The sequence below is a fragment of the Methylobacterium frigidaeris genome (genome assembly GCF_022179185.1).
Lineage (GTDB): Bacteria > Pseudomonadota > Alphaproteobacteria > Rhizobiales > Beijerinckiaceae > Methylobacterium > Methylobacterium frigidaeris.
On record NZ_BPQJ01000011.1, the window covers coordinates 1 to 112,716 of the forward strand.

Here is a 112,716-nt window from a genome sequence, read left to right on the forward strand (position 1 = left end):
GCGTGGAGATGTTCCGCAAGCTGCTCGACCAGGGCCAGGCGGGTGACAACGTCGGTGTTCTCCTGCGCGGCACGAAGCGCGAGGACGTGGAGCGTGGTCAGGTCGTGTGCAAGCCGGGTTCGGTGAAGCCGCACACGAAGTTCAAGGCCGAGGCGTACATCCTGACGAAGGAGGAGGGCGGTCGCCACACGCCGTTCTTCACCAACTACCGTCCGCAGTTCTACTTCCGGACGACGGACGTGACGGGCGTGTGCCAGCTGCCCGAGGGCACCGAGATGGTGATGCCGGGCGACAACGTGACGATGGACGTGACGCTGATCGTGCCAGTCGCGATGGAGGAGAAGCTGCGCTTCGCCATCCGCGAGGGCGGCCGCACCGTCGGCGCCGGCGTCGTCGCCTCCATCACCGAGTAAGTCGGACGACCATGGGTCCGGAGCCTGTCTCGGCTCCGGAGAGAGAAAGGGGCGGGTGCCACGCGGCACCCGCCCCTTTTCGCATTCTCGGGACAGGCTCGATTGAACCGCTCAGGTTTCCCGGCGGCTCCAACGTCCGAGAGGATGGAACCATGACGAAGCGAACAGCCCCGCTTCCCCCGAGGTGTGCGAGCGTGCGGCGCCGATGGTGCGCGAGAGCGAGCACGGCTCGCGATAGGCGGTCGGGTATGTCATCCTGGAGTGGGTCGACGGGTCCAACCACCGCCGCCTGCTCGCGCCGATCGGACGACATCCCTCGCGCCGAGGCCGACGCGCGTTGTCATGCCCAGGTCGGCGACAAGGCCCTGGCCGCCTGACACAGGACAAACGGCTGCCGAGAAACCCGGAGCGGTTCAGTCCACCCCGACATCCCCGGGGCTTCGCGACGCGGCCCCGGAATGATGACACGAAGGGGGGCAATTCCGTTGGGCGGGTAACCAGCCCCTCACGCCGCGACCGCGGCCACCACCCGGTTTCGCCCCGCCTGCTTGGCCTGGTAGAGCGCGAGGTCGGCGCGCTTCAGCATCTGCGCCGGGTCGTCGTCCTCCGGCTGGCGGGCCGCCACGCCGATCGAGACCGTGACGTCGATGGTGCTGGTGCCGCGCTGGACCTGGAACGCCGCCGCCTCGATCCGCTCGCGGATGCGCTCAGCGACCTGGCGTGCGGCATCGAGCCCGGTATCGGGCGCCACCACCACGATCTCCTCGCCGCCGAAGCGCGCCACCACGTCGATGCCGCGGGTCTGGGCCCGGATGCGGGTCGCGAATTCCCGCAGGACCTCGTCGCCGGCATCGTGGCCGAACCGGTCGTTGATCGATTTGAAGCGGTCGATGTCGAGGATCAGCAGGGCCACGGGCCGGTCCCGCAGGGACGGCTCGGAGAAGAGCCCGCCGAGGTAGCTGTCGAGGTAGCGCCGGTTGTGCAGGCCGGTGAGTCCGTCGGTGACCGCGAGGTCCATCGAGACCTGGACCGACTCGCGCAGCGAATGCGAGAATCGCCGGCGCTTCACCTGGGTGCGGACCCGGGCCACGAGCTCGTTGCGGTCGATGGGGCGGACCAGGTAATCGTGCACGCCGAGATCGAGGCCGCGCATGATCCGGGCGCGGTCGTGCGGATCGGCCATCATCACCACCGGCACGGTGCGGGTGCGGTCGAGGGAGCGGAGCTGGCTGCACAGGCGCAGGCCGTCGTGGCCGTCGAGGTCCAGGCTGACCAGCACCACATCGTAATCGCCGGCCTTGACCCGCTCCAGAGCCTCCTGCGGCGTGGCCACCGTCTCGACGCAATGGTACTGGCCCAGCGCCGCCGCGAGCCGCTCGGCGGAGGAGCGGCGATCCTCGACGATCAGCACGTTGGCATTGTGCCCGGTCTCCGCGGTAGCGGCCGCCAGCGGATCGCCGACCCGCGACGCCATGGCGCGGCTGCGCAATTCGTCGGTCACCGCCTTCAGGCGCACCAGGCTGCGCACCCGGGCCATCAGGGCGGTGTCGTCGATCGGCTTGGTCAGGAAGTCGTCGGCCCCGGCATCGAGCCCGCGCAGGCGGTCGCTCGGCTGGTCGAGGGCGGTCACCATCACCACCGGCAGGTGCGCCATGGTCGGCGTCGACTTGATCCGGCGGCAGACCTCGAACCCGTCCATGCCCGGCATCATCACGTCGAGCAGCACGATGTCGCACAGGCCCTTCTCGCACACCGCGAGCGCGTCGGGTCCGTTCATTGCCGAGACGACGTCGAAATACTCGACGGTCAATTTCGTCTCGAGCAATTTAATATTCGGAAAGAGGTCGTCGACGATGAGAACGCGTGCCGACATGGAAGGCCAGGCCCCTCTCAGCTCTGCTCAGCTCTGGCGCTCGTCGCCGACATAGGTGCGGACCGTCGCGAGGAACTTCGCGACCGAGATGGGCTTGGACAGGTAGGCCTCGCAGCCCCCCTCGCGGATGCGCTCCTCGTCACCTTTCATGGCGAAGGCCGTGATGGCGATCACCGGGATGCTCTTGAGCTCATCGTCCTCCTTGAGCCATTTAGTGACCTCGAGGCCCGACACCTCGGGGAGCTGAATGTCCATCAGGATCAGGTCAGGCCGATGCCGGCGCGCCAGCTCGATCGCCTCGATCCCGTTGGCCGTCTTGAGGGTCGCGTAGCCGTGAGCCTCCAACAGGTCGTTGAAGAGCTTCATGTTCAGCTCGTTATCCTCGACGATGAGCACCGTCTTCGTCATGGCTCACTGTCTCCGGCGCTCCAGCGGGCCGCGTCACACCCCGGCTGCGACCGGAACCGCAACACTGTTAAGCGGCACATGTTGATGAAACGCAAATTCGAAGGATTGGCCAGGGGGTCCGATCCCCGTGGCGGAGTGCTGAGTGAATCCGCCGCGGAGGCCCTGGGGGCCCGCGTCTTCGCCTACGTCACCGGCGAGCCCAGCCGATTGCTGCGGTTCATGGAGAGTTCCGGTCTCTCGCCGGTTGCGCTGCGGCAGGCGGCCGACAGCCCCGATCTCGTCGCCGGCCTCCTCGATCACGTGGTGGCGGACGAGGAGCTGCTCCTCGCCTGCGCCTCGGCGCTTGAGGTGCCGCCGGAGCGGATCACCCAGGCCTGGCGCCGTCTCGGGCCTCCGGACCCGGGCGAGTTCGGGGCGTGAGCGGACAGCCGCTCTGCCGCGATTGCGGGGCGAGCCCGCCGGGCGACGCCCCACGCTGCCGGGCCTGCGGCTCGCCACGCCTGCTCGCCCATCCCGAGCGCGATGCGCTGGCCATCGCGCACGTCGATTGCGACGCGTTCTACGCCGCGGTCGAGAAACGCGACGACCCCTCCCTGCGCGACCGGCCGCTGATCATCGGCGGGGGGAAGCGCGGCGTTGTCTCGACCGCCTGCTACATCGCCCGCATCCGCGGCGTGCACTCGGCGATGCCGATGTTCCGCGCCCTCGAGGCCTGCCCGGATGCGGTGGTGCTGCGGCCCGACATGGAGAAATACGCCCGGGTCGGCCGGCAGGTGCGGGCGATGATGCAGGCCCTCACGCCCCTGGTCGAGCCGGTCTCGATCGACGAGGCGTTCCTCGACCTCTCGGGCACCGCGCGGCTGCACGGGGCCGCGCCCGCCGTGACGCTGGCGCGCTTCGCCCGCGCGGTCGAGGCGGAGATCGGCATCACCGTCTCGGTCGGGCTCGCGCCCAACAAGTTCCTGGCCAAGATCGCCTCGGATCTCGAGAAGCCGCGCGGCTTCTCGATCATCGGCCGTGCGGAGGCCGAAGCCTTCCTGGCGCCGCGGCCGGTGCGGATCCTGCCCGGCATCGGCCAGGCCGCGGCCGAGCGCCTCGCGGCTTTGGGCATCCACCGGATCGGCGAGATCGGCCGGGTCGCGCCTGAGCGGCTGCATGCGGCGCTCGGGCGCGACGCCGCCCGCCTGCTGGCGCTGGCCCGCGGCGAGGACCGGCGCCCGGTGCAGCCGCGGCGGGAGACGAAGAGCATCTCGGGCGAGACCACCTTCGCGGAGGACCTGCGCGCCTTCGAGGCCCTGCGGCCGGTCCTGTGGCGGCTGTGCGAGACGGTGGCGCGGCGCCTGAAGCGGGCGGAGCTCGCGGCGGGCAGCGTGACCCTGAAGCTGAAGGACCGGGATTTTCGCCTGCGCACCCGCACCCGCTCGGGGCTGGCACCGACGCAGGTCGCCGAGCGGCTGTTTCGCCCGGCCGAGGCGCTGCTGCGCGATTCCTGCGACGGCACCGCCTACCGGCTGATCGGCATCGGGGCCAGCGACCTCTGCGACGCGGCCCATGCCGACCGAGGCGACCTCGCCGACGTCTCGGCCGTCCGTGACGCGAGCCGGGCGGCGGCGATCGGCGCCCTGCGCGAGCGCTTCGGTGCGGCGGCGGTGCAGCGCGGGCTCGGCTTCGCGCCGCAGGCCAAGGACCGGCAGGGCAAGGACCGGCAGGGCAAGGACCGGCAGGGCAAGGACCGGCAGGGCAAGGACCGATAGGGCGGGGGGCACGGCAAGGGCCGCCGGAGCGGGGGCCCTTGCCGACGGTCCCGGCCGCAGCCATGGCCCTACTTGCAGTCCTTGCTCTCCGGGGTGAGGTCGATGCGCGACAGCTCGCCCTTCAGCGAGAACTCGCCGTAATCGAGGCGTAGCGCCCCGCTGACGCCGTTCTCGTAGAGGTCGAAGGCGAGGACGTAGACCGGGGTCCGCTCCCCCTCTCCCGGCGAGAAGTAGCTCAGCGTCACGGGCCAGTGCGGCATCGCCGCCATCGCGCCCTCGCGCAGCGGCGCTTCGACCGGGGCCGAGGCGGGCTTCGGTGCGTCGGGCGTGACGGCATCGGGCTTTGCGGCGACGCGCTGCGGGCCGATCACCGCCAGGGTGTCATAGACCTTGCGGCCGTCGTCCGAGCCGTCGAACACCTTCACGGCGACGGTGGATTGCCCGGCCCGGGCGGCCTCGATCAGCCGCTTCATGTGGGCGGCCGGAAACAGAACCTCGCCCGGCACCGCCATCTCGCCGCGCTTGGGCTGCTTGAGGGTGATGTCGAGACCCTTGTCGCCGCGCTCGGCATTGCCGTCGACCGGGGCCGCCGCCTTGCCGTTGAGATCGGACTGGGTGCGGAAGCGGAAGCTGCGCCCGTCGCCGCTCTCGAAGGTGGTGTTGCGCAGGTCGGAGGTGCGGGTGCCGCTCTCCGAACTCTCCAGCACCGTCACCTGCCGGTACTGCAGGGCGAAGCCCTTGCAGGAATCGCCGGAGAAATCGAACACGATCCGGCCGCGGGCGCTGTCGACCGCGCGGGTGCCGGAACTGCCGGACAGCGACAGGTCATAGACGGCGCGATGGGGCGCGAGGTGCACGGTCTCCGCCGCCAGGACGGGCGACGAGAGCGCGAGCAGGACGCACGCGAGGAGTGATCGCATGAAGTCTCCCGGAGCGGCCGTCGGTGCTGACGTCGGCCCTGTGTGATCGTCTCAAGATAGGCCCCGCTCCGGCGCCCGGCAACGTTCCGGGTACGAGCCGATCGCAAGCCGTCCGGCCCCGGCCGTGGCAATGCGGCCACGCTTGCCGAAGACCGTATATACAACCGCTGGTTGCAATGCATCGCTGCGGCATTGCAACCTGAGTTCATGCCGCTCCCCGGTATGCCGCCACCCCGCGGGTTTTCCGGCAAGACCTTGATCAGTCATAATTATTCGGAATGACGACGCGGCGTGACCGGGCCGCGCGGCGAACCGGCGGCGCGACCCGCCCGGGTCTGGAGGCCCGGTCGCTCGCGGGGAAAAACCGACTCGGCGGGGGGCGGACTCTTGCGCGGGTGTTAGCCCGTCCTGTAGGTTCACCCCCGTCGCCACCGCTCCGGGCGTGGCGGCGATCACCAGCAGGATCGGACGGATTCAACGCGCGGTCGAACGGCGGGCCGCTCGCGGCTGCGTGCCGATTCCATAGGTGATGTCGGGGGATTGGAGGCGGCGATGATGGATGCGGGTCCGAGCTGGACGAAGGAACGCGTCGAGCTTCTCAAGCGGCTGTGGAGCGACGGCCGCAGCGCCAGCCAGATCGCCGCCGAGATTGGTGGCGTCTCCCGCAATGCGGTCATCGGCAAGGTTCACCGCCTCGGCTTGGCCGGACGCGTGGTGAAGGCCAATGGCGCCTCGCCGGCGGCTGGCCGCCGTCCGCGGAGCGACGCCGATTCCGCCGCCGAGACCCCGTCCGTGCTGGCCCCCGCGCCGCCGGCCCTCGCCCTGTTCCAGTCCGCTCCGCCCTCCGCGGCATCCGGACTGCCGGAGAGCTCCCGCGTCACCATCATGGAGTTGCGCGAGTTCATGTGCCGCTGGCCGATGGGCGACCCGTCCACGCCCGATTTCCGCTTCTGCGGCGACCGCGCGATTGCCGGCCTGCCCTACTGCACCCACCACAGCCGGATCGCCTACCAGCCCGCCGCCGAGCGCAAGCGCGACCGCAAGGTCGTCGGGTTCCGTTAGACGGCGTCTCAGCGAACGATCCGGAGGCGGCCTCGGGCCGCTTCCGCACTAATCCCTTCAACAGCCCGACGATATCGCTCGAATCCTAACGAATCATGTCCGGTGATTCGCTCGGAATGCCGCAGGCGACATCGTCCGGGATTGCTCGACGCCTCTGGCGGCCATCGAGTCAGTCAAGGTCCGCGCAGCAGAGCCCGACATCCATAGATGGATGGTCCCTTCTCGCAAGCGGACGATCCCGGTCAAGCTTTCGCGTCGCATCCGGATGTCCGGCCTCTGCTCAGCCATGAGGGCTGCGGCCAACCTGGTGGTGCGCGGCACGCTCTCCGATCAGAAGCGCGGCTCAGTCGACCACTCGTTTCATGTTGCACTCTCACCGGCGCCGCACAGGCTCCGAAATTCCGTGATCACCCCCCAACCGGCGACAGCGCCGGTCCAGCACCGACCCCAACCCCGGTCAGGCCGGGGTCAGGTCGTAGCTCCCCGCTCACCGGAAGACGCCAGGCGATCCGCGTCAGGAGACATGGATATTGGGCCGGCGCGGACGCCCTTGGGTATCCTGACGCCCGGGCGCGAATCCGAGGCGACGCGCCGGCGCGGTCAGGCAGGTCGGTGAGCAAGGAGCCCGAGAGCACGGCCAAGGCCGGAGCAGGATGAGGGGCCCCGGGGACCGGGACGCGCCCATACATGAGGTCGGGGTGGGATAGAGTCGACCGTCGTTCTTGCACCGCTCACGCGGAAGACTGGTTACGCCGCCCGCAACACCTGCCCGTCATGACCGGCGATCCGCAGATCGACGAGCATTCCCGCCTCCACCCCCTCCCGCAGCCGCACCGGCAGGAACCCTTCCGTCCGACCGAGCCCGCCGCGCTCGGCCAGCACCCGGCGGGTCTCCCCCACCTCGCGGTCGAGACGGCGGGCGAAGGCGGCGGCGCCGGCCTCGCGCAGGCGCGCGGCGCGGTCGCGGATCTCCGCCGGGGCGACCTGCGGCATCCGGGCGGCCGGCGTGCCCGGGCGGGGCGAGTAGGGGAAGACGTGGAGTTGCGCGAGACCGCATTCCTCCACGAGGTCGAGGGAGCGGGCGAACTGCGCCTCGGTCTCGGTCGGGAAGCCGGCGATCAGGTCGGCGCCGAACACCGCGTCGGGACGCAAGCGCCGGATCGCGGCGCAGAAGCGGATCGCGTCGTCCCGGCCGTGGCGGCGCTTCATGCGCTTGAGGATCAGGTCGTCGCCGGCCTGGAGCGAGAGGTGGAGATGCGGCATCAGCCGCGCCTCCTCGGCGAAGGCCGTGACCAGCTCCGGATCGGCCTCGACGGAATCGATCGAGGACAGGCGAAGGCGGTCGAGGTCGGGCACCTCGCGCAGGATCGCCCGCACCAGGGCGCCGAGCGTGGCGCCGCCGAGGTCGCGGCCATAGGCCGTGAGGTCGACGCCGGTCAGAACGACCTCCCGGGTGCCCTGCGCTACCAGGGCGCGAACCTGCGCCACGGCCGCCGCCACCGGCACCGAGCGCGAGTTGCCGCGGCCGAACGGGATGACGCAGAAGGTGCAGCGGTGGTCGCAGCCGTTCTGCACCGGCAGGAAGGCGCGGGTGCGCGCCCTCATCGGTACGGCGTCCGGCAGCGGATCGGCGCCGGGGGCCATCACGTCGTCGATCCGCACCCGGTCGGGGGAAGGAGCGGTCCAGACCGCCGGGTCGAGCTTGCGGCGGTTGCCGAGGATCTCGGCGACTTCCGGCATGGCGGCGTAGGACTCGGTCTCGACCTGCGCGCCGCACCCGGTCACCACCACCCGCGCCGCCGGGTTGGCCCGGGCGGCGGCCCGGATCGCCTTGCGGGCCTGCCGTCCGGCCTCCGCCGTCACCGCGCAGGTATTGACGAGGACGAGGTCGGTGCGGCCCGCGTCTTCCGCCTGCCGGCGCATCGCTTCCGATTCGGCGGCGTTGAGGCGGCAGCCGAAGCTCAGGACCTCGATGCTCACGCGGCCGCCTCGAACAGGGACGGCGCGAAGGTGCCCTCGTGCTCCAGCTCGGTCGGGCCGGTCATGCGGACGTGGTCGTCCTCGCCCCAGGCGATGCGCAAGTCGCCGCCGGGCAGCGTCACGGTGGCCTCGCGGCCAGTGAGGCGCAGGCGGGCGGCCGCGACGAGGGCGGCGCAGGCGGCGGTGCCGCAAGCGCGCGTGAGGCCGGCGCCGCGCTCCCAGACCCGCAGGCGGATGCGCGCGCGGTCGATCACCTGGGCGAGGGAGATGTTGGCCCGATCCGGGAAGATCGGGTGCGATTCGAGCAGCGGGCCGATCCGGCCGAGGTCGTAGGTCTCGGGGTCGCGCCCGACGAAGAACACCGCGTGCGGGTTGCCCATGCTGACCGCGCCGGGCGAGTGCAGCACCGGATCGTCGATCGGCCCGACCTGCAACTCGATGCGGCGGGTATCGGGGAACGGCTCGGCGAGCGGAATTTCGTTCCAAGCCAGCCGCGGCGCCCCCATGTCGACGGTGAAATCCACGGGCGACACGCGCACGACCTCGAGGAGCCCGGGCCTGGTCTCGAGAACCAGGTGCTCGCCCAGCGTCGGGCGGGCCATGACCGGATCGTCGAGCATCGCCCAGGCGACGCAGCGCGTGCCGTTGCCGCAGGCGCCAGCCTCCGAGCCATCGGTGTTGTAGATCCGCACGAACGCGTCGGTGCCCGGGGTGACGGGATCGTGCAGCACCATCATCTGGTCGAAGCGCGATGCCGGGTCGGCCGCGATGGCGCGGGCCTCGTCCGGTTGCACCCGAGTGTCGCTCCCGCGCAGGTCCAGCACCACGATCTCGTTGCCGAGTCCGTTCATCTTCAGGAAGCGGCGATGGGCGAGGGGGGACACGGGCAGGACTCTCCGAGAAGCACCGCTCAGATGGGGACCGGGTGGTGTATGGACCAGAACCGGCCGGCAGGCGAGCCGACCGGACCTCGGCATGAGGACCGCGCCCTCACGCTCTCGCGATGAGCCCGCAACGGCTTTGCGCTTGACGCGTTCGATCCGGCCGGCGATGCCGACCCACGCCAAAGCCGGCCGGCCCTGCCGGCCCACGCCAAAGCCCGGAGCGCCCCGCCCGTGATGAAGACCCGCTTCCCGACGATCGCGATCGGCCTCGCCGCGTCCCTGGCCTGCGGGGCCTCGGTGTTTGCCCAGCAGCCCACCCCGGCGCCATCGCCGGCACCCGCGCCTTCACCGGCCGCCCCCCCGGCCGGCACCCCGTCGCCGGCGCAGTCGACCCCGCTGCCGACCACCACGGCGCCCGGTCCCGGCCCGGGGCCGAATCAGGCGCCGACTCCGCCCGCGCCCGAGAAGGCGCTCCCGCCCGCGACCCCTGTGCCGCCGACCGCCGGGCGCCCGCCGCTCGTCGCCAATCCGGGCGACCCGTCCGACGTCGACGAGGTGACGTTGCCGGCCAAGCCCGCCGCGATCCTGTCCGGCACGGCGAAGTGGGACCAGGCGCTGCCGAGCCTCAGGGACGCCATCGCCAAGGTCGAGGCGGCGCTTGCGGGAGCCGGCATCAGGGCGAACGGCAAGCCGATCTCGGTCTTCACCCGCACCGACGACGACGGCTTCCAGTACGAGGTGATGGTGCCGGTCGAGGCCGCCCCGAACCCGCGTCCCGCCGGCCTGCCGGACGACCTGCGCTTCGGCGCCACGCCGAGCGGCAAGGCCCTGCGCTTCACCCACAAGGGCTCCTACGAGGGCATCGACCAGACCTACGAGACGGTGACGGCCTATCTCGACGCCAAGGGCATCCTCGTCCAGGACGCCTTCGTCGAGGAGTACCTGACCTCCCTCGCGAGCCCGTCCGACGAGGCGCTCGAGGTCAATATCTACGCGCTGCCGAAATAATCCGGGTCCGAAAACGGCTCCTCCCCTTTCCCGCACGACCGGAGCGTCAGCGGAGGGAGATCCGGGACCAGCAACGAGACTTCGCTGAGCGTCCGTGTGTCTGCACGTCGCAACATACGGAGCCGCTTTGCGGCACTTCTCTCCCGGATCCCGGATCTCCTTGCACGTCGTTTCAGTCCTCCGGGACAGGGGCGCTCGATGCGCTCCTATTTCATCGCCCGCACCCGGGCGAGGAACGCGTCGTAGTTCTCGGGCGTCAGGATGCCGACGAGCTTCTCGCGGATGCGCCCGTCCGGCCCGATCACGAAGGTCTCCGGCACGCCATAGACCCCGAGATCGATGCCGACGCGGCCGGTCTCGTCGGCGCCCACTGCCCGGAACGGATTGCCGTGGCGGCCGAGGAAGCGGCGGCCGTTCTCGGGCTGGTCCTTGTAGTCGATGCCGACGAGGTTCACTCCGTCGCGGGAGAGCCGCACCAGCATCGGATGCTCGACCTGGCAGGGCGCGCACCACGACGCCCAGACGTTCAGCACCGTCACCTTGCCCCTGAGGTCGGCGGCCGTCAGGCCCGGCACCGCGACGCCGTCCTGCGTCAGTCCGGGCACCGGCGGCAGGGTGAAATCGGGCACCTGGCGGCCGATCAGGGCCGAGGGGATGGCCGAGGGGTCGTAGCCGGTGGTGAGGAGCTTGCCGAGGAAGATGCCGGCGAGCGCCGCGAAGGCGAGGAGCGGCAGCAGGAACAGCAGCCGGCCACGGCGCGGCGTCTCCTCATTCTCCTCGAGCGGATGCACGGGGGCGTCGCTCACCGGCGGCCCCGCGATGATTCTTGTTTCCGGGGCTCTTGCGCCAGCCGGGCGAGGGCCCGCTCCTGCGCCCGCCGGTCGAGGAGCGCATGGGCAACGAGCCCGAGGATCACCAGGGCGGTGAAGCCGTAGGCACCGAGGATGAAGGCGGCGTGGGGCCCGAGATCCATGCTCAGGCCGCCTGTGGTGCCAGCAGGGCGGCGTCGAGCCGCTCGGCCTCGAGGATTGCCAGGGTGCGCACGCGCCGGCGCAGGATCTCGGTGCGCATCGCCTGGAGGTGCAGGGCGATGCCGAGCACGGAGGCGGCGGCGATCATCACCAGCAGGGGATAGAGCATGGTCGGGTGGATGGTCGGCCCGCCCATCCGGAGGATCGAGGCCGGCTGGTGCAGGGTCGACCACCAGTTCACCGAGAACTTGATGATCGGCAGGTTGACGGCGCCGACGAGGGTCAGGATCGCGACCGCCCGGGCGGCCCGGTTCGGGTCCTCGATGGTTCGCCACAGGGCGAGCAGCCCGCAATAGATCAGGAACAGCACCAGCATCGAGGTCAGGCGCGCGTCCCAGACCCAGTAGGTGCCCCACATCGGCTTGCCCCAGAGCGAGCCGGTGACGAGGCAGATCAGCGTGAAGGCCGCACCGATCGGGGCGGCGGCGCGCTGGGCGACGTCCGCCAGGGGATGACGCCAGATCAGGGTGCCGAGCGCCGAGACCGCCATGGCGCCGTAGAAGAACACCGCCATCCAGGCCGCCGGCACGTGGATGTACATGATCCGCACCGTCTCGCCCTGCTGGTAGTCGGGCGGGGCTACGAACCAGGTCAGGTACTGGCCGACGGCCAGCAGCACGAGGGCGAGGCCCGCCACCCAGGGCAGGAGAGCCCCGGACCAGCGCATGAAATGGCCGGGCTGCGCCAGCCGCGTGAGACGACCCATCGGCATCATGGGCTTCATGGCATCCGTCGACATCGGCGAGGGTGTAGCGCGCGGGCGCCCGCCGGGGCAATGCGGACGAACGGCGCAGACGAGGGCGGCCGATGGGGGTGGACGGTCCGGAACGAAGCGTGGCGGTGCCGGTTATCGCAGCGACTTTTCGCAAGGCGCCGGAGTGCTCCCACCATGTTGAAATGGGCGATCATCTTCTTCGTGATCTCGCTGGTGGCCGGTGCGCTCGGCTTCACCAACGTGGCTTCCGGCGCCCGCGGCATCGCGCGGCTGCTGTTCGGGCTGTTCCTGGTGATCGCGGTGGTGATCGTGATCGCTGCGGTGCTGCTCGGCCAGGCGGTGTTCTAGGCCGGTCGCTGCGCTCCCCCGGTGCGTGGCGCCGGGGGAGGGGGAATGGCCTGCACGATGCGCCCAGCTTTGCGGGACGATGCGGCGGAGATCAGCCGCGTCGTCCTTTGCGCGTTGCACGAGAGCAATGCGCGCGATTACGGCCCCGAGACCATCGCGCAGGTCGCCCGAGGCTTCACACCCGAGCGGGTCGCCGCGATGACCGCCGAGCGGCAGGTCTTTGTCGCGATGGATTCCGGCCGCCTCGTCGGCACGGCGAGCCGCGACGGCGCGATCGTCCGCGCCGTCTTCGTCGCCCCCGACGCGCAAGGCGAGGGCATCGGCCGGGCTTTGATGGCTGCGGTCGAGCGGGCGGCCGAAGCAGCGGGCGTCGCCGCGCTCACCCTGCAATCGTCCTTGACGGCAACGGGCTTCTACGACCGGCTCGGCTATCGGCCCGTGCGGGAGAACCTGCACGGCGAGGAGCGGACGATCGTCATGGAGAAGCGGCTGGTGCGCGGGCAGGTGGGCGCGTTGTCCCGACTGTCCGGCAGCACGCCACACGACAGTGGCGGATGCGCATGCCGACAGGCTTGCGGCTCATCGAAGGCCAACCCCTCTCCTGGCCGGCTGTAGCGTCAGCGGAAGGAGATCCGAAAAAGGACGAAGCGCTTGACGCGGGGCCGCTGCGTCCCGGCCACCGCGTCACTCACCATCGTGGACCGTGATCCCGCATCTCTCACGCCGCTTCCGGCGCCGCCCCCACCAGCTGGCGCGCCTGCAGGATCGACATCGGCTCGCCGAAGGCGAAGCCTTGCGCGTAGTCGCAGCCGATCTCGGCGAGCGCCAGGGCATCGGCCTCGGATTCCGCGCCCTCGGCAATGATCTCGAGCCCGAGTTCCTGCGCCATCCGGACGATCGAGCGCAGGATGCCGGAGCGGCCGTTCGCCATCTGGCGCACGAAGGAGTGGTCGATCTTGATCGTGTCGAAGGGAAAGCGCTGCATGTAGGTCAGCGCCGAATAGCCGGTGCCGAAATCGTCGAGGCACAGGCCCGCGCCGAGCTCGTGGATCCGGGCCAGCATCTGGGCGGCGTATTCCGGGTTCTCCATCACCAGCGCCTCGGTCAGCTCCAGCTTGAGCGAGCCGGGGACGACGCCGGTGCGGGCGAGCACGGTCTTCACGTCGTGCAGGAGGTCGTGGCGCAGGAGCTGGCGCGAGGACAGGTTGACCGAGGCGAAGATCGGCGGCTCGACCACCAGCGCCTGCTGCCAGGCGGCAAGCTCCGCGGCGGTGCGCTCGAGCGCGAAGACGCCGAGATTGACGATGAGCCCCGATTCCTCCGCGATCGGCAGGAAGACCTGGGGGGCGACGCGTCCGAGGCGCGGGTGGTCCCAGCGCAGAACCGTCTCGAAACCCGCCACGGTGCGGTCCTCCAGGCGCACGATCGGCTGAAAGAGCACCTTGATCTCGTTGCGCTCCAGCGCCCGGCGCAGGTCGCTCTCCAGCAACATCCGCTCGCCGCGGTCGGAGCGCATGGTCGGGCGGTAGACCTCGATCCGGTCGCCGCCCTGGCGCTTGCCGTTGATCATCGCCAATTCGGCGTTCTTCACCACGTCGTCGCGCTTCACCACCGCGCCCGCCTCGTGCAGGGCGACGCCGATCGAGGGCGTGAGGAAGATCTCCCGGTCGGCATAGGTGATCGGCGTGGTGATCGCCCGGCGGATGCTGTCGGCGAAGGCGATGATCCGGTCAGGGTCGCGCTCGGAGAGCAGGATGATGGCGAACTCGTCGCCGCTGACCCGGGCCAGGGTATCCTGCGGCCGCAGCAGCCGGTTGAGGCGGCGCGACAGGGTCAGCAGGATCGAATCGCCGGCCGAGAGCCCGATCGCGTCGTTGACCTGCTTGAAGCGGTCGATGTCGACCACGAACAGCGTCGGTTTGAGGCGTGGGTCCTGGCTCGCGAGCGCCAGGGCGGCATCGAGCCTGTCGTTGAACAACTCGCGGTTCGGCAGGCCGGTGAGGTTGTCGTGGACGGCATCGTGCAGCAGCCGCTCCTCGGCGATCTTCGCCTCGGTCACGTCCGCGATAGTGCCGACGATGCGCACCACCTCGCCGTCGGTGCCGATCACCGGCCGCGCCTTGAGGCGGAACCAGTAATAGGGACCTGCCGCCGAGCGCAGGCGGAAATCCTGGGAGATGCGGCCGCGGCGCTCCTCGATCACCGTGTCGAGGGCGGCCGAGTAGCGCTCGACGTCGAAGGGATGGAGGAGGGAGAGCCAGTTCGCCTGCGGCCCCTCCAGCGCGCCGCGCTTGAGGCCGAGCTGCCCCTCGATCTCCGGCCCGGCGAAGACCCGGTCGCCCGGCACGTCCCAGTCGAACACCACGTCGCCGGCGCCGGTGAGCGCCAGCGCCCGGCGCTCGGTGTCGGAGACCAGGCTGTTGCCGATCCCGCCGCCCGCGAAGGCGTGCTGGAGCACCGTGAAGCCGATCAGCATCACGATCAGCACCAGGCCGCCGATCAGGGCCGGCTGGACGAGGTCGTTGTGGAGCTGGCCGGTGATGGCGAATCCCGCCGCCACCACCCAGGCGAGCAGCAGGAGCCAGGTCGGGATCAGCAGGATCGCCCGGTCGTAGCCGTTGTGGATGGCGAGGTAGACCACCAGCAGCAGGCCGACGCCTGCTACGGTCGCGATCGAGATCCGGGCGACGCCCGCCGCCACCGGCGGATCGATGACGGCCAGGCCCACGAGGCCGCCGAGGAACAGGAGCCAGATCAGCGCCACGTGGCTGTAGCGCACGTGCCAGCGGGCGAGGTTGAGATAGGCGAACAGGAACACCAGCAGCGTGGCGCCCAGGACCGCCTCGGCCGAGGCACGGTAGATCCGCTCGGCGGCCTCCGTGACCGGGAAGATGCGCTGGAAGAACCCGAAATCGATGCACGCATAGGCCAGCACCGCCCAGGCGAGCGCCGCGGCGGCCGGGAAGATGATGGCTCCCTTGACCACGAACACGATGGTCAGGAACAGGGCGAGCAGCCCGGCGATGCCGATGATGATGCCCTTGTAGAGGGTGAGGCCGGTCGCCTTCTTGCGGTAGGCGTCCTGGTCCCAGAGATAGACCTGCGGCACGTTGGGGGTGCGCAGCTCGGCCACGAAGGTGACGGTGGTGCCGGGATCGAGGGTGATGACGAACTGGTCGGCGTCCGGGCTCTCGTCGCGCTCGGGCCGGATGCCCTGGCTCGCCGTGATGGCAGCGATGCGCGAGCCGCCGAGATCGGGCCAGACCACCCCGGAGCCGACGAGGCGGAAATGCGGGGCCACCAGCAGGCGGTCGATCTGCTCGTCGGTGTCGTTGGTGAGCGCGAACACCATCCAGTCCGGCCGCGCCCCGGTCTCGCGCGCCTTCACGGCGATGCGGCGCACGATGCCGTCCTTGCCCGGGGCCGTGGAGATCTGGATCAGGTCGCCGTCGGAGCGGTAGCGCTCGATCGCCGGGGTGAGGTCGATGGCCTGCGAATCGAGGGTGACGCGCACGGCCTCGACCGCGCGGGCCTCCGGCGCGGCGAGGAGCAGCCCGGCGAGGGCCGCGAGGCAGGCGAGGACGAGTGAGAGCGTGCGCAAGCTTCGGCGTCTTCCGACCGGACAGGGACGGCCACGGGGCGGCTCGGGGAGGTGCCGGACCGTACTGACGCCCAAGCTTCCGGGCAAGGCGGAGGCCCCGGATCTCCCCTGCCGCCCGCGAGTGCGGCCGTCGTCAGGCTTCGATCGCTCTGCTTTGCGGCCAAATCAAGTTGCGCGGATCGCTCCGCGATCCGTGACGGTGCCGAGGCCGGACGGGGCGGCGTCAGCCAGCGATACCATCTCCCAGCATTCCGGATGACGCATCAGCTCGGTGAGGAACGCGAAGGTCAGTGCGTGAGTCGGGCAGTTCGCCACGATGCGTCCCAGGATCGGCCGTCCGGCGAGGCCTAAATCGCCGACGAGGTCGAGGATCTTGTGCCGCACCGGCTCGTCGGGAAAACGCGCGCCGCCGAGCACCCGTCCCCCGAGGAGGATCGCGACCCGCCCTGGACGCGCACCCCGCAGCAGCGGCTCGCGGTCACGGGGATGCATCCGCCCTTGCGTCTCCGGACAGATCGAGCGCCGGCATTCCGGCCGCGCCGGTGCGGGCGCGAGGCCGCCGCACACGGTCTGCGAATCGAAGGATCGGGCCCAGAGCCTGTCCCGGATCGGGCAAGGCAGGAGCGTCCGGGCGAGGCGGGTCTTGAGCAGGGTGCGCCAGATCAGCGAGGCGTTGCCGAAGCTGCGGCTCGGGGCGATCTCGGTGCGGAACGAGGCCGGATCGATACGGCCGGACCAGCGCAGCACGCCGAAGCCTGGCAGCCGGTCTGTGCTGACGTCGACGCTGAACGCCTCGGCCGGCTCGGCGCGCAGGAAGCCGTGCAGGCCGTCGACCTGGAACGGGGCGCGGATGCGCAAGGCCTGGCGCGGCCGCTCCTGCGGCACCCGACCGGCGGCATCGATCAGCGCGCACCAGCGCGCGGCCGAGCCGTCGAGGATCGGGATCTCGGTTCCCTCGACGGTGATCGCCGCATTGTCGATGCCTGAGGCCGCGAGGCTCGCCATCAGGTGCTCGATGGTGCGCAGCTTGCGCCCCTGGCCGATGTCGAGGGCGGTGCTCATCCGGCTCGCGACCCAGCCGGCGGTGCCGGCCGGCACCTCGGTGTCGATCCCCGAACCGGGGCAGCGCACGGCGAAGCGGATGCCGTGGCCAGGGGGCGCCGGCGCCAGGGTGACGCGGGCGACCCGGCCGGTATGCAGCCCAGGCCCGCGCACCGACATGCTCCGGCCCAGCGTCGCTTCGCGCCGCGCGCTGTCCGCCGCGTGAGCGGCGCCCTCGCACCTCATCTCGTTCGCCCGACCGTTCCGCCGGCCGTAGCGGCCGTCGTCTGCTGTTCCCCTGGGGCCGGCGCGGTTGTTCCGTGGGCAGGAGGGCTGAGCCGCCAGTCTCCTCGACCCCGGGACTTGGGCCGCGCAGGACCCGCTCTCAGCGCTCGCGCGCTCGATTGCAGGTTGGTTCTACGGAGACTTGAGGGGCGCCGACATTCGACCGTTCGGCCTAGTTCAAGCGGCAGGGACGGCAGACGAAACGTCTTGCTGCACGCGGGACATTGCCGATTCGATTGTCGAGGGTGAGCGGATCTCTACGGTATGATCCGCGACGATCGCCGCCGTAACCCTCCCCCCTCTGCGGGGGAGGGTGCGCCACGGAGTGGGGCGGGAGAGGGGAACCACGGTTTCGAAAGAGACTGAAATGTTCTGAAGGGCGTCACCGGCATCAGCGTCGCGCTGCCCCCTCCCGCCCGGCATCCGCCGGGCACCCTCCCCCGCAAAGGGGGGAGGGTTCAGACGCGCGAGCCAGGACGGGATCACCCCGCCTTGAGCGCGTTGCCCACTGCCTCGAGGCTCTGCAGCTTCTTGATCGGACCGATCGCCGCGATCGTCGGCGCCCCGGCGATGAGCGCCCGCCCGGCCGCCCGCACGTCGTCGGGGGTGACGGCATCGACCTTCGCGATCACCTCGGCGGCCGGGATCACCCGACCCCAGGCCAGGAGCTGGCGCGCCGTGCGCTCGATGCGGCCGCCCGGCGTCTCCAGTGCCGAGAGCAGGGCCACCTTGAGCTGGGCCTTCGCCCGCGCGAGCTCGGCGGAATCCACCGTCTCGGCAGCCTCGCGCAGGCAGGCCAGGGTCACCTCGACGAGGCCAGGCAGGTCGGCGCCAGCGGTGCCGGCGCCGATGCCGAACAGGCCGCAATCGCTGAACGGCCAGTGGAAGGCGTGGATCTCGTAGGCGAGGCCGCGGGTCTCGCGCACCTCGTGCCAGAGGCGCGAGGTCAGCCCGCCGCCGAGCACCTGGGCGAAGAGGTGCGTGGCGTAGTAGGCATCGTCCCGGAACGACAGGCCGGGCAGGCCAAGCACCAGGTTCGCCTGTTCGAGCTTGCGCGGCATCCGGCGCTCGCCGCCGCGATACTGGCCCGGCACCGCTTCCGGCCCGGTACCGGCCGGCATCGCCCCGAAATGCTTCTCGGCCGCCGCCACGATCGCCTCGTGCTCGACCGCGCCCGCGGCGGCCAGCACCATCCGGCCGGGCGTGTATTCGCGGGCGAGGTAGGCCTCGATCGCCGCCTTGTCGAAGCTCTTGATCGTCTCTGGGCGCCCGAGGATCGGCCGGCCGATCGGCTGGTCGGGGAAGGCGGCCTCGGTGAAGGCGTCGTAGACGACGTCGTCGGGCGTGTCCTCGACGGCGGCGTATTCCTGCAGGATCACGCCCTTCTCGCGGGCGAGTTCGCCGGCCTCGAAGGCCGAGCGGGTCAGGATGTCGCCGAGCACGTCGAGGGCGACCTCGGCATCCTCGCCGAGCACCCGGGCGGTGTAGCTCGTCTGCTCGACGCTGGTGGCGGCGTTGATCTCGCCGCCGACATTCTCGATGTCTTCGGCGATCTGGCGGGCCGAGCGCGTCGCCGTGCCCTTGAACGCCATGTGCTCGATCAGGTGGCTGAGCCCGTGCTCCTCCGGCCGCTCGTTGCGCGAGCCGGCCCCGACCCAGACCCCGAGGGTCGCGGTGGCGAGGCCGGGCATCGCCTCGGTGGCGACGGTGAGGCCGTTGGGCAGCCGCGTGATCTTGAGGTCCGGCGAGGCGCCGAGCGTCGCGAAATGCTGATTCACGCGACGCTCCTCAGGATGCGCGCGCGCTCGCGGATCGCCCGCTCGACCGCCGCCTCGTCGTTCGGCAGCACGGTGAAGCGCTCGCGCCGCTCCAAGAGGTCGGCGAGGTGGGGCGGCAGGGCCGGGCGGATGCCGGTGGCGGCCTCGACCGCGTCCGGAAACTTCGCCGCATGCGCGGTGGCGAGCGCCACCACCGGCGTCGCCGAGTCCTCGGCCACGAGCTTGCGGGCGGCGCGCACGCCGATGGCGCTGTGCGGATCGATGATCTGGCCGGTGCCCCGGTAGACGTCGCGGATCTCGGCCACGACCTCGTCCTCCGGCACCGCCGCAGCGTCGAACTCGGACCGGATCCGTCCCAGCGTCGCGGGGTCGAGCGTGAAGGCGCCCGACTGCTTCAAGCCCGCCATCAGCCGCTTGACGGCCTCGGCATCGCGATCGAGGGACTCGAACAGCAGGCGCTCGAAGTTCGACGAGACCTGGATGTCCATCGACGGCGAGGTGGTCGGCGCCACGCCCCGGACCTCGTAGGTGCCGGTGGCGAGGGTCCGGGCCAGGATGTCGTTGGCGTTGGTGGCGATCATCAGCCGGCCGACCGGCAGGCCCATGCGCTTGGCGGCCCAGCCGGCCAGGATGTCGCCGAAATTGCCGGTCGGCACCGAGAACGAGACCGGGCGGTGCGGACTGCCCAGCACCACCGCGCTGGTGAAGTAGTACACGGCTTGCGCCGCGACCCGGGCCCAGTTGATCGAGTTGACACCCGACAACCGCACGTCGTCCGCGAAGCGCGGATGCTGGAACAGCGCCTTCACGATCGCCTGGCAATCGTCGAAGGTGCCCTCGACCGCGAGCGCGTGGATGTTCTCGGCATCGACCGTGGTCATCTGCCGGCGCTGCACCTCCGACACCCGGTTATGGGGATAGAGGATGAACACGTCGACATTGTCGAGGCCGCGGAACGCCTCGACGGCGGCGCTGCCGGTATCGCCCGAGGTGGCGCCGACGATCGTCGCCCGGCTGCCCTTGGCCTTGAGCGCGTGGTCCATCAGCCGGCCGAGCAGCTGCATCGCCACGTCCTTGAAGGCGAGCGTCGGGCCGTGGTGGAGTTCGAGCAGGAAGAGGTTGTCGCCGAGCTGGGCCAGCGGGCAGACCGCCGGGTGCCGGAAGGTGGCGTAGGCCTCGTCGATCATCCGGTCGAAATCGGCCTGCCCGATCTCGCCGTCGACGAGGGGCGACAGCACGGTCTTAGCGGCCTCGGCGTAGGGCCGCCCGGCGAGACCCGCGATGGTCTCCGATGCGATCTGCGGCCAGCTCTGCGGAATGTAGAGGCCGCCGTCGCGGGCGAGGCCGGCCAGCAGCGCGTCGGTGAAGGTCAGCGGCGCGGCGCTGCCGCGGGTCGAAACATGGAGCACGGTGATCAGTCCTGAGGCTGGCGCAGCCCCTACACGAATCCGGGGCGCGCGTCAGCCCGCGGCTCAGGCGCTCGCGCCCGGTGCCTTGCGAAGGCGGCAGCCGGTGATCCGCCACGCGCCGTCCGCGTCTCGCTCCAGGGTGTAGAGCGCCTCCCAGTCGGTGCCGTCCTGGTCCTGGATGCGCACGCCCTGGGCGAGGCTGCCGTCGGGCAGCTCCTCGTCGGTGCCGAACTCGAAGCGGCGATTGCGGTAGACCGCCGCGTAACCCTGCCGGACCATGCCGATGAAGGTCTCGGGGCTGCCGAAGATCGACCGGATGGCGGGGGCCGCCTCGGCATAGGCCGCCGCCGCGTCATCGTGCCGGAACGCCTCCTGCTGGCGCAGGATCACCGCGCGGGCCGCATCGCGGTCGCTGCCGGCCGCGAGGGCGCCGTGACCGATCGCGAGCAGGCTCATGAGGGCGACGAGGGTGCGCATCGGCCGGGCTCTACTGGTTTATATTCTTATGCCAGCCGCAGCGTAGCAGGCCGCTTCTGTCCACACAACTTCCAGTCGTCCATGCCTGAGGGGATGGCGGCGGGTCGCGGCGAGTGTGACGGCAGCGCCCGATCACTCTTTGCTTGGGTCGAAGGAACGATCCTTCCATCCTCGGCGTCATCCCGCGGCGCGGCCCCGGGATGCCCCTGAGGACATGACGTCCGTCGACAGACGACGAACGGCTACACTCCGCTCGCCTTGCGCCCCAGCTCGACCACCCGCAGGTTGTTGGTCGTCCCGGGCCGGCCGAACGGGATGCCGGCCACCGCCACCACCAGATCCGGGGCCTGGGCGAAGCCCTCCTGGGCTGCGACCTCGGCGGCGCGGTCGACCATCGCCTCGTAGGATTCGATCTCTGGGCCGAGCACGGAGTGCGCACCCCAGTACAGGCTGAGGCGGCGCGACACCGCCGTATCGGAGGTCGCCGCCAGGATCGGCACGTTCGGGCGCTTGCGGGCGATGCGGGCGGCAGTGGTGCCGCTCGACGTGAAGGCGACGATCGCCGCCGCCTCGATCGCGTCGGCGAGGCTCGCGGCGGCGGCGGCCACGGCGTGGGGCGGGCTGTCCTCGACCTCCGGCTCGCTGGCCTGCACGAGCGAGCGGTAGAGCCGGTGCTGCTCGGTGCGGCGAATGATCCGGTCCATCATCGAGACCGCCTCGATCGGGTACCGCCCCGCCGCCGACTCGGCCGACAGCATCACAGCGTCGGCGCCGTCATAGACCGCGGTCGCGACGTCGGAGGCCTCGGCCCGGGTGGGGGAGGGCGCAGAGATCATCGATTCGAGCATCTGGGTCGCCACGATCACCGGCTTCACCGCCCGGCGGCAGGCCCGCACCAATTCCTTCTGGCGACCCGGCACGTCCTCGGGCGGCAGTTCGACGCCGAGATCGCCGCGGGCCACCATCACGCCGTCGGCGATGCGGATGATGTCCTCGATGTGATCGAGCGCCGAGGGTTTTTCGATTTTCGCGATCAGCCCGGCGCGGCCGGCGATCAGCCCGCGCGCCTCCATCACGTCGGAGGGAGTCTGGACGAAGGAGAGCGCCACCCAGTCCACCCCGAGCTCGAGCCCGAAGGCGAGGTCGCGCCGGTCCTTCTCGGTGAGCGGCGAGAGGGCCAGCACCGTGCCCGGCAGGTTGACGCCCTTGCGGTCGGAGATCGGCCCTCCCACCACCACGTCGGCGTCGATCGCCGCATCGTCGACGCCGACGACCCGCACCCGGACCCGGCCGTCGTCGATGAGCAGTTCCTGGCCCGGCGCCACCGCGGCGAAGATCTCGGGATGGGGCAGGGGGATCGCGTCGGTGCCGCCCTCCCGGCCCTCGCGCACGAAGCGGATCCGGTCGCCTGTGGCGAGGTCGGCCTTGCCGCCCCGCAGGGTACCGATGCGGATCTTCGGGCCCTGGAGGTCCTGCAGGATGCCGATCGGGCGGCCGGTCTCCTGCTCCAGCGCCCGGATGGCGGCGTGGACCTTGGCGTGGTCGTCGTGGCTGCCGTGGGAGAAGTTGAGCCGGAAGGTGTCGACCCCGGCGAGGAACAGGGCCTTGAGCCGCTCCGGCGTGTTGCTGGCCGGGCCGACGGTGGCGACGATCTTGGCGTGGCGGTGACGGCGCATGGCATTCGCTCCTTGCGGGTCCGGATCGGACTTGCGACTCAGGACTTGCGACTCAGGACTTGCGGATCAGGGCCTGGTGCGGCGGTAGACGGTGGCGAAGGTCACGTTCATGCCGCCGCAGGCGTTGTTGTCCTCGGCGAGGAGAAAGGGCGGCAGCAATGTCAGGCGCAGGCGGCAATCGGCGGGATCGCCGGCCGCGAAGGGCAGGGTGCCCTTGTCCCCCATGGTGAAGGCGAGGGCCGCCCCGCTCGGGGCCGTCTCGCCCTCGACGTTGCCCATGTTCACGGCGCCGCGGCGGACGCGGTCGGGATCGAGGGCGCCGTAGGTCGCATCGCCCTTGACGCTGAGGGTGCCGGCCGCCTTGCCCGGGCGGATGACGAGGGTCTGTTCCGGCGCCGTCCAGGTGCCGGTCCAGTCCTTCAGGGCAGGGGCCGACGCAGCGGGCGTCCGGGTGACCGCGGCGTCCGGCAGCCAGCCGGAACGGACCGCGCCCTTCTGCCCGACATAGGTCGCGCAGACGAAGCCTGGCGTGGCGCCGCCGAGGATCACGGTGTTGCCCGGCACCAGGAAGGCCTTCTCGCGGCAGGCCGGATCGGGGCCGGGGCAGCCCTTGCGCCCGGACGCCCCCTGCACGAACGGAACCCGCGTCGCGCCGGCCTTGATCGTACCGAGGCTCGGGCCCGAGCCGGCGCCGAGTGCGCCGTAATCGAAGCAATCGCCCTCGGCGCCCAGGGCCATGCCCGGTCCTGAGAGCCAGGCCAGCACGATCAGCCCGGCGCCCCGCCGTTTCCCGCCATGCCGTCCCTCGCCCTGCATCCCCGGATATCCCCGCACGCCGAATCTCCGCGGCGGAAGCTAGGGCATCTTGGACCAAAGGAGCACCCGTCGGCGCCCGAATAGCATGGTCTGCCGCAGCGCCCTGCCCTTGACGTCGGTTATGCTGCAACGCACCCTGTCGGCAGGAAGGCATTCTCTGACGCGATGTGAGGGGGGTATCGACGGTCATGCTGTTCCAGCCGCCCGTCTTCGAGACGATCTTCCGCACCCCCGTCGAGCATCGTCTGGTGATCCGGGGCTCGCGCAGCCGCGGCGCCCCGCTGGACGGCGTGCGCTGGTACCACGACGAGTTCGACGCCGCCGGCGCCCTGGTCGCCCGCTACGAGACCTTCGACGAAACCGACGAATCCGGCGAGGAGCGCTGCGGCTGGCGCCGCTACGATGCCGGCGGCCGTCTCCTCGCCCGGCACGAGGTGGCGATGCGCTGGTCGGCCCTCGTCGCCCTGAAGCAGTCGCGCCGCGGCGCCGAGATCGCGCTCCAGCGGCTCAGTGGCCATGGCTCTCCCGTGCCGCCCGCCCGCCGGGTTCTGGCGGCCTGACACGCGATCCGGACGATTAACTCCGGTTGCGCATCACGAGCCCGCGCGATGGAGCCGATGGCTCCGCACTCCGGAGCGATGCAGACATCATATGGCATCGTGCCGGCCGCTTGACCTCGGGGCCGCCCGCGATCACGATCTCACCCTATGACCTTCCTGCGTCACGTCGCGCTGCGCCGCCGAATTACCCACCCGGCCTGATCCGTCGGGCCGGGTTTCGGCTGTCCGCACCCCGTGATGCCACATGGCGCTCCTCGGCGCTCCTGAAGGTCTCTTCGTCATGCCCGTTACCGACGCGGTGCTGCATCTCCTGTGCGGCAAGATCTCCTCTGGAAAATCGACGCTCGCGGCCGGCCTCGCCGCGGAACCCGGCACGGTCCTGGTCCGGGAGGACCAGTGGCTCGCCGGGCTCTATCCAGGCGAGCAGACGACGCTCGCCGATTACGTCCGCAATGCCGGTCGCCTGCGCGGCGTGATGGGGCCGCACCTCGTCGCGCTGCTGCGGGCCGGCCTGTCCGTGGTGCTCGACTTCCCGGCCAATACGCCGGCGAGCCGGGCCTGGATGCGGTCGCTCTTCCGCGAGGCGGAGGTGGCGCACCGGCTCCACTACCTCGAGGCCGACGATGCCTTGTGCAAGGCGCGCCTGCGCCGCCGCAACGCCGCCGGCACACATGAATTCACCGTGAGTGACGACGCGTTCGACCTGTTCACGCGCTACTTCGTGCCTCCGGCGACGGAGGAGGGATTTACGATCTTGCGTCATCCGCAAGCAGAAGGTGGACAGACGATCGCTTGAGCCGGATGGCACGGGGCCGCGTCTTCGTCCGGAGCCTCATCGATCCAACGAACAGAACTGACGCTCTCCTGGTCATTCCGGGGCCGCGCAGCGGAGCCCGGAGTGACCAGGAGGGTCTCAGGACAGCCCCATGAGCAAGGGGCTCCTGAGCAGGGAACCCATCACCCCGCCGTCAACCACACCAGATGCCCGTCCGGGTCGCGCAGAAGGGCGTCCACGCCGCCGGGCCGCGGAACGACCCCACGCGAGACGAGGCGCCCGGCATGGGTGGCGCAGGCCGCCGCCAAGGCGTCGGAATCGGTCATCGCGACCACCAGCCTGGTCGCCGCGACATCGTTCACGGCGAGGTCGGAGGCCGGCCGCGGGAGGTCGCCGCGATAGCACAGGAGCTCGATATGGGGCGGCTGCCCGTCCGGGAAGCCGAGACCGGTCACCTCGACGGTCGGAGCGGCGACGGCGTCGAGGCTTGCCTGTTCCGGTCCTCTATTGAGCGAGCGCGACGCTACGCGAAGCCCAAGGGATTCGTAGAACGCGGCGCTGCGGGCGGTCTCGGCGACCGAGATCGCCGAGTGATCGAGGCCGAGGCACGGATCCGTCGCACCCGGCCGTCGCCAGGTCTCGGGCATGGACTCGGGCGGGAAGGCCAGGAATTCGAGGGGATGGCCCTCGGGATCGCGGAACTTGAACGCGGTGACGCCGCCCGAGGATGCGGGGAGCCGGACCGGACCGTTGGTCGAGATCGGGCGCCAGCCCGGATGCGCCGACAGCCGGGCATGGGCCGCCTCCATGTCGGACACGATGATGGCGCAGTGCTGGAAGAGCGGGCTGAAGCCTGGCACGTCACCCGGATAGGGCCGGCCCGCCGGCGTCACCGCCACCAGATCGAGGCGCTGGTCGCCGAGGCGCAACGGCACGACGCGTGCTCGTGCGCCATCCAGGCCGGTCACGGCGGAGAAATCCGAGACCGGCGGGGCCTCGGCATGGGTGAAGCCCAGGACCTCGCGGTAGAACGTCGCCAGGGCTTCCGGGTCGGCGGTGGTCAGCGCGATGCGGGCGAGGCGCAGAGCACCCGGGAGACCGGCCGTCACGGCGTCTGCACCCCGCGCCGGTCGAGGAAGATCGCGTAGAGCGTGTGCGAGCCGCCAATGAACAGGCGGTTCTTGGTCGGGCCGCCGAAGGTGATGTTCGAGACCGGGTGCGGCACCAGGATCTTGCCCATCAGCTTGCCCTCCGGGCTGATGCAGTGAACCCCGTCTCCCGCACTCGACCAGACATTGCCGTCCTCGTCGACCCGCATCCCGTCGCAATAGCCCGGCTCGATCTTATGGAAGACGTCGCCACCGGAGAGCGCCCCGTCGGCCGCGACATCGAAGACCCGGATGTACTGGCGCGGGTTGGGTTTCGACTGGTCGCCGGTCTCGGCGACGTAGAGCCGGCTTTCGTCGGGCGAGAAGGCGAGGCCGTTCGGCCCGTCGAAGTCGCCGGCCATCACCTGGATCTCGTTCGTCGCCGGATCGAAGCGGTAGAGGGCGGGCGGCTGCTCCGAGGCTTGCCGCCCGCCCTCGTAGTCGTTGGCGATGCCGTAGACCGGATCGCTGAACCAGATCGTGCCGTCGGACTTCACCACCACGTCGTTCGGCGAGTTCAAGCGCTTGCCGGCGTGATGGGTGACGAGCGTCGTGACCGTGCCGTCGTGCTCGGTGCGGTACAGGCAGCGGCCGCGATGCGAGCAGGCGATCAGCCGGCCCTGGCGGTCGCGAGTCTGGCCGTTGGCGTAGTTCGAGGGCGCACGGTAAACCGAGAAGCCAGCGCCCTCGATCCAGCGCATGGTGCGGTTGCGCGGCAAGTCCTGGAACAGCAGGCAATCGGCGTCGCCCATCCAGACCGGCCCTTCGATCCAGCGGAAGCCGGAGCCGAGTTCCTCCAGCGGCGCGTTGCCGAGGATGTAGTGCTTGAAGCGCTCGTCGTGGATCTCGAACCCGTTCATGGCGTCACCGGAACCGGCAGGCCGCCCCGGTGGTCGGGGGGGCATCGTATTGTACGATCATCAGCACCGCCGGCTCGTCGCCGACGGTGCCGGAGCGGTGGCCCTTCTTGCCGTCGATCTCGCGGACGTTCTGGTCCTCGCCGAAGGAGATCTCGCCCGGGCCCATCTCGACCCTCGTGCCGTCCATCGATTCGACGAACCAGCGGCCGGAGAGCGGGATGATCCATTGCGGCTTCGGGTTCGGGTGCCAGTCGCCGGTCCAGCCGACCGGCTGCACGGTCACGAACACGGTCGCGCCGTCATGGGTCTTCTGGCCCTGCCATTGCGGTGGGGCCGGCGGCGACATCGATTTCTGCTCGAACTCGGTGAAGGCGCACCGGGTCTGGTGGCTGATCCCGTCCGCGTCGGCCCAGAGGTGCCAGTAGGGGATGTTGGGCTTCTCGTCGCTCATCGGGCGGTCTCGCTGATGCTGTAGGGATTCGACGAGGCGAAGGGGTCGGAGAAGAAGGTCGCCACGGTGCTCGCCCCGGTGCCGAAGGTGACGAGCAGAAACCCACCGGCGAGCGCGAGGTTCTTCCAGAAATCCCAGAAAAGCTCGCGCCCCTTGCCGCCGGACCAGAAATCGCCCGGCTTCCAGAACTGCTTCCACAGGAGCGCCGTGACGCCGCAATAGCCAGCGAGCACGAAGGCGGCGAAGCGGTCGGCAATGCCGGTGAGGATGCCCAGCGACATCACGATCTCGACGAACAGGCCGATCAGGATCAGCACAGTGGCAGGGCCTGTGGAATGCACCGCCTGCCTGGCCTGGCCCACTGCACCGCGGAAATTCAGGATCTTGTCGAGCGCGCTGAACGGCAGGAACAGCAGCACCAGGAGGAGCCTGACACCGAACGCGACCGCGATGCTGAAGCTGGCCATCGACCCGAGAACCCCGCTGCCTTGTGCGCTTGCGAAAAGCTAACTGGGGCGGATCGACGTTCGCGCCAGCCCCGCCATATGCCCTCGCACGGCCAGGGGGCTCTGCGTCATCCCGCGGCTTAATCGTCAGAGGAGAAGCACCGCCGATGAGCGAGAACCGGCATTACGACGTCGTCATCATCGGCTCGGGCCCGGGCGGCGGCACCATGGCGTGGCGGCTGGCCCAGACCGGCAAGCGCATCCTGCTGCTCGAGCGCGGCGATTACCTGCCGCGCGAGCGGGAGAACTGGGACAGCCAGGCGGTCTTCGTCGATGCCCGCTATCAGGCGCCGGAGACATGGTACGGCGCCGACGGCTCCAGCTTCCATCCCGGCCTGCACTATTTCGTCGGCGGCAACAGCAAGGTCTACGGCTCGGTCCTGCTCCGCCTGCGCGAGAAGGACTTTTACGAGATTCGCCACCCGGACGGGATCGCGCCGGAATGGCCGGTCAAGTACGACGTGTTCGAGCCCTACTACCAGGCGGCGGAGGAACTCTACTACGTCCACGGCCTGCGCGGCGAGGATCCGACCGAGCCGCCGTCCTCCAAGCCCTACGCCTATCCGCCGATCACCCACGAGCCGCGGATCCAGGAGCTGTTCGACGGGCTGAAGCGGGAGGGGCACCACCCGTTCCACCTGCCGGTCGGCGTGCGCCTTGAGGAGCGCGATGGCAAGCCGCTGCCGCACTCGGCCTGCATCCGCTGCGACGCCTTCGACGGTTACCCCTGCATCACCAACGGCAAGGCCGATGCGCAGATCGCCTGCGTCGACCCGGCTTTGGCGGCGCATCCGAACCTCACCCTGATGACCAGGGCCTACGTCGACCGGCTGCTGACCGACCCGGCCGGGCGGACGGTCACCGGCGTCGAGGTCAAGCGCGGCAGCGCGACCGAGACGTTCACCGGCGACATCGTGGTGGTGGCCTGCGGCGCCCTGTCCTCGGCACTGCTCCTGCTGCGCTCGGGCAACGACGCCCATCCGCACGGGTTGGCGAACCGCTCAGGCCAGGTCGGCCGCAACTACATGCGGCACAACAACGCGACGGTGCTCGCCATCTCGCGCACCCCGAACCCGACCAAGTTCCAGAAGACCCTCGGCCTCAACGACTTCTACTTCGGCGCCGACGACTGGGAGTTCCCCCTCGGCCACATCCAGATGGTCGGCAAGTCGGACGGGGTCCAGATCCACGGCGAGGGCCTGCCCGGCTTCCTGCAATGGTTCCCGGAAAAGCCGTTCGACTGGATCGCCAGGCACTCCCTCGATTTCTGGCTCACCACGGAGGACCTGCCGATTCCGGAGAACCGGATCTTCTACGACGGGGGCAAGGTGCGGCTCGACCTCAAGCAGACCAACGAGGAGGCCCTGCACCGGCTCAAGGCCAAGCTGCGCGATCTCTGCGCGAGGCTCGACATCCACCCGCACCTGTTCGACCGCTCGCTCTATCTCGGCAAGGACGTGCCGATCGGCGGCACCGCGCACCAGGCCGGCACGCTCCGCTTCGGAACAGACCCGGCGACCTCGGTCCTCGACCTCGACTGCAAGGCGCACGAGCTCGACAACCTCTACGTGACCGACGCGAGCTTCTTCCCGTCTATCGGCGCCGTGAACCCGACGCTGACGATCATCGCCAACTCGCTCAGGGTCGCGGATCACATCATCGGGCGGTTGGGGGCATGAAACTCTCAAACCCTTCCCGGATCTCCTTCCGCTGACGCTACAGTTGTCCGGGGAAGGGGCGGGGGGCTGGGGATCGGGATGTGCAAGGCGGCGCGTGTCCCACGCATAGGTCTCGCTCACGCTTCCAGGCTATGACGGGACCGCCCCCTGAAGGAGCCCCCGATGCCCCTGGACCCCACCCTCCGCGACCGCATCATCACGGCCGTCGCCGACGGTTTTCCCGACCAGATCGCCCACACCCAGGCGCTGATCCGCTTCCCATCGACCCGCGGGCAGGAGCAGGCGATCCAGGATTTCGTGTTCCGCAGCTTCCGCGACCGCGGCTACGCCATGGACCGCTTCGCCATGGACCGCGAGCAGATCGAGGCGCATCCGGGCGGGGCGACAGTCAGCGTCGAGCATTCCGAGGCGCCGATCGTCGTCGGCATCCACCGGCCGCGGGAGGAGAAGGGGCGCTCGCTGATCCTCCAGGCCCATGTCGACGTGGTGCCGGCCGGCCCCGCCGACCTCTGGACCCACCCGCCCTTCGAACCGGTGGTCGAGGGCGACTGGCTGTACGGCCGCGGCGGCGCCGACATGAAGGCCGGGCACGCCGCCAACCTGTTCGCTCTCGACGCGCTGCGGCGCATCGGGCTCCAGCCTGCCGCCACCGTGACGCTCCAATCGGTGGTGGAAGAAGAATCGACCGGCAACGGCGCCCTGATGACGCACCTGCGCGGCTACCGCGCCGACGCGGTGCTGATTCCCGAGCCCGAGGAGGAGATGCTGGTGCGCGCCAATACCGGCGTGCTGTGGTTCCGGGTCGAGGTCCGGGGTCGGCCGGTCCACGTCCGCGAGATGGGGACGGGGGCCAATGCCATCGACGCCGCCTACCGGGTGATCGGCGCGCTGCGCGGGCTCGAGGCGCGCTGGAACGAGGACAAGGCCGGCCGCCCGCATTTCGAGGGCGAGGCGCACCCGATCAACCTCAATATCGGGCGCATCGAGGGCGGCGACTGGGCCTCCTCGGTGCCGGCCTGGTGCCGGATCGACTGCCGCATCGCGATCTATCCGGGCACGAGCGCGGCGGAGGCGGCCCGCGAGATCGAGGCGGCGGTGGCGACCTTCGCCCGCGACGACGCGTTCCTGTCGAACAGCCCGCCGCAGGTCACCTTCCACGGCTTCTTCGCCGAGGGCTACGTGCTCGACGAGGGCTCGGAGGCCGAGGCCGTGCTCGGCCGGGCGCACGAGGCGGCGACGGGCGGCGCGCTCAAGAGCTTCATGACCGCCGGCTACCTCGATACCCGGGTCCACGCCCTCTACGACCGGGTGCCGGCGCTCTGCTACGGGCCGAAGAGCGAGAACATCCACGGCTTCGACGAGCGGGTCAGCCTCGCCTCGCTGAAGCGCATCACCACCGCAATGGCGTTGTTCGTCGCCGAGTGGTGCGGCACCGAACCCGTCTGAAGGGGCGGGCCCTCGCGGGCCCGCGGCCTCGTCAATCGAAGCTGCGCTTCGCGCCAGACCCGCCGAGGCTGATCTTGCGGGTCTGGGGCGCCGTCGGGGCGGCCTGGACGGGCTTGGGCGGCGGCAGGTGAGCCTGGCCGTGAACCACGGCGCCGATCTCGCCGAGCGCCTTCACCAGGTCGTCCTTGCCGCAGGTGCGGGCGACGGTGAGGCCGAGCTTGTGGGTGTGGCTCTTGGCGTAGAGGTAGCCCGCGAGCTTGGCGCGGGTCTGCACCGGCAGGGCGTTCAGAAGGTCCGGCAGGTCCTCCGGCTCGGCCCGGTAGATCTCCCCGAGGGTCGCGAGGGGAACCGGGCAGTCGCGGTCGGCTTCGGCGCCGCTGGTGGGGTGGCCCTGGATCATGATGCGTCCTCCGGCTGATGGCGTGCCGCCGAAACTAGGGCCGTCCGCGGAATGAAGAAACCGCGGGTCGTCGAATCGGGGCGCTCGCGCTCCGGCGCCTCGATGCCCTATGCTCGCGCGGGAGACCAGGGGGAAGCGCGGGGCATCATGACCAGGGACGCGACGACCGACGAGGCGGCACGGCCGCAGGGCGATCTCACGGTGCGCACCATCGCCATGCCGGCCGACACCAACGCCAACGGCGACATCTTCGGCGGCTGGGTGATGTCGCAGATGGACCAGGCCGGCGGCATCGCCGGGGTCGAGCGGGCGCAGGGGCGCGTCGTCACGGTGGCGGTCGACGGCATGACCTTCCTGCGGCCGGTGCGGGTCGGCGACGTGCTCTGCGTCTACACCCAGGTGGTCGGCACCGGCCGCACCTCGATGCGGATCCAGATCGAGGCCTGGGCCCGGCGCTTCCGCACACAGACCCGCGAGAAGGTGACGGTCGGCGTGTTCACCTTCGTGGCGATCGACGACGAGGGCCGCCCGCGCCCGATCCCGCCGGCAGCGCCGGGCCTCTCGCCGTGAGCCTCGCTCACGCCGATCCGGAGACCTTCGCCTGCCAGGAATGCGGAGCCTGCTGCGCCTATTCGGCCGAGTGGCCCCGGTTCAGCATCGAGGACGATGCCGACATCGCCCGGATTCCGGAGATCTACGTCGACGATCCGGCCGGGCGGATGCGCTGCGAGGGCGAAAGGTGCTCCGCCCTCGAGGGCCGCGTTGGGGAGCGCGTGGCGTGCAAGGTCTACGCCGTGCGCCCCGAGGTCTGCCGCACCTGCGAGCCCGGCGACCCGGAATGCCTGATCGCCCGGCGGCATCACGGCCTGCCGGTCTAGGCGCCGCAGCCCCTTGCGCCGCGGGCCCAAGGCCGGCACATCCTCCGCATGATTGATCATCCGACCCGGGACGTCGGCTTCGGGGTCTACCTGCACTGGCCCTTCTGCGCCGCGAAGTGCCCCTATTGCGACTTCAACAGCCATGTCCGCCACGGGCGCCTCGACCAGGTGCGGTGGCGGGCCGCCTTCGCGCGGGAGATCGCCCACGCGGCCGCCCTCGCGCCGGGGCGGATCGTCACCAGCGTCTTCCTCGGCGGCGGCACGCCCTCGCTGATGGAGCCGGCGACGGTGGGAGCGCTCCTCGACGCGGTGGCGGGCGCCTGGAGCGTGTCGCCCGACGTCGAGGTGACGCTGGAGGCCAACCCGACCAGCGTCGAGGCCGGCCGTTTCCGCGATTACCGGGCAGCGGGGGTCAACCGCGTCTCGCTCGGCGTCCAGGCCCTCGACGATGCCTCGCTGAAGAAGCTCGGCCGGCTGCACAGCACCGAGGAGGCGATGCGGGCGGTCGAGACCGCCGCCGCCCATTTCGAGCGCACCTCCTTCGACCTGATCTACGCCCGCCCCGGGCAGACGCCGGAGGCCTGGGCGGCGGAGCTGCGCGAGGCGATCGCCCGGGCGGCGGAGCACCTCTCGCTCTACCAGCTCACCATCGAGGAGGGGACGCCGTTCTACGGGCTGGCCGCCGCCGGCAAGCTCACCGTGCCGGACGACGACACGGCGCGCGCGCTCTACGACGTGACCCAGGACGTCTGCGCCGGCGCCGGCCTGCCGGCCTACGAGATCTCCAACCACGCTCGGCCCGGGGCCGAATCGCGCCACAACCTGCTCTACTGGCGCTACGGCGAGTACGCGGGCATCGGCCCCGGCGCCCATGGCCGCCTCGTCTTCCCTGAGGGCCGCGCCGGCACCACGACGGAGCGTAACCCGGAGGCCTGGCTCGCCCGGGCCGAGGGCGAGGGCCATGGCATCATCGAGACGGAGCGTCTCAGCCCCGGCGATCAGGCCGACGAGTTCCTGATGATGGGCCTGCGCCTGCGCGAGGGCATCGATCCCGCCCGCTACGCGGCGCTGGCGGGCCGGCCCCTCGATCCGGACCGCGTCGCCGGGCTGGTCGCGGCTGGTCTCGTCGCGCGAACGACGGACGGCCGCCTCGCCGCGACGCCGAAGGGCGCGCCGGTGCTCAACGCCGTGGTGGCCGAGATCGCGGCGTGACTTAAGTTCCCGACGGCCCGAGCGCCCGGGGCGCCGGGCTGACGATCGTCGTGCCGCCCCCGCGGATCTCGAACACCGCCAGCGTGCGGTCGCTGGTGCCCTCCGGGCGGAACCGGAAGGTGCCGTCGATCCCGGCGAAGCCCGAGGGGTTGGTGAGCGTCGTGTCGGCGAAACGCTGCGACCCGTATTGCCGGTTGAGCGCCGCGGCGAGGGACACGGCGTCGTAGGAGAGCGTCGCGACCCGCACCGGATCCGAGCCGAACCGGGCCCGGTAGCGCTGGCTGAAGCCGGTGAAGCCCGCCGGATCGGCGGCGGCGAACCAGCCGCCCTGGAAGGCCGGCAGCGCGAAGACCCGCGGGTCGTTCCACACCGCGGTGCCGACCGGCTTGACCCGGGCCGGGCTGAAGCCGGCGCGGGTGAGAGCCGGGGCGGCGGCGCTCAGGCCCTCCGGCGTGTCGGGCAGGAACAGCGCGTCGGCCTGCGGCGTCGGGCCGGAGATCAGCGGGGCGAGGCGCCCGACCGAGGCGGCGGGGTTGCCGGCCGGGTAGCGCTCGATAGCCACGACGCGGCCGCCGCGGCGGGCTACCGCCTCGCGGAACTGCGCCTCGACGACGTTCCCGTAGACCGTATCGGGAATCAGCGCCGCGAAGGAGCGCCGCCCGGCCGCCGTGGTCTCGTCGATGATGCGGTCGACCTCGGTCTGCGGCAGGAAGCTGAGGAGGTATACGCCGCGCGCCGCGACGCTGGCATCGGTCGAGAAGGCGATCACCGGCTTGCCGGTGGGCCGCACCGTGGCGGCGGCCGACTGCACGGTGGCGGAGAAGAGCGGGCCGATCACCAGCTCCGCCCCCTCCGCGAGCGCCGCGGCCGCAGCCTCCCGGGCGCCGTCCGGCGTGCTGCGGTCGTCCTTCACCAGGATTCTCAGGTCGGGGCTCTGCGATTCCTGCAGCGCGAGGTCGGCGGCGTTGCGCAAGGCCGCACCCACGGAAGCGCCGGGGCCCGAGAGCGGCAGGATCAGCGCGACCTTGACGCTGCCCGTGCCGAGCGTCGTCCCGTCGCCCGCCGGGACGGCCGGCGTCTCGACCGGCGCCGTGCGAGTAGCGACGACCGGGCTGTCGACCCCGCCGCAGGCGGCGAGCACTGACAGGCCGGCGAGCACGACGGCGCTCCGCCCGAAACGCCTCAGAGTGTCGAGGCCGATGCCCCCCATCGCCCGCTCCCCCGGTCCGGCTCCCGCGCGCCGCGAATCGGCGACGGCAACCTAGCAGCAACATCCGTGCCCGGTGCATAAAGTCTGCCGGTGAAAAGTAAACGACCGCTCCTGTCCGCCTCGCCATGGCGCGGTGTGGCCGGGCCGTGGCAGTGTGGCGGCGATGACCCAGCGCAGCGACGATTCCCGCCGACGGTCCCCGGACCGTGCCGCGACCGGCCGAGGGCCGGCCGTCTACACCGCCTTCGGCCTCGCCGCCGAGGCCGAGCCCCTGTCCCCCGGCCTGCACGTGGTGGCGACGCCGATCGGCAACCTGAAGGACGTGACCTTCCGGGCGCTCTCCACCCTCGCCGCCGCCGACGCGGTGCTGGCCGAGGATACGCGGGTGACCCGCACGCTGCTCGCCCATTACGGCATCACCACGCCGCTCGTCGCCTATCACGAGCATTCGGGGGAGGGGGTGCGCGAGCGGATGATCGCCCGCATGAAGGACGGGGAGGCCCTGGCGCTGGTCTCGGATGCCGGCACGCCGCTGGTCTCGGATCCGGGATTCAAGCTGGTCCAGGCCGCGATCGAGGCCGGCCTCGCCGTCACCCCGATTCCCGGCCCCTCGGCGGCGATCACGGCGCTGGTGGCGGCGGGACTGCCGACCGACCGGTTCTTCTTCGAGGGCTTCCTGCCGCAGAAGAGCGGGGCGCGGCGCAACCGTCTGTCCGTGCTCTCCGGCGTGCCCGGGACCCTGGTGCTGTTCGAGGCGCCCCACCGCCTGCCCGAGATGCTGGCCGACGCCGCCGAGGTACTGGGCGGCACCCGGCCCGCCGCGGTGGCGCGCGAATTGACCAAGCTGTTCGAGACCGTGCGCCGGGGCGACCTCTCAGGCCTGGCCGCCGAATACGCCGCCTCCGGCCCGCCGAAGGGCGAGGTGGTGGTGGTGATCGGCACCGCGCCCGAGGACGCGCCCGGACCGGAAGCCGACGCCGATCTCGACGCGCGCCTCGAGGCGGCACTCGCCCGCCACTCGATCAAGGACGCCGCCAGCCTCGTCGCCGACGAGACCGGCCTCAAGCGGCGCGAGGTCTATGCCCGCGCCCTCGTGCTCGCACGCCGCGCCGACGACGATGCCGGCGAAGCCTGACGCGGCGCGCCGCCGGCTCCACCTGCGCCGGGTCAACTTGGCCCGCGGCCGGAGGGCAGAGCTGCTGGCAGCCCTCGCCCTCCTCTTCAAGGGTTACCGGCCGCTGGCCTGGCGCGTCGCGATCGGCGGCGGCGAGATCGACCTGATCGTGCGCCGCGGGAGCGTCGTCGCCTTCGTGGAGGTCAAGGCGCGGCCGACCCTGGAGGAAGCCGTCGTGGCGATCGACGCCCGCAAGCGCCGCCTGTTCTCCCGCGCCGTCCGAGCCTGGATCGCCCGTGCGCCCTGGAGCGCCGGTCTGACGCTCCGGGCCGACGCGGTGTTCGTGGCACCGGGCCGGTGGCCCCGCCACGTCGTCTCGGCCTTCGCGCTGGAGATGGACCGGTAACGCGGATTCTCCGATTCCGTTCATCTTGCGTGCAGCGCAGCATGCTTAAGCTCGCGGCTGCGATGGGGCCGGGTGAGGGGGGCACGTGATGCGCAGCGGTTTCGGATGCGAGTCCTGCGGCTCGCCGGGGGTGCGCCTGCCGGCCGACCTGACCGACGACGCCATGATCCAGTGCGACGGCTGCGGCTGCACGCTGATGGCCTGGGGTGCATTCAAGCGCCGCGTCGAGGCGCAGGAAGCGGCCGAAATCCGCGAACCGGCGGAGCGGCGTGCAGTTGGTGCGACGCAGCGGGTCGCGCGCTGACGCTGACAGCCAACCCGATGTGAGGCGGGATAGGCGAGAGCCGGGCGTTCCGCCTCTCCACGTCATTCCGGTCTCCGCTGCGCGACCTCGGAATGGCGTGGCGGGTGCTTATCCGGTCGAGATCCGACAACGGCGCAGGATGCGCGCTCACGCCGCCTCGGCGAAGCGGACCGCGAATCCCTGAACGATCGGAGGACTGGGCCCGTGGGGCCCGCGTCTCAGCCTCCCGCCGCGATCGCGGCAATCAGCGTGCGCTTCAGGTCCTGCTGGCTGAACGGCTTCTGCACCACCGGGCGGTCGCGGAACGGCTCACGGATGCCGGCGCCGCCATAGCCGGTGGAGAAGACGAGCGGCAGGCCGCGGCGCACGATCGCCTCGGCGACGGGGTAGATCGGCTCGCCGGCGACGTTGACGTCGAGGATCGCGACCACGAAGCTCTCGCTCTCGGCCATCTCGAGCGCCTTGCTCAGCCGGGCCGCCGGACCCACGACCTCGCAGCCGAAATCGAGCAGCATGTCCTCCAGCAGCATCGAGATCGCCGCTTCGTCCTCCACCACGAGGACGCGGGCACCGTTCAGGAGGTCTTCGCTTGTTTCCGTGCCCACGCCGGAGTTCTTTCCCTCAACGCCCCGTTTCGAGGCCCGACCGACCTGTCCCTGCCGCGGCGGCGACCGCTCGACCGTCAGGGGTTCCATCCGCCCGCAACCCATGCGGGTCCGCGCCGGCAGACAAGGCCTGCGCCGGTGAGCCGTCGCCCGGAACGCCAGACATGTCAAGCGCACGGACCTGGGACGCGATGCAGCGGCGATCAGATACCCCCCACCCCTTGAATCGGCGCAGTCTGATCGCGGGGGGGCTCGCCGGATTGGCACTCCCCACGCTCGCGCGGGCCGACCGGCCGGTCGTCGTGGCCTCGAAGTCCCACGGGGAGGGCATCCTTCTCGGCTCCGTGATCGTGATGGTGCTCCAGCGCCTGGGCGTGCCGGTGACGGCCCGGCTCCAGCTCGGCCCGACCCGCATCGTGCGCACGGCGCTGACCGCCGGCGAGATCGACGCCTATCCCGAATACACCGGCAACGCCGCCTTCTTCTCCGGCACCGATTCCGATCCGGTCTGGCGCCGGGCGGAGACGGCCTACGCGGCGGCGAAGGCCTTCGATGCCAAGAACGGCCTCACCTGGCTCAAGGCGGCGCCGGCCAACAACACCTGGCAGATCGCCGTGCAGGGGGGCCTCGCCCGGGCCGAGCGCCTCGCCACGATGGCGGATTTCGCCGGCGCGGTCCGCCGCGGTCTGGTCGAGCTCGCCGCCTCGGCGGAGTTCGTCGAGAGCCCTGCCGCTCTGCCGTCCTTCGAGCGCGCCTACGATTTCGTGATGCCGCGGGATCGGATCGTGATGCTGCCGGGCGGCGACACCGCCGTCACCTTGCGGGCGGCGGCGCAAGGGATCAGCGGGGTCAATGCCGGCATGGTCTACGGTACGGACGGGGCGATCGCGGCCCTCGACGTGGTGGTGATGAGCGATCCGGCCGGCGCGCAGATCGTCTACGAGCCGGCGCCCCTGTTCCGCACCTCCGTCCTCGAGCGGCATCCCTCGATCGCGCCTGCCCTCGACCGCATCTTCACCGGGCTCGACCTTCCGACCCTGCGGCGGCTGAACGCCGAGGTGGCGGTGGACGGCGACACCCCAGAGGCGGTCGCCCGCCGCTACCTCGGATCCCTCGCACCATGACATTCTCTACGCCATGACCTCTACGCCATGACCTCTACGCCATGACATCGCTGACGCGACCTGCCGCCTGGCTCCCGCTCGCCGCCGCCGGCCTCGCCGTCGCGGCGCTCGCGGGCCTGCCGTTTCTCACCCTGGCGCCGAATCGCCTCGTGCCTGGTGCTCCCGTCGGCTGCGGCCTCCCCGGGGCGGCGGCGGGCGCGCTCGCGGCCGGGGCGGCCGTGCTGCTCGCGGGTCAGGCACGGTCCTGGCGCGCCCGGGCCGCCCTCGCGGCGGCGCTGATTGCCTGGTGCGTGCTGCTCGTCGGCCTCGGACACGGCGCCGCCGGTCTCCTCGCGGGCCAGAAGCCGGCCGCCCGGGCCGTGCTCGGCTCGGGGGCGTGGCTCGCCCTCCTGGCGATGGCGGGCCTCGCCGGGGAGGCGGCGAGGGCCATCTTGCCGCGCCGGGGTGGTCTCGCCGCCACCCTGCTGCTGCTTGGCCTCACGGTGCTGATCGCCTGGGCGGGCCTCCTCGATTCGCTCTCGCTGGCGGTCGAGTACCGGGCGCGGGCGGATGCCGTGGCGGCGGCCGTGATGCAGCATCTCGGGCTCTCCGGGGCGTCGCTCCTCCTCGCGCTCGCGCTCTCCGTGCCCCTGGCACTCCTGCGCCTGCGCGATGGGCCGGCCGCGCGCCTCGTCGACGGGCTCGTCAGCGGAATCCAGGTCGTGCCGGCCCTGGCGCTCTTCGCCGCCCTGGTGGCGGGCCTGTCGGGCCTGCTCGCCCTGGTGCCGGCCCTGCGGAGCCTCGGTCTTGCCGCCATCGGGCCGGTGCCGGCGGTGATCGGCACCGCCGCCTATCTCGCCCTGCCGCTGGTGAGCGGGCTCGCCGCCGGCCTCGCGGCGGCGGATCCCGACGTGCTCGCCGCCGCCCGGGCGATCGGCCTCACGCCGCGCGAGGTGCTGCTGCGGGTGCGCCTGCCGCTGGGCGCGCCGGTGCTGATGGGCGCCCTGCGGGTGGCGGCGGTGCAGAGCGTCGGCCTCGCCACCCTCGGCGGCCTCGTCGGGGCCGGCGGCCTCGGGGCACTGGTCTTCGAGGGCATGGCGCAGTTCGCCCAGGACCTGATCCTGCTCGGGGCGCTCCCGGTGATCGGCCTCGCCCTGGCGGTCGATGCCGGGCTCGCGCTCCTCGCTGGCACCGGGGAGCAGCCGGCATGAATCGCGCGCTCGTGCCTCTCCTGGTGGCCGTGTGCCTCGCGGTGCTCAGCCTGCCCGATGTCGCCGGGTTCGTGGTCCGGGCCCTCGGCCTCCAGGCCGGCACGCCGGTGCCGGCCGGGCGCCTCGCCTGGCTCGCCCGCCAGCACCTCGCCCTGGCAATCGTGGGCTTCCTCCTCGCGGGCGGAGCCGGGCTCGGGCTCGGCATCCTGGCGACCCGCGCCGCGGGAGCGCGCCTCAAGCCCACCCTCGACACCCTGGCGGCGGCGGCGCAGGCCGTCCCGCCCCTGGTGGTGGTGGCCCTCGCCCTGCCGGTGATCGGGTTCGGTGCGCCGCCGATCCTGCTGGCGCTCGCCGCCTACGGGCTGATGCCGGTGATGCGCGGCACCGTCGGGGCGCTCGCCACCGTGCCGGAGGAGGTGCGGCGGGCGGCGCGGGGCATGGGACTCACTCCCGCCCAAACGCTCGTCCGGGTGGAATTGCCGCTTGCCGCCGGGCCGATCCTCGAAGCCCTGCGGGTGGTGCTGGTCCTGGCGGTGGCGACCGCCGCGATCGGGGCGCTCGCGGGCGCCCAGACCCTCGGCACACCGATCATCGTCGGGTTGCAGAACCAGAACAACCTGGCGCTGGTCCAGGGCGCCGCGGCGGCCGCGGCGCTCGCCTTCCTGGCCGATGCGGCGTGGCTCGCCGCAATGGCGGGGTTGGGCCGGTTGCTGCGGGGTTGAGGCCTACGCCGCCAGCCCCCGCTTGCGCAGGAGCGGCGCGGTGCTCGGCAGCCGGCCGCGGAAGGCCGTGTAGGCGTTGCGGGCGTCGCGCAGGTTGCCGGCGCCGTAGACGTAGGTGCGCAGGCGCTCGGCGGTGGCGGGATCGAAGATGTTTCCGGCTTCCCGGAAGGCATCGAAGGCGTCGGCGTCCAGCACCTCGGACCAGAGATAGCTGTAATAGCCGGCCGCGTAGCCCTCGCCGGCGAAGACGTGCTGGAAGTGCGGCGTGCGGTGGCGCATCGCGATCTCGGCCGGCATGCCGATGCGGCGCAGCGACTCGGCCTCGAAGGTCAGCGGATCGATGCCGCTCTCGGCTAGAGGCGAGAGGTGCAGGTCGAGGTCGACGATGGCCGAGGCGGTGTACTCCACCGTGGCGAAGCCCTGGTTGAAGGTGCGGGCGGCCAGCAGCCGGCGCAGCAGGTCCTCGGGCATCGGTTCGCCGGTGCGGTAGTGGCGGGCATGGGCCCGCAGCACCTCCGGCTGCTCCAGCCAGTGCTCGTAGAGCTGCGAGGGCAGCTCCACGAAGTCGCCCGCCACTGCGGTGCCGGCGAGCAGCGGGTAGGTGACGTTCGAGAGCAGCCCGTGCAGGGCGTGGCCGAATTCGTGGAACAGCGTCCGGGCGTCGTCGAAGGAGAGCAAAGCCGGCTCGCCCTCAGCCCCCTTGGCGAAGTTCATCACGTTGACGATGATCGGCGTGACCTCGCCGGTCAGGCGCTCTTGCGAGCGGAAGCCGCTCATCCAGGCGCCCGATCGCTTGCTCGGCCGCGCGAAGTAATCGCCGAGGAAGAGGCCGATCACCCGCCCGTCCCGGTCGGCGACCTCCCAGGCCCGCACCTCCGGGTGGTAGCGCGGCACGTCCGGCAATTCGGCGAAGGAGAGGCCGAACAGGCGGTGCGCCGTGTCGAAGGCAGCCTGGATCATGCCCTCCAGCGGCAGGTACGGCTTGATCTCGCCCTCGTCGAGATCGTGCTCGCGCCGGCGCAGGCGCTCGGCGTAGTGGCGCCAGTCCCAGGGCGCGAGGTCGAAATTCTGGCCGTCCTCGCGGGCGAGGGCCTGAAGCCGGTCGCGCTCGGCTTCGGCCCGCCGGCGGGCCGGCGCCCAGACCTCCTCCAGCAGGCCGGCCGCGGCCTCGGGGCTGCCCGCCATCGTGTCGTCGAGGCGGAAGGCGGCGTAGCTGTCGTAGCCGAGGAGGCGGGACCGCTCGGCGCGCAGGCGCAGGGTCTCGGTGATGATCGCCCGGTTGTCGGTCTCACCGCCGTTCTCGCCACGGCGGATCCAGGCGGCGTAGGCGCGCTCGCGAAGATCACGGCGGGTCGAGAAGACCAGGAACGGATCGATCAGCGAGCGCGACAGGGTGACGACGTGGCGGCCGGGCAGGCCGCGCTCCTCGGCGGCGCGCGCCGCGGCGGCGCGCAGGAAGGGGGGCAGGCCGGCGAGGTCGTCCTCACTGGTCAGCTCCAGCGTGAAGGCGCCCTCGTCGGCGAGCAGGTTCTGGCTGAACTGCGTGCCGAGCTCGGCGAGCCGTGCGGCGATCGCGGCCACCCGCTCCTTGGCCTCGGCGTCGAGCTCGGCCCCGGCGCGGCGGAAGCGCAGGCGGTAGCGCTCGCGCACCCGCTTCTCCTCGTCGCTCAAGCCCTCCTCGCCGATGGCGGAGACCCGCGCCCAGAGATCCGGGTTGAGGTAGATCGCGCTGCCGTGGCGGGCGAGCCGCGGCGCCACCGCCCGCTCCACCGCCTGCAGCTCCGGGTTCGTGTGGCTGCCGGTGAGGTTGAAGAAGGTCGAGGAGACCCGGCGCAGGGCCTGGCCGGAGCGCTCCAGCGCCTCGATCGTGTTGGCGAAGGTCGGTGCCTCGGGATTGCCGGCGATCGCCTCGATCTCGGCGACGTGCTGGGCCAGCGCCCGCTCGAAGGCCGGCTCGTAATGCGAGGGCGCGATGCGCTCGAAGGGCGGCAGCCCGTGGGGCGTCGTCCAGGCCGGCTCGGAGAAGGGGTTGGGCTCGTGCTCCGCCGTGACGCCGCGCATGCTGGTCCTCTCGCTCGAATGGCGGGCGACGATAGACCCTGGGGCGGGACGCGCAAGCGCGGCATGACGCGCGGGAACGGCCACGCTTGCCCGGCCGTTGAGAAGCGGGACTGGGGGAGGGCGCGATGCCGGGGACGATCGTGGGGCGAATCCTCGCCGCGCTGGTGGGGGCAGCCGTCGTCGTGGGTCCGGCGGCGAGCCAGACCTCGGCGGGCCAGCCGCCGCTGAGCCGGGTTCCCGCCGATCAGGTACCCCTGCCGCCGCCCCGGCCCGAGGAGGCCAAGGGCCCGGCCGCCACCGAACCCGCGGGCAAGGAGCCGGCGGGCAAGGACGCGAGCCCCGAAGGAGCCGGCAAGGAGACCGCTCGGGAGACTGCCAAGGAGGCGCCCGCGTCGCCCATCCCCGAGCCGGCCCCGCTGCCGCCCGAGCGGCCCGCCGACGTCCCGTCCGGTCCGACGCCGACACCCGCCACGATCGTGCCGGACGACACCGCCTGCCTGCGCCGGCTCGACCGCCTCGGGGTGAAGGCCGAGCCGGTGGCGCCCCTCGCCGACGGGCTGTGCGGGGCGGCCAAGCCCCTGCGGGTGACCGCGTTGCCGGACGGCGTCGTGCTCGCGCCCGCCGCCACCCTCACCTGCGTCGCCGCGGAGGCGCTCGGCCGCTGGAGCACCGAGGTGCGGGTGATCGCCGAGCGTACCCTCTCCAAAGTGCCGCAGGCCTTCCAGATCGGCGGCTCCTACGAGTGCCGCGGCCAGAACCACGATCCGAGCGCCAAGCTCAGCGAGCACGCCTACGCCAACGGGGTCGACGTGATGGGCTTTGCCTTCGAGGGGAGGGCGCCGGTCACGGTGGGCGCGACGCGGGAGGGCACGCCGGAGGCGGCGTTCGAGGCCGCGGTCCGGGTCCGCGCCTGCGGCTTCTTCCGGACCGTGCTCGGCCCCGGCTCCGACGCCGCTCACGCCAATCACCTCCACCTCGACGAGCGCGAGCGCCCGGCCGGCCATCGTCTGTGCCAGTGAACGCGAAAAATGCGGGAACGGGAGGAAGCGTCCGGCGCTTTTAGGCCTTGCTGATCTCGTGTGCAGGAGAGTGTCGGATGCGGAGGACGGCGAGGCTCGGGGCGGCTCTGCTGGTGGTGGGGCTTTCGGGCGCGGCCGGCGCCGCGGAAACTCCCTTGACGGCGGAGGCGATCAACCAGGCGCAGTTCGGCGCCAAGGCGGACGGCAAGGAGAAGAGTCAAGAGAGGGGCAAGGAAGCCGGCAAGAAGGATACGAAGCCCGCGAAGGCCGCCGAGAATCGCGCCGACCCGCTGACGGTGCGGGTGCAGGTGCTGCTCGACCGGGCCGGCTTCTCGCCCGGCGCCATCGACGGGCGCGACGGCGACAACCTGCGCGGGGCGCTGGCGGGCTTCGCCAAGGCCAAGGGCCTGACCGTCTCGGGCAAACTCGACGCGCCCGTCTGGCAGGCGCTGTCCGGCACCAGCCAGGACCCGGCGGTGACGCAGTACACGTTGACCGAGCAGGATGTCGCCGGCCCGTTCGTCGAGCAGATCCCGCCGAAGATGGAGGAGCAGGCCGACCTGAAGGCGCTCTCCTACACCTCGCCGGCCGAGATGCTGGCCGAGCGCTTCCACATGAGCACGGGCCTCCTGGAGGCGCTCAACCCCGATGCCCCGCTGACCAAGGCCGGCACGGCGATCACGGTCGCGGCCGTGCCGCCGCTGGAGACCGGGCGCATCCCCGCCAAGGAGCTGCCCGAAGCGCCGAAGGTCACACGTATCGAGGTCGACAAGGATGCGCTCCAGGTCCGCGCCTACGGCGAGGACGGAGCCCTGCTGCACCTCTACCCGGCCTCGATCGGAAGCGAGGAGAAGCCGGCGCCGAGCGGCGTCCTGACAGTGAAGGCCGTCGCCTTCGACCCGAATTATACCTACAACCCGAAATACGAGTTCAAGGGCGTGGAGTCGAAGCGCAAGTTCACCATCAAACCCGGCCCGAACAACCCGGTCGGCGTGGTCTGGATCGATCTCTCGGGCGATGACGGCTACGGCATCCACGGCACGCCCGAGCCGGAGAAGGTCGGCAAGACCGAATCGCATGGCTGCGTCCGGCTCACCAATTGGGATGCGCGTGATCTCGCGAAACACGTCGAGAAGGGCGCGAAGGTGGATTTCGGGAAGTGAGCGGACGCTTCGCTGGGTGAATCCGAAAAGTCGCGGGATCCTCTCTCCAGGTGATCCCGGGCTTGCCCGGTATCGCTGCAAGGTGTGGGAAAGGGGTAGGGGCGATCGAAGATCGCGCGAGGTTGAGACAGTTCAGGATCAAGTACCGTACGTCGAGCTGCCAGCACGGCGCTCGGCGCTTTACACGGAAGCGCGCCACCCTCACCCCTAACCCCTCTCCCATACGGGAGAGGGGAATCGCGCTGCTCTCGAATATTGGGAGCCTAGCCGGCCGAGCAGGACGATCAGCCCCCCTCGACCTCCCCACCATCCCCCTCGATCTCGGCGTCCGCCTCGCCCTCGCCCTCGATGTGCTCCACCGACACCACCTTCTCGGTCTTGTCGGTGTTGAACACCGTGACGCCCTGCGAGGCGCGGCCGACCACCCGGATGTCGTCCACCGGAACGCGGATCAGCTTGCCGGCGTCAGTGACCAGCATGATCTGGTCGCTGGTCTCGACCGGGAAGGAGGCGACGAGGCTGCCGTTGCGGGTGTTGACCTCCATCGCCTTGATGCCCTTCCCGCCGCGGCCGGAGATCCGGTACTCGAAGGACGAGGTGCGCTTGCCGTAGCCGCGCTCCGACAGGGTGAGGACGAATTGCTCCGCCGCCCCCATGACGATGTAGCGGTCCTGATCGAGGTCGATCGAGGCCGCGGCCTCCTCGGCCTCGGGCTCCGGCGCCGCCGGCAGCTCGATCGCCTCGCCGGTGGCGCGCCGGTCGGCATTGGCCCGCTTCAGGTAGGCCTGGCGCTCCTCGGGCGAGGCTTCGAAGTGGCGCAGGATCGTCATCGAGATGACGTGGTCGTTCTTGCCCAGGTTGATGCCGCGCACGCCGGTCGAGTCGCGGCCCTTGAACACCCGGACGTCGGTGACGGGGAAGCGGATGCACTGGCCCGCCGCCGTGGTCAGCAGCACGTCGTCGGCTTCGGTGCAGATCTCGACATGGACGATGTGGTCGCCCTCGTCGAGCTTCATGGCGATCTTGCCGTTGCGGTTCACCTGCACGAAGTCGGACAGCTTGTTGCGCCGCACGCTGCCGGAGGCGGTGGCGAACATCACGTCGAGGGTCTCCCAGGACGCCTCGTCCTCGGGCAGCGGCATGATGGTGGTGATGCGCTCCGCCCCCTGGTCGAGGGGCAGGATGTTGACGAGGGCCTTGCCGCGGGCGTTCGGCGCCGCGAGCGGCAGCCGCCACACCTTCTCCTTGTAGGCCTGGCCCTGCGAGGAGAAGAACAGCACCGGGGTGTGGGTGTTGGCGACGAACAGGCGGGTGACGAAGTCCTCGTCGCGCATCGACATGCCGGCCCGGCCCTTGCCGCCGCGGCGCTGGGCCCGGTAGGTCGAGAGCGGCACCCGCTTGATGTAGCCGGCGTGGGACACGGTCACGACCATGTCCTCGCGCTGGATCAGGTCCTCGTCCTCGACGCTGGAATCCCAGTCGAGGATCTCGGTCTTGCGCGGGGTGGCGTACTCGGCCCGCACCTCGGCCAGCTCGTGCTTGACGATGCCCATGATGCGGGCGCGCGAGCGCAGGATGTCGAGGTAGTCGGCGATCTCGTCGGCGAGGCGCTTCAGCTCGTCGCCGATCTCGTCGCGGCCGAGGGCGGTCAGGCGCTGCAGGCGCAGGTCGAGGATGGCACGGGCCTGGGTCTCGGACAGGCGGTAGGTGCCGTTCTCGCTCACCCGGTGGCGCGGATCGTCCACCAGCGCGATCAGCGGCGCGATGTCCTCCGCCGGCCAGTCGCGGGCCATCAGGGCCTCGCGGGCGGTGTTCGGATCGGGCGAGGTGCGGATCAGCCGGATCACCTCGTCGATGTTGGCGACCGCGATGGCGAGGCCGCACAAGACGTGGGCGCGCTCGCGCGCCTTGTTCAAGAGGAACTTCGTGCGGCGGGAGACGACCTCCTCGCGGAAGTCGATGAAGGCCTGGATCAGGTCCTTGAGGTTCAGGAGCTCGGGCCGGCCGCCGTTCAGCGCCACCATGTTGCAGCCGAAGCTCGTCTGCAGCGGGGTGTAGCGGTAGAGCTGGTTCAGCACCACGTCGGCGACGGCGTCGCGCTTCAGCTCGACGACGATGCGCATGCCGTCGCGGTCGGATTCGTCGCGCAGGTCGGCGATGCCCTCGACGCGCTTCTCGCGCACCAGATCGGCGATCTTCTCGACCAGCGAGGCCTTGTTCACCTGATACGGGATCTCGGTGAAGATCAGCGCCTCGCGCTCCTTGCGCAACTCCTCGATGTGGGACTTCGCCCGCATGATCACCGAGCCGCGCCCGGTCATGTAGGCCGAGCGGGTGCCCGAGCGCCCGAGGATCGAGCCGCCGGTGGGGAAGTCCGGCCCCGGGATGATGTCGTTCAGGCCCTCGATGGTGATCGCCGGATCGTCGATGAGGGCGATGCAGCCGTCGATCACCTCGCCGAGATTGTGCGGCGGGATGTTGGTCGCCATGCCGACCGCGATGCCGCCGGCGCCGTTGACGAGGAGGTTCGGGAAGCGGGCGGGCAGGACCGCCGGCTCGTCCTTCGACTCGTCGTAGTTCGGGTTGAAGTCGACGGTGTCCTTGTCGATGTCCTCGAGCAGCGCCATCGACGGTTTCGCAAGGCGCGACTCGGTGTAGCGCATCGCCGCCGGCGGGTCGCCGTCGATCGAGCCGAAGTTGCCCTGACCGTCCACCAGCATCAGCCGCATGGCGAAGTCTTGGGCCATGCGGACGAGGGCGTCGTAGATCGACTGGTCACCGTGCGGGTGATACTGACCCATCACGTCGCCGACGATGCGGGCCGACTTCACGTACTTGCGGTCCGGCAGGTAGCCGTTCTCGTACATGGAGTACAGGATGCGGCGGTGCACCGGCTTGAGGCCGTCGCGCGCGTCCGGCAGGGCCCGGCTGACGATGACGCTCATCGCGTAGGCCAGGTAGGACTGGCGCATCTCGTCGGTGATCGAGACGGGCTTGATGTCGGTCGCGGGCGGCGGTGCGCCGGTCGGGTCGTTCTCTGCCAAGGTCTGTCTCTCGTCGCGGCCCGCGCGGGCTCACACTCTCTCGCCGGACGGCTTAGCCGATTTGCGCCCCGGGTGCCAGCGTCACCCGCGGAAGGCGAGGCAAATCAGCATCTTAGATGGGCGTTCCGGAGATGTTCCACAACCCCGCCGGACTCCTGTGGACGAGTGTCCCGCGAACTCGTTAGAGATTGGCAAAGGATGCGGGAGAAGGGCGCCGGTGGCGGCCCGCCCGCCGCGGGAGGCCGCCGCCCATGGACGTCGTGATCTATCACAACCCGGCCTGCGGCACGTCGCGCAACGTGCTGGCGATGATCCGCAATGCCGGCCTCGAGCCTCACGTCGTCGAGTACCTGAAGACCCCGCCGACGCGGGACCTGCTGCGCCGGCTCCTCGCCCGGGCCGGCCTCACGGTGCGCGACGTGCTGCGGAACAAGGGCACGCCCTACGCCGCGCTCGGCCTCGACGACGAAGGCCTCTCCGACGACCAGCTCCTCGACGCGATCGCCGCCCATCCGGTCCTGCTCGAACGCCCGCTGGTGGCGAGCCCCCGCGGCGTGCGTCTGTGCCGCCCCTCCGAACGGGTGCTGAACCTGCTGCCGCCGCAACAGGGCGAGTTCGTGAAGGAGGACGGCGAGCGCGTGATCGACGAGCACGGGCGCCGGGTCGCCACGGCGTGATGGTCCGATGATCTCGCAAGGGCGCTGGCGGGTCATCTCCGCCCTCGGCATCGTGCAGATCCTCGCCTGGGGCTGCAGCTACTACCTGCTGACGGTGCTCGGGCCGTCGATCGCGGCGGAGACCGGCTGGGGGCTGCCGTGGATCTTCGGCAGCCTCACCGCCGGCATGCTGACGGCGGGCCTCGTCGCGCCGCATGCCGGCCGGATGATCGGCCGCCACGGCGGGCGGCCGGTCCTGGCGGTCTCGGGTCTGCTCCTCGCCACCGGGCTCGTGCTGCTGGCGCTCGCGCCGAACCTGCCGGTCTTCGGCCTCGCCTGGCTGGTGATCGGCGCCGGGATGGGGTCGGGGCTCTACGACGCCGCCTTCGCCACCCTCGGGCGGCTCTACGGCGCCGATGCGCGCCCGGCGATCACGGCGCTGACCCTGTGGGGCGGCTTCTCCAGCACCCTGTGCTGGCCGCTCTCGGCCTTCCTGCTCGCGCATCTCGGCTGGCGCGGCACCTGCCTGACCTATGCCGCGCTGCAGCTCGGCGTGTGCCTGCCGCTGATCCTCGGGCTGATCCCGCGCGCCGCCCCGCGGCCGGTGACGGCGGGCAACCGACCGGATACGGTGTCGCTCGACGCCGCGGAGCGGCCGGTCTTCCTCGTCCTCGCCGCGGTGGTGACCTGCACCGGCATCACCACCTCGATCGTCTCCGTCCACCTGCTGACCCTGCTGCAGGATCGCGGCCTGTCGCTGGCGGGGGCGGTGTCCCTCGGCACCCTGGTCGGGCCGTCGCAGGTCGGGGCGCGGCTCCTCGAAGTGGCCAATCGCAGCCGGCACCACCCGATCTGGACGCTCACCGTCGCGGTGGTGCTGATGGCGGTCGGACTGGTGCTGCTGTGGAGCGGGCTGCCGGCGCCGGGACTGGTGCTGGTGATCTACGGCGCCGGCAACGGGCTCTACTCGATCGGTCGCGGCACCCTGCCGCTCGCCCTGTTCGGACCCGATCGCTACGCGGCCCTGCTCGGCCGGTTGGCGAAGCCGAGCCTCGCCGCCCAGGCCCTCGCGCCGTCCGCCGCGGCCTACCTCATCGCCCATGCGGGCGCCGACGCGACGCTGGCGGCGCTGGCGGTCTTGGGCGTGATCAACGTCGCCCTCGTCGGCGCGCTGTGGCGGGTCCGCCGCGGCACGGTGCCGGTCCGGGTCGCGGCCGATGAAAAGCCCCTCCCGCAGGGCGGAAGGGGCTGAAGCCGGTCGGGCGCGGCTGCGCCCGACGCGATCAATGGGTGGTGACGTTCTCGCCGGCCGCAGCGGCGCGACGCCGGCGCGGTGCCGGCTTCGCCGCGGCCTCGACCACCTCGGCCACCGTCTTGGCAACGGCGCTCTTGGCAACGGCGCTCTTGGCCGCGGCCGGCTTGCGGGCCGCCGGCTTGCGCGCGGGCTTGGCGGCGATCGCCTCCGCGGCGGCCGGCGCCTCGGTCGCGGTCCGCAGCTCGCGCTCGGCCGGCTCCTGGTGAGCCAGCTCCTGCTCGGCGAGATGCCAGTAATGCTCGTCGCGGCCCGGCGCGCGGCCGTCCCGCTCCCACAGGGCGTAGGCCCGCTCGCGGATGCTCGTTTCGAAGTGATCCATCCCGACCTCCTCGGTGTTCAGTTGAGCGGACCATCGCGGCTCGTGGTTAAGGAAGCCCTAACTCGCGCAATCCCGATCGGCCTGCGGCGGGAAGAGGCGGGAGCCGGCACCATCCTCCCCAGCCCGATCGCCCCAGCGCGCTTGCCCCCGCCCGCCACCTCCGGCACACCGGCGCAGGCGCGAGCGGGTTTCAGGCTGCGATGGCATTGGTGAAGAAGGCGAAGCTCGCGGCCCGGGACGGTGCGTCCGAGCTGCCGGACGCGGTGCAGGGTCCCGCACCCGCGCCCCGGCGCGTCCGCACGCGCGAGCGGGCGGGAACGCGCCGGCAGAAGGCGACCGAGCGCCTGGGCGCCGCCACCGAGGAGCTGGCGGCGGGCGTCACCGAGGCCTCGGCGGCGGCCGAGGAGCTGCGCCGGGCGATGGAGCAGATCGCCGGCGGGGCCGAGGAGGCCGCCGGCGCCGCGCAGGAATCCCTCGCCGCGGTGGCGGCGATCGTCGGGCGCTTCGGCGAGGCGCGGGAACGGGCCGACCTGGCGCGCCAGCGCACCGCCGCGTTTCAGTCCGTGCTCGCCGAGGCCGGCGCCCAGGCGACCCAGTCGGTCGCGGCGATCGAGGCCGAGGCCGGGCGGCAGGCCGTGACCGTCGTCATCGTCGACGAGCTCGACCGCGGGGCTGCGAGCATCGGCGAGGTCACCGGCACGGTCGGGGGGATCGCGGACCAGACCGGGCTTCTCGCCCTCAACGCCGCCCTGGAGGCGGCCCGGGCCGGGGAGCACGGCCGCGGCTTCACGGTCGTCGCCGACGAGGTGCGAGCCCTCGCCGAGACCGCGGAGGCGGCGGCCGGGGAGGTGCGGGAGCGGGCCGAGGCGATCCGGGGCGAGATCCGGGCGCTCGGCGCCGCGATCCGGGACGCCGCCGCGCGGGCGGAGGCGGAAGCCGCCTCGGGCGGGCGCGTCGCCCGGCAGCTCGAGGCGGCACGGGCCGATCTCGGGACCCTGGCGGAGGGCGCGCAGGACATCCTGGCGGCGGCGCTCCGGGCGGAGGCCACGACCCACGAGGCGCAGAGAGGCGCCGAGCAGGTCGCGGCCGCGGCCGAGGAGCAGTCCGCCGCGGCCGAGGAGGCGCAACGCGCGGTGGCCCAGCAGACTGAGGCCCTCGACCAGGGCCAGGTCACCGCCGAGGCCTTGGCGGCTCTGGCCGAGACCCTGCGGGACAGCGCCGGGCATGCGAGCGCGGACGACATCGGGGGCGCTGCCGACGCGCTCTCGGCCTCGATTCAGGAATTGTCCGGCGCCGCCGCCGAGATCCTCGCCGCCATCGAGCAGATCAGCCGCGGCCTGACCCTCCAGAGCGCCGCGGCCCGGCAATCCGCCGCCGCCATGGCGGAGATCGAGCGCGCGGCCGCGGAGGCCCGGACCGGCGCCGATCTCGCCCTGGCGCAGGTCGCAGGCCTCGCCGAGACCCTGAGCGAGGCCCGCGCCACCCTCGGTGCCCTCGCCGACGGGGTCGGGCAGGCCCTCGATGGGATGCGCGCCTCCCTCGACCGCCTCGGCACGATCGAGGCGGGCACCGGGCGCATCGAGACGATCGTGGAGGGCATCGCCCTCGTGGCGGTGCAGATCGGCATGCTGGCGGTGAGCGGCGCGATCGAGGCCGCCCGGGCCGGCGAGGCGGGCCAGGGCTTCGCGCTAGTCTCGGCCGACATCCGGGCGCTGTCGCGCGACGCTAGCGCCGGCGCCGAGCGGATCCGCTTCACGCTGCGGACGATCCGGGACGGCGCCGCCGCCCTGCGCCGCGCCCTCGAACGCTCGGTGGCGACCGCCGAGGCCGAGGTGGCGAAGAACCGCGCCCTGATGGCGGGCCTCGCCGCGGTCGCGACCGACGTGGCGGAGCTGGAACAAGCCAACCGCGAGATCGCCGGCGGGGCCGACGCCATCCTGACCGCCGCCGCCGGTATCGCGGCGGGCGCCCGCCAGATCGCCGCGGCCGCCGAGGAGGCCGACCGCGCCTCGAGCGAGGCCGCCACCGCCGCCCGCCAGCAGGCCCGCGGAGCCGAGGATCTGGCGGCGGCGGTCGAGGAGATCGCGCTGCTGGCCGACGAGCTGCAGGGCGCGGATGGCTGAGGCCGGGCCGGGTCGCTTCCTCCTCGTCGCGCTCGACGAAGACGGCACGCGCGTCGCCCTTCCGGCGGAGCGAGTGCGCGCCCTGGCGCCGGTCCCGGCCCTGACCCGGGTGCCGGGGGCGCCGGCCTCCCTCGTCGGCCTCGCCGACCGGCGCGGCACCACGCTCCCGGTCCTCGACCTCGCCCGGCTGCTCGCACCGGCCGCGAGCCCGGTGCCCCCGGGCCGGATGGTGCTGGCCGAGGCGGGCGAGACGGTCGGGCTCCTCGTCGCTCGCGTCGTCGGCCTCGCGGCGGATCCGGGTGGGGCCGCGATCCTCGACCTGCCGGGTCTCGTCGCAGGCCTCCTGCCCCGGCGGGCGGCGGGATCCGCCGACTCGACCGCCCGGGGCGCAGCCGTCGGGCCGTCATCGCCGCGGTCCACACCGAAGATCGCCCTTCTGGCGCTCACGGTCGCGGGGCGGTCCTACGCCCTGCCGCTCGACGCGGTCGAGGCGGTGACACGACCGCCGCAGACCCTCACGTCGGTCCCCGAAGCCGGATCTGCGTCCCTCGGCGCGATGCCGTGGTGCGGGCGGGCGCTGCCGCTCCTCTCCCTCTCCGCCCGGCTCGGGCTCGGAGCCGCTGCCGGCACCCGGGTCGCGGTGCTCCGCGGCATCGGTCTGGTGGCCGAGCGGGTCGGGCCGGTGCTGCGCGTGAGCCCGGAGGCGATCGACCCGGTGCCCCGGGCCCTGCGCCGCGACGGGCTGGCTGCCGGCTTCGTCCGCCTCGACGACGGGACTCTCGTCTGCCTGCTGTCGCCGCAGGCCCTGGCCGCCACAGCCGAGCCGGAGCAGCCACGAGAAGACCCCGTCGCTGCCGGCACCGAGCCGATCGTGGTGGTCGACCTCGCGGGGCGCGCCTACGGCCTGCCCGTCGGGATGGTGCGCCGGGTTCAGCGGGCGCCGGATGCGCTCACGCGGGTGCCCGGAGCGCCCGCCGGCCTCGCCGGGATGCTGGCGGTACGCGGCGGAGCGCTGCCGGTCCTCGACCTGCACCGGCGCCTCGGCCTCGATCACGCGGCGTCCGCGTCCGGTGCCGAGACCCGGCGCCGACGCCTCGTGGTGGTCGAGGCCGGGGGCTTGCTGGCCGGCCTCCTCGTCGACGGCGCGGCGCGGCTGGTGCGGCCGGAGGCCGGGGCGATCCGGCCGGCGCCGGAGGCGCTTGGCGCCGCGCTGACCCGGGTGGCCGACCTTCCGGACGGGCCGCTGCCGCTGATCGATCCCGCAGCGCTGCTCGGCCGCGCCGCGTTCGCCGGGAGGTCCGCCGCATGATCCGCCTCCTCGTGGTCGACGACTCGGCCCTGATGCGCAAGGTTCTGGGCGCCATCTTCGCCGCCGAGGGCGATTTCGATCTGGCCTTCGCCCGCGACGGGCTGGAAGCCCTCGACCTCCTGCCGCGCTTCGCGCCGGACGTGGTGACCCTCGACGTGACCATGCCGGGCCTCGACGGGCTCGCATGCCTCGACCGGATCATGCTGGAGCGGCCCTGCCCGGTGGTGATGCTGTCCTCCCTCACCGGGGAAGGGGCCGAGGCGAGCCTTGAGGCGCTTGCGCGGGGCGCGGTCGACGTCCTGGAGAAGCCCGCCGGCGCGGTGTCGCTGGAGATCGACCGGTTCGCCCCGGTGCTGGTGCAGACGGTGCGGGCGGCGGCCCGGGCCCGGCCGCGCACCGCCCTCGGCCTCACGGCGCGCCTGCGCACCCGCCATGCCGATCTCGCGCCGCGTCCCGTGCCGGCGGCGCGCCCGGCGCCGCATCGGACGAACCCGGACCCGGCTCCAGACTTGCCGGCGGATCCGGCCGGCGGCCTCGTCCTCGTCGGAGCCTCGACCGGGGGGCCGCCCGCCCTGACCGCCCTCCTGAGCGAGCTGACCGCGGACTTTCCCTGGCCGATCGTCGTCGCCCAGCACATGCCGTCGACCTTCACCGGTCCGCTCGCTCGGCGGCTCGACGGGATCTGCGCGCTCGCGGTGCAGGAGGTGACGGTGCCCGTGCCCCTGGTCCCGGGGCGGGTCTATGTCGGGCGCGGCGACGCCGACGTGATCGTGGTGCGCCGGCCCGGCGGCCTGATGGCGGCCCCGGCCCCGGCCAAGGCCGACTACCCCTGGCATCCGAGCGTCGACCGCCTGGTGGAGAGTGCCCTCGGCCTCGTGCCGCCGCGGCAGCTCGTCGGGGTACTGATGACCGGCATGGGCCGCGACGGCGCCCGCACCATGGCGGCCCTGCGGGCCCGCGGCGGGCGCACCATCGCCGAGGCGGAAGCGACGGCGGTGGTCTGGGGCATGCCGGGCGAATTGGTGCGGGCCGGGGGCGCCAGCGTGATCGCCCCGCTGGAGGCGATCGCGGCCGAACTGACGGCTCTCGTCGCATGACCCTCGATGAGCCCGACTTCCTCGGTGAGGCCGACTTGGCGCGGGTCTGCGATCTGCTCTACCGGCAGACCGGCATCCTGGTGCCGGGGAACCGGCGCGCCTTCATCGAGCGCCGGGTGCTGGAGCGGATGCGTGCCACCGGAGCGGACGCCCTGCCGGCCTATCTCGCCCGGCTGCGGGCCGATGCGGACGGCGAGGTGCAGCATTTCGTCAACGCCTTCACGGTCAACGAGACCTACTTCAACCGCGAGGCGCACCAGCTGCACTGCCTCTCCGGGTCGCTGATGGGCGCCGTCACCGCCGGGCGGGCGCCCGACGACCCGATCCGGATCTGGTCGATGCCCTGCGCGACGGGCGAGGAGCCCTATTCGCTGGCGATCTGGCTCCTCGAGCACTGGCCCGCGGTCGATGCCTGGGAGATCGAGATCGTCGGCTCGGACATCGACACGCGGGCGCTCGCCGCGGCCGCGGCGGGGCGCTACGGCGCTCGGGCGCTCGGCCGGCTGCCGCCCGCGCTGGTGTCGCGCTACTTCACGGCGGAAGAGGGGACGTCCGCCGGGCCGTCCTGGCGCATCCTGCCGGAGCTGCGCGGCTCGGTGCGCTTCAGCCGCCGCAACCTCGTCGATGCGGCGGGGATGGCACAGGAAGGTCGCTTCGACATCGTGTTCTGCCGCAACGTCCTGATCTACTTCGACGACGCGTCGCGACGGATCGCCGCCGCCAACCTGTTCGCCGCCCTGCGGCCGGGCGGCTTCCTCTGCCTCGGCCACACCGAGTCGATGGCTCGCATCCCGTCGCGGTTCCGCACCCGCCGCTTCCCCGACGCGATCGTCTACCAGCGCCCGGAGGACGCGCATGACTGACACGCGCTCCACCGGCGACCTGGTGACGGATTTCGTCGCCGATTTCGTGGCCGAGGCGCGCGAGCTGGTCCAGGCCGCGGCCGAGGACCTGCTGGCGCTCGACGGCGCCGCCGATCCGGCCGTGCTGAACCGGGTATTTCGCGCCGTCCACACCCTCAAGGGCTCGGCTGCCCTGTTCGACTGGCCGGACATGCTCGCCGTCCTGCACGCCGCCGAGGACGGGCTCGACGCCGCCCGCGCCGGCCGGCTCGAGACCGGTCCCGGCCTCGTCGACCTGTCGCTCGCCGCCCTCGACGCCGCGGCGCGCTGGACCGAGGCGATCGCTGCGACCGGGGCGCTCCCGGCCGGCGCCGCGGCGGAATCGGCCCGGCTCGTCGAGGGGTACCGGAGCCTGCTGGCACCGGCGGGCGGGGCGCCCGATCCGGCGCCGGCCGGCCAGATGCCCGGCCGAATCCCCAGCTTGGCGCCCGACTGGGCCGCCGGCCTCCTCGCCACCGTGCGCGAGCGGCCGGACGGCGCCGTCACCGCCCTGCGCTACGTCCCGCGGGCCGATTGCTTCTTTGCCGGCGACGACCCCCTCGGCCTGGTGCGCCGGCTGCCCGGGCTGCTCGCCCTCGATCTCGCCCCCGCCACCCCCTGGCCGCCGGCGGAGACCATCGACGTCTTCGCCTGCAACCTCGTCGTGACGCTGCTCACCGCCGATCCGCCGGCAGAGGTCGACGCGGTATTCCGTCTAGTGCGCGATCAGGTCACGGTGGCGACCCTGGCGCCGTCCGCGGGCGAGCCGGCGCCGGATGCCGAGCCGGCCTCGCCTGAATCCACCTCCGGTGCCGACGCGGCACCCCGGTCCCTGCGGGTCGATGCGGGCCGGATCGATGCCCTGGTGGCCCTGGCCGACGATCTCGCCACCGCCCGCGCGGCCCTCGGCGCGGTCGTCGCCCGGGCCGCGTCCGGGGCCGACCTCGCTGGCCTTCTCCCTGCCTTGCGGGCGAGCGACGAGCGCATCGGACGGCTCTCCGCCGAGCTGCACCGCGAGGCGGTGGGCCTGAGGCTCCAGCCCCTGGCGCGGGTCTTCCGCCGCTTCCCGCGCCCGTTGCGAGACATGGCCCGTCAGCTCGGCAAGGAGGTGACGCTGAGCCTGGAGGGCGAGGCGACCGAGGTCGACCGAGACGTGGCCGAGGGGCTGTTCGAGCCCTTGCTGCACCTCCTGCGCAACGCCGCCGACCACGGCATCGAGTCGCCCGAGGCGCGGGCCCGCGCCGGCAAGCCGCGGTCAGGCCGGATCGTCCTGCGGGCCGAGAGCCGGGGCGAGCGGGTCGTCGTCTCGGTCTCGGATGACGGGGGCGGCCTCGACCCCGCCTTCATCCGCGCCCGTGCCGCCGCCCGCGGGCTGGTGGCGCCCGCCGCCCTCGCGGCCCTCGACGAGGCGGGGCTGATCGACCTGATCTTCGCCCCCGGCTTCTCGACCGCGGCCGAGGTCGGCGCCGTCTCCGGCCGCGGCGTCGGCATGGACGCGGTGCGGGAGGCCGTTTCGCGCCTCGGCGGCCGCTGCACGGTCGAGAGCCGGATCGGGGAGGGCACCACGGTCCGGTTGATCCTGCCCCGGGCCCAGTCCCTCGCCCGGCTGCTCCTGGTCGGGATCGGGCCGGAGCTCTACGGCCTGCCGATGGAGGCCGTGGACGAGCTCGCCCGGGTGCCGCGGGCGCGCATCCGCGACCACGGCCTCGGCACCGCCACGGTCCTGCGCGACCGGACGGTGCCGGTGCTGCACCTCGCCGACCTGCTCGACCTGCCCCGCGAGACGGCGCCCGCGGAGGCCCGGCTGGCGGTGCTGCGGCTCGGCGACGAGCGCGCCGCGATCGAGGTCGACCGCTTCGCCGGCCGCCTCGACGGGCTGGTGCGGCCGTTGCCGGGCCTCGCCGCCCTGCCGGGCCTCGCCGGGACCACGCTCACCGGTGACGGCCAGGTGCTGCTGGTGCTCGATCCGGAATCCCTGGTCGGGGAGAGGCAGGGGCAAGAGCGAGGGGAGGGGATGCCGTGAGCGTGCGCCGCGACGGAGACCTGATCCACCTCGAAGGCACCTGCCCGGTGGAGGAGGCGGAGACCCTGGCCGCCCTGCTTCTCGCCCATCCGGGTTCGGGCGTGGCGTGGAGCGCCTGCACCGGGCTGCACACGGCCGTGATCCAGGTGCTGCTGCGGCTGCGCCCGTCGCTCCACGGCACCTGCGGCGATCCATTCGCGGCCCGCTGGCTCGCGCCGCTGATGGAGCGGGCGACCGACACGCAGGCAGGATGAGCGCCACTGGGCGCCGTACCCATCCCCCGGCTCCGCGCACGGGATCGTGAAGCCGGGCCGATTTTCGCCACGGTTGCGGCTTAGCCCTGCGGCCAACCCTGTCGCGGGGACCCGATAACCGTTTGTTGACGGTTTTCGGCAACCTTGCGTTCACCATGGCGGCCACGCGGCCCGAGCGAGGATGAGGGATCGTGCGAGCGCTCAAGCGTGCCGGCCGCGGGGCGGCCGACCCGGCCCGGGGAACCCGCTCCTCCCGCTCCTGCCGTCGCGGCGCCCTGGCGCTGATGGCCTGCCTGACGGCCGTGCTCGGATCGACCAGCGGCACGCAGGACGCGGTCGCCAACGGTGACACCCGCACGATCGCGATCTTCCACGAGCACACCAAGGAGAGCGCCGCGATCACGTTCAAGCGTGACGGGCGTTACGACCGGGCCGCCCTCGAGCAGCTGAACTGGCTCCTGCGCGACTGGCGCCTCGACGAGCCGACCAAGATGGATCCGCGCCTGTTCGACGTGGTGTGGGAGGCCCACCGCGCCGTTGGCTCGCAGGACGCGATCCACGTCGTCTCGGCCTATCGCTCGCCGAAGACCAACGCCGCCCTGCGCCGGCGCTCCCGCGCGGTGGCCGAGCACAGCCAGCACATGCTCGGCAAGGCGATGGATTTCTACCTCGCCGACGTCTCGATCGACCAGATCCGGGCGATCGGCATGCGGATGCAGCGCGGCGGCGTCGGCTGGTACCCGCAGGCCAACAGCCCCTTCGTCCATCTCGACGTCGGCTCGGTGCGCTCCTGGCCGCGGATGAGCCACGACCAGCTCGCCCGCCTGTTCCCGGACGGGCGCACCGTCCACCTGCCGGCTGACGGCCGTCCGATGCCGGGCTACGAGAGCGCCAGGGCGGAGATCCTGGCCCGCGGCGGCAGCGTGATGGGCGTGAGCCAGGCGATCGCGGCGGCGGACGAGGAGGACAGCCCGAACGTCGTCGGACAATTCTTCGCCATGCTGTTCGGCGGCGCGAAGCCCGCCGCCCCGCCGCCCGCCCCGGTGGTCCTGTCCGGGCGCGCGGGCCGTGTCCGCCCGGTGGCGCTCGCCAGCGCCCAGCCGGAGGATGCCGGCACGCGGGAAGTTCTCGCCCGAGATGCCCTGGCCTACGCGGCGCCGGCCGCACCCGCCGCCCTGCTGCCGCCGGCCGCGCCTCGCCAGGCCGCCTTGCCGGAGCCGGCGCCCGTTCCGCCGGAGGCCGCTCCGGCCGCCGTCGCGGCCGAGCCGGAGGCGCGCACCGAGCCGGCGCCCGAGATGCCGGCCAGAACCCCGCTGCCGCCCCGGCGCCCGTCGGAATTCGCCGCCCTGGCGGAGGCGCTGGTCGCGAGCCCGCCGCCGGTCACCGTGCCGCTGCCCCCCGCCCGCCCGGCTTCGATCCAGGTCGCCTCGGCCGATGCCGACCCGGCGGCCCTCGGCGCCATGCTCCAGCCGCGCCCCCGGGCGACGCCCGTGCCGCCGGCGCCGGCGCCAACCGATTCGAAGGCGCAGCTGCGCGCCCTGTTCAGCGCCGCGGCGGCCGCGCCGGCGGCCGAGGCCGCGACGATCCGCATCGTCCAGCGGCCCAAGAGCGGCACCCCGCCCGCCGGCCTCGTCGCCGCCCCCGCCGGCGCGGTGGCGACCCGCTTCCAGGCCGGCTCATCCGAGGACGCTCCGGGCGCCGGCCGCTTCAGCGGGTCGGCGGTCGGGCGGCGCTGAGATCGATCGAGACCGGACCGTGCGATGAACTGGGTCGAGGCGATCGGCTATCTCGGGACCGCGCTCACCATCGCGTCGACCGCGATGAGCACCATGATTCCGCTGCGGGTCGTCTCGATCCTCGCCAGCGTGGCGGTGATGACCTACGGGATCCTGACCGGCAGCATGCCGGTGGTGCTCACCGAGGCGATCCAGATCCCGTTCAATGCCTGGCGGCTCTACCAGATGGTCCGGCTGGTGCGCGACGTCGAGCGGGCGGCCGGGGGCGACCTCTCCCTCGACTGGCTCCGGCCCTTCGGCGAGTCCCGGCGCATCGCCGCCGGCGAGGTGCTGTTCCGCAAGGGCGACCCGGCCGCCGAGATGTTCCTGATCGAGGGCGGCCGCTTCCGCATCGAGGAACTCGGCCTCGAGATCCGGCCCGGCGCCATCGTGGGCGAGCTCGGCATGCTCTCGCCGGGCAACCTGCGCACCGGCACCCTGGTCTGCACCGAGCCCGGCGTCGTCCTCGGGGTGGCCTATTCGGACGTGAAGCAGCTCTACTACCAGAATCCGGAATTCGGCTTCTACTTCCTGAAGCTGACGAGCGAGCGCCTGTTCCAGACGGCGCAGGCCGCGCCCGACCGGGCGCGGGCCGGCACCGAGGTGATCTGAGGCGGCTTCGCGCCTCACCCCTCGATGATCGACCGGATCTTGGTCGCCAGGCCTTCCACCGGGAAGGGCTTGGTGATCATCTGCATGCCGGGGCCGAAATGCCCGTTGCCGAAGGCGGCGTTCTCGGCGTAGCCGGTCATGAACAGCACCTTCAGGCTCGGGCGCACCAGCCGGGCCTGGTCGGCGAGCTGGCGGCCGTTCAGGCCCGGCAGGCCGACATCGGTCACCAGCAGGTCGATGTGGGCGCCCGATTGCAGCAGGCGCAGGCCCGCCGGCCCGTCGCCGGCCTCGAGCGTGCGGTAGCCGAGCTCGTGCAGCACCTCGATCACCAGGGCGCGCACGGTCGAATCGTCCTCCACCACCAGCACCGTCTCGCCGCGCTCGGCCCGCGGCGCCTCGCCCCGCATCTCGGCGGCGGCTTCGATCTCGCCGTGGTAGCGCGGCAGGTAGAGCTTGACCGTCGTGCCCTGCCCGGGCTCCGAGTAGATCTTGACGTTGCCTTCGGACTGCTTGGCGAAGCCGTAGATCATCGACAGGCCGAGGCCCGTCCCCTGCCCGAGGGGCTTCGTGGTGAAGAACGGGTCGAAGGCGCGGGCGATCACGTCCGGCGGCATGCCGGTGCCGGTATCGGTCACGCTGACGAGGACATACTGCCCCGCCCGCACCCCGACGTCCCGCGAGACGTAGGCGTCGTCGAGATGGGCGTTGGCGGTCTCGATGGTGAGGCGCCCGCCCTCCGGCATCGCGTCGCGGGCGTTGATGGCGAGGTTGAGGATCGCGTTCTCGAGCTGGTTGGGGTCGCAGAGCGTCAGCCACAGCCCGCCCGCCACCACGACCTCCAGCTGCACCCGCTCGCCCAGCGTCCGGCGCATCAGCTCGTCCATCGAGCTCACCAGGCGGTTGGCGTCGACGGGCTTCGCCTCCAGCGGCTGGCGGCGCGAGAAGGCGAGGAGCCGGTGGGTCAGCGCCGCGGCGCGCTGGGCCGAGGCCATGGCGAGGCCGGCATAGCGGGTCAGGTTCTCGGTACGGCCCTCGTTGATGCGGGTCTGCATCAGGTCGAGGGAGCCGACGATGCCGGTGAGCAGGTTGTTGAAATCGTGGGCGATGCCCCCCGTGAGCTGGCCCACCGCCTCCATCTTCTGCGACTGGCGCAGCTGCTCCTCGGCCCGCTCGCGCTCGGCCACCGCCTCGCGCACCCGCGCCTCGAGGGTGTCGTTGAGCTCGCGCAGGGCCACCTCGGCCCGCTTCGCGTCGGTGACGTCGTAGATCACCCCGACATGGCGCAGGCCCGAGGTCTCGGTGTCGCGGATCGCCTCGCCGCGGCGCACCAGCCAGCGCACCTCGCCGGTATCGGCCAGCCGCACCCGGGTCTCGATCGGCGGCAGCTCGCCCTCGTGGCGCTGGTCGGGCGCCAGCAGCGGCGGGTCGCCCTCGACGACCAGCGCGTTGACGGCGCTCGCCGCCACGGTGCCGGCCGGCACCAGGCCGAGCAGGCTGCAGAATTGCGGCGAGGCCGTCACCGTGGCGAAGCCCGGCACGTGCTCGAAGGCGCCGACGCGGCCCGCCGACTGGGCGATGCGCAAGCGCTCCTCGACCCGCTTCTGCTCGGTGACCTCGACCAGCACCCCGGTGAAGCGGGCGGGCCGCCCGTCGGGGCCGAAATGGCAGCGGCCGCGGGCATGGACCCAGCGCACCAAGCCGTCCGGCGCGAGCAGGCGGTATTCCTTGTCGAACACCTCGGCCCCGCCGAGGATGCCGCTCACTGCGAGGCGTACCCGCAGGCGGTCGAGGGGGTGGATGCCGGTGAAGAAGGCGCTCGCCGGCAGCGCTCCGGGGCTCAACGGCACGGTGCCCGGCCGCGGCGGGGAACTGAGCCCGGTGAGCGCGGCGAAGCGCCCGTCGACGTGCAGGCGCTTGCCCAGGATGTCCCAGTCCCAGGTGCCGGCGATGCCGGCCGAGGAGAGGGTCAGGGAGAGCTGGCGCTGCGCCTCGGCCAGCCGGCGCTCGATGTCGGCGAGGCGCTCGCGCCCGGTCTCCGCCTCGTGGACATGCGACATGTCCACCTGGGAGGCGAAGAAGTTGACGAGGCGGCCGGTCTCGTCGCGGATCGGGCAGATCAGCAGCTGGTTCCAGAACCGGCTGCCGTCGCGGCGGTAGTTCAGGATCGTCACCCGGACCACGCGCTCCTCGCGCAGGCCCTCGCGGATCGCCGCCGTCGCGCCCGGGTCGGTGTCCGGCCCCTGCAGGAAGCGGCAGTTCCGCCCCAGCACCTCGGAGGCGTCGTAGCCGGTGAGCGTCAGGAAGGCCTGGTTGGCGAAGACGACCGGGTTGTCGGGGATCTGGGGGGCACTGATCAGCATCGGCTGGCGCGACTGCTCCAGCGCGGCCAGGAACGGCCCGGCGCGGGTCCGCGCCGCCGCGATGGCCGCGGCGAGTACCGCGGCCTGGCCCGCAGCGGTTTCGTCCGGCGCGCTCACGCCGCACTCCCGTCGCGACGGCGGGTCATCACGCGTCCAGGTCGCCGAGGGCGCGGGCGATGAACTCGTCCACCAGCATCCGCAGGTTCTCCAGCGACGGCAGGTCCATCAGCATCGCCAGGTAGCCGCGGATGTCGCGCTCGCTCACCGAGAAGTCGATGTAGAGGAACAGCACCAGGGCGTCCGCGCCCGGCGCCGCTTCGCCCGCGTCCATCCCGAAGATCCGCGGTCCGTCGCCGCGCACGATGCCGGGCAGCGACATGGTCAGCGTGCGCTGGAGCATGTTCGCCATAGTGGCGAGGCAGCCGTTCAGGATGATGTTGCCGGTCTCGGCGAGCGCCTCGTCCTCGAGGGCGGCGACCTCCTCGGGCGACAGGTCCTCGCCGGCGACGGCCCGGACCAGCTCGCGGCCGTTCTCCTGCGGGAAGATCAGCAGGGCGCGGCCCGCGAAGGCGCCCTCGAAATCCTGGTGCACCACCACGAGCGGCGCCGCCTCGCGCTCGCCGATCAGCCGCGCGGCGGCCTGGCGAGAGACGATCTCGACGGACGGTACCGAGAGCAGCACCTGGGTGCCGATCATCTGGCGCAGGCTCGCGGCGGCGCGGCTGACCCCGATATTGACGAGTTCGGTGAAGGCGTCCTGCTGCAGCTCGGTCAGGCCGATCGTCGCCTCATCGCTCATGGCGTATTGCTCCGGCGCAGGCGCAGGGTCGCGCCCGAGAGGAAGCCCGCGAGCGCATCGCCGGTGAGGGGTTTCGCCAGGAACGTCGCCTCGAGCTCACGGGCGCGGGCGATCACTTCGTCCTGGATATTGGCCGAGATCACCGCGATCGGCATGCCCGGCCGCTCCGCGCGCAACTCTTCCGCGAGGGCGAGCCCGTCCTTGCCCGGCATGTTGAAGTCGAGGAGCGCCACGTCGACCGGCCCGCCCGCCACCGCCTTGACGGCCTCGTCGGCATTGGCCGCCTCGCGCACCACCCAGTCCGGCCTGATCTGCCGCAGCAGCCGTACGGCGACGGCACGGGCGAGCTTGCTGTCGTCCACGACGAGGACGGTGACGGGCGTAGGAGCGGTCGGAGGCTGCGACATGACCAGCATCTAGGCGGTTTTGGCCGAAAGGGAAATGGAGAGTCGCGCCCTCTCGGCAGCCCTGCGCGACGAAGCTCGCCTCTGCCTACCGGGAGGTCGACTCGTCATAGCCGATATCCCGCCCGGACGCCCGCCCCGGTCGTGGTCGGCGGGGTGGCGTCGCCGATCCGGTCACCAGAACCGGGCGCAGCTCTTTTCCCGATCCGGGCCCGAGACGCGGGCGGTTCCCGCTACCACCACCCCCGCCGGATCGCCCCGGTCTCGCCGAAATAGTCCGGCGCCGGCTGCACCGAAACCGGTTCCCCGGGCTCGGTCGCGGTGGCGACCGGGCGGCGCGGGGCCGGCCGGGGCGCGGCCTGCTGCTGGGCGAGATCGCGGTGGGGGCGCGGGGCCGCGCCGGGAACCGCGCCCGGCGTCGCGGGGGGTTTGGGCGTCGCGACCTTCGGCTTGTGGCCGGCCTCGGGCGGCAGCGCCTCGGTCGAGAGGCCGAGCGCCACCTTCACCCGGGCATTGACGCCATAGAGGTCGGGCAGGCTGCGCAAGCCCCCGGTCGAATCCGCTTCCAGGGTGAAGTAGGCAAGGTGGACCGGCAGCTTCTCGGGCAGCATCACGGTGCGTTCGCCCTTGCCGATCAGCTTCTGCAGGCGCTCGGTGGGCCAGTGCGGCCCGAGCACCACCTGGGCGAAGCGGAACGGATCGTCGACGCGCACGCAGCCATGGCTCAGTGCCCGCTCGGAGCGGGAGAACAGGCTGCGGTTCGGCGTGTCGTGCAGGTAGACCGCGTGGTCGTTGGGGAACATGAACTTGATGAAGCCGAGCGCGTTGCGCTCGCCCGGCGGCTGGCGGATCGCGATGCTGTTGCCGCGCCGCACCACCTGGTAGCCGAGGCGCGCCGCGTAGTTCGGGTCACGGGCGAGGCCGGGGAGGAACTGGCTCTTCAGGATCGAGGGCGGCACCGTCCAGGACGGATTGACCACCGCGTAGGTCATCTCGCCGGAGAAGATCGGGGTCGGCGATTCGGGCTTGCCGACGATCGTGCGGGCTTCGTCGAGGACGCGGCCGTCGCGCACCACCCGCACCTTGAATTCGGGGATGTTGACGAAGACGTGGGTGCGGCCGAGATCCGCCGGCAGCCAGCGCCACCGCTCCATGTTGGCGAGGATGTCGGCTTCCTGCTTGCCCGGGGCCGGACCGGCGAGTGCCGCGACGGTGGCCGGATCGAGGACGCCGCTCGCCTTCATGCCGCGCTCGCGCTGGAAGCTCGCCACCGCCGTCGCCACGCCCTCGTCGTAGGCGGTGGCGTCCTGCGCGCCGCCGAGCCCGAAGCGGGCGCGGATCAGCGGCACCCGCGGGTCGCGCATGCCGGCCTTCAGCGCCGGCCCCTTCGGCAGGCGCACCATCGGCACGGCGCGGTTCGGCTGCTGGGCGCGCAGGGACGCGAGCTTCGCCTTGAGGGCAAGGTAGCCGGGCTGCCCCGGATTGTAGGCCTGGAGCAAGCCACCGGCGCTCGCGCCCGCCGGGGTGAGGCGGGTCAGCACCGCGTCGGCGGCCGGCAGGTCGAGCTTCGGGGTGATGAAGCGCGACAGGCGCGACGGCTCGATCCGCCCGCCTCGCGCATCGCGGGCGTAGAGCACAGCGGCGGCCGAGAGCTTCAGGTCGGCCTCGGCCCGGTCGGCCGGCTTGGCGTGGGGCGGGTCGAGGAGCGGGATCGGATAGGCGAGGGGGTCGAGCCCATCCTCGCCTGCAGCCTGCAACCGGGCGATCACCGCCTTGGCGGCATCGGTCCAGCCGGTGTCGGTGAGCCAGACCGCCTTGAAGGCGCCGAGCGCGTAGAAGGCCTGCATCGCCTCGCGCTGCTTCGTGTTGAGGCGGCGGATCAGGCTGAAATTCGGGTCCGCGAGGCGCGCCGCCACCACCTCGGCGACCGGGTCGCCGGGGGCGGGCGGGGGCAGGGCGGGGGCCGCGGCCTCCGCCGGGACGGGTGCGGCATCCGCGGGCGCCGGGGCCGTGCTGCCCGGGAGGGCCGCGGGCTGGACCGGGGCGGCCTCGGGCGGAACGGGCTGGGTCGAGGCGGAGGCAGGCTGCGGCGGATCGCCGGCTCCGGGGGCAGGGGCGTCCGGGATCGCGGTGATCGCGGGAGGCGGCGCCGCAGGCACGCCCGCCACCGGTCCCGGGGCGACGCCCTCGGCCCGCGCTGCCGGCAGGCCGGCCTGCGCCGCCAGCAGCACCGCGAGGGTCGCTGCCGCGCCCGCGTTCCGGCCGGTCCTGCGCCTGGGAGCCATGGTCCTCTCCTCGAAGCCGCGGCCGGCGAGAGCGGCCACGCTGGTCAATCTAAGCTAGTAAACACGTCGGCGCATGCCGTGCCATCGCACGGCAGCCACACTCCGATGACATGCAACCTTGGGCGTTCGCGGCGTGTTGTGGCGCACCACGACGGTGATCGCGCAGCGAGACCGGGAACGGTGACCGCTCTGCCCCGCTCGAGATCTGCCTGCCCAAAACCCGCTAAATGCGGTTTTCTTCGGACCGGACCCGGCGCGGACGCGAAGATCAGGCGGCGTCCTCGGTCTTCTCGTCGTCGAGGCCGAGTTCTTTCAACTTGCGATAGAGTGTCGAGCGGCCGATCCCGAGCCGGCGCGACACTTCCGACATCCGCCCGCGGTAGAATTGCAGGGCGTAGCGGATGATCTCGCCCTCCAGCCCCTCCATCGTCTTCATCTCGCCGGTCTCCTCGGCGACGAGGGACAGGGCGTGGGGATCGCGCACCTCGACCCGGACGATCTCCCGCACCGGGGCCGGCCCGGTGCCGGGCTCGGGCGCCGCCGGCGCAGGCGGAATGCGCACGTCGAAGCCCTGGACCTGGGCGGCGATCTGCGGGAACTCGGCCACGGTCAGCTCGTCGCCGTCAGCCAGGACCACGGCGCGAAACAGCGCGTTCTCGAGCTGGCGCACGTTGCCGGGCCAGTCGTACCGGGTGATCAGCGCCATCGCTTCCGGCGCGATGCCCCGCACCCGTTTGCCCTCTTCGGCCGCGAACCGGGCGCAGAACGAGCGGGCGAGGTCCGGGATGTCCTCGCGCCGGGCCCGCAGGGGCGGCAGGGTCATCGGGAAGACGTTGAGGCGGTAATACAGGTCCTCGCGGAAGCGGCCCTGCTTGACGAGGTCGAGGAGCGAGCGGTTCGTTGCCGAGACCAGTCGGATGTCGACCCGCACGCTCTTGCGCCCGCCGACCGGATCGACCTCGCCCTCCTGGAGCGCCCGCAGGAGCTTCACCTGCGCGTCGAGGGGCAGTTCGCCGATCTCGTCGAGGAACAGCGTGCCGCCCGAGGCCTCGACGAACTTGCCGAGATGCCGCTCGGTGGCGCCGGTGAACGCCCCCTTCTCGTGGCCGAACAGGGTCGATTCGACCAGGTTGTCGGGGATCGCCCCGCAATTGACCGTGACGAACGGCTTGCCGCGGCGATCGCCCGAGCCCTGGATCGCGCGGGCCAGCACCTCCTTGCCGACGCCGGATTCGCCCTCGATCAGCACCGGGATGTTCGATTTCGCCGCTCGCTCGGCGAGCCGCATCACCCGGGCCATGTCCGGGCTCTTCGAGGTCAGGTCGCGGAAGGTGAGGGCGCCGGAGGCCCTGCGGCGCATCCGCCGGATCTCGTCCTGGAGCTGGTCGACCTGGAGCGCGTTGCGGATCGAGACCTGCAGCCGCTCGGGACCGGCGGGCTTGACCACGAAATCGACCGCGCCTGCGCGCATGGCGTTGACCACGGCGTCGATCGATCCGTTCGCGGTCTGCACGATCACCGGGGTATCGATGCCGGCCTTGCGCAATTCGGCCAGCACTCCGAGCCCGTCGAGGCCGCCCGGCATCGCGAGGTCGAGGAGCACCACGTCGATGCTGGAATCGGGCGCCCGGATGGCGTCGAGGCCGGCCATCCCGCTCTCTGCCACCACGGCTTCGAACCCGAGGCGCCGCACCATGGCCTCCGCCAGCCGGCGCTGCACGGGATCGTCGTCGACGATGAGGACCGTGGTGGTCATCTGTTCTCCTCGGAGGATCGGCGCCGTCGGGCGCCGCCCTTGAAGCCTTCGTCGCGTCCGGCGGCCCGCCCCGTGGGCAGGCCGTCCGCGAATCACGCGGCTGTTTCGTTTCGAACCGCATGCTGCGTCACAACCGTAAAGTGGCCCTTAACGCCAACGAGAGGTTACCGGGCGGGAGACGTTGCCGAGAGAGCTTGGCGAGAGGCCTTGCGCCGCAATCGCCGCGGGCTCGGTTGATCGCGGGCCGGGCGGGGCCGATATGTCCCCCGCATCGCTCGCCAGAGATCGCTCGCGAGAGATCGCCTGGCCCAAGAGGAATATCGTCCATGCCGCTGAGTGTCGCCGCGCCGTCGGACAGCGCCCTGAGCACCGCCCAGGCCACGGCCCGCGCCGTCGATCTCGGGCCACTGCCGGAATGGGACCTGTCGGACCTCTATGCCGGCCTCGACGACCCGGCCTTCGCCGGCGACCTCGGCCACGCCGAGGCGGAGTGCCGCGGCTTCGCCGAGAGTTATCGCGGCCGCGTCAGGGAGCTGGTCTCCGGCGAGGGCGCATCCGACCGCCTCGGCACCGCGGTCGCCGCCTACGAGGCGATCGAGGATCGTCTCGGCCGGCTGATGTCCTATGCGGGCCTGGTGTACTCGGGCGACACCACCGACCCGGCGAGGGCGAAGTTCTACGGCGACACCCAGGAGCGGCTGACGAACGCGGCCAGCGACCTCCTGTTCTTCACCCTCGAACTTAACCGGGTCGAGGATGGCCTGATCGACGCGGCCGCCGCCCACCCGCCGCTCGCGCGCTACCGCCCCTGGCTCGAGGATATCCGCCGCGAGAAGCCGCACCAGCTCAGCGACGAGGCGGAAAAGCTCTTCCTCGAGAAGTCGGTGACCGGGCGTGCGGCCTGGAACCGGCTGTTCGACGAGACCATCGCGTCCTTGCGCTTTCCCCTGCGGGGCGAGGAGCTGACGCTGGAGCCGACGCTCAACAAGCTCCAGGACCCCGACGAGACCGTGCGCCGCGACGCGGCTGGCGCGCTGAGCACCGTGTTCCGGGCGAACCTGCGGGTGTTCACGCTGATCACTAACACGCTCGCCAAGGACAAGGAGATCTCCGACCGCTGGCGCGGCTTCACCGACGTGTCGGATGCCCGCCACCTCGCCAATCGGGTCGAGCGCGACACCGTCGAGGCGCTGGTCGCCGCCGTGCAGGCGGCCTATCCGCGCCTGTCGCATCGCTACTACAAGCTGAAGGCCCGGTGGTTCGGCCGCGACGACCTGGCCTACTGGGACCGCAACGCGCCGCTGCCGAAGGTCGAGCAGCGCACGATCCCCTGGGCCGAGGCGCGCGAGACCGTGCTGACGGCCTACGGCGCGTTCTCGCCGAAGATGGCCGAGATTGCCCGACGCTTCTTCGACGGCGGCTGGATCGATGCGCCGGTGCGCCCCGGCAAGGCGCCCGGCGCCTTCGCGCATCCGACCGTGCCCTCGGCCCATCCCTTCGTGCTCGTCAACTACCAGGGCAAGCCGCGGGATGTGATGACGCTCGCCCACGAGCTCGGCCACGGCGTGCACCAGGTGCTGGCGGGCCCCAACGGCGCGCTCATGGCCCCAACGCCTCTGACGCTCGCCGAGACCGCCAGCGTGTTCGGCGAGATGCTGACCTTCCGCCGGGTGCTGGAGGCCACCACCGACCCGGTGCAGCGCCGGGCGATGCTCGCCGCCAAGGTCGAGGACATGATCAACACGGTGGTGCGCCAGATCGCGTTCTACGCCTTCGAGCGCAAGGTCCACCTCGCCCGCCGCGAGGGCGAGCTGACCGCCGATAAGATCAACGCCCTGTGGATGTCGGTGCAGGCGGAGAGCCTCGGGCCGGCGATCCGCCTCGACGAGGGCTACGAGCCGTACTGGGCCTACATCCCGCACTTCATCCACTCGCCTTTCTACGTCTACGCCTACGCTTTCGGCGATTGCCTGGTGAACTCGCTCTACGGCGTCTACCAGCGGGCGAGCGGCGACCCGGCGGAGGAGGCGGCCTTCGTCGAGCGCTACTTCGCGCTGCTCTCGGCCGGCGGCAGCAAGCCCTACGGCGAGCTGCTGGCGCCGTTCGGGCTGGATGCCCGCGACCCGGCCTTCTGGCAGATCGGCCTGTCGATGATCGAGGGCATGATCGCGGAGCTGGAGGCGATGGAGGCGTGAGGCACTGACAGGAAGGAGGCCGGTGCAGGGTGGTGCTCCGGCCGCTTCCTCAGTGGAAGCGGGTCACGCCGTCTTGCGGCGCCCGGACATCTCCGCCACCGCGATCCCGCCGAGCACCAGGGCGAGGGCCGCCGCCTCGACGAGGCCGAAGGGCTCGCCCACCAGCCCCACCGCCAGGATCGCCCCGAAGGCCGGGACCAGGTTGTTGAACAGGCCGGCGCGGTTCGGCCCGATCGTCTCGACCCCGCGCATGTAGGCGAGCTGCGCGACCAGCGACGGCCCGAGCGCCGTGAAGGCGATCAGCGCCCAGCCGGCGGCGCCGGGCCAGAGGACGCGGCCGCTCGCCCACTCGCCGAGGAGCAGCGGCACCGAGGTCGCCCAGGCGGCGATCGCCATCGCGGCGAAGAACGCCAGGCCCGGCACGGCCGGCCGCAAGGGGAGGGCGATGGTGTAGCCGGCGTAGAACAGGCAGGCCAGCAGCACCAGGAGGTCGCCGCGATTGACGTCGAGGGCGCGCAGCCGCGCGAGGTCGCCGTGGCTCGCCACCAGCACCACTCCCGCGAGCGTGATGGCGGCGCCGACGAGCTGGCCGCCCCGCACCGCGACGCCGCGGACGACGAAGTTGAGCAGGAGCACCAGGACCGGGATCGTGCCCTCGATCAGGGACAGGTTGACGGCGCTCGTCAGTGCGCCCGCCTCGTAGGTCAGCGCGTTGAAGCCGGTATAGCCGACGCCGCCCATGAGCAGGATCAGCGGCCAGTGCGCCAGCAGGGCGCGCCGGTGCGCCCAGGTCTCGCGCCCGGCGAGGAGCGCGATCGCCGTGAGGGCGATCGACCAGCGCAGGGCGACGAGCGCCTGCGGCGAGACGAGGCCGACCGCGACCTTGCTCGCCACCGCGTTGCCGGCCCAGAGCAGGGTCGCAAAAGCCAGGAGCGCGTAGGCCGTCGCGGCCGAAGGACCGCTCCTCAAGTCTCGCCCTTCACGCCAAGGCCATCAGGAAGCGCTCGATCAGCTCCAGGGCCCGCTGGGTCATGGCGAGGTTGTAGCGGATGAAGACGTGGCAGCCGCCGGTATAGACCGAGGTGTAGCCGCCGTTGTTGGCCGCGGCCCAGCGCATCGACATGAACAGCGTGTCGTCGAGGAGCGGGTCGCGGGTGCCGACCGAGAACAGGGCCGGCGGCAAGCCGGCGAGGTCGGCGTAGAGCGGCGACACGTCCGGCGAGCGCCGGGCGACGCCCTCCGGCACGAAGCCGTCGGCGAAGCGGCGGATGTCGGTGGAGTTGAGGACCAGTCGCTCGTCACCCCAGTTGCGAGCGCTCGCGGTGACGCCGAGGTCGTAGAGGCCGGAGAACAGGTTGGCGCCGCGAAACGCCTTGGGCAGCCGGTGACGGTCGCGCAGGCGCAGGAGCGTCATCACGCTCAGATGCGCACCGACCGATTCGCCCCCGATGGTCAGCGCCTCGACCCCGAACAGCTTGCGGCCCTCGTGGTAGAGCCAGAGCGCCGCCGCCTCGCAATCGTCGATCGGGGCCGGATAGGGGTGCTCGGGCGCCAGCCGGTACTCGACCGAGACGCAGACGAAGCCGCAGCGCTCGGCGATGCGCTCAAGCCAGGGATCCTGCTCGTCGGCCCCGCCCCAGACCCAGCCGCCGGAATGGATGTGCAGGTAGGCGCCGCGGGCCTTCCGCTGCGGCCGGATCACCCGCAGGGCGAGCGGCCCGCCGGGCCCCGGAATCGTGATCGTCTCGGCCCGGGCGCTGCGGGGCATCGCCGGATAGGCGAGGCTGCCGCGCCGGCGGCGCTCGCGCACCTCAGCCACCGGCATGGACCACGGGTCCGGCGCCTGGGCCTGGGCGGCGATGATCTCCCGGTTCAGCCGCTCGGCGTCGGGGTCGGTTTTCGCCGGGTCGAAGATCGCGTGGTCGATCATGCTCGGGGTATCAATCTCGCGGCGCTGCGCCGCCGGCCTGGCGGCGGCGGAGCGTCTCGGGGTTGCGGGCGGGCCACCGTCCTGCCCGGTGTGGCACAGCGGGCATCTTGGGATAATCCGCGAAGGTTGCCATCTCAGGTCCGGATTGCCAAACGGTGCAATGCGCCGGGCCGCGCCGGGTTTCATCCGGGGTGTGGCAATCCCGCAACGCTTTGTTGCGTGTCGCAACGGTTGACCGCATGTCCGCAACGGCAGGGTCGCGAGGAAGCATGAGCGAGCAGAGATTCCAACGCCCCTTCGGGCAGGGACCGCGCGGGCAGGATCCCTACGGCCAAGGGCCCGGCTACGATCCGGGATACCGCGAAGACCGGCCGTCGAACCTGCACCGCTTCCTCGGCGGCTCGCCGGGGGCGGTGCTGGTGCGGCTGGTGTTCCTGTCGCTCCTCGTCGGCGCCGGCATGGCGATGATGGGGGTGACGCCCGGGCTGCTGTTCGCCCAGGCCTACGACACGATCCACTCGCTGATCGCACTGGGCTTCGACACCTTCCACGATGCCGGCCGCTGGTTCGTCGCCGGCGCCGTGGTGGTGGTGCCGCTCTGGCTCCTGTCGCGGGTCTTCGCCCGCGGCCGGTAGAGCGACGACCCGCGATGCACCCCGCCGCCCCGAGCCTGCACGGCGCGGAGCAGATTTCGCAAAAGTGGTAGCCGGTTTGCGACAGAAATCTGCGACAAATCAAGAAGCTGAGCGGACGACGTGTTGGCCTGCCGACGCAAGTCTGCTTGGCCTGGAGGTCACGCACCGCCGCATCCTCGCGCTCGCCGTGCCGATGACGCTCGCCAACGTCACGACGCCGCTCCTCGGCCTCGTCGGGACGGCGGCGGTGGGACGGCTCGGCGACGCGGCCTTGCTCGGGGCACTGGCGCTCGGGGCGGTGGTCTTCGATTACCTGTTCTGGACTTTCGGGGCCCTGCGCATGGCCACGGCCGGCCTCACCGCGCAGGCGACCGGGGCCGGCGACCGGTCCGAGATCGACCGCACCCTCGCCCGGGCGCTGGCAGTGGCGCTCGCGGTCGGTCTCGTCATGGTAGCGTTGCAGGGGCCGCTCGGGGCGGCGGCCCTGCGGCTGTTCGGCGCCAGCCCGGCGGTGAACGCGGCGCTCGCCGGCTACGTCGCCGTGCGGATCTGGTGCGCGCCGTTCACGCTCGCGAACTACGCCATCCTCGGCTCGACCCTCGGACGCGGCCGCACCGATCTCGGGCTCGGCCTGCAGGTGGCGATCAACGCCGTCAACGTCGCCCTCACCCTCCTGTTCGTCCTCGGCCTCGGATACGGCGTCGCGGGCGCGGCGTTCGCCACATTGCTGGCGGAGGTCGCCGGCACCGGCCTGGGGCTCTTCGTGCTGCACCGCCTCGGTTCCAGGCCCTGGCGCGTGCCCGTTCCCGAGATCGTCGAGCGCCAGGGTCTCATCCGGATGCTGTCGGTCAACGGTGACGTGATGGTGCGCACGCTGGCGCTCATCACCGCGCTGGCCCTGTTCACCGGGCTCAGCGCCCGGGCCGGCGACGTGACGCTCGCGGCCAATGCCGTGCTGCAGAACCTCTTCCTGATCGGCAGCTTCTTCCTCGACGGTTTCGCCACCGCCGCGGAGGTCCTGTGCGGGCAGGCGCTCGGCGCCCGCCACGAGGGGGCCTTCCGGGGTGCGGTACGCCTCAGCTTAAGCTGGTGCCTCGGCTTCGCGCTCGCGGTCTCCGGCCTCTTCCTCGCCATCGGCGGCCCGTTCATCGACGCGGTCACCACGGCGCCGGAGGTGCGGGCCTTCGCCCGCGACTCCCTCGTCTACGCCGCCCTGACGCCGCTCGCGGCGGCCGCCGCCTTCGCGTTCGACGGCGTCTATATCGGGGCGACCTGGACCCGGGCGATGCGCAACCTGATGCTGGCGGCGCTCGCCGTCGATGTCGCGATGCTGGCGACGACGCGAGGGCTCGGCAATGCCGGCCTGTGGCTGGCCATGCTGACCTTCCTGGCAGCCCGCGGCCTCGGCCAGGCGCTGCTCTATCCGCGGCTCGCGGCCGGCGCCTTCCCGCATCCGCGGGTCCGCACCCTGACGGAGGCGATACGATGAGCACGGGCGCGATGATCTCGGGCGGATGCCGGTGCGGCGCAGTGCGCTACGAGGCGCAAGGCGAGCCCTGGAACGTCACCGTCTGCCACTGTACCGATTGCCGCGGCGCCACCGGCGCGCCGATGGTCGGCTGGCTCACCGTGCGGCAGGAGTCCTGCCGCTTCACCGCGGCCCCGGCCTGGTTCCGCTCCAGCCCGCGGGCCGAGCGCGCCTTCTGCCCGTCCTGCGGCACGCCGCTCGCCTACCGGGCCGACGACCTGCCCGAGGAGATCGACCTCACCCTGGCGAGCCTCGACGATCCGGAGCGCTACCCCCCGCGCGACCATGTCTGGGTCTCGCGCCGCCTGTCCTGGGTCACCCTGCCGCCCGGGCTGCCGGCCTATCCGCAGGCGCGCGGGTCTTAACCTTCCGATTTCCGCCGCACGAGACGACCCCGCATGACGATGGCGGACCCGACCGCTCACCGCGAGACCGACGCGCCGTACTTGGCCCCCCGCGCGGTCGACGATCCGGCGACCTGCACCTTCAATCACACCATCGACCTGCCCGGGCACGGCACGGTGACGGGGGCCTGGGACCTGAGGCCTGCGCTCGACGATTACCTCGGTCACGTCGCTGTGGCGGGCAAGCGCGTGCTCGATTTCGGCGCCACCAGCGGCTTCCTCGGCTTCGCCATGGAGGCGCGCGGCGCCGAGGTGGTGTCCTACGACTTCGCTGGCGAGGCGTGCTGGGAGATGGTGCCGTACCCGGATTTCGAGCGCGCCGTGATCGCGCCGGAGATCCGCAACCACCTGCGCCGGTTCGAGAACGCCTATTGGTATTCCCACGCCGCCCTCGGCTCGCGGGCGCGGCGGGCCGGGGGCTCGCTCTACGAGGTGCCGGAGGCGATCGACCCCGTCGACGTCGCGGTGCTCGGCAACGCGCTGGCGCGCCTGCGCGACCCGTTCCGGGCCCTCCATGGCGCCCTGCGTCTCACCCGCGAGACCGTGGTGGTGACCGAGATGCTGCCGAAATCGCTGCAATTCCTGCGCTACCTGCCGCGCAGCCTCGGCCTGCCGCTGTTCCTCCTGCCCCGCAGCGACCAGCGGATCCGCTTCGATGCCTGGTGGACCATCGCCCCGACCACGATGCAGGAACTCCTGGCGATCCTGGGCTTCGGCGAATCGGCGGTGACCTATCACCGCCAGTCGCTGCTTGGGCAGAAGCGGCTCTGCTACACGGTGGTCGCGCGGCGCACCGAGCCGACGAATCCGGAATTGTGAGAGTTTTCGCGAGCGATGCGGGACACGTGCCCGAACCCTCTCCCGTCCCAAGTCGGGCTTGCCCGTCTTGAGCACAGGGGTGCGGAACTCGGGGAAGCCCGAGTTCGGGGGGGAGGGCTCCGCTTGAGCCGTCCCGGATGTCAGCGTCTCACGCCGAGTGCGCCAGTTCCGCCGCGTCGCGCCCGACGACCGCGGCAAGGCTCTGGATCCCCTCCGCCTCCATCCGGCGCACCAGCCCCGCCTTGATCTCCCCGATGAGGCCGGGACCCGCATAGACCAGCGCCGAGTAGAGCTGGACCAGGCTGGCGCCGGCCCGGATCTTGGTCCAGGCGGCCTCCGCCGAATCGACGCCGCCGACGCCGATCAGCGGCAGGTCGGTTCCGACCCGCAGATAGGTCTCGGCGAGCAACCGGGTCGAGGCCGAGAAGAGCGGCCGGCCGGACAGGCCGCCGGTCTCTCCCTTCGCCGCCCCGACCAGGCTCGCCGGCCGCGCCACGGTGGTGTTGGAGACGACGAGGGCGTCGACGCCGCGGCGCCGCGCGGTGGCGGTCATCGCGTCGAGGCCGTCGAGGCCGATATCGGGAGCGATCTTGAGGAGGATCGCCGTGCCCGCTCCGGATTCGTCGCGGGCCGCGACCACCCGGGCGAGCAGATCGTCGAGGAACGCCTCGCCCTGGAGGTCGCGCAGGCCCGGGGTATTGGGCGAGGAGACGTTGACGGTGATGAAGTCGACGAGGCTTGCGAGGCCCTTCGTGCAGGCGACGTAGTCGGAGAGGCGATCGGCCGAGTCCTTGTTCGCCCCGATATTGACCCCGACGATCCCCGGCCGGTCGCGGCGGGCCGCGAGACGGGCGCGCACCACCGCCAGCCCCTCGCTGTTGAGGCCGAACCGGTTGATGACCGCCCCGTCCTCCGGCAGCCGGAAGACCCGCGGGCGCGGGTTGCCCGGCTGCGGCCGCGGCACCACGCCGCCGACCTCGACGAAACCGAATCCGAGCCCGAGCAGTGCGTCCGGCGCCCGCGCACCCTTGTCGAACCCCGCCGCGAGACCAACCGGGTTGGGAAAGGACCGGGATATAACGGTTACGCAGAGACGGGGGTCGTCGGCCGCCCGATGACCTACAGGAAGCCGCGCGAGTGCCCCAACGGTCAAGGTGTGAGCGGTCTCGGGGTCGAGGGCGTGCAACAGGGGACGGACGAATGGAAAGACGGCCGAGAGCAAGATCAACCTCTTGTGAAATCTGGAAAAATATGAACCCCGCCGGGCCCGGTCGGCAGCGGCGCGACGTGACGGACGGCGGAGAGCGGCAGCGGGCCGTAGAGGTGGGGAAACAGGGCGCCGCCGCGGGACGGCTCGTAGCGCAGGGCTTCCCCCAGCGCCTCCGCGTCGACCGCGATCAGGAGAAGATTGTCCTGTCCAGAGAAGTGCTTGGCGGCCGTCTCGGGAGTCTGCGCGGCGGTCGAGAAATGGATGAAGCCATCCGCCAGATCGACCGGCGCACCGTCGAACCGGCCAGCCGCCTCGGCTTCACGCCACAGGGCCTCCGGGCATATCTTGTAGATGAGGGTCATGGACGCCGCGGGCCTTCTCGACGGGGTGCGGGCGAGCGATAGCCGCCTCGGGACGAACCGGCAACGCCCGTTGCCTTTCGGTGAGGCTTCGGTACTTTACATTTGTTAGTTCGGTGGTGAACACCCACCCGCGTCAGGCCAAGCCCCCATGTTGTCCCACGACCGAATCTGGTCCGCCATCGATCATCTCGCGCAGCGTAACAACCTGACGGCGTCGGGCCTCGCCAAGCGCGCCGGGCTCGACGCGACGAGCTTCAACCGCTCGAAGCGGGTCAGCCCCGACGGGCGCAAGCGCTGGCCCTCGACGGAATCGGTCGCCAAGATCCTGGCCGCCACCGGCTCCACCCTCGACGACTTCCTGCACCTGATCGAGCCCCGGGATACCGGATCCCGCATCGCGGTGCCGCTGATCGGCAGCGAGAGCGCGGCGGGCCATATCGGGGCCGACGGCCTGCCGGGCAACGGCAGCGTCATGGCGGAGGTGGAGCTGCCGGGCCTCGGGCCGGAGCGCTGCTTCGCCATCGAGGTCCGGGACGGCGCCCTGGCCCCGCTCTACCGCGAGGGCGACGTGCTGGTGGTCTCCCCCACTGCGGCGATCCGCAAGGGCGACCGGGTGGTGACGTGCCTGGGCGGCGGAGGCATCCTGGTCGCCGAGCTGAAGCGGCGCACCGCCCGGGCCGCTGAGCTCAGCGGGCCGGTGCCCGGCGAGCCGGACCGGGTCGTCCCGATCTCGGAGATCGCCTGGATGGCCCGGGTGATGTGGGTGCGACACTAATACCCTGGCGCCTTCGCCTCGACGTGTCGATGCGAAGGCGACCGGCGCATCAGCGCCGGCGCTCATTCGGGCTTGCCTGGCACCGTCGAACGCGTCCGTTCGAAGGAGCGGCGGTATAAAACGGCGTCTATTCCGCCGCCGCCCGCTGGTTGCGCCACTGGGTCAGCAGGGCGCGGAGCGCGGCGGGCTTGAGGGGTTTGCTCAGAACCTGGACGCGCTGCGCCCCTGCCGCATCGCGCACGTCCGGCGAGCGGTCGGCGGTGAGGAGCACCGCCGGGATGTCGGCGGCGAGCGCCGCTCTCAGGCCCGCGATGAGGTCGAGGCCGGTGCCCTGGTCGAGGTGATAATCGGCCACGATCACGTCCGGGCGCAAGGACCCGCCGAGCACCAGGGCCAGGGCCTCGCTGAGCGAGCCGGCGGTGTGCAGCGCGCAGCCCCAGCTGCCGACGAGCACCCGCATCCCGTCGACGATCGCCGGCTCGTTGTCGACCGCGAGCACCGTCAATCCGGCGAGCGGCACGGTGGCCGGGCGCGGTGCCTCGCCCAGCGCCTCGACCACCGGCCGCAAGGGCGCCCCCGGCACTGCGACCGAGAAGGCCGAGCCGCGGCCGGGCGTCGAGGCAAGGCTCAGCGGATGGTCGAGGAGGCGCGCGGTGCGCTCGACGATCGACAGGCCGAGGCCGAGGCCGCGCGCCACCCGCGCGCCCTGGTCGAGGCGCTGGAACTCCCGGAAGACCAGCTTCTGCTGCGCGGCCGGGATGCCGAGCCCGGTATCCAGCACCATCAGCACCACCCGGTCGCCGCGCCGCCGCGCGCCGACGAGCACGCGGCCCTCCGGCGTGTACTTGATGGCATTCGACACGAGGTTGTGCAGGAGCCGGCGCAGCAATTGCCGGTCGGAGCGCACGGCCAGCGACGAGGGCATCACGGTCAGGGAAAGCCCCTTCTCCTGCGCCATCGGGCCGAACTCGCGCTGGACCTGACGGAACAGCTCCGACACCCGCACGATCGAGAGCTGAGGCTTCAGCGCCCCGGTATCGAGGCGCGAGATCTCGAGCAACGCGGTCAGGATCTCCTCGACGGCGTCGAGGGAGGCGTCGACGTTCTCGGCCAGCGTCGGGTCGGTGCCCCGGTCGCGCTCGACCAGCGCGCTGGCATAGAGCCGCGCGGCGTTGAGCGGCTGGAGGATGTCGTGGCTGGCAGCGGCCAGGAAGCGGGTCTTCGAGGCGTTGGCCTCCTCGGCTTCGGCCTTGGCCCGGGTCAGCGCCGCGTTGAGGCGGGTCAGCTCCTCGGTGCGCTCGCGCACCCGGGTCTCCAATTCCTCGTTGAGGCGGGTGCGGGCCTCCTCGGCGGCGACCGAATCGGTCACGTCGGTATAGGTCGCCACCACGCCGCCATTGGGCAGCAGGTTGGCGCGGATCTCGATCACCCGGCCGCTCGGGTGCAGGCGCAGGCGCTGCGGCCCGGCTTCGAGCCGGAAGGCCGCGATGCGCTCGCGCACCAGGGTGTCGGCGTCCCGTGCCCCGTAGGCGCCGCGGCCGGCATTGAAGCGCACGATGGCCTCGAGCCCGATGCCGGTCTGGATCATGTCCGGCGGCAGGTCGTACAGGTCGGCGAAGGCGCGGTTCCAGACGATCAGCTTCATGTCGCGGTCGAAGACCGTGATGCCCTGCTTGGCGTGATCGAGGCCGTGCTGGAGGATGTCGCGGCTGTACTGGAACGCCGCCGAGGCGTCGTCGAGGAGCTTGAGCGCTGCCCGAGGCGAGACGTTGCGCCGGCGCAGCAACAGCGACAGGGCGAGCCGGGCCGAGGAGGCCCCGATCGCCGAGGCGAGCAGGTGCTCGGCGTGGCGCAGCTCGGGCAGGCCGGCGATCGCCTCGTCCCGCACCGGCCCGCGGCCCTGCGCTTGCGCGAAATCCTCGAAGGCCCGCACCGCCCGTTCCTCGCCGAGGAAGCGAGCCACCGTCGCGCGCAGCTCCGCCAAGGTCACGGCGCTGCGAAACAGCCGGAATGTCGGCGCGACGGGCCCGGCCTCGTCGAGGCCGGAGACCTGCCCGAACGCCTCGGCCTGCAGACGCTCGATCGCGGTCGGCGGACGCAGGAGCGAGCCGGCGATGTAGGCCAGCGTGTTGAGGCCGAGGCTCCACAGCGTGCCGTGGACGAGGCGGGGAAAGTCGTCGACGCCCATCAGCGCCGTCGGGCTCAACGCCGCGATGCCGAACGGCCCCTCGGCGATGAGCGTCGCCGCCCAGCCGTCCCCGGTGACGAGGCTCGGCAGCAGCAGGGTGTAGAGCCAGACCGCGAAGCCGACGAGCAGCCCCGCCGCGGCGCCCAGGCCGGTGCCCCGGCCCCAGTAGAGCGCGCCGACGAAGGCCGGACCGATCTGAGCCACCGCCGCGAAGGACAGGAGCCCGATCGAGGCGAGCGCCACCTCGCCGGCGACCCGCGAATAGGCGTAGGCCACCAGCACCACCGCCACGATGGCCGCGCGCCGCACCACCAGCACGTAGCCGCCGAGATCCGGGGCGCCGGGCTCGGGGGAGGGGGCGGCGCCCGCCACGAGGTTGCGCCGCCGCAACGCCACCGGGATGACGAGGTGGTTCGAGATCATGATCGCCACCGCGACCGACTCGACGATCACCATCGCGGTCGCCGCCGAGAGGCCGCCGATGAAGGCGACGAGGGCGATGCCGTCGGCCCGCTCGTGCAGCGGCAGGGCGAGCACCGTCATGTCGCGCTGCACCGATCCCTCCGGGAAGAGGGCGAGGCCGGCGAGCGCCAGCGGCACCACGAACAGGTTGATGAGCACGAGGTAGAGCGGGAAGGTCCAGGCCGCCCGCCCGACATCGGCGACCGCGCGGTTCTCCACCACCGCCATGTGGAACTGGCGCGGCAGCAGCAGCACCGCCGCCGCCGAGAGCAGGGTCTGGACGATCAGCGTCGCAGGGCCGGAGGTCTGCCCGACCAGGGTGCCGAGCCCGTGCACCGCGCTCGAGGCCTCCGGCAGGTCGCCCAGCATCCAGCCGACCACGAAGCCGCCGACGGTGAGGAAGGCCAGCAGCTTGACGAGGGATTCCAGCGCCACCGCGAGCGTCAGCCCGTCCTGGTGCTCGGTGGCGTCGGCGTGGCGGGTGCCGAAGGCGACCGCGAAGCCCGCCAGCACCAGGGCCACGAACAGGCCGAGGTCGCCCAGCATGTCGGCCGGTGCGCCGACCCCGTCGGTGGCGTGCAGGAAGACCTGGAGCGAGGCCGCCACCGCCCGCAATTGCAGGGCGATGTAGGGCACCGCGCCCACCACCGCGATCAGGCAGACCAGGGCGGCGATGCGCTCGCTCTTGCCGTAGCGGGCGGCGATGAAATCGGCGATCGAGGTCGAGTTCTGGGCCTTGGCGATCCGCACCACCCGGGCGACGAGCCGGTAGCCGAAGCCCACCACCAGGACCGGGCCGACATAGATGGTGAGGAAGTCGAGGCCGGCGTGGCTCGCGAGGCCGACCGAGCCGAAGAAGGTCCAGGAGGTGCAGTAGACCGCGAGCGACAGGGCGTAGATCGTCGGCCGCACCCGCGCATCGCGCATCAGGGTCCGCCCGGCCACGTCGCCCCAATGGGCCACCGCGAACAGGGCGCAGATATAGACGAGGGCCGCCAGCACCACCGTCCAGCCCGCGATCATCGGTACCGTCCATCCCCGGCCCGGGCGGGGGGCCCGGGCATTGCTCGTGTCCGGGGCTTTAGAGCATGTCGGGGCCGGATTGCGACCCTGACCTCGCTCAGCCGTGGCAGGTGCAGCCGGCGTGGTCGCAGCCGGCATGGTGGGGATGGCCCTCGGCGCATTCCTCGCAGCAGAACGCCTTGCCGTCGCGGGACACGGCCTTCGCCACCGGGACGACGCAGACGCAGTCCTCGCAGGCGCATTTCACGGTCTCGGCAGGGGTGCTGGTCATGGTTCCGGTTCCTCTTCGGCGTGATTGTGGGTGTGATGGGCGTGGTCGTGCGGCTCGGTGAGGTGGGCGACCATGTTGCGCAGCACGTCGCGCACGTGATCGTCGTCGATCGCGTAAGCGACGTGCCGGCCGTTGCGCACGGCGCGCAGGATGCGGGCCGTGCGCAACAGGCGCAGGTGATGCGAGGTCAGCGATTGCGACAGGCCGAGCGCCTCGCCGATCTCGCCGACCGTGCGGTCTACCTCCAGGCAGGCGAGCACGATGCGCAGGCGGTTCGGCTCGCCGAGGAGCCGAAAGACCTCCGCCACGTCCGCGACCTGCTCCGACGACAGGAGCCGCACGCCGGGCTCTCCTCAACACATGAACACGCGCTCATGTGTTGCTGCCGCAGGGTCAGATGTCAAGGGCGGATGAGGCACGCTGGTCAGTCGTCGTCGATATCGGCCGGTGAGCCCGGCGCCATGGGACCATCATCCTCGACGTCGTTGTCGTCGAAGAGGCCCGGCGGTCCGTCGAAGCCCACGACCCCGTCCGGATTGTCCGGCGTGACGTTCGGATCGAGTGCCGGAGGTTGGCCGTCCTGATGAAGCCTGCGCTCGAGCCGTCGCTCGCGTCTGAGATCGCGCTGGATCGGCACGTCGTCCGACCCTTGCGCGAACAAGGCTGTGCCGGCGTCGATGCAGACGACGCCGAGCAGGGCTACCGCGATCATGGCTCTCATCACTGACTCCCTGGCCCCGAGACGTGATGCATTGCTGCCCCGGAACTCTGCCCTGCCGTGACGGTGCCGTCTGCCGCCACGTTCGGCGGGGGTGCCGCGCTTATCTCGGATGGCTCGTCTTGGACAGTTCGTCTTCGACGGATGTGCCCGCGCCCGAGGCGGACCTGTCATGGACATCAGCCGGGGCATGGCGGGGCCGGTGCTTCATCTCCGCGAACCATCCCTTGGGATCGCCCCCAACGCGAACGACCCCGCAGCGCGTCGGCGCTGCGGGGTCGAGAAGGAATCTTGACTGGGAAGGTACGTCTCAGGCGACGGCGCGCATCCGCATCAGATCGGCGCCGTTGCCGACGACGCGGGTATAGAGCGAGGAGTAACCGTCGGCGGCCTTGTCCCAGCCGAACTCGCGGGCCATGGCGCTGCGGCGCATCGCTCCAAGGCGACGCTTCGAGGCGAAGACGTCGAAGGCGCGGCGGATCGCGCCGCTCAGGCCCTTGAGCGAGGCCTCGCCGAACAGGAAGCCGGTGACCCCGTCCTCGACGGTGTCGGCCAGTCCCCCGGTGCGGTGGGCGATCGGCAAGGAGCCGAAGCGCTGCGCGTACATCTGGGCGAGGCCGCAGGGCTCGAAGCGCGACGGCATCAGCAGGAAGTCGCTGCCGGCGAACATCCGGTGGGCGTCGGTCTCCTCGAAGCCGACCCGCACCCCGACCGCGCCGGGATGGCGCCGGGCGAGGTCGAGGAAGGCGGCCTCGAACCGGGGCTCGCCCTGGCCGGTCACCACGAGCTGCCCGCCCTCGGCGACGATCGACTCGGCCGCCGCGAGCGTCAGGTCGACGCCCTTCTGGTGCACGAGGCGCGACACGATGGCGAAGAGCGGGCCGCGTGAGACGCCGAGACCGAACCGGGTGCGCACCGCGTCGGCATTGGCGCGCTTGCCTTTCCAGTCATCGGGCTCGAAGCGGGTGGCGAGGTGGGGATCGGTGCGGGGGTCCCAGGCCTCGTCGATCCCGTTGAGGATGCCGGCGAGCCGTCCCTGATGGGCGCGGGTGCGCAGCAGCCCGTCGAGGCCACAGCCGAATTCCGGCGTGGTGATCTCGTGGGCGTAAGTTTCGCTCACGGTGGTGACGTGCGAGGCGTAGAACAGGCCCGCCTTGAGGAAGGACAGCTTGCCGTAGAACTCGACCCCGTCGATGTGGAAGGCGCTCTCCGGCACGCCGAGGCGGCCGAGATTCTCCCACGGGAACAGACCCTGATAAGCGAGATTGTGGATGGTGAGCACGCTCGGCGTGCGCTGGCCGCGCCAAGCCAGGTAGGCCGGGGCGAGCGCGGTCTGCCAGTCGTTGAGGTGCAGGAGATCGGCGCGCCACTCGGGATCGACGCCCTGGGCAAGTTCGGCAGCCGCGAGGCTGAGACGGCCGAACCGCAGGTCGTTGTCCGGGAAGTCGGCGCCCTGGTCGCCGTAGGGCGAGCCGTCGCGCTCGTAGAGCGCTGAGTTGAGGATGACGTAGACCGGAAGGCCGTCGCCGGTCTCGATCAGGCCGAGGTCGCAGGGCGGCATCTCGGCGCTGCCGGCGAGATGGGCCACCACCGGAATGTCGGAGTAGCGGTCGACGACTTGGCGGTAGCCCGGGATCAGAATGCGCACGTCGTAGTGCTGGCGCAGGGCCCGGGGCAGGGACGCCGCGACTTCGCCCAGGCCGCCGGTCTTCAGGAAATCGGCCATCTCGGGCGTCGCGTAAAGGATCCGCGGCTTGAGCGAGCCGCGCAAGCCCTCCACGGCCCCTCGCGGGGAGCCGCCAGACGGCAGAGCCGGCGCCTGCGAAGCCGACCGTGCCGACGCCGGAAATGTCATGAATGAGCCCCCACGCCGCGAGCCGGACGGATTGCATGCGGACAATGCCGCGGCGTACCGCCACGACAACGCGCCATTCCGGCTCCGGTTCCAGTGCACTGCACAATATCAGACCGGGCGGGGACGGCAAGACAAAATTGATTAACGGAAAGCAAAAATCCCGTTTCTCGCCGCCTCCCGAAGCTGTGCCGCGCGGGGCGCAGAGCTTAGGCGGGTAAATGCCCGGGCCGACCGTTCGCCGCCGACGCGCGCCGGATCAGCACCAGGGCCTCGTCTCCCGCAAGTGCGAAGCACCCCTCCTGCGGGCCCTCGCCACGTCGGCCGCCGGCACTCGACAGCAGCACTTCCCAGCCCGAATCGGACGGCACCTCGGTGTAGCAAGCTTCATGCCCGAAATTGAGCGCGACCCGGATGACGTCGGCGCCGTGCAGGCGCTCGTAGACGAGGACGTCCCGCGAGACCGACACCGCCCGGTAGGCGCCGATGCTGAGCGCCGGATGGTCGCGCCGGAGCGCGATCAGGCGCCGGTGGAGGGTCAGCATCGAGGTCGCATCGTCGCGCAGGCACTCGACGTTGCGGGTCTGTGCCTGGGGATCGACGGGCAGCCAGGGCTCGACGGTGGAGAAGCCCGCATGGGGGCCGGGCGCCCACTGCATCGGCGTGCGCTCCGGATCGCGGCCGCGGCCGGGCTCGTTGTGCTCCCAGGGGTCGCGCACCCGCTCCGGCGGGATCGGCACCCGGCTTAAGCCGATCTCGTCGCCGTAATAGAGCGTCGGGGTACCCCGCAGGGTGAGGAGCAGCACGGCCGCCACCCGTGCCTGCGCGTCGCCGACCCGTGCGGCGATGCGCGGCTGGTCGTGGTTCCCGAGCACCCAGTTCGGCCAGCCGCCCGCGGGCAGGGCCGCCTCGTACTCCGCGATCAGCCGCGCCACGGCTTCGGCGCGCCACGGCGTCTGGATCAGCTGGAAGTTGAACGGCAGGTGCGCGCCCGACAGGTCGACGCCGTAATACGCCACCAGCCGCTCCAGCGGCAGGTAGATCTCGCCGATCAGCACCCGCGCGTCGTACTCCTCCAGCACCGCCCGCATCTCGGCGATGACCTGCATCACCTCGGGCTGGTCGGCGGAGTGGAGCTGAACCAGGCTATTGATCTCAGGCTCGCCCGGCACGTAATCCGGGTTGACCGGATTGTCGCGAAGGGCCTCGTCCTTCATCAGGTGCCAGATCACGTCGACCCGGAACCCGTCGACGCCGCGGTCGAGCCAGAAGCGCAGCACGTCCAGCATCGCGGCGCGCACCTGCGGGTTGCGCCAGTTCAGGTCGGGCTGCTCGCGCAGGAAGGCGTGGTAGTAGTATTGCCCGGTCGCCGGATCGAGGGTCCAGGCCGGGCCGCCGAAATTGCTGATCCAGTTGTTCGGCGGACCGCCGTCGGGGGCGGCATCGCGCCAGATGTACCAGTCGCGCTTCGGGTTGTCGCGCGACGATCTGGACTCCCGGAACCACGAATGCTCCTCAGAGGTGTGGTTCGGCACGAAGTCCATGATCACACGCAGGCGGCGGCGATGCGCGTCCGCCACCAGTGCGTCGAAATCGGCGAGCGTGCCGAAGAGCGGATCGATGTCGCAGTAATCCGAGACGTCGTAGCCGTAATCCGCCATCGGCGAGCGGCAGACCGGCGACAACCACAGGGCATCGACCCCGAGCCAAGCCAGGTAGTCGAGCCGGGCGGTCACGCCCCGAAGGTCGCCGACGCCATCGCCGTTCGTGTCCTGGAACGAGCGCGGATAGACCTGGTAGACGACCCCCGCCTTCCACCACAGCTCGCCCGCCAGCAGGCGCTCGGGGGTCGTATCCTCGGTCATCCTGGGCTCCTGGGCAGATCGTCGGGCGATTTTCGTGTGCAGAGGACGTGTTTGTATTCAGAAGCGACAGCCCCCGGGCCTCGCCGCGATACCCCGCGACGTCGAGACACGTTCGAGCCCCGGTGCGTCGGCACCCGCACCGGCGTTAGGGTTGAGTAGGCCGGCCACCGGCCTTATATGAGCGCTCGCGGCGGCGCCCTGCGGGGAAGCCGTCGCATCGCATCCGGTTCCCGCGCCTCTGCGCGCGAGACCCCAAGCGTGGCAAGCCTGCATCACCGGCGGCCACGACACCGTCATGACGCGGCTGACGGGGAGGGGGCGCAGCGCGCTCGAGCCAGGCCTGAGCCAGGACCGAGGCGCCGGACGTGCGACCTGTCGTGACCAAAGGGCTAGGCCCGGGGGGTTAGACCCAAGGTGCAATCTTGCCCCGACGGTAACCCTTCCCGCAGGGTATCCCTTAACCCTAAGGTCCGGCGTGCAGGTCGTCCCGAGGCCGTTCACACTCGCTTCAGGCCGCTTCGTCAAAATCAAGTCTCGTTTCCGTGAGACGTGTCGGGACAGCAACACGCCGTAAGTCATACGCTCGAGCTTGTCCGAACGTCTCGACATCGCCGTTCCACAGCCACACGATGCTGCCGTGGCCGAAGGTTTGCTGCACAGCACGCGACGTGAGATCGCGCTGCAGCGACGAGAGACCTGCGGCAGGGAAGGGGGTTCCAAGGTGCTGAACGAAGTTTTTCTGTCCGGTCGCCAGCGTGACGAGAGTCGCCAGGACTCGGCTCCGCGGGATGCGCAGGCCCTGCATGATGCTGAGACGCCGCGCTCCTGGATGCCGCAGGCCGCGCCCGCCGCGCCCGCGGGCGACGAGGTCACGGTGATGCGCACCGCGATCCTGGCCAAGCTCGCCTACGCCCTGGGCAAGACGCCGGCGACCGCCCGCGACCGCGACTGGTTCGTGGCGACGGCTCTGGCCCTGCGCGACCGGGCGGTCGCCGCCAGCGCCAACGCGGCCGGGATCGTGCCGCCCAAGCGCGTGCACTACCTCTCCCTCGAATTCCTGATCGGCCGCCTGCTCTCCGACGCGATGGGCAATCTCGGCGTGGCCGAGACGGTGCGGGCGGCGCTGAGCGGTCTCGGCGTCGATCTCGACGCGGTCGCGGGCGCCGAGCCCGACGCGGCGCTCGGCAACGGTGGCCTGGGGCGCCTCGCCGCCTGCTTCATGGAGAGCATGGCGAGCCTCGCGATTCCCGCCTACGGCTACGGCATCCGCTACGATCACGGCCTGTTCCGGCAGGTGATCGAGGACGGGGTCCAGCGCGAGGTGCCGGAGACCTGGCTGTCCGAGGGCAACCCCTGGGAGTTCGAGCGCGCGGACGCGGCCTGCGAGGTCGGCTTCGGCGGCGACGTCGCGATGAGCGTCCAGCCGGACGGCACCCTGCGCCGGGTCTGGCGCCCGGCCGAGACCGTGCGCGCCGTGCCCTACGACACGCCGGTGATCGGGCGAGGCGCCAAGCACGTCAACGCGCTGCGCCTCTGGGCGGCCCGCGCGGTCGAGCCCGTGGATCTCGCCCGCTTCAATGCCGGCGACCATGTCGGCGCGGTCGCCGAGCGCGCCCGGGCCGAGGCGATCTCGCGGGTGCTCTATCCGAGCGACGGCACGCCGGCCGGCCAGGAACTGCGCCTGCGCCAGGAATTCTTCTTCACCTCGGCCTCGCTGCAGGATCTCGTGCGCCGCCACGTCGCCGAGCGCGGCGACCTGCGCTCGCTGCCCGACCACGCGGCGATCCAGCTTAACGACACCCACCCGGCCATCGCGGTGCCGGAGCTGATGCGGCTCCTCGTCGACGTGCACGGCCTGTCCTGGGAGGATGCCTGGCACGTCACCACCCAGACGCTGGGCTACACCAACCACACCCTGATGCCGGAGGCCCTGGAGACCTGGCCGGTGGAGCTGATGGAGCGGCTGCTGCCGCGCCACATGCAGATCATCTACCTGATCAACTGGATGCATCTCGAGGAGGTGTCGAAGCACGGCGCCTCGCTCGCACGGCTCGCCGAGGTCTCGCTCATCGACGAGAGCCACGGCAAGCGGGTGCGGATGGGCCATCTCGCGTTCCTCGGCGCGCGGCGGGTCAACGGCGTCTCGGCGCTCCACACCGAACTGATGCGCCAGACGGTGTTCGCGCCGCTCCACGCCCTCGACACCGACAAGATCGTCAACAAGACCAACGGCATCACTTTCCGGCGCTGGCTCCACAACGCCAATCCGGGCCTCACCCGGCTCGCGGTCGAGGCGGTCGGGCCGAAGGTGCTCGACGATCCGCGCCACCTCGAGGGGCTGGCGGCCTTCGCCGACGATGCCGGCTTCCAGGCGCGCTACGCGGCGGTGCGTCGCGAGCGCAAGGAGGCGCTCGCCCGGGTGGTCGAGGAGCGCACCGGCATCACCCTCGATCCGGAGGCCCTGTTCGACGTCCAGATCAAGCGCATCCACGAGTACAAGCGCCAGCTCCTCAACATCCTGGAGACGGTCGCGCTCTACCAGGCGATCAAGGCCGAGCCGCATCGCGACTGGACGCCCCGGGTCAAGCTGTTCGCCGGCAAGGCGGCGCCGAGCTACCATCAGGCCAAGCTGATCATCCGGCTCGCCAGCGACGTGGCCAAGCGCGTCAACGCCGATCCGGACGTGGCCGGCCGCCTGACGGTGGCCTTCGTGCCGAACTACTCGGTGAGCCTCGCCGAATCGATCATCCCGGCGGCCGACCTGTCGGAGCAGATCTCGACCGCGGGCCTCGAGGCCTCGGGCACCGGCAACATGAAGCTGGCGCTCAACGGCGCGCTCACCATCGGCACGCTCGACGGTGCCAATATCGAGATCAAGGACCATGTCGGGCCGGAGAACATCTTCATCTTCGGTCTCGACGCGGCCGGGGTGCAGCGCACGCAGAGCCAGCCGGGCTATGCCGGCCGCGCCATCGCGGCCTCGCCGCGCCTGCGCGCCGCCCTCGACGTGATCGCCGCGGGCGGGTTCTCGCCGTCCGAGCCGGGCCGCTTCCGTCCGCTCGTCGACGAGCTGACCCACGGCGACCGCTTCCTGCTCACCGCCGATTTCGACGATTACTGGCGCGCCCAGCGCGAGGTCGATGCAGCTTGGCGCCGGCCCCGGACCTGGTGGCGCGCGGCGATCCTCAACACCGCCCGCACGGCGTGGTTCTCGTCGGACCGGACGATGCGGGAATATGCCGAGGAGATCTGGCGGGTGCGGGTGGCTTGAACGACCCGACTGCATGACGAAGAAGAAAGCCCCGCGGCGCGAGCCGCGGGGCTTTCTTCTTCGGAAGCTGGACTACTCACGTCTCCGCTTCATGACGTCATCCCGAGGCTCGCCGAAGGCGAGAGCCCGGCGAGACCCCGGGATGACGGTGGAAAGCAGGAAGGTCTGAAGGTCTGCCGCCGGCTCACGCCGGCGGGATATACTGGTACGTCCAGGTCTCGCTCAGCGTCTCGTCGCCTCGGCGCAGGAACAGCCGCAGCTCCACCGGCTCCGCGCCCGTCACCGCGAGGTCGAACTCGGCCCGCCAATGGCCCGGCACGTCGTCCGGCACCGCCTCGGTGCGGGCGAGCGGGAAGGTGCCGCGGGAGGCGGTGAGCACCGCTTCCGGCTTCACCCCGGCCGGCAGCTTCGCCAGCGGCTCGCCCAGAAACTCCACCACGAACTTGCGCACGCCCTTCGGCCGGTCGGTGCCCGCCTGGCCGCCATTGCCCTCCCGGGTCGCGACGCAAGCCGCGAGGTTGCTCGGATAGGGCTCGTCCGCGACCCAGTGCAGGCGGTAGGCGAGGTCGTGCGAGGTGCCGGCGCGGGCGGGTTCCGCCGGCACCCACATCGCCACCACGTTGTCGTGGATCTCGTCGTCGGTGGCGTTCTCGACTAGCTGCACGCTGCCCTTCCCCCAATCACCCAGGGGCTCGACCCAGAGCGAGGGCCGGCGGTCGTAGTAGACGCCGTCCTGGTAATGGTCGAACAGGCGGTCGCGCTGCATCAGCCCGAATCCGCGCGGGCGCTCGTCGGAGAAGGCCGAGACCATGGTGCGGGGCGGGTTGCGCAACGGGCGCCAGATCCGCTCGCCGGTGCCGGTCCAGAGCGCCAGGCCGTCGGAATCGTGCACCTCCGGGCGCCAGTCGGTCGCCGTCGGCTTCGCCGTCTCGGAGAACCAGTACATCGAGGTCAAGGGCGCTAGGCCGAAGCGGCCGACATCCTTGCGCAGGTGCAGGCTCGCCTCGATGTCCATCACCACCGACTTGGTGCGGCGCATCCGGAACCGGTAGGCACCGGCGGCCGAGGGGCCGTCGAGGAGCGTCAGGACCGTGACGATGTCGGAATCCGGCGCCGGGGTCTCGAACCAGACATGGGTGAAGTCCGGGAATTCCTCGGGCCGGTCGGGCATGACGGTGTCGAGGGCGAGGCCGCGCGCTGAGAGGCCGTACTGGTAGAGTTCGCCGATCGCCCGGAAATACGAGGCGCCGAGGAAGGCGACCCAGTCGTTGCGGCGCCAGTCGAGGGGACCGCCGCGGCGCTCCTGGAAGCGAAAACCCGCGAAGCCAGGATTCGGCGGCAGACGCCGGGCCGGTGAATCCGCCGGCATCTCGAAGGCGGCCGGATCGTAGATGATCTCGCGCGCCTGGCCCCCCTCCACCACGTGCATCCGCACCGGCTTCTGGAAGTAGCGGCCGAGATGGAAGAACGTGACCGGGAAGGCGCTCGGGCCCTCGGCCCAGAGAGCGTGGTCGGGCTTGTACTTCAGCTTGCCGTGGGCGTCGTAATCGATCGCCTGCAGCACGTCGCGGTCGGGTATCGCTGGCGGCACGTAGGGCCGGCCGGCCAGGTCCCGGGCCCGGGCCTTGAGAGACTCGAAGCTGAAGGCCTCGGGCCGGCCGAGCGGCAGCTCCGCAGCCAGCACTTCGGGGCCGGAGCCGAGCAGGAGCGCGGCGCCGGCGAGCAGCGTACGGCGGTCGATCATCGTGGCGCCCTTAGCGGATCGGCTCGATGCTGGTGGCCCGGCGCCAGAGCTGGACCATGATGGAGAGGGCGCCCAGGCTGAACAGCACCATCAGCCCATGGCCGATCGTGTCGCCGAGCTCGAAGATGCCGGCCAGGGCCCAGCCCGCCGCGATCGCCACCGCGAACACCTCGACGCCGACCAGCACCATGATGCTGAGGATGGTGACGAGGCTGCGGGGCTTGAGGGAACCTGATGCGGGCACGCGGCCTGATCCTTGTTCGGGACGGACGGGGCGACGGACGATGCCCGGGCGGCATGCGCCTATCGTTTCACGGCTCCGGGCACTAGCCTGAACCGGCCGCACCGCGCAACCTCGCGGATCCCCGCTTGGCTGTTTCGTAACGTCACCGCAAGCCCAGAGTCATCCAAGCCCAGATGCCCGAGACTCCCGTCTTCTCCCGCGCCGCCTGCGCGGCTCCCCACCACCTCGCGGCCGAGGCCGGCCGGGCCATCCTCGACGAGGGCGGCAATGCCGTCGAGGCGATGCTCGCCATGGCGGCGACGATCGCGGTGGTCTACCCCCACATGAACGGCCTCGGCGGCGACGGCTTCTGGCTGGTGCGCGGGCCGAACGGCATCGTGCGGGCGATCGAGGCCTGTGGGCCGGCCGGCAGCCTCGCGACGATCCGGCGCTACCGCGACAAGGGCTACGACGCGATCCCCGAACGCGGGCCCGACGCCGCCCTGACCGTGGCCGGCGCCGTCGGCGGCTGGGCCCTCGCCCACGAGATCGCCCGCGATCTCGGCGGGCGCCTGCCCCTCGCCCTGCTCCTCTCCGACGCGGTCCGGCACGCCCGCGAGGGCGTCGCGGTCTCTTCGTCCGAGGCGCGCTACGTGCCCAAGGAGCTCGACACGCTCCACGACCAGCCCGGCTTCCGCGAGACCTTCCTCATCGACGGCCAGCCGCCGAAGGCCGGAGCGATCCGGAAACTGCCGGCCCTCGCCGCCACCCTGGAGCAGCTCGGCCATGCCGGGCTCGACGACTTCTACCGCGGCGACATCGGCCGCGAGGTCGCCGCCGACCTCGAACGGGCCGGGAGCCCGGTCACCCGCGGCGACATCGAGCGATACCGGGCAGTGTCGCGGGCGCCGCTCTCGCTGAAAGTCTCGGGCGGAACGGTCTACAATTGCCCGCCGCCGAGCCAGGGTCTCGCCGCCCTGACGATCCTCGGCCTCTACGAGCGCCTGGGCAGCATTCGCCCCGAGACGGCGGCTCATTATCACGGGCTCATCGAGGCGACGAAGCGGGCCTTCCGGATCCGCGACGCGGTGGTGACCGATTTCGACCGCCTGCGCCACGACCCCGCGCGTTTCCTCACGCCGGAGCGGCTGGAGGCGGAGGCCGCGGCGATCCGGATGGACCGGGCCTCGCCCTATCCGGTGCGCCCGGTCGGTGACGGCGACACGGTGTGGATGGGGGCGATCGATCAGGACGGCGTCGCGGTCTCCTACATCCAGTCGGTTTACTGGGAGTTCGGCTCCGGCCTCGTCCTGCCGCGCACCGGCCTCACCTGGCAGAATCGCGGCGTCGCCTTCTCCCTCGATCAGAGCGCCGTCAATCCGCTCGAGCCGGGACGGCGGCCATTCCACACCCTCAACCCGGCGCTCGCCGTCCTCGCCGACGGGCGGGTGCTCTCCTACGGCAGCATGGGCGGCGACGGGCAGCCGCAGTTCCAGGCCCAGGTCTTCACCCGCTACGCTCAGTACGGGATGGGCGTCGCCGAGGCGGTGGACGCGCCGCGCTTCCTGTTCGGCCGCACCTGGGGGGCCGAATCGATGACCGTGAAGGTCGAGGACCGGTTCGACTCGTCCTGCATCGCGGCGCTCGCGCGGATGGGGCACGAGGTCGAGGAGCTGGGCGGGTCGTACATCGATTCGCTCGGCCATGCCGGCCTGCTGGTGCGCCACCCTGGCAACGGGCGGGTCGAGGCGACGCATGATCCGCGGTCGGATGGTGGGGCGGCTGGGGTGTAGATCCCTCCAGCATTCCGTCTCATTCGCGCGACGGCACCCATACCCACCCCGTCATTCCGGAGCCGCGCTGCGGAGTCCGGAATCACAAATGGGGAAGACGCAAGCGGAACGCTGGTCGCGAGATCCAAGGAGCTCGGAGGCCTACACACGCGAAGGGCCCGGCACCTCCCAGCGCCGGGCCCTTAACGCTCTCATCCCTCATTCCCGCCTCAGCGCGGCGCGCGCTTCGCAAGGATCCGCTGCAGCGTGCGCCGGTGCATGTTGAGCCGGCGCGCCGTCTCCGACACGTTGCGGCCGCACAGCTCGTAGACGCGCTGGATGTGCTCCCAGCGCACCCGGTCGGCCGACATCGGGTTCTCCGGCGGGTCGGCCCGCTCGCCGGGCTCGGCCATCAGGGTGCCGTGGATCTCGTCCGCGTCGGCGGGCTTCGCCAGGTAGTCGAAGGCGCCGAGCTTGACCGCGGTCACGGCGGTGGCGATGTTGCCGTAGCCGGTCAGGATCACGCCGCGGGCCTCGGGCCGGCGTTCCTTCAGGCGCGCGATCACGTCGAGGCCGTTGCCGTCGCCGAGCCGCATGTCGATGACGGCGAAGGCCGGCGGCTGCGCGTCGACCGCCGAGACGCCCTCGGCCACGCTCTCGGCGACGTGCACCCGGTAGCCGCGCGCCTCCATGGCCCGGGCGAGGCGGGTCGAGAACGGCTTGTCGTCGTCCACGATCAGCAGGCTGCGGTCGGCGTGGTTGAGGAGGGCGTCGCCCTCCGGGATGGTACCGGCCGAGGCCTCCGGGCTCAGTGTTCCGTACTGCGTCATCAGGCGACGCTCCTCCGAATTTCAATCAGTCTATTCAGAGCGTTATATAGGAACGTCGCGGGCCTGCGTCAGGGGTGCGGCGCCCCCCGTGCCGGGGTTTCGATGGCCTTTGGCCTCCCTCTCGAAAACGTGACGGGGCCAGACGATCCGCACCACTGCGCCGGTCGAGGGATCGACCGCATTGGCGAGGTTCAGCTGCGCGCCGGACCGCTCGATCAGCGTCTTGGCGATGAACAGGCCCAGGCCGAGGCCGGTCCCACCGTCCGATCCGGTCCTCTCCTGCGCGGTCTTGGCCGCGCTGCGGGTGCTGACATAGGGCTCGCCCACCCGCAGCAGCACGTCGGGGGCGAAGCCCGGCCCGTCATCGCGGATCTCCAGCGAGACCCGGTCCGGGCTCCAGCGCGCCTCGATCGCCACGCAGCTCTCGGCGAAGTCGACCGCGTTGTCGACGATGTTGCCGAGGCCGAACATCACGCCCGGATTGCGCCGGCAGGCCGGCTCCGGCCCGTCGCCCTTCGTCGTCACGTCGAGCACGATGCCGAGCGCCCGCTGGGGCGCCACCAGTTCCTCGACGAGGTGGCTGAGCGAGATGGTCTCGATGAAGCCGCCCTGGTCGGCATCGAGGGAGGTGAGCTTGGAGAGGATGCCGCGGCAGCGCTCGACCTGGTCGCGCAGCAGCGCCAGGTCCTCGGCCACGTTCGGCGACGCGGTCGGCCCGAGCTGGCGATCGAGTTCCTTGGCTACCACCGTGATGGTGGCGAGTGGCGTGCCGAGCTCGTGAGCGGCCGCCGCCGCCAGCCCGTCGAGCTGCGACAGGTGCTGCTCGCGGGCGAGCACCAGCTCGGTCGCGGCCAGCGCCTGGGCGAGCTGGCGCGCCTCCTCGGCGACGCGCCAGGCGTAAACTCCCGTGAAGGCGGTTCCGAGCAGGATCGCGGTCCAGACGCCCGACACGTACAGGAACGGCAATTCGAGCTTCTCCCCGGCGAACCACGGCAGCGGCCGGTAGACCAGCGCCAGCAGCGTCGAGAGGCCGACCGCCAGGAGGCCGAGGGCCAGGGTCCGGGCCGGGGGGAGGGCGGTGGCGGAGATCAGCACGGGGGCGAGGAACAGGAGGGCGAAGGGATTCTGCAGGCCGCCGGTGAGGAAGAGCAGGGCCGCGAGCTGGATAATGTCGAAGGCCAGCAGCAGAACGGCGGCGTCGTCGCTGAGCCGGTGGCTCGCCGGGTAGCGGATGCGGAGCGTGAGGTTGAGCCAGGACGAGGCCGCGATGACGAGGAAGCACCAGCCGAAGGGCAGGGGCAGGCCGAGCCCCAGATGGGCGCCGGCCACCGCCGCACCCTGACCGGCCACCGCGAGCCAGCGCAGCCGCACCAGGGTATCGAGGCGCAGGTGGCGGGCGTCGCGCACCAAGTCGGTCTGCAAGGTCTCGAACATGGTCGAAACCATAGTGCGCCGTCGCCCGCCGGCCAGGGCGCGGAGCCGGAAACCCTTCGCCGTCCAGTGCGTTGTCCCAGACGGTGAACTCGCCGGTTCAGCATCGCCCGCCGGGCGGTTCCGGGCCGGCTACCGCAACGCACAATGCGCAGGCGGGAATTGAGGTAAAAAAGGCACAGTTCCACCTTTTGACACCTAGGATTTCCGCAGATGTTGCTCTTCAATACCGGTACTCTATTGTCCTGGCTCCCAGGCGGGTCAGGCGTCTCCTGGCGGCGGTGCGCGCGTCGTTGGGTCAATCGTGGACGGTGGCGTCATGGATCTCTCGTATTTCTGGTATGAAGCAGCGCACTGGATGTTGACGCCTGCCCGTGCGGCCGCCGACGCCACACAGCTCGTATTCAAGAATCCCGTCAATCCGATCACCTACACGCCCTATGGCCGGACCGTGTCGGCCGCCTGCGAGATGTTCGAGCGCACCACGCGCCGCTACGGCAAGCCGGCCTTCAACCTGCCGAGCACCGTAGTCGAGGGCGTGAGCACGGATGTGACCGAGCGGGTGGTGTGGTCGAAGCCGTTCTGCCAGGTCATCTCGTTCGAGCGCGCGCTGAAGCGCCCGCCGGTCCAGGCCCAGCCGAAGGTGCTGGTGGTGGCGCCGATGTCGGGCCACTACGCCACGCTCCTGCGCGGCACGGTCGAGGCGCTGCTGCCGGCGCACGAGGTGATGATCACCGACTGGGTCGATGCCCGCATGGTGCCGCTCGAGGCCGGACGCTTCGACCTCGACACCTACATCGACTACCTGATCGAGATGTTCCAGGCCTTCGGGCCGGACCTGCACGTGATCGCGGTCTGCCAGCCCTCGGTGCCGGTCTTCGCCGCCGTCGCCCGGATGGAAGCCGAGGGCATGGCCGGCGTGCCGACCTCGATGACCCTGATGGGCGGCCCGATCGACACCCGCCGCTCCCCCACCGCCGTCAACTGCCTCGCCGCCGAGCGCGGCTCGGAATGGTTCAAGCGCAACTGCATCACCGTGGTGCCGCCGGGCTATCCCGGCACCTGGCGCGAAGTCTATCCCGGCTTCTTCCAGCTCTCGGGCTTCATGGGCATGAACCTCGACCGTCACCTGACGGCGCACTGGGACATGTTCAAGCACCTGGTGCGCAACGACGGCGACTCGGCCGAGAAGCACCGGGACTTCTACGACGAGTACCTGTCGGTGATGGACCTGACGGCGGAGTTCTACCTCCAGACCGTCAACACCGTGTTCGTCGAGCACGCCCTGCCGAAGGGCGAGATGCGCCACCATGACGCCCTCGTCGACCCGGGGGCGATCCGCCACTGCGCCATCATGGCGGTGGAGGGCGAGAACGACGACATCTCCGGTGTCGGTCAGACGCTGGCGGCCCTCGACCTGACGCCGAACCTGGCCGCGGAGCGCAAGCTCTACCACCTGCAGAAGGGCGTCGGCCATTACGGCGTCTTCAACGGCTCGCGCTTCCGCGCCAACATCGCGCCGCGCATCTCCGCCTTCATGCACGCCATGCAGGGCACGCAGGCCGTCCAGGACCTGCGCGAGGCCTCCTGATCCTTCGGATCCGGCGCTGCCCCGGCGGCGCCGGCTTCTCCCGACGATGTCGCGGACCCGTTCCTTGCGCGCGTGGCTCGCGCGCCTGCTCAGCCTCGCGCGATCGAGTCTCGCGCGACGAACCGGGACGCTGACAGGCTCCGGGTCCCCCGGGTACAAGGGTGGCATGCGAGTCGCGCTCCTGCGCCGTTCGGCGCCCGAACCCACCCACGTCACCGTCATCCATGCCGGCATCTGCTACCCGGTCACCGTGCGCCGCCGTGCGGCCGCGCGGCGCATCACCCTGCGGGTGTCGAGCGCGACCGGCGAGATCGTCCTGACCCTGCCGGAGCGCACCGACCTCGCCGCCGCGCAGCGCTTCGCCGACTCGCACGGCGCCTGGATCGCCGCCCGGGTGGCCAAGCTCCCTGAGCGCGTCGCCTTCGTGCCCGGCGCAATGGTGCCGCTGCGCGGCGTTCCCCACCGCATCCTGCACTGGTCCATCACGTCCGGCGCGACGATCGCCACCACGGGTCCGGACGGCACGCCGGTGATCGCGGTCTCCTGCGGGCTGCCCCACGTGGCGCGGCGGGTGCGCGATTTCCTGGAGGCCGAGGCGCGCCGCGACCTGACCGCTGCGGTGGCGCGCCATGCCGGCGCACTCGGCCGGACGCCGAAGCGCCTGACCGTGCGCGACACCCGCAGCCGCTGGGGCTCGTGCTCGGCCGCGGGTCACCTGAATTTCTCCTGGCGCCTGATCATGGCGCCGCCCACGGTGCTCGACTACCTTGCGGCGCACGAGGTCGCGCACCTCGCCGAGATGAACCACTCGGATCGGTTCTGGCGCGTCGTCGAAACACTCTCCCCGGGCTACGACGAGCCCGAGGCCTGGCTGAAGCGGCACGGCACCGAGCTGCACCGCTACGGCTGAGGGGTCAGCCCTTGGTGCGCACCACCACGACGCGCTCGGCCGGCCAGGCCGGGCGCGGATCGACGTGGCCCGGATAGAGCGTGCGCGGCGCGATGCTGTCGCAATTCTCGCGCTGGCGCAGGATGATCTCGCCGTTCTCGCCCCGGCGCCGGATCAGCCCACCGTCGCGGCAGAAGCCGGCGATCTCGGCCGAGCGCGAGGCCCGGCGCCCGCGCGGGTTGCGGGGCACTGGCGGGTGCTCGACCGTCAGCGTCGCGTCCCGGTTGAGCGAACGCTCGACATAGGTCGTCTCGTCGATCGGCAGCGACTGGGCCGCCGCATGACCGGCGGCCAGGATCAGGAGGGCGAGGGAGGTGGCGGCGAGTCTCATCGTGGGCTCTCGCGAGAAGGGTTGAGGGCGGATCCAGGTCGGTCAATCCGATCCGATATGAACCGGAAACCGTGCACAACCACTAACGGCGGACTGCAACGGACGCAGCCCGGCGCGATCATAAAGCTAAGCCGGCCCGCCGGCACGGGTTCCCGCAAGGGACCCCGGCGGCGAAACGGCGCCTCGGCTTGACAGCATCCCGGCCCCGTGGTCGGAACGCCCCCGGGCCGGCGGATGGCCGGGGCAGCGGAGCGGTGAGCGGCGTGGGAGACAGCTTGCAACGGATCGGACGCCGGGTGCGGGCCGCCACCCTCGGACTCGCGCTCGCTCTCGGCCTGCCGGCCGGGACCGCCCTGGCTCAGGGCGCGGTCAAGCAGAGCTTCGACGACTGGCAGCTGCGCTGCGAGACGCCCGCCGGCGCCAAGGCCGAGCAATGCGCCCTGGTGCAGTACGTCGCCGCCGAGGACCGGCCGAACCTGTCCCTGGTGGTGATCGTGCTGAAGACCGCCGACAACCGCGGCACCCTGCTGCGGGTGGTGGCGCCGCTCGGCGTGCTGCTGCCCTCCGGACTCGGTTTGAAGGTCGACCAGGCGGAGATCGGCCGCACCTCTTTCGTGCGCTGCCTTTCCACCGGCTGCGTCGCCGAGGTGGTGATGGACGACAAGCTCATCAACCAGCTCAAGGGCGGCCAGCAGGCCACCTTCATCGTCTTCCAGACGCCCGAGGAGGGGGTCGGCATCCCCCTGTCCCTCAAGGGGTTCAAGGAAGGCTTCGACAGCCTGAAGTGATCGACCATCGGGAGAGGACCGTGACGGCTCGTTGTCTCCGCACCCTCAGCCTCGCCCTGGCGCTGGGCGTGCTCGCCGCCCCGGCGCAGGCGCAGAATGCGGCGCCGCAGGACGAGGGCAATCCCTTCCTCAACATCTTCAAGTATGGCGGCACCACCAAGCCGCCCGAGGCACCGCCGAGCCCCGATGACGTCTACTGCCCGATCATCGACGTCACCGAGGGCGGCTCCTCGCTGCAGACCCTGGCGGGCGGCACGGTGCGCACGCAGATCCGTCTCGGCCAGCTCAGCCGCTCCTGCCGGCCGGCACAGGATGGCAGCACGGTCGTCACGATCGGCGTGCAGGGCGTGGTCCTGCTCGGGCCCGGCGGCGCCCCCGGCCGCTTCAACACCCCCGTGACCATCACGGTCAAGAACGGCACCCAGGTCGTCGCCCGGCGCAGCCGCCAGGCCTCCGCGACGATCCCCGCCGGCTCGGCCAGCGGCACCTTCACGGTGGTCGAGGAGGGGATTTCGGTTCCGGCCGGCCTCGCGCGCGACTTCGAGATCGAGGTCGGCCTTGGCGGCGCGCCGAAGCCCGCACGGGCGCCGCGGCGCAAGCCCGCCGCGCCGCCGCCGGCCGACGGTTGACCGCACGGGTGGCAGACTGGCGCATCGCCCCCCGCACGGTCGATCCGGATTTTTCCCGCGCTCTGGTCTTCGAGCGGCCGATCGCCGGGCGCTGGCTCGCCCTCGACTACGCCCTCGACCGCTTCGCCGCACCGGTGCGACCACTGCTGCGCTTCGCCCGGGGCGATGGCACCCAAGAGGATGCGCTGCTGCCCGGCCCGGTGCTCGGGCGCGCCTCCTGGCTCGGGCCGGTGCCGCCCGGCACCAAGGACATCCTGCTCGCCGCACCGGCGGAGGGGTTTCGGATCGAGGCGGCGCGGCTCCTCTCCCGCGCGGCCATGCTCGCCCTCTGCGCCCGCCGCCGGCCGGACAGGCTGCCGGTCGCGCTCTATCAATGGCTGCGCCGCGACGCGCGCCGCCTGCGCAACACCCTGCGGATCGCCACCTGCGTGCGGCCGCTCGCGCAATACTCCCTCTGGAAGGCGGAGCGCGCGCGGCCCTTCGAGCCCGCTCTCGACCGGGTTCCGCCTGAGCTGCCGCGCCTCGGCCTGATCCTGGAGGCGCTGCCCGAGGAAGAAGCGGCGGTGCGGCGCACCCTCGCCACCCTGCTGGCACAGGGCCACCGCGACTGGCGCCTCGCCCTGCACTGGCGGGGGCCGGCGCCCGCGGGCCTCCCCGGCGACGGGCGCATCTCCGCCGACACCCTGCCGGACGGGGTCGCGATCGGGCATGTGCGCCCCGGCGATGCCCTCGCCCCCGACGCCCTCGCCCATCTCGCCGCCGCCTTCGCGGGGCCGGAGCCCGCCGACCTCGCCTATGCCGACAGCGAGGCCGAGACGCCCGAGGGCCTGCGCCCCCAGCTCAAGCCGGGCTGGAGCCCGGACCTCGCCCTGACCACGCTCTATCCCGGGCGGCCGCTCCTGGTGGCGGCGGATCTCGCCGCGCGAAGCGGCTGGGAGTCGGGACAGGGGGCCCGCGCGCTCCTCCTTGCCGCGACCCTGGCCGGGCCCGGACGCGTCCGCCGCATCCCCCGCATCCTCTGCCGCATCGCGCCCGAGGCGCCGGATCCCGACGGCCACGCCGCCGACCTGACGCGTGCCCTGGACCGGGCCGGCAGCCCCGCCGCGGTAACGCGCGCCGGTGACACCCTCGACCTCGACTGGCCGCTGCCCGATCCGCCGCCCTCGGTCTCAATCATCATCCCGACCCGCGACCGGCCGGAACTGCTACGGGTCGCGGTGCGGGGCGTCCTGCACGACACCGCCTATCCGAGCATCGAACTCGTCATCGTCGACAACGGCTCGACCGATCCGGCGGTAGCCGCGCTCTACGCCGAATGGGCGGCGGATCCGCGAGTGCGCCGCCTCGACCGGCCGGGCCCGTTCAACTTCTCGCGCCTCGTCAACGACGGGGCTGCGGCGAGCCGCGGCGACATCCTGGTGCTCCTCAACAACGACGTCGAGGTGCTGCACCCTGACTGGCTCGCCGCGATGGTGCGTCAGGCCCTGCGGCCGGAGGTCGGCGCCGTCGGGGCGAAGCTCCTGTTCGGCAACGGCCGGATCCAGCATGCCGGCGTGGTGGTCGGGCTCGGCGGCCGGGCCGGGCACATCCTGCGCAACCGCCCGGCCGACACGCCGGGCCATCTCGGCCGGCTCGCCGTGGCGCACGAAGTGGCGGGCGTCACCGCCGCCTGCCTGGCAGTGGCGCGGACCAAGTTCGAGGCGGTCGGCGGCCTCGATGCCGAGGCGTTCCCGGTCGATTTCAATGACATCGACCTCTGCCTGCGCCTCGCCGCCCGGGGCTGGAGATCGCTCTGGACCCCGCGGGCCGTGGTGGCCCACCACGAATCGGTCAGCCGCGGCCCGAGCATCGGTCCGGCCCGCGCCCGGTTCGAGGCTGAGGGAAACCGCTTCGCCGCGCGGTGGCGTTCGGTGATCCGCGACGACCCGTATTACCACCCTGCCTTCTCGGTCACGACCTTCGGGGAGGAGCTGGAATGAGGCTGCCGCCTCACCCGGCCTTCGACATCCTCCGCTTCGCCGAGAACCAGCCCGGCCCCACCCGGCGCTGGCTCGTCCGGCTGCTCCTGGCACTGAAGCGCCCCGGCGAGGCCTGGGAGGTCGCCCGGGCGCTCCTCACCGGCAAGCGGGTGCGGGCGCGCGACCGCGCGGCGATCCTCTGGGGTGCCCGTCATGCCCTCCAGCCGCCGCCGCTCCCGACGGGGGAGGTCGAGACCGTGGCGACCCTGCGGGTCGCGACACCGGCCGAGATCCTGTCCGGGGGCGCCGGCTCGGCCGCGACAATCGTGCTGACGGCACCCGGCCATCGGCTCGTGCCGGGGGCGGCCACCGCGATCGCGGAGGCCTTCGCCGCCGATCCCGGCCTCGGCGCCCTCTACGGCGACGCCCTGGTGCTCGGTCCGCGAGGCGAGCCGCTGCGACCGGTGCTGCGCTCGGCCTTCGACCCCGATTACCTGCTGGCCGCGGACTATATCGGCCCGGTCGTCGCCCTGCGCGGGGCGGTGCTGGACCGGCTCGGGCTCGATCCCTCACTGCCGGGGGCCGAGGCCGCCGACCTGCTCCTGCGGCTCGCGGCCGAGGGCGGGGCGGTGCGTCACCTGCCGCGCCTGCTCTCGACCTGGACGCCCCTCGCGGCCGTTCCGCCGGAGGGATGGGCGTCGTCGCGCCGGGCGCTCGCCGAGCGCCACCTCGCCGGGGCCGGCCGCGTCGAGGCGGCGGGCGGCCTACTGACTTTGCGCCGAGACTTGCCCGCACCGCCGCTCGCCAGCTTCATCATCCCGACCCGCGACCGGGTCGAGCTGCTGCGGGCCTGCATCGAGAGCCTGCGCGCCCATACCGACTGGCCGTCCCTCGAGATCATCGTCTGCGACAACGACAGCCGCCACCCGCGCACGCTCGCCTATTTCCAGCGTCTGGCAGGGGAGGGGGTGCGGGTGCTGCCCTGCCCGGGCCCATTCAATTTCGCGGCGATGAACAACCGGGCCGCCGCGGAGGCGCGCGGCGCGCTTCTGGTCTTCGTGAACAACGACGTGGTGGCGTGCCAGGGCGACTGGCTGCGGCGGATGGCCGAGGAGGCCCTGCGGCCGGATGTCGGCGCGGTGGGGGCGAAGCTCCTCGACGTGCGGGAGCGGATCCAGCACGGCGGCATCGTGCTCGGCACCGGCGGCCTCGTCACCCACGCCCACCGTCACTTCCCCGGCACGGCGCCGGGCTACTTGGCGTCCTTGCGGGCGACGCACAGGGTCTCGGCGGTCACGGCGGCGTGCCTCGTGGTGGAGACCCGGAAGTTCCAGGCAGTCGGCGGCTTCGACGAGGCGGCCTTCGCGGTCGACTTCAACGACGTCGACCTCTGCCTGCGCCTGGAGGCGGCGGGATACCGGACCCTGATGGTGCCGGGCGCGGTCCTCTATCACCACGAGGCGGCGAGCCGGCGCTGGAACCCCGAGGCCCGCTCCCGCCACGAAGCCGAGGTGGTGGCGTTGCAGGCGCGCTGGGAAGGGCGCCTCGAAGCCGATCCCTGGTATCACCCGGGCTTCGATCCACGGGCGGGGACGTATGTGCGGCTGCGTCTTGCGGAGGGGAGCGACACGGTGAGGCTGCTTCGTTGACCTGATCGCCAACGAGGCGATGCTTCTGTGACAAACGGCGCAGCTAAGCAGAGGCCGCGGAAACGGACCCCTGTTTTGCGGTGAAAGTTTGCAATAAAAACAGCATAAACGGGATAAGCGTCGATCTGCCAACGTAAATCTTCTTAATTCTAAGGTATTGGCTTCGGCTCAGATCCGTGCAAGATTGCAGAAGACTACGAGATGCAGCTCGTTAACGGGACAGCGAGAGTACGCCCTGTCCTGAAGAGTTCGCAATCGATAGAGCCTGCATCGCAAGCTGCTGCTGCGTCTGCAACGCTTTCAGCTTCGTTGACTCCTCCTCGACGTCCGCATCCACGAGGATGCCGATCATGCGGTCGTTCGCCTTGATCAAGGTACCAATGAATGCCGTTTGACCCTCGATCTGGGTCTTCTTGGCACCGAGCTTCGTTCCGGCTTCGGTGATACCAGAGATAGTTTTGTCCACCTGAGCAACGAGGGCCGACAATGTGTCGTCACCATCGGTGCCAGAGAGTGAAGAGATGTCGATCATTGCGATCGACGTGTTCGTTGATGCATCGACAGTGTCCAGAATGCCTCTGCCGCCACTGGTCCCGGAGGCCGTTCCATAACCGACATGAGGCGTAGGAATGCCAACAATCGCAGCCGTGCCGTTTGCACTCTGACTGGACGTAAAGCCAAGCTCGGGGACGCTGCTGATGTAGACATACGCGGACGGCCCAACGTTGGAATTTGTCAGTGCAATCTTTCCCTCGCTAAAAGAGACCGTTGTATTGCTTATGCCCGTTGAAAGAAGAACATTTGTGATCATGGCTGCCATGTCTGTGCCATTGACGGAATTTATGCCACTCGATATTTTAGTTGCCAAAGCATAATAATTAGAAGAATATATATAAAAACCGAAAGCGGCGCCGTTCTCGGAAATGCTGATAGGTATATACAACGAATTCAGGTCAATATTCGAGTAGTTCGATGTTGCGACTATCCGCGCGGGCCCTGGCGGAATCGGCGCTGTCAGGGCAAAGCCGACGTCGGCGAACGTATTGCCGATCGATGGCGCCATGCCATTCACCGACAGAGATATTCCGGAACCAGTGCCTGCTGACTGAAACATGACACGCCCGGCGCTGTCGAGCGCTGCCGTCACCTTGTTGGCGCCAATGCTGTCAATGATCTGATTGTTAATCGCTGTAACGAACTCCTGGGTGGTGACCTTGGTCAAATCTTTGACTGCTGACTGCATCGTCGTCCTGTCGATAACGATGCTGACGGTTGTAGTCGTACCGTCTACGAGGGTGACGCTCAGCGGCACCTCGTTGGTCCCACTGAAATCCGCTGTGCCTGCGTCCGCTGTGCCGGGCCGGAAAACCGCCGTGCCGGTGAGTGCGGTTGAGCCAACCACCTCAGCGGCAGTGGCCGCGGTGGCGACGCTGGCGACATTCGCATCGTAGAGCTTGATCGCGGAGACATCGACATCGACCGTCGAAAAGGTGACGTTGCCATTCACCCCGCGCGAGAAGCCGGCCACGACCTTCTGGGTCGCTTGATAATCGGTGTTGGTCGGGCTCGAATCGACTGACAGCCAGTTCCGACCGCTGGCGTTCGAAGAATCGGCTGTGGCCTTCATCTTGAATTGAATGGCCGCTATTTCGGTCTGGATCTTGGCGCGGTCGATGCCCGGAGTCAGTGCGCTCTGGAGCTTGGCGCGGAGGTTTTGTAGATCGGAAATGATAGCGTTGAGACCGTTATACGCCGTGTCCACCGCCGAGGCACCAAGGCCGAGGGAATCTTTCACGGCCGAGAGCGAGGCGGTGTCGGTGCGCACCGTGGTAGCGATGGACCAGTAGGCGGCGTTGTCGGAGGCGGTCGTGACGCGTAGCCCTGTCGAGACGCGGTTGCTGGCGACATCGAGTTGACGTGCGACGCCCTTGAGCGTCGTGAGCGCTGTCATCGCGGAGCTATTGGTGATTAGGCTGGTGATGTTCTTGACGTTTGCCTTATCTATTCAGCCATAATTTGTGCAAGGAAGCTATCATCATCCTTAATACAACGTTACTTAACTTTTAGTTAAAAATCAACAGAGATCTATAGTTTTTTCACCAATGCCTTTTGGCGCAACTTTTGGTCAATTCATCTTTGCATCCGCCTTTGAGTCAGCCCGGACCGGCACAGCCTCGGCAGTTCGCGGGCGATGATGCCGTGCGGTTCGAGGTTAACAGGCGAATGGGGCGTGTCATGCAGGAGCGGCGATGGCCTTCGAGGATCAGCGCATCGTCGCCTCTGCCTTCCAGGAAGGAGGTGACGGTGACGAAGGTCGAACAGGGCGAGGCTCGCCCGCACGACGCCGACTTCGCTGCGGCCGTGGGCGTGGCGCGAGTCGGGACAAGGCGCTGCTCGGTGGCCCCGACAGCGGCGGGGATGAAGCGGCGTGGTGCGCTCCCGCGGCACCGGTTCGCGATCGCCCGGCGCGCAGACTTGCCGTGGAGAGCCACGATGCGCGGAGAGACCGAAACGGCCTTGCGAGTTCATCCCGAGTCGCATGACGCCGCGATGAAGTGGCAGAGGGCAGCCGCGACAGGATCGGGGTCGAGAGCATGCCGGCGCGGCTGAAAGCATCGAGGCTGGCCAGCACCGTAGGCTACGCGCAAGCTGGAAGGGCTTTGGTATCAGGTTGCGACCGCCATGAACGAGGGCGGGGCCGCTCCCTCCCGGAAGCGGCCCCGCCCATAATCCCGGTCCGGCCTCGGCCGGAGCGCGTCACTGCACCAGGCGCGGCCCGCCGGTCTGCACCTTCTCGTTCTCGCCCAGGATGCCGAGGCGGCGGGCCACCTCGGTATAGGCCTCGATCAGGCCGCCGAGATCCTTGCGGAAGCGGTCCTTGTCGAGCTTGTCCTGGCTCTTGATGTCCCAGAGGCGGCAGGAATCCGGGGAGATCTCGTCGGCGACGACGATGCGCATCATGTCGCCTTCCCAGAGCCGGCCGGTCTCCATCTTGAAGTCGACGAGGCGGATGCCGACGCCGAGGAAGAGGCCCGACATGAAGTCGTTGACCCGGATGGCCAGCGCCATGATGTCGTCGATCTCCTGCGGCGTCGCCCAGCCGAAGGCCGTGATGTGCTCCTCCGACACCATCGGGTCGTTGAGCTGGTCGTTCTTGTAGTAGAACTCGATGATCGAGCGCGGGAGCTGGGTGCCCTCCTCCAGGCCCAGCCGCGTCGCCAGCGAGCCCGCCGCCACGTTGCGCACGACCACCTCGAGTGGGATGATCTCCACCTCGCGGATCAGCTGCTCGCGCATGTTCAGACGGCGGATGAAGTGCGTCGGCACGCCGATGTCGTTGAGGTGCTGGAACACGAATTCGGAGATCCGGTTGTTCAGCACGCCCTTGCCGTCGATCACCTCGTGCTTCTTGGCGTTGAAGGCGGTCGCGTCGTCCTTGAAATGCTGGATGAGCGTGCCGGGCTCGGGACCCTCATAGAGGACCTTCGCCTTGCCCTCGTAGATGCGACGGCGGCGGTTCATAGGCGTGTACCGTGGTTTGAGGAAGTCCATGGGGCCGAGGCTCCTGACGACGTGTGGGACCCGCGGCGCGGCGACCTCGAGGAAAAGGTCGGGCCGGGGGACGCGTCGATCCGGGGCGTCCCGGCGGCCGGGGGCAAATTACCCGAACCGCGAAGGCAGCACAACGCGTTAGCCGGTGCGCCGGGGAAGCCCGGACGCCGCTGCGATGAATTGCGGTCGTTGGTCGCGCCGATATGCGCATCCCGCGACGATGTTGCAAGCGTGGCCGGAAGGGGCGGCATGTCGCGGACGAGGGGATCCGCGCCTCGACGGCGCGACCCGGCCTGACCTAAGCTCGCCGGATCGAGCCGCGCACGAGTCGGCGGCCGGGCCGGGAGGGATCACGATGGCGGAACGCGCGATGGCGGAACGAGGTGGTGCGGTGGCCGCGCTGGCGGCGCGGTTCCGCGAGGGCAAGCCGCTGATCACGGCCTGGTGCGGCATTCCCGAGCCCTCGGTCGCCGGGCTGCTCGCCGCCGAGGCCTTCGACACCGTGACGCTCGACATGCAGCACGGCGCCCACGACTTCGACAGCATCAGCCGCACCGTCGCCCTGGTGGCGGCCCGCGGCAAGCCGACCCTGGCGCGGGTGCCGGTGGGCGGCTTCGCGACCGTGTCGCGCCTGCTCGATGCCGGGATCTCCGGGATCATCGCCCCGATGGTCAACACCGTGGAGGATGCCCGGCGCTTCGCCGCGATGGCCAAGTACCCGCCGCTCGGCGAGCGCAGCTGGGGGCCGGGCCCCGCCCTGATGCTGTCGGGCTTGTCCCCCGAGACCTACCTCAAGGAGGCCAACGGTTTCTGCCAGACGCTGGCGATGATCGAGACCAAGGAGGCGCTCGCCGCCCTCGACGACATCCTGGCGGTGGAGGGGATCGACGGCATCTTCATCGGGCCTTCCGACCTCTCGATCGCCCTCTCGAACGGCGCCGGCCTCGATCCCGACGGCGCGGCGGTGCGCGACGCGCTCAAGCACGCCATGGCGCGCACCCGGGCGGCGGGGAAGCGCATCGGCATCTACTCCCTGTCCGGTCCGCGCACCCGCGAGCTGATCGGCCAGGGCTTCGACCTGATCGCGCTGTCGGGCGATTCCGCCCTGCTGCGGGCGGGCGCCGCAGCCGCGCTCAAGGAGGCGCGGGGCTAGGCCCGCCGCGCCGCCCGGGCGAAGCCGGCGGCGAGGAAGCGCCCACCGTGCAGGAGGGCGCCATCGTCGATGCCGTGGCCGATCCCGGCGGAGAGGTGCCACTCCGCCGGCACGTCCGCCGCCGCGAGCGCCTCCGCCGACAGGAACAGCGCGTCGACCGGGATCACCTCGTCCTGGTCGCCGTGAGCCAGCAGGATCGGAGGCACCGACCGAACCTGCGGCTTCAGGCTGTCCGGCCCCAAGTTGCCGGGACCTTGGCCCTCCTCCATCACCAGCATGCCGGACAGGCCGACGACAGCCGCCACCGGGGCGGGGCGGCGCAGGGCGACGTGCAGGGCCATCATGCAGCCCTGGCTGAAGCCCACGAGCGCGAGCTGATGGGACCCGAGGCCGTAGGCTTCGAGCTCCGCATCCAGGAAGGCGTCCAGCGTCGGGCCGGCACGGTTCACCCCGCGCCAGCGCTCGTGCGGGTCGCGGAAGGTGAGGGAGAACCATTGCCGGCCGAAGCCCTGGATGCAGGGCTCGGGGGCGTGCGGCGCCACGAAGGCGGCGTCGGGCAGGAGCGGCTGCCATTCCTGCGCGAGGTCGATCAGGTCGTTGCCGTCGGCGCCGAAGCCGTGCAGCAGGACGACGAGCTGGCGCGGTCTTGCGCCCGAGCGGGGCATCAGGCGCGGGCCGGTGAGGATCGGCATCGGGTCGGTTTCCGTTCGGGTCAGGAGAGGGGGGCGCCGTCGCGCGCTTTCGCGATCCGGTAATAGGCCCACAGCACCTTGGCGGCGACCCCGCGCCAGGGCCTCCAGGCCTCGGCCCGGGCCGTCAGGGCCGCGGCGTTCGGCCGGGTCTCCTGCCCATCGGCGAGGCGCGCCGCCTCCTGCAGGGCGAGGTCGCCGGCCGGGAAGGCGTCGGGGTGGCCGAGGCAGAACAGCAGGTAGACATCCGCCGTCCAGGGCCCGATGCCGTGCACGGCCACCATCAGCCGGTGGGCCTCGTCGGCCGGCAGGGCATGCAGGGTGTCGAGCGGCAGGGCGCCGCCGATGATCGCGTCGGCGGCGGCCCGCAGGGTGCGGATCTTCGGCGCCGACAGGCCGGCCCCGCGCAACAACTCGTCCGGCGCCGCCACCAGGGCCTCGGCCGTGAGGTCCGGCAGGCAGGCGGTCAGCCGGCTCCAGATCGCTGCGGCGCTCGCGGTCGAGATCTGCTGCGAGACCACGATGCCGGCCAGCCCCTCGAATCCCGGCGCTCGCTTGCGCAACACCGGCTCCGCGCCTTCCGCCAGCAGCCGCGCCATCACCGGGTCGAGGGCCGTGAGCGCCGTCACGCCTTCCTGCAACGCCGACGCTGAGTCGAGCAGCGGCCCGGTGACGGCGGGGATCAGGGGGCTTATGGCTTGAAGAGTTGTCCGCGTCCGCATCCCGCCGTGCTGTCTCCCCGTCTGCGCTTCGCCCCGAGCCCGAATGGGCGCCTGCATCTCGGCCACGCCTACTCGGCCCTCCTCAACGCGGAGATCGCGCGGACGCTGCAGGCTGAGCTGCTGCTGCGCATCGAGGACATCGACCCGGTCCGCTGCCGGCCGGAGCTGACCGAGGCGCTGATCGCCGACCTCGCCTGGCTCGGCCTGACCTTCTCGGAACCGGTCTGGCGCCAGTCGGCCCGGATGTCCACCTACCGCGCCGCCCTCGACTCCTTGCGGGAGCGGGACCTGATCTATCCCTGCACCTGCACCCGCCGGGAGATCCAGGACGCCGCCGGCGAGGCCCGCGATCCGGACGGGGCGGCGCTCTATCCCGGCACCTGCCGCGGCAAGTCCGTGCCGGAGGCGCCGCATGCTTGGCGCCTCGACATGGCGCGGGCGCTGGCGCTCTGCGAAGGCCCGCTCACCTACATCGCCTTCGCGCCGGGCGGACCCGACGCGGTCCGCGCCGCCGATCCGGCCCGCTGGGGTGACGCGGTGCTGGGCCGCAAGGACGTGCCGACGAGCTACCACCTCGCCGTGGTCCTCGACGACGCCGCGCAAGGGATCACCCACGTGGTCCGCGGCCAGGACCTCGACGCCGCCACCGACCTCCACGTCCTGCTCCAGCGCCTGCTCGGCCTGCCGACGCCGCGCTACCATCACCACGGGCTGATCCGGGACGAGGCGGGGGCGAAGCTGTCGAAGAGCCTGCGGTCGGAGGCGCTGGCGGCGTTGCGGGAGCGGGGGGTGAGCGCGGGGGAGGTGCGGGCGCGGCTGGGTTTCGGCGGCGCATAGCATCAGAAGCAAGCGCGAGTCTCTCCGCCTCCCCGCGGAACAGAAGTGGACAGAAGTGGAGAGATGCTCACGACCCTTGTAACGCCACCCTTCCCCATACGATCCTGCCGACTGAACGGGAGGCCCGCATCGTGTCGCTCAGCTTCGGAATTCTCGTCTTCCCACAGGTCCAGCAGCTCGACCTCACCGGTCCCTACGAGGTCTTCGCCTCGGTGCCGGACAGCGCCGTCCACCTGATCTGGAAGGACGGCGAGCCGGTGCGCTCGGCGACAGGGCTGCCCTTCGTGCCGACCGCAACCTTCGAGACCTGCCCGCCCCTCGACGTGCTCTGCATCCCCGGCGGCAGCGGGGTGAACGCGCTGCTCGAGGACGAGGTGGTGCTGGATTTCGTGCGGGCCCGCGGGACGGAGACCCGCTACCTCACCTCGGTCTGCACCGGGGCGCTGGTGCTCGGGGCGGCCGGGCTGCTCGAGGGCCGGCGGGCCACCACCCACTGGTACGCGCACGACTTCCTCGCCCGCTTCGGCGCCGTGCCGGTGCAGGACCGCGTGGTGCGCGACGGCAACCTGATCACTGCCGGGGGCGTGACCTCGGGGATCGATTTCGGGCTGGCGGTGGTGGCCGAGCTTCTCGGCCGCGAGGAGGCGGAGACGGTTCAGCTCGCCCTCGAATATGCACCGGCCCCACCCTTCGGAGCGGGAACCCCGGCCGAGGCCCCACCGGCGGTGCTGGAGCGCGCGAAGAAGCGGCTGTCCGGTTCGCGGGCGGCGCGGGAGGCGATCATCGGGCGGATCACCTGAGAGCCCGCTCACTTGTAACGATGGTGTCGCAGGATCTTGCCATCCCGTCCGCGGTCTCATCCCGAGGTGCGAACGAGACGAGCTTCGAGGGGGCCTCCAGTATCCGCAGCGAGATCTGAGAATCCACTGCGAGGCTGCTACGCAGCACCTCGGGATGAGGTCGTGGACGGGATGAAACGCGAAACTCCAGCGACCTTCTCGACACATGTCGGAGACGAGAGCGCAGGGCTACACCAGCGGGCGTGAGCTGCGCCAGCGGACCGCGGAAGAGTACCGAAGATTGGCGGAGAGCCCGGAAAGCTTTCCTTAACCATTCCGCACGAAGCTTGTTCGCGCATGGAAAAGCCGGGGCGCTGACCCCGGCTTCCCATCGGCGGTCGATCGAGCGCGTGCCCCGGTTCAGCCGAGATTGAGGCGGTCCACCTTCGTTCCCGCTCCACGCAGAGATTCCGGGATCGCCGAAAAATCCGCGTAGCCCGCCTCGCGTGCCATCGCGTCGAGGGCCTGCTGCTCGTTCTCGGCGCCGCCGGTCCAGAGGATGGCGCCGGTCGCGGCCTGCCTGACCTGGAAGATGGCCATGAAAACTGTCCTCCCGCTGAAGACTGATATCCGGACATTCAACGCCTGCCGGTCGGGGAGGTTGCACAGGATCGAACGTTGCGGGAACGGTCCCTTTGGGTGTAGAGAATGAACGTTCATTCTCAGGGCCTGCCCCGCGTGCCGCCGCAACCGAACCCCGCGAACCCCGCCCGCCTCGACTCGGCCGAGGAGCGCCGCACCCGCATCCTCGATGCGGCCGAGGCCTGCTTCGTCCGCCACGGTTTCCACCGCGCCACGATGCACGATGTGGCGGCGGAGGCCGGCATGAGCCCCGGCAACCTCTACCGCTACTTCCCGTCGAAGGACGCGATCGTGGCCGGCCTCGCCGAGCGCGACCGCGCGGCGGTGGCCGAGGACTTTTCCGGCATCGAGACCGCGCCGGACCTGATGCAGGCCTTCGCGGCCCTGGCGCGGCGCCACCTCGCCGAGGCACCGGCCGAGAAGGCCGTGCTCTGCCTGGAGATGTGGGCCGAGGCGACGCGCAACCCGGCCATGGCGGCGATCTGCCGGGACTTCGAGCGCGAGATCGCGGCGCGGCTGTCCGGCCTCTACCGTCAAGCACAGAGCCGCGCCGCACAGCCGGTCCCCGGCGCCGACCCGGAGGCCCTGGCCCGCCTCGCCATGGTGATGGCCGACGGCATCATGGTCCGCCGCGCCCTCTCGCCCGATTTTTCACCCGGCCCCGTCATCGACGCCATGCTGACCCTGATCGGGGCGGCGCTCGAGGGCCGCTTCGATCCGACCGGCACCGTGCCGCCCACTCTGCCGTCCAATCCGGAACCCGCCCGATGACCCGCCCCCGTCGCCTCGCCGGCGTTCCGGCCGCCCTGGTCGCCCTCCTCGTCGCCGCTCCCGCCGGCGCCGCCGAGACCCTGCCCTCGGCCGGCCCCGTCGTCACGGCGGCGCCGGCGCCTGCCGTCACCGTCGCGGTGGCCGCCGAGCGCGAGATCGTCGAGCGCGCCGTTGTCACCGGTACCCTGGTTCCGCGCGACGAGATCCTGGTCTCGCCGGAGATCGAGGGCTGCCGCGTCACCGAATTGCTGGTGGAGGAGGGCGACCGGGTCGCCAAGGGCACGGTGCTGGCGCGCCTCTCCCGCGAGATGATCGACACCCAGCTCGCCCAGAACGCCGCCGCCATCGCCCGGGCCGAGGGCGCGGTGGCGCAGGCGCGCAGCACCATCGTGCAGGCCGAGGCGGCGCAGGTCGAGGCCACGCTGTCGCTGGAGCGCGCGCAGTCGCTGGCGAAGACCGGCAACGCCACCACGGCGGTGCTGGAGCAGCGGGAATCGGCCGCGAAGGGCGCGGACGGCAAGCTGTCGGCGGCCCGCAACGGGCTGGCCATCGCGCAGGCCGACCTCGCCCAGGCCCGGGCGCAGCGCAGCGAGCTCGACCTGAAGCTCGCCCGGACCGAGATCCGCGCGCCGGAGGGCGGCATCGTCAGCCGCCGCACCGCCCGGGTCGGTGCCACCGCCTCGGCGTCCGCCGAGCCGCTGTTTCGGCTGATCGCCCGCGGCGAGATCGAGCTGGAGGGCGAGGTGCCGGAGACCGGCCTGGCGCGGCTCCGCGCCGGCGCTCCCGCGAGCCTCGATCTCGACACGCCGGACGGGCCGGTGGCGGTCTCGGGCCGCGTGCGCGT

At 71.4% G+C, this 112,716-nt stretch carries 102 protein-coding genes (1 of these 102 only partly in view); 51 read left to right on the forward strand and 51 right to left on the reverse strand.

The features are described 5' to 3' along the window. Window positions 1-413: EF-Tu C-terminal domain-related protein (locus MFF64_RS13210; RefSeq protein ID WP_369010715.1), on the forward strand; the 413-nt coding region annotated here is incomplete at its 5' end. Window positions 414-918: 505 nt separating this feature from the next. Here the strand turns inward: MFF64_RS13210 and MFF64_RS13215 are convergent. Both MFF64_RS13215 and MFF64_RS13220 read right to left on the reverse strand, forming a co-directional pair. After that, on the reverse strand, window positions 919-2,286 hold the full coding sequence (locus tag MFF64_RS13215; RefSeq protein ID WP_099899934.1) for a PleD family two-component system response regulator: 1,368 nt from the start codon (window positions 2,284-2,286) through the stop codon (window positions 919-921). Between the two features lie 27 nt (window positions 2,287-2,313). Beyond that, complete coding sequence (locus MFF64_RS13220) at window positions 2,314-2,694, reverse strand: response regulator (RefSeq protein WP_093570411.1); 381 nt, start codon at window positions 2,692-2,694, stop codon at window positions 2,314-2,316. A 135-nt stretch (window positions 2,695-2,829) separates the two neighbouring features. Between MFF64_RS13220 and MFF64_RS13225 the strand changes: the two genes are divergently transcribed. Together MFF64_RS13225 and MFF64_RS13230 are read left to right on the forward strand one after the other, a co-directional pair. After that, window positions 2,830-3,114 carry a DUF3572 domain-containing protein gene (locus tag MFF64_RS13225; protein ID WP_238191158.1) on the forward strand — a complete coding sequence of 95 codons (285 nt, stop codon included), beginning with the start codon at window positions 2,830-2,832 and terminating at the stop codon, window positions 3,112-3,114. Next, on the forward strand, window positions 3,111-4,448 hold the full coding sequence (locus tag MFF64_RS13230; protein WP_238191160.1) for a DNA polymerase IV: 1,338 nt from the start codon (window positions 3,111-3,113) through the stop codon (window positions 4,446-4,448). Before MFF64_RS13225 ends, MFF64_RS13230 begins: the two co-directional genes overlap by 4 nt. Before the next feature lie 68 nt (window positions 4,449-4,516). On the opposite strand, the gene MFF64_RS13235 is transcribed toward MFF64_RS13230, so the two are convergent. Next, on the reverse strand, window positions 4,517-5,368 hold the full coding sequence (locus tag MFF64_RS13235) for a cell envelope integrity EipB family protein (RefSeq protein ID WP_099899936.1): 852 nt from the start codon (window positions 5,366-5,368) through the stop codon (window positions 4,517-4,519). A gap of 552 nt (window positions 5,369-5,920) precedes the next feature. Here MFF64_RS13235 and MFF64_RS13240 point away from each other — a divergent pair. Then, window positions 5,921-6,430 (forward strand): GcrA family cell cycle regulator, encoded by a 510-nt coding sequence (locus MFF64_RS13240; protein ID WP_099899942.1) that lies wholly within the window; start codon window positions 5,921-5,923, stop codon window positions 6,428-6,430. Window positions 6,431-7,177: 747 nt separating this feature from the next. Here the strand turns inward: MFF64_RS13240 and mtaB are convergent. Both mtaB and dapF read right to left on the reverse strand, forming a co-directional pair. Next, window positions 7,178-8,410, reverse strand: coding sequence for a tRNA (N(6)-L-threonylcarbamoyladenosine(37)-C(2))-methylthiotransferase MtaB (gene mtaB / locus MFF64_RS13245; protein WP_238191162.1), 1,233 nt, complete (start codon window positions 8,408-8,410; stop codon window positions 7,178-7,180). Beyond that, complete coding sequence (dapF, locus tag MFF64_RS13250) at window positions 8,407-9,294, reverse strand: diaminopimelate epimerase (protein WP_099901095.1); 888 nt, start codon at window positions 9,292-9,294, stop codon at window positions 8,407-8,409. Before dapF ends, mtaB begins: the two co-directional genes overlap by 4 nt. A 234-nt stretch (window positions 9,295-9,528) precedes the next feature. Between dapF and MFF64_RS13255 the strand changes: the two genes are divergently transcribed. Continuing rightward, a complete protein-coding gene (locus MFF64_RS13255; RefSeq protein WP_238191248.1) occupies window positions 9,529-10,302 on the forward strand; it encodes a GyrI-like domain-containing protein in 774 nt (257 codons plus the stop codon). A 206-nt stretch (window positions 10,303-10,508) separates the two neighbouring features. Here MFF64_RS13255 and MFF64_RS13260 read toward each other — a convergent pair whose 3' ends face one another. Genes MFF64_RS13260 through MFF64_RS13270 form a run of 3 tightly spaced genes read right to left on the reverse strand, consistent with a single transcriptional unit; the run spans window position 10,509 to window position 12,045 of the window. Continuing rightward, window positions 10,509-11,108 carry a DsbE family thiol:disulfide interchange protein gene (locus MFF64_RS13260; RefSeq protein WP_425324391.1) on the reverse strand — a complete coding sequence of 200 codons (600 nt, stop codon included), beginning with the start codon at window positions 11,106-11,108 and terminating at the stop codon, window positions 10,509-10,511. Next, window positions 11,105-11,275, reverse strand: coding sequence for a heme exporter protein CcmD (gene ccmD / locus MFF64_RS13265; RefSeq protein ID WP_099905241.1), 171 nt, complete (start codon window positions 11,273-11,275; stop codon window positions 11,105-11,107). The genes MFF64_RS13260 and ccmD overlap by 4 nt, the downstream gene beginning before the upstream one ends. A gap of 2 nt (window positions 11,276-11,277) precedes the next feature. After that, entirely contained in the window at window positions 11,278-12,045 is a 768-nt protein-coding gene (locus MFF64_RS13270; protein ID WP_099905249.1) for a heme ABC transporter permease, read from the reverse strand. Window positions 12,046-12,222: 177 nt separating this feature from the next. Between MFF64_RS13270 and MFF64_RS13275 the strand changes: the two genes are divergently transcribed. Together MFF64_RS13275 and MFF64_RS13280 are read left to right on the forward strand one after the other, a co-directional pair. After that, window positions 12,223-12,396: a DUF1328 domain-containing protein gene (locus MFF64_RS13275; RefSeq protein ID WP_048450062.1), complete on the forward strand. Its 174-nt coding sequence runs from the start codon at window positions 12,223-12,225 to the stop codon at window positions 12,394-12,396. A gap of 45 nt (window positions 12,397-12,441) precedes the next feature. Next, window positions 12,442-13,011 (forward strand): GNAT family N-acetyltransferase, encoded by a 570-nt coding sequence (locus MFF64_RS13280; RefSeq protein WP_099905243.1) that lies wholly within the window; start codon window positions 12,442-12,444, stop codon window positions 13,009-13,011. A gap of 103 nt (window positions 13,012-13,114) precedes the next feature. Here MFF64_RS13280 and MFF64_RS13285 read toward each other — a convergent pair whose 3' ends face one another. The 7 genes from MFF64_RS13285 to MFF64_RS13315 form a co-directional block, all read right to left on the reverse strand. Then, on the reverse strand, window positions 13,115-15,997 hold the full coding sequence (locus MFF64_RS13285) for an EAL domain-containing protein (protein WP_238191164.1): 2,883 nt from the start codon (window positions 15,995-15,997) through the stop codon (window positions 13,115-13,117). A gap of 165 nt (window positions 15,998-16,162) precedes the next feature. Beyond that, the gene (locus tag MFF64_RS13290) at window positions 16,163-17,284 is read right to left on the reverse strand and encodes a UDP-3-O-acyl-N-acetylglucosamine deacetylase (protein WP_099903638.1); all 1,122 of its coding nucleotides are present in this window, start codon (window positions 17,282-17,284) and stop codon (window positions 16,163-16,165) included. 521 nt (window positions 17,285-17,805) lie between these two features. After that, on the reverse strand, window positions 17,806-19,101 hold the full coding sequence (locus tag MFF64_RS13295) for a M16 family metallopeptidase (RefSeq protein WP_238191167.1): 1,296 nt from the start codon (window positions 19,099-19,101) through the stop codon (window positions 17,806-17,808). Continuing rightward, window positions 19,098-20,510, reverse strand: a complete 1,413-nt coding sequence (gene thrC, locus MFF64_RS13300) for a threonine synthase (protein ID WP_099903536.1) — start codon at window positions 20,508-20,510, stop codon at window positions 19,098-19,100. The genes MFF64_RS13295 and thrC overlap by 4 nt, the downstream gene beginning before the upstream one ends. A gap of 63 nt (window positions 20,511-20,573) precedes the next feature. Then, window positions 20,574-20,987, reverse strand: coding sequence for a DUF4864 domain-containing protein (locus MFF64_RS13305; RefSeq protein ID WP_099903538.1), 414 nt, complete (start codon window positions 20,985-20,987; stop codon window positions 20,574-20,576). A gap of 242 nt (window positions 20,988-21,229) precedes the next feature. Continuing rightward, window positions 21,230-22,663 carry a pyruvate kinase gene (gene pyk / locus MFF64_RS13310; protein ID WP_238191169.1) on the reverse strand — a complete coding sequence of 478 codons (1,434 nt, stop codon included), beginning with the start codon at window positions 22,661-22,663 and terminating at the stop codon, window positions 21,230-21,232. A gap of 66 nt (window positions 22,664-22,729) precedes the next feature. Beyond that, window positions 22,730-23,497, reverse strand: a complete 768-nt coding sequence (locus MFF64_RS13315; protein WP_133123728.1) for a hypothetical protein — start codon at window positions 23,495-23,497, stop codon at window positions 22,730-22,732. Window positions 23,498-23,667: 170 nt separating this feature from the next. Here MFF64_RS13315 and MFF64_RS13320 point away from each other — a divergent pair, with 170 nt between their 5' ends. After that, window positions 23,668-24,039 carry a hypothetical protein gene (locus MFF64_RS13320; RefSeq protein ID WP_099908145.1) on the forward strand — a complete coding sequence of 124 codons (372 nt, stop codon included), beginning with the start codon at window positions 23,668-23,670 and terminating at the stop codon, window positions 24,037-24,039. A 280-nt stretch (window positions 24,040-24,319) separates the two neighbouring features. Then, on the forward strand, window positions 24,320-24,835 hold the full coding sequence (locus MFF64_RS13325) for a P-loop nucleotide/nucleoside kinase family protein (RefSeq protein ID WP_099908170.1): 516 nt from the start codon (window positions 24,320-24,322) through the stop codon (window positions 24,833-24,835). 161 nt (window positions 24,836-24,996) lie between these two features. Here the strand turns inward: MFF64_RS13325 and MFF64_RS13330 are convergent, their stop codons facing one another. Genes MFF64_RS13330 through MFF64_RS13345 form a run of 4 tightly spaced genes read right to left on the reverse strand, consistent with a single transcriptional unit; the run spans window position 24,997 to window position 27,740 of the window. Further along, window positions 24,997-25,923, reverse strand: a complete 927-nt coding sequence (locus MFF64_RS13330; RefSeq protein ID WP_099908147.1) for a VOC family protein — start codon at window positions 25,921-25,923, stop codon at window positions 24,997-24,999. After that, window positions 25,920-26,822 carry an SMP-30/gluconolactonase/LRE family protein gene (locus MFF64_RS13335; protein WP_099908149.1) on the reverse strand — a complete coding sequence of 301 codons (903 nt, stop codon included), beginning with the start codon at window positions 26,820-26,822 and terminating at the stop codon, window positions 25,920-25,922. The genes MFF64_RS13330 and MFF64_RS13335 overlap by 4 nt, the downstream gene beginning before the upstream one ends. A gap of 4 nt (window positions 26,823-26,826) precedes the next feature. Next, the gene (locus MFF64_RS13340) at window positions 26,827-27,273 is read right to left on the reverse strand and encodes a cupin domain-containing protein (protein WP_099908151.1); all 447 of its coding nucleotides are present in this window, start codon (window positions 27,271-27,273) and stop codon (window positions 26,827-26,829) included. Then, entirely contained in the window at window positions 27,270-27,740 is a 471-nt protein-coding gene (locus MFF64_RS13345) for a DoxX family protein (RefSeq protein WP_099908156.1), read from the reverse strand. Before MFF64_RS13345 ends, MFF64_RS13340 begins: the two co-directional genes overlap by 4 nt. 146 nt (window positions 27,741-27,886) lie before the next feature. On the opposite strand from MFF64_RS13345, the gene MFF64_RS13350 reads away from it, so the two are divergent. Both MFF64_RS13350 and MFF64_RS13355 read left to right on the forward strand, forming a co-directional pair. Beyond that, complete coding sequence (locus MFF64_RS13350) at window positions 27,887-29,458, forward strand: GMC oxidoreductase (protein WP_099908158.1); 1,572 nt, start codon at window positions 27,887-27,889, stop codon at window positions 29,456-29,458. A 162-nt stretch (window positions 29,459-29,620) separates the two neighbouring features. Then, window positions 29,621-30,904, forward strand: a complete 1,284-nt coding sequence (locus tag MFF64_RS13355; RefSeq protein WP_099908160.1) for an ArgE/DapE family deacylase — start codon at window positions 29,621-29,623, stop codon at window positions 30,902-30,904. 31 nt (window positions 30,905-30,935) lie between these two features. Here the strand turns inward: MFF64_RS13355 and MFF64_RS13360 are convergent, their stop codons facing one another. Then, window positions 30,936-31,304, reverse strand: coding sequence for a hypothetical protein (locus MFF64_RS13360; protein ID WP_099908161.1), 369 nt, complete (start codon window positions 31,302-31,304; stop codon window positions 30,936-30,938). A 147-nt stretch (window positions 31,305-31,451) separates the two neighbouring features. Between MFF64_RS13360 and yciA the strand changes: the two genes are divergently transcribed. From yciA to hemW, 3 genes are read left to right on the forward strand one after another with little or no spacing between them, the layout of a single operon-like run. Beyond that, a complete protein-coding gene (gene yciA / locus MFF64_RS13365; RefSeq protein ID WP_099908172.1) occupies window positions 31,452-31,874 on the forward strand; it encodes an acyl-CoA thioester hydrolase YciA in 423 nt (140 codons plus the stop codon). Further along, complete coding sequence (locus MFF64_RS13370; RefSeq protein WP_099908163.1) at window positions 31,871-32,182, forward strand: YkgJ family cysteine cluster protein; 312 nt, start codon at window positions 31,871-31,873, stop codon at window positions 32,180-32,182. The genes yciA and MFF64_RS13370 overlap by 4 nt, the downstream gene beginning before the upstream one ends. Before the next feature lie 48 nt (window positions 32,183-32,230). Continuing rightward, on the forward strand, window positions 32,231-33,394 hold the full coding sequence (gene hemW / locus MFF64_RS13375; protein ID WP_099908165.1) for a radical SAM family heme chaperone HemW: 1,164 nt from the start codon (window positions 32,231-32,233) through the stop codon (window positions 33,392-33,394). Between the two features lies 1 nt (window position 33,395). On the opposite strand, the gene MFF64_RS13380 is transcribed toward hemW, so the two are convergent. Further along, window positions 33,396-34,604: a penicillin-binding protein activator gene (locus MFF64_RS13380; protein WP_099908166.1), complete on the reverse strand. Its 1,209-nt coding sequence runs from the start codon at window positions 34,602-34,604 to the stop codon at window positions 33,396-33,398. A gap of 163 nt (window positions 34,605-34,767) precedes the next feature. On the opposite strand from MFF64_RS13380, the gene rsmI reads away from it, so the two are divergent. The 3 genes from rsmI (at window position 34,768) to MFF64_RS13395 (ending at window position 36,428) form a co-directional block, all read left to right on the forward strand. After that, window positions 34,768-35,739, forward strand: coding sequence for a 16S rRNA (cytidine(1402)-2'-O)-methyltransferase (gene rsmI / locus MFF64_RS13385; RefSeq protein ID WP_238191171.1), 972 nt, complete (start codon window positions 34,768-34,770; stop codon window positions 35,737-35,739). Then, window positions 35,723-36,124 (forward strand): YraN family protein, encoded by a 402-nt coding sequence (locus MFF64_RS13390; protein ID WP_099900622.1) that lies wholly within the window; start codon window positions 35,723-35,725, stop codon window positions 36,122-36,124. The genes rsmI and MFF64_RS13390 overlap by 17 nt, the downstream gene beginning before the upstream one ends. An 88-nt stretch (window positions 36,125-36,212) precedes the next feature. Beyond that, window positions 36,213-36,428, forward strand: coding sequence for a hypothetical protein (locus tag MFF64_RS13395; protein ID WP_099900624.1), 216 nt, complete (start codon window positions 36,213-36,215; stop codon window positions 36,426-36,428). 218 nt (window positions 36,429-36,646) lie between these two features. Here the strand turns inward: MFF64_RS13395 and MFF64_RS13400 are convergent, their stop codons facing one another. Beyond that, a complete protein-coding gene (locus tag MFF64_RS13400; RefSeq protein ID WP_425339940.1) occupies window positions 36,647-36,958 on the reverse strand; it encodes a response regulator in 312 nt (103 codons plus the stop codon). 266 nt (window positions 36,959-37,224) lie between these two features. Here MFF64_RS13400 and MFF64_RS13405 point away from each other — a divergent pair, with 266 nt between their 5' ends. The 3 genes from MFF64_RS13405 to MFF64_RS13415 are packed head-to-tail and all read left to right on the forward strand — an operon-like array spanning window position 37,225 to window position 40,069. Further along, entirely contained in the window at window positions 37,225-38,157 is a 933-nt protein-coding gene (locus tag MFF64_RS13405; protein ID WP_498071624.1) for a glycine betaine ABC transporter substrate-binding protein, read from the forward strand. Between the two features lie 41 nt (window positions 38,158-38,198). Beyond that, window positions 38,199-39,347 (forward strand): ABC transporter permease subunit, encoded by a 1,149-nt coding sequence (locus MFF64_RS13410; protein WP_099906063.1) that lies wholly within the window; start codon window positions 38,199-38,201, stop codon window positions 39,345-39,347. Then, window positions 39,344-40,069, forward strand: coding sequence for an ABC transporter permease (locus MFF64_RS13415; protein WP_099906065.1), 726 nt, complete (start codon window positions 39,344-39,346; stop codon window positions 40,067-40,069). The genes MFF64_RS13410 and MFF64_RS13415 overlap by 4 nt, the downstream gene beginning before the upstream one ends. 3 nt (window positions 40,070-40,072) lie before the next feature. Here the strand turns inward: MFF64_RS13415 and MFF64_RS13420 are convergent, their stop codons facing one another. Continuing rightward, entirely contained in the window at window positions 40,073-42,130 is a 2,058-nt protein-coding gene (locus MFF64_RS13420) for a M3 family metallopeptidase (protein ID WP_099906067.1), read from the reverse strand. Between the two features lie 125 nt (window positions 42,131-42,255). On the opposite strand from MFF64_RS13420, the gene MFF64_RS13425 reads away from it, so the two are divergent. Beyond that, a complete protein-coding gene (locus MFF64_RS13425; protein ID WP_099906069.1) occupies window positions 42,256-43,149 on the forward strand; it encodes an extensin-like domain-containing protein in 894 nt (297 codons plus the stop codon). A gap of 77 nt (window positions 43,150-43,226) precedes the next feature. After that, window positions 43,227-44,312: a L,D-transpeptidase family protein gene (locus MFF64_RS13430; RefSeq protein WP_238191173.1), complete on the forward strand. Its 1,086-nt coding sequence runs from the start codon at window positions 43,227-43,229 to the stop codon at window positions 44,310-44,312. Between the two features lie 284 nt (window positions 44,313-44,596). On the opposite strand, the gene gyrA is transcribed toward MFF64_RS13430, so the two are convergent. Further along, window positions 44,597-47,356, reverse strand: coding sequence for a DNA gyrase subunit A (gene gyrA, locus MFF64_RS13435; protein ID WP_238191176.1), 2,760 nt, complete (start codon window positions 47,354-47,356; stop codon window positions 44,597-44,599). A 251-nt stretch (window positions 47,357-47,607) separates the two neighbouring features. Between gyrA and arsC the strand changes: the two genes are divergently transcribed. Further along, window positions 47,608-48,033 (forward strand): arsenate reductase (glutaredoxin), encoded by a 426-nt coding sequence (gene arsC, locus MFF64_RS13440; protein WP_238191178.1) that lies wholly within the window; start codon window positions 47,608-47,610, stop codon window positions 48,031-48,033. 7 nt (window positions 48,034-48,040) lie between these two features. Beyond that, complete coding sequence (locus MFF64_RS13445; protein ID WP_238191180.1) at window positions 48,041-49,264, forward strand: MFS transporter; 1,224 nt, start codon at window positions 48,041-48,043, stop codon at window positions 49,262-49,264. Window positions 49,265-49,295: 31 nt separating this feature from the next. Here the strand turns inward: MFF64_RS13445 and MFF64_RS13450 are convergent, their stop codons facing one another. Continuing rightward, entirely contained in the window at window positions 49,296-49,646 is a 351-nt protein-coding gene (locus MFF64_RS13450; protein WP_099905617.1) for a DUF2934 domain-containing protein, read from the reverse strand. 200 nt (window positions 49,647-49,846) lie between these two features. Here MFF64_RS13450 and MFF64_RS13455 point away from each other — a divergent pair, with 200 nt between their 5' ends. From MFF64_RS13455 to MFF64_RS13490, 8 genes are all read left to right on the forward strand, one after another. Further along, window positions 49,847-51,769, forward strand: coding sequence for a methyl-accepting chemotaxis protein (locus tag MFF64_RS13455; RefSeq protein WP_099905619.1), 1,923 nt, complete (start codon window positions 49,847-49,849; stop codon window positions 51,767-51,769). Next, complete coding sequence (locus tag MFF64_RS13460; RefSeq protein ID WP_099905621.1) at window positions 51,762-53,078, forward strand: chemotaxis protein CheW; 1,317 nt, start codon at window positions 51,762-51,764, stop codon at window positions 53,076-53,078. The genes MFF64_RS13455 and MFF64_RS13460 overlap by 8 nt, the downstream gene beginning before the upstream one ends. Then, complete coding sequence (gene cheB, locus MFF64_RS13465) at window positions 53,075-54,175, forward strand: chemotaxis-specific protein-glutamate methyltransferase CheB (protein WP_099905623.1); 1,101 nt, start codon at window positions 53,075-53,077, stop codon at window positions 54,173-54,175. Before MFF64_RS13460 ends, cheB begins: the two co-directional genes overlap by 4 nt. Next, window positions 54,172-55,038, forward strand: coding sequence for a CheR family methyltransferase (locus MFF64_RS13470; RefSeq protein ID WP_238191182.1), 867 nt, complete (start codon window positions 54,172-54,174; stop codon window positions 55,036-55,038). The genes cheB and MFF64_RS13470 overlap by 4 nt, the downstream gene beginning before the upstream one ends. Then, window positions 55,031-57,079 (forward strand): chemotaxis protein CheA, encoded by a 2,049-nt coding sequence (locus MFF64_RS13475; RefSeq protein ID WP_238191184.1) that lies wholly within the window; start codon window positions 55,031-55,033, stop codon window positions 57,077-57,079. Before MFF64_RS13470 ends, MFF64_RS13475 begins: the two co-directional genes overlap by 8 nt. Beyond that, entirely contained in the window at window positions 57,076-57,333 is a 258-nt protein-coding gene (locus MFF64_RS13480; RefSeq protein WP_099898769.1) for a hypothetical protein, read from the forward strand. Before MFF64_RS13475 ends, MFF64_RS13480 begins: the two co-directional genes overlap by 4 nt. 284 nt (window positions 57,334-57,617) lie before the next feature. After that, on the forward strand, window positions 57,618-59,069 hold the full coding sequence (locus MFF64_RS13485; RefSeq protein ID WP_099898780.1) for a peptidoglycan L,D-endopeptidase MepK: 1,452 nt from the start codon (window positions 57,618-57,620) through the stop codon (window positions 59,067-59,069). A 24-nt stretch (window positions 59,070-59,093) separates the two neighbouring features. Continuing rightward, a complete protein-coding gene (locus tag MFF64_RS13490; protein WP_099898767.1) occupies window positions 59,094-59,720 on the forward strand; it encodes a cyclic nucleotide-binding domain-containing protein in 627 nt (208 codons plus the stop codon). Between the two features lie 14 nt (window positions 59,721-59,734). On the opposite strand, the gene MFF64_RS13495 is transcribed toward MFF64_RS13490, so the two are convergent. From MFF64_RS13495 to MFF64_RS13515, 5 genes are all read right to left on the reverse strand, one after another. Then, entirely contained in the window at window positions 59,735-62,197 is a 2,463-nt protein-coding gene (locus tag MFF64_RS13495; protein ID WP_238191186.1) for a PAS domain S-box protein, read from the reverse strand. 28 nt (window positions 62,198-62,225) lie between these two features. Continuing rightward, window positions 62,226-62,879, reverse strand: a complete 654-nt coding sequence (locus MFF64_RS13500) for a chemotaxis protein CheX (protein WP_099898765.1) — start codon at window positions 62,877-62,879, stop codon at window positions 62,226-62,228. Further along, complete coding sequence (locus tag MFF64_RS13505) at window positions 62,876-63,286, reverse strand: response regulator transcription factor (protein WP_099898776.1); 411 nt, start codon at window positions 63,284-63,286, stop codon at window positions 62,876-62,878. Before MFF64_RS13505 ends, MFF64_RS13500 begins: the two co-directional genes overlap by 4 nt. A 230-nt stretch (window positions 63,287-63,516) precedes the next feature. Then, window positions 63,517-65,568: a L,D-transpeptidase family protein gene (locus MFF64_RS13510; RefSeq protein ID WP_099898763.1), complete on the reverse strand. Its 2,052-nt coding sequence runs from the start codon at window positions 65,566-65,568 to the stop codon at window positions 63,517-63,519. 268 nt (window positions 65,569-65,836) lie between these two features. Further along, window positions 65,837-67,324, reverse strand: coding sequence for a sigma-54-dependent transcriptional regulator (locus MFF64_RS13515; protein ID WP_238191188.1), 1,488 nt, complete (start codon window positions 67,322-67,324; stop codon window positions 65,837-65,839). A gap of 326 nt (window positions 67,325-67,650) precedes the next feature. On the opposite strand from MFF64_RS13515, the gene MFF64_RS13520 reads away from it, so the two are divergent. Further along, the gene (locus MFF64_RS13520; protein WP_099898761.1) at window positions 67,651-69,519 is read left to right on the forward strand and encodes a M3 family oligoendopeptidase; all 1,869 of its coding nucleotides are present in this window, start codon (window positions 67,651-67,653) and stop codon (window positions 69,517-69,519) included. A gap of 63 nt (window positions 69,520-69,582) precedes the next feature. On the opposite strand, the gene MFF64_RS13525 is transcribed toward MFF64_RS13520, so the two are convergent. Beyond that, window positions 69,583-70,488, reverse strand: coding sequence for a DMT family transporter (locus MFF64_RS13525; RefSeq protein ID WP_099898759.1), 906 nt, complete (start codon window positions 70,486-70,488; stop codon window positions 69,583-69,585). Window positions 70,489-70,498: 10 nt separating this feature from the next. After that, window positions 70,499-71,449 carry an alpha/beta hydrolase gene (locus MFF64_RS13530; protein WP_099898757.1) on the reverse strand — a complete coding sequence of 317 codons (951 nt, stop codon included), beginning with the start codon at window positions 71,447-71,449 and terminating at the stop codon, window positions 70,499-70,501. A gap of 269 nt (window positions 71,450-71,718) precedes the next feature. Between MFF64_RS13530 and MFF64_RS13535 the strand changes: the two genes are divergently transcribed. The 4 genes from MFF64_RS13535 (at window position 71,719) to MFF64_RS13550 (ending at window position 74,835) form a co-directional block, all read left to right on the forward strand. Continuing rightward, window positions 71,719-72,084 carry a DUF6460 domain-containing protein gene (locus tag MFF64_RS13535; RefSeq protein ID WP_099898755.1) on the forward strand — a complete coding sequence of 122 codons (366 nt, stop codon included), beginning with the start codon at window positions 71,719-71,721 and terminating at the stop codon, window positions 72,082-72,084. 193 nt (window positions 72,085-72,277) lie between these two features. Then, window positions 72,278-73,573, forward strand: coding sequence for an MATE family efflux transporter (locus MFF64_RS13540; protein ID WP_099898774.1), 1,296 nt, complete (start codon window positions 72,278-72,280; stop codon window positions 73,571-73,573). Then, window positions 73,570-73,977, forward strand: a complete 408-nt coding sequence (locus MFF64_RS13545; RefSeq protein WP_238191190.1) for a GFA family protein — start codon at window positions 73,570-73,572, stop codon at window positions 73,975-73,977. Before MFF64_RS13540 ends, MFF64_RS13545 begins: the two co-directional genes overlap by 4 nt. Before the next feature lie 33 nt (window positions 73,978-74,010). Beyond that, window positions 74,011-74,835, forward strand: a complete 825-nt coding sequence (locus MFF64_RS13550) for a class I SAM-dependent methyltransferase (RefSeq protein ID WP_238191192.1) — start codon at window positions 74,011-74,013, stop codon at window positions 74,833-74,835. Window positions 74,836-74,983: 148 nt separating this feature from the next. On the opposite strand, the gene MFF64_RS13555 is transcribed toward MFF64_RS13550, so the two are convergent. Together MFF64_RS13555 and MFF64_RS13560 are read right to left on the reverse strand one after the other, a co-directional pair. Beyond that, window positions 74,984-76,057, reverse strand: coding sequence for a quinone-dependent dihydroorotate dehydrogenase (locus MFF64_RS13555; protein ID WP_238191194.1), 1,074 nt, complete (start codon window positions 76,055-76,057; stop codon window positions 74,984-74,986). A gap of 2 nt (window positions 76,058-76,059) precedes the next feature. Further along, window positions 76,060-76,407: a DUF952 domain-containing protein gene (locus MFF64_RS13560; protein WP_238191196.1), complete on the reverse strand. Its 348-nt coding sequence runs from the start codon at window positions 76,405-76,407 to the stop codon at window positions 76,060-76,062. 148 nt (window positions 76,408-76,555) lie between these two features. Between MFF64_RS13560 and MFF64_RS13565 the strand changes: the two genes are divergently transcribed. Continuing rightward, on the forward strand, window positions 76,556-77,182 hold the full coding sequence (locus MFF64_RS13565) for a S24 family peptidase (protein ID WP_099907535.1): 627 nt from the start codon (window positions 76,556-76,558) through the stop codon (window positions 77,180-77,182). Window positions 77,183-77,309: 127 nt separating this feature from the next. On the opposite strand, the gene MFF64_RS13570 is transcribed toward MFF64_RS13565, so the two are convergent. From MFF64_RS13570 to MFF64_RS13600, 7 genes are all read right to left on the reverse strand, one after another. Continuing rightward, complete coding sequence (locus tag MFF64_RS13570) at window positions 77,310-80,855, reverse strand: PAS domain-containing hybrid sensor histidine kinase/response regulator (protein ID WP_099907537.1); 3,546 nt, start codon at window positions 80,853-80,855, stop codon at window positions 77,310-77,312. Window positions 80,856-80,952: 97 nt separating this feature from the next. Next, window positions 80,953-81,126 carry a metallothionein gene (locus MFF64_RS13575; protein ID WP_099907539.1) on the reverse strand — a complete coding sequence of 58 codons (174 nt, stop codon included), beginning with the start codon at window positions 81,124-81,126 and terminating at the stop codon, window positions 80,953-80,955. Further along, on the reverse strand, window positions 81,123-81,467 hold the full coding sequence (locus MFF64_RS13580; RefSeq protein WP_207768237.1) for an ArsR/SmtB family transcription factor: 345 nt from the start codon (window positions 81,465-81,467) through the stop codon (window positions 81,123-81,125). Before MFF64_RS13580 ends, MFF64_RS13575 begins: the two co-directional genes overlap by 4 nt. 83 nt (window positions 81,468-81,550) lie before the next feature. Beyond that, window positions 81,551-81,838, reverse strand: a complete 288-nt coding sequence (locus MFF64_RS13585) for a hypothetical protein (protein ID WP_309296448.1) — start codon at window positions 81,836-81,838, stop codon at window positions 81,551-81,553. Between the two features lie 316 nt (window positions 81,839-82,154). Next, window positions 82,155-83,570, reverse strand: a complete 1,416-nt coding sequence (gene glgA, locus MFF64_RS13590; RefSeq protein ID WP_238191250.1) for a glycogen synthase GlgA — start codon at window positions 83,568-83,570, stop codon at window positions 82,155-82,157. A 335-nt stretch (window positions 83,571-83,905) separates the two neighbouring features. Further along, window positions 83,906-85,561, reverse strand: a complete 1,656-nt coding sequence (locus tag MFF64_RS13595; protein WP_425324412.1) for an alpha-amylase family glycosyl hydrolase — start codon at window positions 85,559-85,561, stop codon at window positions 83,906-83,908. Between the two features lie 508 nt (window positions 85,562-86,069). Next, a complete protein-coding gene (locus tag MFF64_RS13600; RefSeq protein ID WP_133123698.1) occupies window positions 86,070-86,366 on the reverse strand; it encodes a hypothetical protein in 297 nt (98 codons plus the stop codon). Between MFF64_RS13600 and MFF64_RS13605 the strand changes: the two genes are divergently transcribed. Continuing rightward, window positions 86,283-88,832, forward strand: coding sequence for a glycogen/starch/alpha-glucan phosphorylase (locus tag MFF64_RS13605; protein ID WP_438823071.1), 2,550 nt, complete (start codon window positions 86,283-86,285; stop codon window positions 88,830-88,832). The two genes, MFF64_RS13600 and MFF64_RS13605, sit on opposite strands and share 84 nt — an antisense overlap. Window positions 88,833-89,016: 184 nt before the next feature. On the opposite strand, the gene MFF64_RS13610 is transcribed toward MFF64_RS13605, so the two are convergent. Further along, the gene (locus tag MFF64_RS13610) at window positions 89,017-90,576 is read right to left on the reverse strand and encodes an OpgD/OpgG family glucan biosynthesis protein (RefSeq protein WP_238191199.1); all 1,560 of its coding nucleotides are present in this window, start codon (window positions 90,574-90,576) and stop codon (window positions 89,017-89,019) included. 10 nt (window positions 90,577-90,586) lie between these two features. After that, complete coding sequence (locus MFF64_RS13615; RefSeq protein ID WP_165795677.1) at window positions 90,587-90,766, reverse strand: hypothetical protein; 180 nt, start codon at window positions 90,764-90,766, stop codon at window positions 90,587-90,589. Between the two features lie 227 nt (window positions 90,767-90,993). On the opposite strand from MFF64_RS13615, the gene MFF64_RS13620 reads away from it, so the two are divergent. After that, entirely contained in the window at window positions 90,994-92,592 is a 1,599-nt protein-coding gene (locus tag MFF64_RS13620; protein ID WP_238191201.1) for a gamma-glutamyltransferase family protein, read from the forward strand. Between the two features lie 209 nt (window positions 92,593-92,801). On the opposite strand, the gene MFF64_RS13625 is transcribed toward MFF64_RS13620, so the two are convergent. After that, a complete protein-coding gene (locus tag MFF64_RS13625; RefSeq protein WP_099902199.1) occupies window positions 92,802-93,401 on the reverse strand; it encodes an ActR/PrrA/RegA family redox response regulator transcription factor in 600 nt (199 codons plus the stop codon). A 42-nt stretch (window positions 93,402-93,443) separates the two neighbouring features. Beyond that, complete coding sequence (locus MFF64_RS13630) at window positions 93,444-94,835, reverse strand: ActS/PrrB/RegB family redox-sensitive histidine kinase (protein ID WP_238191204.1); 1,392 nt, start codon at window positions 94,833-94,835, stop codon at window positions 93,444-93,446. A 316-nt stretch (window positions 94,836-95,151) separates the two neighbouring features. Here MFF64_RS13630 and MFF64_RS13635 point away from each other — a divergent pair, with 316 nt between their 5' ends. Together MFF64_RS13635 and MFF64_RS13640 are read left to right on the forward strand one after the other, a co-directional pair. After that, window positions 95,152-96,423: a polyhydroxyalkanoate depolymerase gene (locus tag MFF64_RS13635; RefSeq protein ID WP_099903038.1), complete on the forward strand. Its 1,272-nt coding sequence runs from the start codon at window positions 95,152-95,154 to the stop codon at window positions 96,421-96,423. A gap of 166 nt (window positions 96,424-96,589) precedes the next feature. Then, a complete protein-coding gene (locus MFF64_RS13640) occupies window positions 96,590-97,333 on the forward strand; it encodes a M48 family metallopeptidase (protein ID WP_099903035.1) in 744 nt (247 codons plus the stop codon). A 4-nt stretch (window positions 97,334-97,337) separates the two neighbouring features. Here the strand turns inward: MFF64_RS13640 and MFF64_RS13645 are convergent, their stop codons facing one another. Then, on the reverse strand, window positions 97,338-97,703 hold the full coding sequence (locus tag MFF64_RS13645; RefSeq protein ID WP_238191206.1) for a hypothetical protein: 366 nt from the start codon (window positions 97,701-97,703) through the stop codon (window positions 97,338-97,340). A gap of 284 nt (window positions 97,704-97,987) precedes the next feature. On the opposite strand from MFF64_RS13645, the gene MFF64_RS13650 reads away from it, so the two are divergent. From MFF64_RS13650 to MFF64_RS13665, 4 genes are read left to right on the forward strand one after another with little or no spacing between them, the layout of a single operon-like run. Next, entirely contained in the window at window positions 97,988-98,491 is a 504-nt protein-coding gene (locus MFF64_RS13650) for an invasion associated locus B family protein (protein ID WP_238191252.1), read from the forward strand. Window positions 98,492-98,511: 20 nt separating this feature from the next. Continuing rightward, a complete protein-coding gene (locus MFF64_RS13655; protein WP_099901480.1) occupies window positions 98,512-99,120 on the forward strand; it encodes a hypothetical protein in 609 nt (202 codons plus the stop codon). Between the two features lie 8 nt (window positions 99,121-99,128). Beyond that, window positions 99,129-101,099, forward strand: coding sequence for a glycosyltransferase family 2 protein (locus tag MFF64_RS13660; protein WP_238191208.1), 1,971 nt, complete (start codon window positions 99,129-99,131; stop codon window positions 101,097-101,099). Further along, entirely contained in the window at window positions 101,096-102,727 is a 1,632-nt protein-coding gene (locus tag MFF64_RS13665; RefSeq protein ID WP_099906186.1) for a glycosyltransferase family 2 protein, read from the forward strand. The genes MFF64_RS13660 and MFF64_RS13665 overlap by 4 nt, the downstream gene beginning before the upstream one ends. Before the next feature lie 211 nt (window positions 102,728-102,938). Here the strand turns inward: MFF64_RS13665 and MFF64_RS13670 are convergent, their stop codons facing one another. Next, window positions 102,939-104,732, reverse strand: a complete 1,794-nt coding sequence (locus MFF64_RS13670) for a flagellin N-terminal helical domain-containing protein (RefSeq protein WP_309296449.1) — start codon at window positions 104,730-104,732, stop codon at window positions 102,939-102,941. Between the two features lie 752 nt (window positions 104,733-105,484). Then, window positions 105,485-106,279: a phosphoribosylaminoimidazolesuccinocarboxamide synthase gene (gene purC, locus MFF64_RS13675; RefSeq protein ID WP_063928401.1), complete on the reverse strand. Its 795-nt coding sequence runs from the start codon at window positions 106,277-106,279 to the stop codon at window positions 105,485-105,487. 370 nt (window positions 106,280-106,649) lie between these two features. Between purC and MFF64_RS13680 the strand changes: the two genes are divergently transcribed. Continuing rightward, window positions 106,650-107,432, forward strand: a complete 783-nt coding sequence (locus tag MFF64_RS13680) for an HpcH/HpaI aldolase family protein (protein ID WP_238191254.1) — start codon at window positions 106,650-106,652, stop codon at window positions 107,430-107,432. Here the strand turns inward: MFF64_RS13680 and MFF64_RS13685 are convergent. Both MFF64_RS13685 and MFF64_RS13690 read right to left on the reverse strand, forming a co-directional pair. Then, complete coding sequence (locus MFF64_RS13685; protein WP_099902787.1) at window positions 107,429-108,124, reverse strand: alpha/beta hydrolase; 696 nt, start codon at window positions 108,122-108,124, stop codon at window positions 107,429-107,431. The genes MFF64_RS13680 and MFF64_RS13685 overlap by 4 nt on opposite strands. A gap of 20 nt (window positions 108,125-108,144) precedes the next feature. Next, window positions 108,145-108,843, reverse strand: coding sequence for a DNA-3-methyladenine glycosylase family protein (locus MFF64_RS13690; protein ID WP_099902785.1), 699 nt, complete (start codon window positions 108,841-108,843; stop codon window positions 108,145-108,147). 6 nt (window positions 108,844-108,849) lie between these two features. Between MFF64_RS13690 and gluQRS the strand changes: the two genes are divergently transcribed. Both gluQRS and MFF64_RS13700 read left to right on the forward strand, forming a co-directional pair. Further along, window positions 108,850-109,680 carry a tRNA glutamyl-Q(34) synthetase GluQRS gene (gene gluQRS, locus MFF64_RS13695; protein WP_238191212.1) on the forward strand — a complete coding sequence of 277 codons (831 nt, stop codon included), beginning with the start codon at window positions 108,850-108,852 and terminating at the stop codon, window positions 109,678-109,680. 131 nt (window positions 109,681-109,811) lie between these two features. Further along, window positions 109,812-110,480, forward strand: a complete 669-nt coding sequence (locus MFF64_RS13700) for a DJ-1/PfpI family protein (protein WP_099901820.1) — start codon at window positions 109,812-109,814, stop codon at window positions 110,478-110,480. Between the two features lie 399 nt (window positions 110,481-110,879). Here the strand turns inward: MFF64_RS13700 and MFF64_RS13705 are convergent, their stop codons facing one another. After that, window positions 110,880-111,059, reverse strand: a complete 180-nt coding sequence (locus MFF64_RS13705) for a hypothetical protein (RefSeq protein ID WP_099901822.1) — start codon at window positions 111,057-111,059, stop codon at window positions 110,880-110,882. Between the two features lie 108 nt (window positions 111,060-111,167). On the opposite strand from MFF64_RS13705, the gene MFF64_RS13710 reads away from it, so the two are divergent. Together MFF64_RS13710 and MFF64_RS13715 are read left to right on the forward strand one after the other, a co-directional pair. Beyond that, on the forward strand, window positions 111,168-111,872 hold the full coding sequence (locus MFF64_RS13710) for a TetR/AcrR family transcriptional regulator (protein ID WP_238191214.1): 705 nt from the start codon (window positions 111,168-111,170) through the stop codon (window positions 111,870-111,872). After that, on the forward strand, window positions 111,869-112,716 hold the 5' portion of the coding sequence (locus MFF64_RS13715) for an efflux RND transporter periplasmic adaptor subunit (protein WP_099905956.1). Its footprint extends 373 nt past the window's final position; 848 of the gene's 1,221 nt are visible here — the first part of the coding sequence; the start codon lies at window positions 111,869-111,871; its stop codon lies beyond the right edge, outside the window. The genes MFF64_RS13710 and MFF64_RS13715 overlap by 4 nt, the downstream gene beginning before the upstream one ends.

Excerpts from the sequence above, each read along its gene's own strand:
- MFF64_RS13215 (WP_099899934.1), bottom strand. The coding sequence starts at position 2,286 with ATGTCGGCACGCGTTCTCATCGTCGACGACCTCTTTCCGAATATTAAA.
- MFF64_RS13220 (WP_093570411.1), bottom strand. The coding sequence starts at position 2,694 with ATGACGAAGACGGTGCTCATCGTCGAGGATAACGAGCTGAACATGAAG.
- MFF64_RS13235 (WP_099899936.1), bottom strand. The coding sequence starts at position 5,368 with ATGCGATCACTCCTCGCGTGCGTCCTGCTCGCGCTCTCGTCGCCCGTC.
- MFF64_RS13240 (WP_099899942.1), top strand. The coding sequence starts at position 5,921 with ATGATGGATGCGGGTCCGAGCTGGACGAAGGAACGCGTCGAGCTTCTC.
- MFF64_RS13255 (WP_238191248.1), top strand. The coding sequence starts at position 9,529 with ATGAAGACCCGCTTCCCGACGATCGCGATCGGCCTCGCCGCGTCCCTG.
- ccmD (WP_099905241.1), bottom strand. The coding sequence starts at position 11,275 with ATGGATCTCGGGCCCCACGCCGCCTTCATCCTCGGTGCCTACGGCTTC.
- MFF64_RS13270 (WP_099905249.1), bottom strand. The coding sequence starts at position 12,045 with ATGCCGATGGGTCGTCTCACGCGGCTGGCGCAGCCCGGCCATTTCATG.
- MFF64_RS13275 (WP_048450062.1), top strand. The coding sequence starts at position 12,223 with ATGTTGAAATGGGCGATCATCTTCTTCGTGATCTCGCTGGTGGCCGGT.
- MFF64_RS13280 (WP_099905243.1), top strand. The coding sequence starts at position 12,442 with ATGGCCTGCACGATGCGCCCAGCTTTGCGGGACGATGCGGCGGAGATC.
- MFF64_RS13290 (WP_099903638.1), bottom strand. The coding sequence starts at position 17,284 with ATGAGGTGCGAGGGCGCCGCTCACGCGGCGGACAGCGCGCGGCGCGAA.
- MFF64_RS13305 (WP_099903538.1), bottom strand. The coding sequence starts at position 20,987 with ATGCGCACCCTCGTCGCCCTCATGAGCCTGCTCGCGATCGGTCACGGC.
- pyk (WP_238191169.1), bottom strand. The coding sequence starts at position 22,663 with ATGCGCCGTCACCGCCACGCCAAGATCGTCGCCACCGTCGGCCCGGCC.
- MFF64_RS13320 (WP_099908145.1), top strand. The coding sequence starts at position 23,668 with ATGCTGTTCCAGCCGCCCGTCTTCGAGACGATCTTCCGCACCCCCGTC.
- MFF64_RS13325 (WP_099908170.1), top strand. The coding sequence starts at position 24,320 with ATGCCCGTTACCGACGCGGTGCTGCATCTCCTGTGCGGCAAGATCTCC.
- MFF64_RS13335 (WP_099908149.1), bottom strand. The coding sequence starts at position 26,822 with ATGAACGGGTTCGAGATCCACGACGAGCGCTTCAAGCACTACATCCTC.
- MFF64_RS13340 (WP_099908151.1), bottom strand. The coding sequence starts at position 27,273 with ATGAGCGACGAGAAGCCCAACATCCCCTACTGGCACCTCTGGGCCGAC.
- MFF64_RS13345 (WP_099908156.1), bottom strand. The coding sequence starts at position 27,740 with ATGGCCAGCTTCAGCATCGCGGTCGCGTTCGGTGTCAGGCTCCTCCTG.
- MFF64_RS13350 (WP_099908158.1), top strand. The coding sequence starts at position 27,887 with ATGAGCGAGAACCGGCATTACGACGTCGTCATCATCGGCTCGGGCCCG.
- MFF64_RS13355 (WP_099908160.1), top strand. The coding sequence starts at position 29,621 with ATGCCCCTGGACCCCACCCTCCGCGACCGCATCATCACGGCCGTCGCC.
- MFF64_RS13360 (WP_099908161.1), bottom strand. The coding sequence starts at position 31,304 with ATGATCCAGGGCCACCCCACCAGCGGCGCCGAAGCCGACCGCGACTGC.
- yciA (WP_099908172.1), top strand. The coding sequence starts at position 31,452 with ATGACCAGGGACGCGACGACCGACGAGGCGGCACGGCCGCAGGGCGAT.
- hemW (WP_099908165.1), top strand. The coding sequence starts at position 32,231 with ATGATTGATCATCCGACCCGGGACGTCGGCTTCGGGGTCTACCTGCAC.
- MFF64_RS13380 (WP_099908166.1), bottom strand. The coding sequence starts at position 34,604 with ATGGGGGGCATCGGCCTCGACACTCTGAGGCGTTTCGGGCGGAGCGCC.
- rsmI (WP_238191171.1), top strand. The coding sequence starts at position 34,768 with ATGACCCAGCGCAGCGACGATTCCCGCCGACGGTCCCCGGACCGTGCC.
- MFF64_RS13390 (WP_099900622.1), top strand. The coding sequence starts at position 35,723 with ATGCCGGCGAAGCCTGACGCGGCGCGCCGCCGGCTCCACCTGCGCCGG.
- MFF64_RS13395 (WP_099900624.1), top strand. The coding sequence starts at position 36,213 with ATGCGCAGCGGTTTCGGATGCGAGTCCTGCGGCTCGCCGGGGGTGCGC.
- MFF64_RS13400 (WP_425339940.1), bottom strand. The coding sequence starts at position 36,958 with ATGCTGCTGGAGGACATGCTGCTCGATTTCGGCTGCGAGGTCGTGGGT.
- MFF64_RS13405 (WP_498071624.1), top strand. The coding sequence starts at position 37,225 with ATGCAGCGGCGATCAGATACCCCCCACCCCTTGAATCGGCGCAGTCTG.
- MFF64_RS13410 (WP_099906063.1), top strand. The coding sequence starts at position 38,199 with ATGACATCGCTGACGCGACCTGCCGCCTGGCTCCCGCTCGCCGCCGCC.
- MFF64_RS13415 (WP_099906065.1), top strand. The coding sequence starts at position 39,344 with ATGAATCGCGCGCTCGTGCCTCTCCTGGTGGCCGTGTGCCTCGCGGTG.
- MFF64_RS13420 (WP_099906067.1), bottom strand. The coding sequence starts at position 42,130 with ATGCGCGGCGTCACGGCGGAGCACGAGCCCAACCCCTTCTCCGAGCCG.
- MFF64_RS13425 (WP_099906069.1), top strand. The coding sequence starts at position 42,256 with ATGCCGGGGACGATCGTGGGGCGAATCCTCGCCGCGCTGGTGGGGGCA.
- MFF64_RS13430 (WP_238191173.1), top strand. The coding sequence starts at position 43,227 with ATGCGGAGGACGGCGAGGCTCGGGGCGGCTCTGCTGGTGGTGGGGCTT.
- arsC (WP_238191178.1), top strand. The coding sequence starts at position 47,608 with ATGGACGTCGTGATCTATCACAACCCGGCCTGCGGCACGTCGCGCAAC.
- MFF64_RS13445 (WP_238191180.1), top strand. The coding sequence starts at position 48,041 with ATGATCTCGCAAGGGCGCTGGCGGGTCATCTCCGCCCTCGGCATCGTG.
- MFF64_RS13450 (WP_099905617.1), bottom strand. The coding sequence starts at position 49,646 with ATGGATCACTTCGAAACGAGCATCCGCGAGCGGGCCTACGCCCTGTGG.
- MFF64_RS13455 (WP_099905619.1), top strand. The coding sequence starts at position 49,847 with ATGGCATTGGTGAAGAAGGCGAAGCTCGCGGCCCGGGACGGTGCGTCC.
- MFF64_RS13460 (WP_099905621.1), top strand. The coding sequence starts at position 51,762 with ATGGCTGAGGCCGGGCCGGGTCGCTTCCTCCTCGTCGCGCTCGACGAA.
- cheB (WP_099905623.1), top strand. The coding sequence starts at position 53,075 with ATGATCCGCCTCCTCGTGGTCGACGACTCGGCCCTGATGCGCAAGGTT.
- MFF64_RS13470 (WP_238191182.1), top strand. The coding sequence starts at position 54,172 with ATGACCCTCGATGAGCCCGACTTCCTCGGTGAGGCCGACTTGGCGCGG.
- MFF64_RS13475 (WP_238191184.1), top strand. The coding sequence starts at position 55,031 with ATGACTGACACGCGCTCCACCGGCGACCTGGTGACGGATTTCGTCGCC.
- MFF64_RS13485 (WP_099898780.1), top strand. The coding sequence starts at position 57,618 with ATGGCCTGCCTGACGGCCGTGCTCGGATCGACCAGCGGCACGCAGGAC.
- MFF64_RS13490 (WP_099898767.1), top strand. The coding sequence starts at position 59,094 with ATGAACTGGGTCGAGGCGATCGGCTATCTCGGGACCGCGCTCACCATC.
- MFF64_RS13500 (WP_099898765.1), bottom strand. The coding sequence starts at position 62,879 with ATGAGCGATGAGGCGACGATCGGCCTGACCGAGCTGCAGCAGGACGCC.
- MFF64_RS13505 (WP_099898776.1), bottom strand. The coding sequence starts at position 63,286 with ATGTCGCAGCCTCCGACCGCTCCTACGCCCGTCACCGTCCTCGTCGTG.
- MFF64_RS13510 (WP_099898763.1), bottom strand. The coding sequence starts at position 65,568 with ATGGCTCCCAGGCGCAGGACCGGCCGGAACGCGGGCGCGGCAGCGACC.
- MFF64_RS13515 (WP_238191188.1), bottom strand. The coding sequence starts at position 67,324 with ATGACCACCACGGTCCTCATCGTCGACGACGATCCCGTGCAGCGCCGG.
- MFF64_RS13520 (WP_099898761.1), top strand. The coding sequence starts at position 67,651 with ATGCCGCTGAGTGTCGCCGCGCCGTCGGACAGCGCCCTGAGCACCGCC.
- MFF64_RS13530 (WP_099898757.1), bottom strand. The coding sequence starts at position 71,449 with ATGATCGACCACGCGATCTTCGACCCGGCGAAAACCGACCCCGACGCC.
- MFF64_RS13535 (WP_099898755.1), top strand. The coding sequence starts at position 71,719 with ATGAGCGAGCAGAGATTCCAACGCCCCTTCGGGCAGGGACCGCGCGGG.
- MFF64_RS13540 (WP_099898774.1), top strand. The coding sequence starts at position 72,278 with ATGACGCTCGCCAACGTCACGACGCCGCTCCTCGGCCTCGTCGGGACG.
- MFF64_RS13545 (WP_238191190.1), top strand. The coding sequence starts at position 73,570 with ATGAGCACGGGCGCGATGATCTCGGGCGGATGCCGGTGCGGCGCAGTG.
- MFF64_RS13550 (WP_238191192.1), top strand. The coding sequence starts at position 74,011 with ATGACGATGGCGGACCCGACCGCTCACCGCGAGACCGACGCGCCGTAC.
- MFF64_RS13560 (WP_238191196.1), bottom strand. The coding sequence starts at position 76,407 with ATGACCCTCATCTACAAGATATGCCCGGAGGCCCTGTGGCGTGAAGCC.
- MFF64_RS13565 (WP_099907535.1), top strand. The coding sequence starts at position 76,556 with ATGTTGTCCCACGACCGAATCTGGTCCGCCATCGATCATCTCGCGCAG.
- MFF64_RS13570 (WP_099907537.1), bottom strand. The coding sequence starts at position 80,855 with ATGATCGCGGGCTGGACGGTGGTGCTGGCGGCCCTCGTCTATATCTGC.
- MFF64_RS13575 (WP_099907539.1), bottom strand. The coding sequence starts at position 81,126 with ATGACCAGCACCCCTGCCGAGACCGTGAAATGCGCCTGCGAGGACTGC.
- MFF64_RS13585 (WP_309296448.1), bottom strand. The coding sequence starts at position 81,838 with ATGATCGCGGTAGCCCTGCTCGGCGTCGTCTGCATCGACGCCGGCACA.
- glgA (WP_238191250.1), bottom strand. The coding sequence starts at position 83,570 with ATGGCCGATTTCCTGAAGACCGGCGGCCTGGGCGAAGTCGCGGCGTCC.
- MFF64_RS13595 (WP_425324412.1), bottom strand. The coding sequence starts at position 85,561 with ATGACCGAGGATACGACCCCCGAGCGCCTGCTGGCGGGCGAGCTGTGG.
- MFF64_RS13600 (WP_133123698.1), bottom strand. The coding sequence starts at position 86,366 with ATGCAGGGCCTGCGCATCCCGCGGAGCCGAGTCCTGGCGACTCTCGTC.
- MFF64_RS13610 (WP_238191199.1), bottom strand. The coding sequence starts at position 90,576 with ATGATCGACCGCCGTACGCTGCTCGCCGGCGCCGCGCTCCTGCTCGGC.
- MFF64_RS13615 (WP_165795677.1), bottom strand. The coding sequence starts at position 90,766 with ATGGTGCTGGTCGGCGTCGAGGTGTTCGCGGTGGCGATCGCGGCGGGC.
- MFF64_RS13620 (WP_238191201.1), top strand. The coding sequence starts at position 90,994 with ATGCCCGAGACTCCCGTCTTCTCCCGCGCCGCCTGCGCGGCTCCCCAC.
- MFF64_RS13625 (WP_099902199.1), bottom strand. The coding sequence starts at position 93,401 with ATGACGCAGTACGGAACACTGAGCCCGGAGGCCTCGGCCGGTACCATC.
- MFF64_RS13630 (WP_238191204.1), bottom strand. The coding sequence starts at position 94,835 with ATGTTCGAGACCTTGCAGACCGACTTGGTGCGCGACGCCCGCCACCTG.
- MFF64_RS13635 (WP_099903038.1), top strand. The coding sequence starts at position 95,152 with ATGGATCTCTCGTATTTCTGGTATGAAGCAGCGCACTGGATGTTGACG.
- MFF64_RS13640 (WP_099903035.1), top strand. The coding sequence starts at position 96,590 with ATGCGAGTCGCGCTCCTGCGCCGTTCGGCGCCCGAACCCACCCACGTC.
- MFF64_RS13645 (WP_238191206.1), bottom strand. The coding sequence starts at position 97,703 with ATGAGACTCGCCGCCACCTCCCTCGCCCTCCTGATCCTGGCCGCCGGT.
- MFF64_RS13665 (WP_099906186.1), top strand. The coding sequence starts at position 101,096 with ATGAGGCTGCCGCCTCACCCGGCCTTCGACATCCTCCGCTTCGCCGAG.
- purC (WP_063928401.1), bottom strand. The coding sequence starts at position 106,279 with ATGGACTTCCTCAAACCACGGTACACGCCTATGAACCGCCGCCGTCGC.
- MFF64_RS13680 (WP_238191254.1), top strand. The coding sequence starts at position 106,650 with ATGGCGGAACGAGGTGGTGCGGTGGCCGCGCTGGCGGCGCGGTTCCGC.
- MFF64_RS13685 (WP_099902787.1), bottom strand. The coding sequence starts at position 108,124 with ATGCCGATCCTCACCGGCCCGCGCCTGATGCCCCGCTCGGGCGCAAGA.
- MFF64_RS13690 (WP_099902785.1), bottom strand. The coding sequence starts at position 108,843 with ATGCGGACGCGGACAACTCTTCAAGCCATAAGCCCCCTGATCCCCGCC.
- MFF64_RS13705 (WP_099901822.1), bottom strand. The coding sequence starts at position 111,059 with ATGGCCATCTTCCAGGTCAGGCAGGCCGCGACCGGCGCCATCCTCTGG.
- MFF64_RS13710 (WP_238191214.1), top strand. The coding sequence starts at position 111,168 with ATGAACGTTCATTCTCAGGGCCTGCCCCGCGTGCCGCCGCAACCGAAC.